The organism is Bradyrhizobium australafricanum (assembly GCF_020329495.1).
GTDB classification, from domain to species: Bacteria; Pseudomonadota; Alphaproteobacteria; order Rhizobiales; family Xanthobacteraceae; genus Bradyrhizobium; species Bradyrhizobium australafricanum.
The window spans coordinates 1-112,824 of record NZ_JAGKJL010000013.1 but is presented as its reverse complement, the minus strand read 5'-3'; the positions used below and the strand labels follow the sequence as shown (position 1 = coordinate 112,824).

Below are 112,824 nucleotides of genomic sequence, written 5' to 3'. Positions count from 1 at the left end.
GGATGGTCCGAAGGACCAGACCCGGAATCTCGAGATTCCGGGCTCGATGCTTGCGCAAGCCCCGGAATGACCGCAGGAAAGGAAAGTCCGATGCAATATCGCCAGCTCGGCCGCAGCGGCCTGAAGGTCTCGCCGATTTGCCTCGGCACCATGATGTTCGGCGGACCGACCGACGAGGCGACCTCGGCACGGATCGTGGCGAAGGCGCGCGAGGCCGGCATCAACTTCATCGACAGCGCCGACGCCTATAATGCCGGCAAGTCCGAGGAGGTCGTGGGGCGCGCGATCTCGAACAGCCGGTCGAACTGGGTGCTCGCGACAAAACTCGCCAATCCGATCGGCGACGATCCCAACCACGGCGGGCTGTCGCGTCGCTGGGTGTTCCAGGCCGCCGACGAGAGCCTGAAGCGGCTCGGCACCGACTACATCGACGTCTACTATCTACACAAGGAAGACCACGCGACGCCGCTCGACGAGACGGTGCGCGCAATGGGCGACCTGATCCGCGCCGGCAAGGTGCGCTATTTCGGCGTCTCCAACTACCGCGCCTGGCGCGTCGCCGAGATCTGCAACATCTGCGACCGGCTCGGCATCGACCGTCCGGTCGCGAGCCAGCCCTATTACAATGCGATGAACCGGATGCCAGAGGTCGAGCATTTCCCGGCCTGCGCCTATTACGGGCTCGGCATCGTGCCCTATAGCCCGCTGGCGCGCGGCGTGCTTACCGGCAAATACGCGCCCGACGCGGCACCACCCGCGGACACGCGTGCGGGGCGCAACGACAAGCGCATGATGCAGACCGAGTGGCGGCCGGAATCGCTCGAGCTCGCGCAGGAGATCAAGCGCCACGCCGAGAGCAAAGGCATCACCGCCGGGCAGTTCGCGGTGTCCTGGGTGCTGAACTCGTCGTTCGTCAGCGCTGTGATCGCGGGGCCGCGCACCGAAGCGCAATGGGATGATTACATCCGCGCGCTCGACTACCGCTTCACCGCCGAGGACGAAGCCCTGATCGACCGCCTCGTCGTCACCGGCCATCCCTCGACGCCGGGCTTCAACGACCCCGCCTATCCGATCGAGGGACGCCGCGCGCGGAGCGGATCGTCGCTGTAGTGGCAGCGTCACAGTTTTAGTTTTGCGCTCACTTCCGCCCGCCGTCATTGCGAGCGGAGCGAAGCAATCCATCGTGCCGCAAGCGGAGAAATGGATTGCGTCGTCGCTGACGCTCCTCGCAATGACGGTGTGTTGCACTCGCTCGGTACGGATAACCCGCTCGGCAACGCCGAAGTTACGTTTCGTAGCTTCCGAATTGCGCGAAGCCCGAGTCGGCTGCAGCATCAGGGCATGGAAATGCTGATGCTGGTGCTGCAATGACGGCATCCAATGTACTGGACTGGATCGTGGCCCTCCTCGTCTGCTGGGCGAGCCTGACCGCAATCTTTGAACCTTCGCGCGGCGCCTCACAGTGCGACGTATCCACCGCGACAAGCAGCGCGCCGCAGGCCTCACTGGCGACCCCGACGCAGGCGGAGTTCGAGGAGATGATCCGCGACATGAAGCTGCATGATTGAACGGAATCGGCAAACCGCGAAAAACCTTCCTCGTCGTCCCCCAAATGAAACAGGGCGGCGCCGAAGCGCCGCCCTGCCCTGATTGCCGTTTGCTCGCCGCTTACTTCACGAGGTCGAAGCGGTCGGCGTTCATCACCTTGGCCCAGGCCGCGACGAAGTCCTTCACGAACTGCTCCTTGGAGTCGGACTGGCCGTAGACCTCGGCGAACGCCCGCAGCTGCGAGTGCGAGCCGAAGATCAGGTCGACGCGGGTGCCGGTCCACTTCACCGCCTTGGTCTTGCGGTCGCGGCCCTCATAGACGCCCTCGCCGGCATCGCTCCACACCGTGCCCATGTCGAGCAGGTTGAGGAAGAAGTCGTTGGTGAGCGTCCCCGGCTTGCCGGTGAAGACGCCGTGCTTCGACTTCTTGGCATTGGCGCCGAGCACGCGCAGGCCGCCGACGAGGACCGTCAATTCCGGTCCGGTCAGCCGCAGGAGCTGTGCACGGTCGACCAGCGCTTCCTCGGGCTGCAGGAACTGATGCTTGCCGCCGATATAGTTGCGGAAGCCGTCAGCCCGCGGCTCGAGCGGAGCGAAAGACTCGACGTCGGTCTGATCCTGCGTCGCATCGGTGCGGCCCGGCGTGAAGGGGACCTTCACACTGGTGCCGCCGTCCTTGGCCGCCTTCTCGATCGCAGCCGCGCCGCCGAGCACGATCAAATCGGCCAGCGAGACCTTCTTGCCGAACTCCTTCTGGATGGCTTCGAGTTTGCTCAGCACAGACTTGAGCTGAGCCGGCTCGTTGACATCCCAGTCCTTCTGCGGCGCAAGGCGGATGCGTGCACCATTGGCACCGCCGCGCTTGTCGGAGCCGCGGAACGTCGAGGCCGAGGCCCAGGCGGTCGACACCAGTTCGGACACCGACAGGCCCGAGGCGAGGATCTTCGCCTTGAGCGCCTCGATATCCTTGTCGTCGATCACGGCGTGATCGAGCGCCGGTACCGGATCCTGCCAGATCAGCGTCTCCTTCGGCACCAGCGGGCCGAGGTAGCGCTGGATCGGACCCATGTCGCGGTGCGTGAGCTTGAACCAGGCGCGGGCGAAGGCGTCCGCGAACTGATCCGGATGCTCATAGAACCGGCGCGAGATCTTCTCATAGGCCGGATCGAAGCGCAGCGACAGGTCGGTAGTCAGCATGGTCGGGACATGCTTCTTCGACGGATCGAACGCGTCCGGAATGACGGCGTCCGCGCCCTTTGCCTTCCACTGCTTCGCACCCGCCGGGCTCTTCGTCAGCTCCCATTCGTACTTGAACAGGTTCTCGAAGAAGTGGTTGCTCCACTTGGTCGGGGTCTGGGTCCAGGTGACCTCGGGACCGCCGGTGATCGCGTCAGCGCCCACGCCGGTGCCGAACTTGCTCTTCCAGCCGAGACCCTGTTCCTCGATCGCGCCACCTTCCGGCTCCGGACCGATCAACGACGGATCGCCTGCACCGTGGGTCTTGCCGAAGGTGTGGCCGCCGGCGATCAGCGCGACGGTCTCCTCGTCGTTCATCGCCATGCGGAAGAACGTCTCGCGGATGTCCTTCGCGGCGGCGACCGGGTCCGGATTGCCGTTCGGGCCTTCCGGGTTGACGTAGATCAGGCCCATCTGCACCGCGCCGAGCGGCTCGGAGAGCTGGCGCTCGCCGCTGTAGCGCTCGTCGCCGAGCCAGGTGCCTTCCGGACCCCAGTACAGCTCTTCCGGCTCCCACACGTCGGCGCGGCCCCCCGCAAAACCGAACGTCTTGAAGCCCATCGATTCCAGCGCGACGTTGCCGGCGAGGACCATGAGATCGGCCCACGAGATCTTGCGGCCGTATTTCTGCTTGATCGGCCACAGCAGCCGGCGCGCCTTGTCGAGATTGGCGTTGTCGGGCCAGCTGTTCAGCGGGGCGAAACGCTGCTGGCCGGCGCCGGCGCCGCCGCGGCCGTCGGTGATGCGATAGGTGCCCGCCGAGTGCCAAGCCATGCGGATCATCAGGCCGCCGTAATGGCCGAAGTCGGCCGGCCACCATTCTTGCGACGTCGTCATCAGGGCCGTGAGGTCCTTGATCACGGCGTTGAGATCGAGGCTTTTGAATTCCTTGGCGTAGTCGAAGCCCTTGCCCATCGGATCGGACAGGCTGGAGTTGCGATGCAGCACCTGAACGTCGAGCGTCTCCGGCCACCAGTCACGATTCGAGTGCCCGCGAGGCCCGCCTGTGAATGGGCATTTGCCCGCGCCTTCGTCGGTTTTTGCGTCCATGTTTCTTCTCCGAGGTGATGGATTCTGGAATGCGCTGGAGCTCTTCCAAGAACGATTCTACGCAACCCAATCCATCAGAGGAAATTGACTTTAGTGATCGCGTCGATAAGATTATCTGATGATAAATGTCACACTCCGGCAACTCAGGTATTTTGATGCTCTGGCCCACCACCGCCATTTCGGGCGCGCCGCGGATGCCTGCGCGGTGTCGCAGCCGGCGCTGTCGATGCAGATCCGCGAAATGGAACAGGCGGTCGGCGGCGTGCTGATCGAACGCAATGCGCGGCAGGTGACGCTGACGACCTTCGGCGAGGACCTGCTGCGCCGCGTGCGCGACATCCTGCGTTCGGTCGACGAACTCGGCGACTTCGCGCGCGCCTCGCGCGACAAGCTTGCCGGGCGGCTGCGGGTCGGCATGATCCCGACCGTCGCGCCATATCTGCTGCCGAAGGTGATCGAGAACCTGGCGCGGCTGCATCCCGAGCTCGACATCCATGTCCGCGAGACGCTGACGCCGAAGCTGATCAAGGAGGTCGCCGAGGGCCGGCTCGACACCGCGATCGTGGCGCTGCCGGTATCGGAACCGTCGCTGACCGAGGTCGCGCTGTTCTCGGAAAACTTCCTGCTGGTGCGGCCGGGCGAGGATGCGAAGACGCCGGTGCCGAGCGCCGAGATGCTGCGCGAGATGCGGCTCTTGCTGCTCGAGGAGGGCCACTGCTTCCGTGACCAAGCGCTGTCGTTCTGCAACATGCAGTCGTCGCCGCCGCGCGAGGTGCTGGACGCGAGTTCGCTGTCGACGCTGGTGCAGATGGTCGGCGCCGGCATCGGCGTCACCCTGATCCCCGAGATGGCGGTGGCGGTGGAGACGCGCTCGGCGCCGGTCACGGTCTCGCGCTTCAAGCACCCGCAGCCCTCGCGCACCATCGGCATGGTCTGGCGCAAGACCTCTCCGCTCGCCGCGCAGCTTCAGCAGATCTCCGAGGTCGTCAGCCTCGCCGCCCGCGCCCTGCGCGCGCCGAAGCAGGACGGCGCCAAGGAGCCGGCGAAGCGCGCGGGGCGAAGGAAGGTGGCGTGATTGCCGAGACGCTGCGGCGAAGATGTAGTTCTCGTTTGACGCACACGTCTCGCCACCCCCACAACCGTCGTCCTGGCGAAAGCCAGGACCCATAACCACCGCGTTTGATTGTGAACGGGATCGTGGCTCCAGCTTCGCTCAACAACTGATGGTCGGGGTAATGGGTCCTGGCTTTCGCCAGGACGACATCGAATATGTTGCGCGGTCTGTGAATCATACGTCCGCATTCTCGCGACGAATGACGAGATGAGGCGGCGCCCCTACTTCTCCAGATACTTCTTCATCTCGGCGATCAGGCCGTCGCGCAGTTCGGGGCGCTTGAGGCCGAAGGCGATGTTGGCGCGGAGGAAGCCGGGCTTGGAGCCGCAATCGTGGCGCTCGCCCTCGAACTCGACGCCGTAGAACTTCTGCGTCTTCGCAAGCCCGATCATCGCATCGGTGAGCTGGATCTCGCCGCCGGCGCCGCGCTCCTGCGTGGCCAGGATGTTGAATATCTCCGGCTGCAGGATATAGCGGCCGGTGATCGACAGGTTGGACGGCGCGGTGCCCTGCGGCGGCTTCTCGACCATCCGGTCGACCTCGAAGATGTTGCCGGTGCGTTTGCCGACGCTGCAGATGCCGTATTGATGGGTGAGTTCGTCGGGCACCGCCTCGACCGCGATCAGGTTCGACTTGTCACCAAGCCTGCTCGCGGCATCGATCATCTGCTTGAGGCAGCCCGGCGTGTTCAGCACCAGCTCGTCCGGCAGCACCACCGCGAACGGCTCGTTGCCGATGATATCGCGCGCGCACCACACCGCGTGGCCGAGCCCGAGCGGCGCCTGCTGCCGGGTGAAGCTCATCGCGCCGGCCTCCGGCTGGTTCTGCGCCAGGATATCCTGCTCGGTCTTCTTGCCGCGCTGCGCCAGCGTGGTGTCGAGCTCGAACATGCGGTCGAAGTGATCCTCGATGACACCCTTGTTGCGGCCGGTGACGAACACGAAATGCTCGATGCCGGCTTCCCGGGCCTCGTCGACCACGTACTGGATCAGGGGCTTGTCGACGATCGTCAGCATCTCCTTCGGCATCGCCTTGGTGGCGGGCAGCACGCGGGTACCGAGACCGGCGACGGGGAATACGGCTTTGCGGATCTTCATGGGATTATCGGAAGCCTTGAAATGGGTGGGACGGCGGCACGAAATGAATCATGCCTTTGGTACCCCGTTTTGCAGCCGCCAACAAAGGCGGATGTGTGGTGCGGCTTAATTCCGCCGTTCCCGTCAGCCAATGCGGGCCGCAACAAAATCTCGCCCTTGTTAAGTTATTGGAAACCGTGCCGGGGCCTTCTGGAACAGCACGATTTTGACAGGCACACGACAAATGCGCGCGATGGGAACATCAAGGACCAAGCTTTTCGGCGCGAGCCTGATCGCGTTGGCCCTGCTGCTGCCCGGCAGCACGCAAGCCCAGTCGGCGGGCAACGGCCTGACCAACCTGATCGACAGCATCTTTTCCGGACCGAACGCGACGCCGCCGCAGGCCGCAACCGGACAGGACGGCGCGGCACCGCCGTGGAGCGGTGAAGACGGCGCCTCCGGCCATCCGCTGATGACCGCAGCAGCGATCCGCCAGGCCGCGTCGGACTTCCCGAACTGCGTCGCAGCGATGTGGCCAGATGCCGCACGGCGCAACATCACCCAAGAGAATTTCGAGCGCTTCACCGCCGGCCTGACGCCCGATCTGCGCATCATGGATCTGATGGATTCGCAGCCGGAGTTCACCAAGGCGATCTGGGATTATCTCGACATCCTGGTCAGCGACACCAGGCTCGCCAAGGGGCGCGAGATCCTTGCGAAATACAAACCGCAGTTCGACGCCACCGAGAAGGCCTATGGCGTCGACCGCTACATCATCGCGGCGATCTGGGGCATCGAGTCGAACTACTCGACCCAGATGGGCGATCGCAACGTGGTGCAGTCGACCGCGACGCTCGCCTGCATCGGCCGCCGTCAGGCCTATTTCAAGGACGAGTTCCTGTCGGCGCTGGAAATCCTCAACCGCGGCGACCTCAGGCCCGAGCAGATGCGCGGCTCCTGGGCCGGCGCCTTCGGCCCGACCCAGTTCATGCCGACCGCGTTCAAGCGCTATGCCGTCGATGGCGACGGCGACGGCCGCCGCGACGTCGTCGACAATCCGAGCGACCTGATCGCCTCGACCGCCAACAATCTGAAGAAGGACGGCTGGCAGACCGGCGCGAGCTGGGGCTACGAGGTCGTGCTGCCGCAAGGCCTCAATTACATGCTGGCCGACCGCGCCAAGGCGATGCCGCTGTCGCAATGGGAGCATCTCGGCCTCAAGCGGCCGAACGGCCAGCCGTTCCCGCGGCCGTCCGACAAGGCCTATCTGCTGGCGCCGGCCGGCGCCGAGGGGCCGGGCTTCCTGATGCTGCAGAATTTCCGGGTGATCATGAAGTACAACCCGGCCGAAGCCTATGCGCTCGCCATCGGCCATTTCGCCGACCGCCTGCGCGGCGGCCAGCCCTTCGCGCAGCCCTGGCCGCGGCAGGAGCGGGTGCTGTCGCGCGCCGAACGGCTGGAACTGCAGCAGCTGCTGGCCCAGCGCGGCTTCTACAAGGGCACGCCCGACGGCCAGTTCGGCGGCCAGACCCGCGAGGCGCTGCGCGGCTTCCAGGTGTCGATCGGGGCACCGGCCGACGGCTTTGCCACCTCCGAGGTGCTGGAGCGGCTCAGGGGGCGGTAGGGCTGAAGCCGCAGGGCTGCCGCCCGTAGCCCGGATGCAGCGCAGCGAAAGCCGGGGTTCTCGCCGTGCGGCTGGTCTGGTCCCGGATTACGCTTTGCTGCATCCGGGCTACGGCTCTTGCCCCTCCCGCAAGCGGGAGAGGGGGCACGGTTCCGTCGCCGCGACGGCTGGGCCCTCCACCCCAAAAGTAACCGTGAAATCCGATATTTGCCGCCTGCCTTGACGGCGGCCGGAGGCACCCGATTTATGGTGGAAAAGCTGCCCGCTTGCGGCCCGATTCCGCTAGTATGCTCACGTACTTCCAGATCATTTGCGACCGAACGCGATGCGAGAGCCAAAGTCCTTTTTGCGCATATTCACCGAAGCCGGTCCGCTGGTCGCGCTTACGGTGGCGCTTGCGCTGTTGATCGGCATCGCCCAGCCCGCCTCGGCGCAATTCTTCGGCTTCCCCGGCTTTGGTGGCGGACCGCCGCAACCACAGCGCCGCGCTCCGCCGCAGCACGGCGGCGGCGGCTGGTTCGGCGGCGATTTCTTCGCGCCGTTCCAGCAGCAGCAACCGCAATCATCGCAGCCGCAGCGGCCGCGCGAGGATTTCTCGCGCGCTCCGGCACCGGCCAAGCGCGAGGCGGCCGCCGAGCGCAACGTGCTCGTCATCGGCGACGCCATGGCCGACTGGCTCGGCTATGGCCTGGAAGATGCCTATTCCGACCAGCCCGACATGGGCGTGATCCGCAAGCACAAGACGGTCTCCGGCCTGATCCGCTATCAGCCCAAGGGCGATCCGGCGGATTGGGCCGCGGCCGCGAAGGGCATTCTCGCCACCGAGAACCCCGACGCTATTGTCGTGATGCTCGGCCTCAACGACCGCACCGCGATCCGCGAATCTGTCGTGGAGAAGAAGGTCGACAAGAAGGACGAGAAAAAGGACGCGCGCGGCAAGCCCGAGGCCAAGCCGGGCGACAAGCCCGATGCCGCCGCCAAAACTGATGGCAAGCCGGTCGAGGCCGAGCCGCCGGCCGACGACGCCGACAATGACTCGCAGGCCGCGCCGGAAAAGACCGCGCGCTCGCCCAACGGCCTCTATGAATTCCGCGACGACCGCTGGGTCGAGCTCTACGGCAAGAAGATCGAGGAGTTGATCAACGTGCTGAAGAGCAAGGGCGTGCCGGTGCTGTGGGTCGGCCTGCCCGCGATCCGCGGCCAGAAGGGCACGTCGGACATGTTGTTCCTCGACGCGCTCTATCGCGACGGCGCCGGCAAGGCCGGCATCACCTATGTCGACGTCTGGGACGGCTTTGTCGACGAGGCCGGCCGCTTCATGCAGAAGGGTCCGGATTTCGAAGGCCAGCCCCGCAAGCTGCGTACCGATGACGGCGTGTTCTTCACCAAGGCCGGCGCGCGCAAGCTCGCGCATTATGTCGAGCGCGAGGTGACGCGCCTGCTCGCGGTGCGCTCCGGGCCGATCGCGCTGCCCAGCGAACCGGCGACGCCGGATACCAGCGCCGAGCCCGGCAAGCCCGCGCCGCGGCCGTTGGCGGGCCCGGTGCTGCCGCTGGTCGCCTCCACCGTCGGCACCGATCAATTGCTCGGCGGACCGGGCTCGCGGCCCGCCGCCGTCGATGCGCTCGCCGCGCGCACGCTGGTGAAGGGCGAGGCGCTGGCGCCGCCCGCCGGCCGCGCCGATGATTTCGTCTGGCCGCGCCGCGAGATGGGCCGCGAGCAAGCCAAGGGCGATGTGCCGGTTGCCGCGACCACGCCGGCCGCGCCGGCGGGCGGACCGGCCAATCCGCCGCCCTCGACCACGGCGATCGCGCCCGACGGCTCGATCATCACCGCGCCCAAGCCGCCAAGGCGCGTGTTCCGTCCGGCTCAGACCCAGGCCCAGCCGCAACAGCAGCCGCAGACACAGCCCTGGCTGCGCGATCTGTTCGGGTTCGGCGCGCCGCAGCAGCGCCCGCTGGTCGCTCCGCCGCCGCGCCCGCCGCGCGGTGTCGGACAGCGGGCCGCGGTGCCGGGGAGTCCGTGGCAGTAAGGATTTCTGCCAGGCTCTTCAGACGACGAAACGGGTAGGCTCCGTCATTGCGAGCAAAGCGAAGCAATCCATCGATCCGCACGCGCGGACACATGGATTGCTTCGTCGCTTCGCTCCTCGCAATGACGACAGGTGGGTTTGCAAGTCAGGCGGAAGCCGTAACCCGCTGATGTTGCGTGCGCGGCGAGAGGGCGGGTTACGCTATCGCCAACCTGCCCTACGATTTCGTCGTGTGGCTCAACCGTAATAGCGCCAGCGCGACGGCGGCGGGCGGCGCGGCTGGCGCGTCATCAGGAGCGCGAGCGCAAAGCCGATGCCGCCGGCGATCAGCAGCGATCCCAGCGGGTTCTCCTGCACCGCATGCGCCATCGCCTTCTGTCCGCTGCGAACGGTCTCGCCGCGATGCTCATAGGCATCCTTGGCGTAGTTGACCGCGGTGTCGGCGGCGTCGCGCGCGGCGTCCTTGGCCTGGCCGTAGAGATCCTGCACCGAGCCCGCGGCTTCGCGCGCGCGGCCCGAGGCCTGGGTCTGCGCATCGCCGGTCGCGTCGCCGACAGCACCTTCGGCCTTGCCCGCGAACTCCTTCGCCGTTCCGAAAATCCGATCCTTGTCCATCGTCACGCTCCCTGATCTGTCCGGGAGCTAACCGGGAAACGGCGCGCAGGTTCCTGCGGTTACAGGATCAGCCCACCGTCGACGACGATGGTCTGGCCGACGATGTAGGAGGCGAGCGGAGAGGCCAGGAACAGCGCGGCGCCGGCCATGTCGGCGGGCGTGCCGAGACGCTTCAGCGGAATGCGCTCGAGCGCGCCTTCGAGACGCTTCGGATTGGCCGTCGTCGCCTTGGTCATCTTGGTGTCGACGAGGCCGGGCGCAATGCCGTTGACCCGGATGCCGTTCTCCGCCCAGGCCTCGCCGAGCGTGCGCGTCAGCCCGACGGCGCCGGTCTTCGAGGCGTTGTAGGCCGGATTCCCCATGGTGGAATGATAGGCCGCGGTCGAGCTCACGATGATCAGCGAGCCCTTAGCTGCGCTCAGCATCGGCTGGAATTTGGTCGCGCAGGCCATCAGGCTTATCAGGTTGACCTCGAGCACCTTGCGAAAGCCCTCCATCTCGAATTCCCCGCGGCGGTAAATCACCGCGCCCTGCGCCAGCACCAGCACGTCGAGCTGGTCGAACGACGGCTTGAAGGCCTCGATTGCCTGCGGGTTGCTGACATCGAGCTGCGCGTAGGCGAGGCCCTCGAGATGCGAGCCCTCTTCGGTGGAATAGTCGCTGGCCTGCGCACGGGTGCCGCAGATCGCGACGCGCGCGCCCTTGGCGCGGAACGCCTGCGCGATGCCGTTGCCGATGCCGCTGGAGCCGCCGACCACCAATACTTGCTTGCCGCCGAAATCGAGCTCGTTCATCGCGCGTTCCTCTCTCGTGCTGTTGTCTTGATTGAGCATGATCCTTCTCGGAAAGCCAACCGGGAAACTTGCGTTAACGCGCTGCGCGCATGCCGATATGGGATCAGTGGTTTGACGTATCTTGCGATCGGTGCCAGCGTTGCCGTCTCTCACAACGCGGAAAATCAACGGGGGGTCCGTCATGTCCGAATACAAGCAGCTCAGCCGTTCGGTGAAGGGCCTCACCGTTCTCGTCACCGGCGCCGCCAGCGGCATGGGCCGCGCCACCGCGCGGGTGTTTGCCGATGAAGGCGCCAATGTCGCGGTCACCGACCTGACTGAAGAAGGCACGCAGACGGTGGCGAAGGAGATTTCGGCAAGCGGCGGCTCGGCGAAGGCCTGGACGCTCGACGTCGGCGATCGCGACGCCATCACCAAAGTCGTCAACGACGCCGCCGCGCATTTCGGCGGGCTCGACATCATCGTCAACAATGCCGGCATCTCGGTGCGGGTGCCGATCGACGATCCCGCGTACGAGGACGCTTGGGCCAAGGGCATCGCGGTGATGCTGACGGCGCATCCGCGCATCATCCGCGGGGCACTGCCATACCTGCGCAAGTCACGCTCGCCGCGCATCGTCAACATCGCCTCCACCGAGGCGCTCGGCGCGACCGCGCTGCACAGCCCCTACTCCGCGGCCAAGGGCGGCGTCACCAGCCTGACCCGCTCGCTCGCGGTGGAGCTGGGACGCGAAGGCATCACCGTGAACTGCATTTGCCCGGGCCCGATCCGCACCGCCATCACCGACCGCATCTCCGAGGAGCACAAGACGCTCTACGCCAAGCGCCGCACCGCGCTCGCCCGTTACGGCGATCCGGAAGAGGTCGCGCACATGACGCTGAGCCTGTGCCTGCCCGCGGCGTCGTTCCTGACCGGCGCGGTGATTCCGGTCGACGGCGGGTTGATGGCGCGGAATGCCTGACCCGCGCACGGCCCGCGAGCGTTGACAGCGCGCGCGCGGCGAGTAGCCTTCTCGTCAAACGAAGCGGGACAACCGCCCGCGACAGACGGGGAGATACGCCAATGACGGTCCTGATCCGGCAGCTTCACAAGCATTTCGTCGGCGAAGTTTCCGGCGTCGATCTGCGCAAGCCGCTGACGAAGCAGGAAGCGATCGACATCGAGGCCGGCATGGACAGATACGCCGTGCTCGTGTTCCACGGCCAGGACATCTCCGACGAGCAGCAGATGGCATTCGCGCTGAATTTCGGCGAGCGCGAAGATGCGCGCGGCGGCACGGTGACAAAGAAGCAGGACTACCGCCTCGCCTCCGGGCTGAACGACGTCAGCAACCTCGGCAAGGACGGCAAGCCGCTGCCGAAGGACCATCGCACCCATCTGTTCAACCTCGGCAACTGCCTGTGGCATTCCGACAGTTCGTTCCGGCCGATCCCGGCGAAATTCTCGCTGCTGTCGGCGCGCGTGGTGAACCCGAAGGGCGGCAACACCGAATTCGCCGACATGCGCGCCGCCTATGACGCGCTCGACGACGAGACCAAGGCCGAGATCGAGGACATGATCTGCGAGCACTCGCTGATGTATTCGCGCGGCTCGCTCGGCTTCCTCGACTACACCGACGAGGAGAAGCAGATGTTCAAGCCGGTGCTGCAGCGCCTGGTGCGGACGCATCCGGTGCATGGCCGCAAGTCGCTGTATCTGTCCTCGCACGCCGGCGCCATCAGGGGCATGAGCATGCCGGAGGCGCGGCTGCTGCTGCGCGATCTGACCGAGCACGCGACGCAGCCCGAATTCGTCTATGTGCACAAATGGACGGTGCATGACCTCGTGATGTGGGACAACCGCCAGACCGTGCACCGCGTCCGCCGCTACGACCAGTCGCAGCCCCGCGACATGCGCCGCGCCACGGTCGCGGGCACCCAGCCGACGGTCGCGCAGGAAGCGGCGGAGTAGCGGTCGCGAACGCTGTCGTAGCCAAACCACCGCTGTCGTAGTCAAACCCGCAGCTGTCGTCCCGGGCAAGCGTAAGCGCGACCACCCATAACCACGGAGCGCCGTTGTTGCGCGACGCTGTGGCCCCAGCGCGGTGCCGCAACTGCATACGGTGGTTATGGGTCCCTGCTTTCGGGGGACGACACCGTGAATGTGGACAAATCGTCGACGACGTCAGCGCGGCCTACGCGTGGCCCGCGTCGTTCGACAGCATGCCGGCCTCGATGCCGATCTTGCGCAAGGCGCGCGCGTATTTCTCGTCGACGTCGGTACCGAAGATCAATTCCGGATCGGCGTCGCAATGCAGCCAGCCATTGTGCTGGATCTCGTTCTCGAGTTGGCCCGGCGCCCAGCCGGCATAGCCGAGCGCGAGGATCGCGTGCTTCGGCCCGGCGCCCTTTGCGATCGCTTTCAGGATATCGACGGTCGCGGTGAGCGAGATGCCGTCGTCGATGTTCAGCGTCGCATCCTGAATGTAGAAGTCGCTGGAATGCAGCACGAAGCCGCGGCCGGTGTCGACCGGCCCGCCCTTCATCACCTTCATCATCTCGGCATTCTCGGGCAGCTGGATCTGGTCCGACTTCTCGATGATGTCGAGCTGCACCAGCAGCCCGGGGAAATCGATGCTGCCGGCGGGACGGTTGACGATGATGCCCATCGCGCCCTCGGAGGAATGCGCACACATGTAGATCACGGAGCGTTCGAAGCGCGGGTCGTTCATGACAGGCATCGCGATCAGCATCTGGCCGTCGAGATAGCCGCCTTCGGCGGCATGGGCACCGACGGCCGGGCTTCTGCCGGCGGCGGTTTTGCGAGTCTTGCCTGTTTTGCCTTCAGGGCGCATCCGCAAAGGCCTTTCCTGCTGATTTGGCATCCTGATATCGGGTGGCGGTTCTGTCAATCAACCATCGACCGCCGTGCGGCGATGCATCACAAGCAATTCAATGGTTTGCACCGAAAGTTGCGGGTAAAGACGTCTCATGATCGTCATAGTTCCCTTGCGTGCCGCATTTGGCGTTGCCGCCCTGTTTTCCGTCGCATCTATGGCAACGGAGGTCCGCGCCGACGACGCCTCGCCGTGGCAACAGGACACGCATTCGGCGGTGCGGCTGCTCGCCGGATCGCGCAGCGGCGCAGTGCTGCTTGGCGGCATTGCGTTCCAGTTGCAGGACGGCTGGAAGACCTATTGGCGGACGCCCGGCGACTCCGGCGTGCCGCCGCGGTTCGATTTCTCCAGGTCGGATAACGTCGAGGCGGTCACCGTGATGTGGCCGGCGCCGCGGCAATTCGACGACGGCGCCGGCGGCACCTCGCTCGGCTACAAGCACCAGGTGGTGCTGCCGCTGCGCATCGTGGCGAAGAATCCCGACAAACCGCTGGTGCTGCGCGCCGACATCAACTACGCGGTGTGCGAGAAGCTGTGCGTTCCGGTGGAGGCGAAGGCCGAGCTGGCGTTCGCCAGCGTCGCCTCGACCGAGGACGCCGCGCTTTCGGAAGCGCTCAACGCGGTGCCGAAGCCCGCCAATATCGGCGACCCGATCCCGTTTTCGATCCGCGACGTCAAGCGCGACGGCAAGAACAATGTGCTGGTCGATGTCAGCGCGCCCGAGAGCCGCGACCTCAGCCTGTTCGTCGAGGGGCCGACGCCCGACTGGGCGCTGCCGGTGCCCAAGCTCGTTGCGCAGGCGCCGCCGGGCGTGAAGCGCTTCTCTTTCGAGCTCGACGGCCTGCCGCCCGGCGCCAAGGCCGACGGCGCCGCGCTGAAGCTGACGCTGGTCGGCGGCGACAAAAGCTACGAATTCAATATCAATTTGAATTGAGCCGTAGGGTCATTCCGGGGTGAAGCAGCGCATCGAACCCGGAATCTCGAGCTCCCGGGTTCAGTGCTTCGCACTGCCCCGGGACGACCCCGAAGGGGTGCGTCGCCGAACCCAATCTTAACGTTTCGTTGATAGATTGGAGGCCATTGCCGCCACGCGGCGCTTTAGGAATTTTCCGCCTTGGCTGTGATGGAGACACAATCGGCAACCTCTGCGCCATTGGGCCGGGCCGCACGCCTGCGCGGCCTCGCAGCGCGCGCGCTCGGCGGCACCAACGAGGCGTCGGTCACCAAGCGCCTCGCCGGCATGATCTTCGCCATCCGCGTCATCAGCGCCGCCATCGCCTATCTCGCGCAGATTCTGCTGGCGCGCTGGATGAGCGGCTCGGATTACGGCATCTATGTCTATGTCTGGACCTGGGTGCTGCTGCTCGGCAGCACCATGGATTTCGGCATCGCGCCCTCCGCCCAGAAGATCATTCCTGAATATCGCGCGCGCGGCGACCTCGCGGCGCTGCGCGGCTTCCTCTCCGGCGGCCGCTGGGTGGTGCTGGCGACGTCCAGCATGGTCGCGCTGCTGCTCGCCGGCGTGATCCACCTCGCCTCGCCCTGGATCGATCCCAACGCGGTGCTTCCGCTCTATATCGGCTGCCTGACGTTGCCGCCCTTCGTCGTCGCCAACACCCAGGACGGCATCTCCCGCGCGCATGACTGGATGCAGCTCGGCCTGATGCCGCAGTTCATCGTGCGGCAGGGGCTGATCATTGCGCTGACCGCCGGCGCGTTGGCGCTCGGCCTCAATCTCGGCGCCACCGCGGCGATGATCGCGAGCGCGGCCGCGGTGTACATCGCGGCGATCGGCCAGATGGTCGTGCTCAACCGCCGCCTCACTGCCCATCTCGGGGTGGGCGAGAAGACCTACGACATCAAGGGCTGGTTCGCGATCTCGCTGCCGATCATGCTGGTCGAGAGCTTCTATCTGCTGCTCGGCTACACCGACGTGCTGATGCTGCAGCAATTCCGCTCGTCCGAGGAGGTCGGCATCTATTTCGCCGTGGTGAAGACGCTGGCGCTGGTGTCGTTCGTGCACTACGCGATGGCGGCGACCACGGCGCACCGCTTCGCCGAATACAACGCGCTCGGCGACAAGGACCGGCTGTCGGCCTACGTCGCACACGCCATCAGCTGGACGTTCTGGCCCTCGCTGCTCGCGACCGTCGCCCTGCTGGCGTTTGGCAAGCCGCTGCTGTGGCTGTTCGGCCCGAAATTCGTCGACGGCTACAGCATCATGTTCGTCGCCGCGATCGGCCTCGTGGTGCGCTCGGCGATCGGGCCGGTGGAGCGGCTGTTGAACATGCTCGGCCACCAGAGCATCTGCGCGACCGCCTATGCGGTGTCGTTCCTGATGAATGTCGGGCTCTGCATCGCCCTCGTCCCCCGCTACGGCGGCATGGGCGCCGCCGCCTCGACCTCGCTGTCGCTGACCTTCGAGACGATCCTCTTGTTCTATGTGGTGCGCTCGCGCCTCGGGCTGCACGTGCTGGCGTTCGGCAAGCGGCGGCCGGCGTCATAGCATTCCGCCGAGCGCGGCATCATGCGATGGCATGACCGCCGCCGGACTGGAAAACCTGCCTGACCGCGTTCAGCCTTGCGCCTGTCAGGCGCGCCTGACGTCCGCCTGCTGCCAATCGTGGCCAGCAACCATACGGCGGAAGAACCACAGAACGGCCGGGCAAGCCAGGAGCATGGCGGCGCCGAAGTCGAGCGCCGCGCTCGCGGAGCCGACCGTGGTGGAGAGCTTTCCTCCGATCGCAGGTCCAGCCAGCATGCCGGCGTAAAAGACGGTGTAGAATATTCCCATTCCGATCGGCCGCGTCTTCTGCTCGAGCACGCGCGCAGGCAGGCTCATGATCGGACCGGCAGGCAGGCCGCAGAGGATTCCAAGAGCAATGACGACGGGAAGCACCGTGCCGCTGCGCGACAGAAGCAGTGTCAGGAGCGCGAAGGCGATGCAGCCCGTGACCAGGATGACCTCGCCGCGCTTGGTCCGATCGGCGAGGAAGCCGCCCAACGGCACCGAAAGGGCGGCGAGCCAGAGCACGATACTGATGGTTGATCCGGCTGCGGCGCCGGACCAGCCTTGCTCGACCAGCATCGATGGACCGAAACTGAAGATCATCGCAAAACCGATGTTGTAGAGACACCAGATCAGGCCGGCGGCAATCACGGCGCAGATCGTGTCGGCGGTCAGGCTGCTGCGCTCGCCTTCAACCGCGACGGCCACATCCGGCGCGCGATAACCCAGAGCGATGAGGCCGAGACCGATCAGGATCACCCCGGCGACGGCAAGATTGACGGCATGGAGCCCGAGCGTGGCTCCGATTGCCGGCAACAGCATGAGAGCGACTGCGATGCCGGCCGGCCACGAGTTGATGAAAATAGCCATCGCGGTGGCGATTTCCCGGCCGGCGAACCAGTCCGCGACCATCTTGGTCATCAGAACGTTCAGGAGGACGCCGCCGATGCCGGCAGTCAGTCGGCCCGCGATCTGCACGCTCCACGACGTTGACGTGGTCATCAGCAGTTCGCCCGCCAGCATCATCAGGAGACCGGCAAGGACCACCACCTTGTCGCCATAGCGGCGCCCGATCGCGCCGCCAGGCAGGGCAAGCAAGGCGCCCGGCGCAAAGTAGAGCCCGATCAGAACCCCGATATCGGCCAGGCTCGCGCCCAGACCCTGGCTGAGCTGTGGCGCGATGGCCGCGACGCTCTGAAACTGAAAGGCGATGGTGGCACGAGCGACGAAGAGAGCAGCAAGAATGGTCCAGCGGCTTCGCATTTGGATTTTCTCCGATGCCCAGAACTATGTCGTCGGCTTGATGTTCTGGTTCAGGCGGAAGAAATTCGTCGGATCGTACTTGTTCTTGAGCGCGACAAGACGTGCGTAATTTTCGCCATAGGCGTCGCGCACCCGGTCTTCGCCCTCGTCCCCCAGGTTGTTGGCATAGACACCGCCGGTCGAATAGGGCCTGACGGCACTCCACAGCTCGCGCGCCCAACGCATGTTCGCCTCGTCACCGGCTGGATCGTCCCAGATCGCCACGGGAAAACAGTCGAACGCCGCATCACGGTTTGCGTAAGGCGAGCTCGATACCGGAACCCGTGCAATTGCGCCGCCGACATGCTGGAGAACCAGCAAGGACGCGGTGTTGGGGGCTCTCGCATAGGCGTCGAGCAGCGCGTCGATCGCGCCGGCACCGATCTCGCGCAGGAATTGCGCCTTCCAGTAATAGCGACGTCCCCGCGGAAACAGGGCATCGCCGCCTGACTGAATCTCGAGATAGGGAACGGTTGCCAGGCGCGTCTCGACGGGCGAGCCGAACTTGACGATCGGCGAAAGGGCGCGCTCACCGTCATGATGCGAGCCGACATAACAACCGGAGATATTGAAGAACCGGTCGCCCGACGGCAGCGTCACAAGGGCCGCATCGACGTTGATCTCATCGGCAGCGTTGCGGGCGAATTCGTCGTAGAACTGCATGGCCTCGCGCGCCTGATCGTAAGGATAAAGCGTCGACGCGACGGGCAACGACGTGCCAATCGCATGCAACTGGTATTCGAACGCAGTCACGATGCCGAAATTGCCGCCGCCTCCTTTCAAACCCCAGAGCAGGTCGGGGTGTTCGGTCGCGCTGGCCCTCAAGACCTGTCCCTCGGCTGTCACCACTTCGGCGGCAATCAGGTTGTCGCAGGTCAACCCGTATTTTCGCCCGAGCTTGCCGAAGCCGCCGCCAAGCGTGAGCCCGGCGATGCCGGTGTCGCTGTTGACCCCCATGGTGGTCGCCAGGCCGTGCGCCTGCGTGGCACGATCGAATTCGCCGAGATCGAGGCCGGCTTCCGCGCGCGCGGTGCGCCGGACCGCATCGACATCGATGCGTTTCATCCGCGACAGGTCGATGACCATGCCGCCGTCACAGACCGAGAGGCCGGCGACATTGTGGCCTCCGCTGCGAACGGCCAACGGGAACGTGCGAGACCTCGCGAATGTCACCGCCTCGACCACGTCCCGGGTATCCGCGCAGTAGGCGATCATGGCCGGCCGCCTGTCGACGGCGCCGTTCCAGACCTTGCGCGCCTCGTCGTAACCGGCGCTCCCGGCGAGGACCACTTGGCCCTTGAACCGTAGCTGGAAGGTCGACCGAAGTTCGGAATGCGATTTACCCATCACCTCGTCATATGCCTGCCGCTGCTCCATGCGATTTGCTCCTCGCCAGGAATGCCCATGCCATCATCCCACGGCGCGCCAAATCGTCCTGAATCCGATCGGAAAAAGTTGCAAAATTTCGCCAAAGCGATGGCTGCAGGCGATGGCGACGCTTGCAGCCTCAAAACAAAAGCCGGCCCTGATCCAATCAGGGCCGGCTTGTTTCCTAGGCCGCCAAATCCCGCCGGAAAAATTACTCCGCGGTCCAGCCGCCGTCGATCGAGTAGTTGGAGCCGGTGATCTGCGCGGCATCGTCGCTGCACAGGAACAGCGCAAGCGCCGCGACCTGATCGGAGGTCACGAACTCCTTGGTCGGCTGCGCGGCGAGCAGCACGTCCTTGATGACCTGCTCCTTGGTCATGTTGCGCGCCTTCATGGTCTCCGGGATCTGGTGCTCGACCAGCGGGGTCCAGACATAGCCCGGGCTGATGCAGTTGCAGGTGATCTTGTGCTGCGCGAGCTCCAGCGCCACCGTCTTGGTGAGGCCGGCGATGCCGTGCTTGGCCGAGACATAGGCCGACTTGAACGGCGAAGCGACCAGCGAGTGCGCCGAGGCGGTGTTGATGATGCGGCCCCAGCCGCGCTTCTTCATGCCGGGCACCGCGGCGCGGATGCCGTAGAACGCGGACGACAGATTGATCGCGATGATCGCTTCCCACTTCTCCGGCGGGAATTCCTCGATCGGCGCAACGAACTGGATGCCGGCGTTGTTGACGAGGATATCGACCGAACCAAAAGTCTTCTCGCCGAGCGCAATCATGTCGGCGATCTCGGCCGGCTTGGTCATGTCGGCCGGCGAATGCACGGCCTTGACCTTGAAGTCGGTCTCGATGCCGGAACGCTCCTTCTCGATGTCGGCCGGAACGCCCATGCCGTTGAGAACGATATTGGCGCCGGCGCCCGCGAAGGCGCGCGCGATCGCCAATCCGATGCCGCTGGTCGAGCCGGTCACAACGGCGGTCTTGCCTGTCAACGTACCCATTGTCGGTCGCTCCTATTTGCTTGCGGGGGGTGTGGGTTCATCCCCCGTGAGGTCGTAAGTCACCATGGTCTCCCCGGACTGCGGCCGTTCTAGCCATTCTTTGTGACGCATCGACAAATGCACGTCGCGGACGCCAGCGCCCCAGTGCTCGACCATCGCAACATGGGAGAAGTCGTAGTCCTTCGAGGAGCTCTCGTAGTTCTTGCTCTTGTAGATCAGGTGAACCACCGTGACGGTGTTCTCCTTGGACGCCTTGCGCAGCAGCTCGACCGACGGATCGTTCTTCAGGTAATCGGGCAGCTTGCCGATCAGGTCGCGTACCGCCATGCGGGCGTTGTGGATCTGCCGGTTCTTGTCGGTGTTCATCCGCGTCCGGCTGGAATAGCGGATGTCCTTCTCGCGCTCGGCGGCCTCCAGCAACGTCTCCGGCAACGGCCCGCGCGCGCTGAACAGATCGACCTGGAAGATCAGCAGATCACGGTTGACCTCCTCGTCGAGCACGAAGTCGAGCGGGGTGTTGGAGGCGATGCCGCCGTCCCAATAATGCTCGCCCTCGATGACGACGGACGGAAAGCCCGGCGGCAGCGCGCCCGAGGCCATGATGTGCTCGGGGCCTATCTTCTTGCCGAGCTTCCTGAACTCGTAATTGTCGAAATAGCGGAAATTGCCCGAGGTGACGCTGACCGCGCCGACCGACAGGCGCGTCTTCAGATCGTTGATGCGGTCGAAATCAACGAGGCGCTCCAGCGTCTTCTTCAGGGGCCCGGTGTCGTAATAGCTCAGCGATTGCGAGCTGCCGGGCGGCCACAGCGGCGCCGGCGGAATCCGCGGCGTGAAGAAGCCGGGCACGCCGAAGGTCGCGATGATGGCGGCGCTGGTCTCGTTGAACAGCGAGCGGGCGCGTTCATGCTTCGAGACCGGATTCCACGGCACCGGCGCCGACACCATCTCCCAGAATTCCTTCAGCCGCGGCACGCGCTCGGCCGGCTCGTTGCCGGCGATGATCGCGGCGTTGATGGCGCCGATCGAGATGCCGGCGATCCATTCCGGCTCGAAGCCTGCGTGGCAGAGCGCCTGAAAGGCGCCAGCCTGATAGGAGCCGAGCGCGCCGCCGCCCTGAAGAACCAGCACGCGCTGCGCTTGCGCCGGCGTCGAGGCAGGCGCGGTGTCGGAAGTATCCATTCGTAACCGTTCGCTCAAAAACGACTTGAGCCGCAACCGTGGCGACAGTTCGCCGCGGCGTCAATCAGCGAGATTATGGGGTTAGATCACGCGGAATTTATCGAGATCAGGTTGCCGCCAAAATGAGCGTCCAGAACACCTTGTACTTGGTGTTGGGAGCATAGACGGCGGCGATGCCCATTTTTGTGACACCGCTCTTCAGCATATTGGCCTTGTGCGGCGGTGAATCGCGCCAGCCCGAAAAGGCTTCCGCGAGCGTGTGATAGCCGGCCGAGATGTTCTCGACCGCGACGGTGGCGGGATAGCCTCCGGCCTGCAGCCGCTTGCCGAGCGGGGCCTTTACGTCATGGTCCATCTTGTTGCGGGCGGCCATCGCCTGCGACTGCTGCTCGGCGAGCTTGGTCAGGTCCGGATCCACCACGACGGTGCCAAGGCCATTGTTCTGGCGATACTGCGAAAACATGATCGCGGCCGCCTGGCTATCCAGGACAGCGCCGGGTTGGGCCATGTTGAGATACATGGTCGGTTCTTCCGGGATTTTGGTGTCCGTGCCGCAGCCGGCAAGCAGCAGAAGCCCGAACAGGGCGACCGTCGTCCGTTTCACTGTAAGAAAACCCCCAAAGATTGGCCCGCCGTTGTTGCATACCAACCGTGGCTGAATGGTGAACAGGGGCTAACTTTTGGCTGCGAAATGCCGTCATTCCGGGGCGCGAAGCGAGCCCGGAATCTCGAGATTCCGGGCTCGGTCCTACGGACCGCCCCGGAATGACGGTGGATGTGGTCAGGAACCGTCGCCCGGATGCCTACTCCTGGGCGGCAAAGATCCGGTAGCGGCGGGGCTGCAGGGAGACGATTTCGCCGGCCTGGAGCTCGCGGTCGCGGGGGGCGTCGATCTCGATCACGGTCTTGCCCTCGCTCCCCGACAGGGCCACCTCGGCGCGCTGGATCGGACCGAACGAACGGACGTGCCGGATGGCGCCTTCCAGGGCGCCGGTTCCGGCCGGGCCGACCGCCATGTCGTGGCGGCGGACGAACAGTTTTGCCGCGCCCGACGCCGCGCCCAAAGCCGGAATGTTCAGGGGACGGCCGTCCAGCCGCACCGCATCGCCGGCGACGTCGACCGGCAGCACGATGGATTCGCCGATGAAGCCGTGCACGAAGGCGGTCGCCGGATTGTCATAGACCTCGCCGGGCGAGCCGATCTGCTCGATCTTGCCCTTGTCCATCACTACGACGCGGTTGGCGACCTCGAGCGCTTCTTCCTGGTCATGGGTGACGAAGATCGAGGTGACGTGGATCTCGTTGTGTAGCGAGCGCAGCCATTGCCTGAGCTCCTTGCGCACCTTGGCATCGAGCGCGCCGAACGGCTCGTCGAGCAAGAGGATCCGCGGCTCGATCGCGAGCGCGCGCGCCAGCGCGATGCGCTGGCGCTGGCCGCCGGACAATTGGCTGGGATAGCGGTTGGCCAGCCAATCGAGCTGCACCAGGTCGAGCAATTCCTTCACGCGGGCGCGGATCGTCGCTTCGTCCTTGCGGATCGCGCGCGGCTGCACGCGCAGGCCGAAGGCGACGTTCTCGAACACCGTCATGTGGCGGAATAGCGCATAGTGCTGGAACACGAAGCCGACCTGGCGCTCGCTGGCGCCGCGCGAGAGCGCATTCTCGCCGTCGATCGCGACCTCGCCCGAGTCAGGCCAGTCCAGGCCCGCGATGATGCGCAGCAGCGTCGTTTTGCCGGAACCGGACGGACCGAGCAGCGCCAGCAACTCCCCGTCGGCGACCTTGAGGTCGACATTGTCGAGCGCGGCAAAGCTGCCGAACGTCTTTACGATATTCTTGACTTCAATCGCCATCGGGCACCTCTGCCTCGTCGAGCCGCCGTTCGAGAACGGTTTTCGCCACCAGGGTGATCAGCGCCAGCATCGCGAGCAGCGACGCGATCGCGAACGAGGCGACGAACTGGTATTCGTTGTAAAGAATTTCGACCAGCAGCGGCATCGTGTTGGTCTCGCCGCGGATGTGGCCGGAGACGACCGACACCGCGCCGAACTCGCCCATCGCGCGCGCGTTGCAGAGCAGGACGCCGTACAGCAGGCCCCATTTGATGTTGGGCAGCGTGACGCGGAAGAAGGTCTGCAGGCCGGAGGCGCCGAGCGAGATCGCGGCTTCCTCTTCCTGGGTGCCCTGCTCCTGCATCAGTGGGATCAGCGCGCGCGCCACGAAGGGGAAGGTGACGAAGATCGTCGCCAGCGCGATGCCGGGCACTGCGAATAGGATGTGGACGTTATGCGCCTGCAGCCACGGCCCGAAATAGCCCTGTGCGCCGAACAGCAGCACGAAGACCAGGCCCGAAATCACCGGCGAGACCGAGAACGGCAGGTCGATCAGCGTGATCAGGAAGGTCTTGCCGGTGAATTCGAACTTCGAGATCGCCCAGGCCGCGATCACGCCGAACACGAGATTGAGCGTGACCGAGATCGCGGCGATCAACAGCGTCAGCTTGATGGCGGCGAGCGCCTCAGGCTCCGCCAGCGCCGCGAAATAGGCGACGACACCTTTCGAGAAGGCCGACGCAAACACCACGACCAGCGGCAGCACGACGAAGATGCTGAGGAAGGCGATCGCGAGCGCGATGATGATGAAGCGGATCGGGCCGGGCTCGGTGCGCAAATTGCGCTGCGCCGTCCCCGGCTCCGCGCGCGCGATCTCGAGCCGCGGCGCCGGCGCCGCCACGCTGACTTCGGTCGCGGGTGCGTAGGTCCGCAGTTGCGTGGTCGAGGTCACTAATCCCGTCTGCATCGACATCGCAAGACCTCAATGCACGGGGATGCGGGCTTGCGCCCAGCGCTGCAGCCGGTTGATCAGGAAGATGATCAGGAACGAGGCCACCAGCATCACGACCGCAATCGCGGTGGCATCGGCATAACGAAATTCGGACAGCCGGATTACGATCAACAGCGGCGCGATCTCGGAGACATTGGGCAGATTGCCGGCGATGAAGATCACCGAGCCGTATTCACCGATGGCGCGGGCGAAGGCCAGCGCGAAGCCGGTGAGCAGCGCCGGAATCAAGCTCGGCAGGATGACGCGAAACACCGTGTGCCAGCGATTGGCGCCCAGGCTCGCCGCCGCTTCCTCGATCTCGGGATCGAGATCGATCAGCACCGGCTGCACCGTGCGCACCACGAACGGAATGCCGATGAAGATCATCGCGATGAAGATGCCGATCGGCGTGAACGCGACCTTGATGCCGAGCTCGGCGAGCGGCGCGCCGAGCCAGCCCTTCTGCGCGAACAGCTGCGTCAGCGCGACGCCGGCGACCGCCGTCGGCAAGGCAAACGGAATATCGACGATGGCGTCGAACAGCCGCCGGCCCGGAAAACGGTAGCGCACCAGCGCCCAGACGATGACGGTGCCCATCACCAGATTGACGCAGGCGGCCGCAAACGAAAGCCCAAACGAAATCTTCAGGGCATTCAGGGTGCGGCGGCTGGTGATGATGGCCCAGAACTGGTCGAGGCTCAGTTCGAACGTCTTGAGGAACAGCGCGGCTAGCGGAATCAGGATGATAACGGAGAGCCATGTCAGGGTCAGTCCCATGGTGAGACCGAACCCCGGCAGGGTACTGCGCCGTGCAACCGCTGTGCTCACATATCCCCCTGATAATCCGATCAGTTCTTGTAGATCTGATCGAAGATGCCGCCCTCGGCGAAGTGCTCCTTCTGGGCCTTGGTCCAACCACCGAAAACGTCGTCGATGGTGAAAAGTTCAACCTTGGCGAAGGATTTTTCGTACTCCTTGGCGATCTCGGGATCGCGCGGCCGGTAGGAATTGCGCGCGGCGATCTCCTGGCCTTCCTTGGTGTACCAGTACTTCAGATAGGCCTCGGCCACGGCGCGGGTCCCCTTCTTGTCGGCGACCTTGTCGACCACGGCGACCGGCGGCTCGGCGAGGATCGACTGCGCCGGGGCCACGATCTCGAACTTGTCCGCGCCGAATTCGCGAAGCGCCAGAAAGGCTTCGTTCTCCCACGCAAGCAGCACGTCGCCGACGCCGCGCTCGACGAAGGTCACGGTCGAGCCGCGCGCGCCGGTGTCGAGCACCGGCACGTTCTGATAGAGATCGGCGACGAACTTCTTCGCCTTGTCGGTCGAGCCGAACTTCTTCTGCGCATAGCCCCAGGCGGCGAGATAATTCCAGCGCGCGCCGCCCGAGGTCTTCGGGTTCGGCGTGATGACGCTGACGCCGGGTTTAATCAAATCGTCCCAATCCTTGATGCCCTTGGGATTGCCCTTGCGCACCAGGAACACGATGGTCGAGGTGTAGGGCGAGGCGTTGAGCGGCAGCCGCTTCTGCCAGTCGGCCGCGATCAGGCCCTTGCCCGCGATCGCATCGATGTCATAGGCGAGCGCCAGCGTGACGACATCGGCCTGCAATCCGTCGATCACCGAGCGCGCCTGCGAGCCGGAGCCGCCATGCGACTGCTTGATCTCGACGCTCTTGCCGGTTTCCTTCTGATAGGCCGCGGCGAACGCCTTGTTGAAATCGACATAGAGCTCGCGGGTCGGATCGTAGGACACGTTCAACAGCGAATAGTCGGCCGCGAAGGCCGAGCTCGCCCACAACAGTCCCGCGACCAGCGGCAGGATACGACGGATCATTTCGCTCTCCATTCAACCTGAGAAATGTCAGGGAACACGCAAGACATAACTCACGGCGAAGTGGTCTTAAGTCAACGAAACCGGTTTTCTTTGTTTTCGGCGGCGCAGCGCGCTTGTGCTACGAAGTCGCGGCACTGCGAAGGCTTTGTCGCGTCGCCAAACCGCAATGAACCGTCATCGCGATTGGGCGCCCCCGCGCAAACGCTTCGCGTTTGTCGCCAGGGATCATGCTTACGACATTTTCATCGTATGGATGCCGCATTCCGTCTTGGCCCGGCCGCGCCAGCGGCCGTCGCGCGCATCCTCGCCGGCAGCGGACCGGCTGCTGCAAGGCATACACCCGACCGACTGATATCCCGATGCGACAAGTGGATGCGGCGGCAGCTTGCCGAGCGTGTAGATCGCCTCGATCTCCTCGCGCGAGACGTTGGCGAACGGATTGAATTTCAGCCTGACGCCGTCATCCTCGACAACCGGGATGTCGGCGCGGGCACCGCCCTGGAAACGCTTGCGGCCGTTGATCCAGCCGGCGAACGGTTTCAGCGCGCGCGCCAAGGGCTCGACCTTGCGGATACGGCAGCAGGCGTCGGGATCGGTGAACCACAGCTCGCGGTCCGGATCCTGGCGCGACAGCGCTTCCTCATCGGGCTTGATCGAGCGCACGTCGGTGAGGCCGAGCGTCTTGATCAGCGTGTCACGATAGGCCAGCGTCTCCTCGAACAGCCAGCCGGTATCGAGAAACACCACCGGGATCGCCGGATCGACATCCGCCATCACCTTGAGCAGCGCGGCGGACTCGGTGCCGAACGACGACACCAGCGCCACCTTCTCGCGGCCGAGCGTCTTGACCGCGGCCGCGATCACCTCGGCGGGCGAGGCCGTGCGCAGCGCGCGATCGAGCGCATCGGCCGCGGGCAATGCGGCCGGCGCCACTGCGAGCTCTGGTGCAAGCGTGCTCACTGGCCGGCGCTCTCCGAGTGACGCAGCTGCATGCGGCGGTTGAGTGCGGTGACGCGGCCGTCGCCGGTCGGCTGGTAGAACACCGAATAGCGCTTCATGGTCGCGGCAAAGGCGTCGGCGTCAGCATCCTTCTTCACCTCGAAGGCGTCGAAGCCGGCGCGCGTCATGAACACGAACTGGTCGCGCAGGATCTGCCCGGTGGCGCGCAGCTCGCCGTCATAGCCGTAACGCTCGCGCAGCAGGCGCGCCTGGCTGTAGGCGCGGCCGTCGCGGAAGGTCGGAAACACCAGCGCGACCGAGGCCAGCCGATCGAGATGCGGCACGAGATCGTCGAGGTTGCGGTTGTTCGGCCAGATCACGCCCGTCTTGCCGGGACGGCGCAGCAGCGCCTCCGGATCGGCGAGAAAGCGCTCGGCGCTCACCAGCACCGCGCCGTCGCCCGGCAGTTCGGCGCCGTCGGCGACATGCACGAACAGATCGGTCGTGATTCTTCCCTGCTTAACGAGTGGCATAGACCCGCTCCCTGATAGGCTCGACGCCCAGACGCTTCACCGTATCGACGAACAATTCCTCGGGACGGTCGCGCAGTGCGAGATAGGCTTCGACAATGTCTTCGATCACGTCGGCGACTTCCGCATAGGGAACGGCCGGGCCGATCAGCGTACCCAACTGCGCGTTCTCGTCGGCGCGGCCGCCGATCGTGATCTGGTAGAATTCCTCGCCGTTCTTCTCGACGCCGAGAATGCCGATGTGGCCGACATGGTGATGGCCGCAGGCATTGATGCAGCCGGAGATGTTGATGTGCAGCCGGCCGATCAGGTCGGCGGTGTCGTGGTTGGCGAAGCGCCGCGTCAGCTCCTGCGCGATCGGGATCGAGCGCGCATTGGCCAGCGAGCAGTAGTCCAGCCCCGGGCACGCGATGATGTCGGTGACGAGGTTGACGTTCGGCGTCGCGAGGCCGAGGCGATCGAGCGCCTTGAACAGCTGCGGCAGGTCGCGCTTGGCGACGTGCGGCAGCGCGAGGTTCTGCTCGTGGCCGACGCGGATCTCGCCGAACGAATATTTGTCCGCGAGGTCGGCGACCGCGTCCATCTGCTCGGCGGTGGCGTCGCCCGGAGGGCCACCGACCGGCTTCAGCGACAGCGTCACGATCGAATAGCCCTGCACCTTGTGCGGCGCCACCGAGTTCTTGCGCCAGCGCTCGAACAGCGGATCATGCGCGGCCTGCTTCAGCTCGTCCGGCATGTGCGGCAGCTTCTCGTAAGGCGGATAAGAGAAGCGCGAGCGGACCTCCTCGATGGCGGCATGATCGAGCGTCAGCCCGACATCGCCCATCGCCTTCCACTCCTCCTCGACTTCCTTGGCGAACTTCTCGATGCCGAGCTCGTGCACCAGGATCTTGATGCGCGCCTTGTAGATGTTGTCGCGGCGGCCGTACTGGTTGTAGACGCGCAGGATCGCCTCGACATAGCTCAGGATGTCGCGGCCGTGCACGAACGGCTTGATGGTCTTGGCGATGAACGGCGTGCGGCCGAGGCCGCCGCCGACCAGTACCTCGAAACCGGTCTCGCCGTCGGCATTCTTGTGCAGCCGCAGCCCGATGTCGTGGATCTTGATCGCGGCGCGGTCGTGCTCGGAAGCCGTGATCGCGATCTTGAACTTGCGCGGCAGGAACGAGAATTCCGGATGCAGCGTGGTGTGCTGGCGCAAGATCTCCGACCAGATGCGCGGATCCTCGATCTCGCCGGGCGCCACCCCTGCCCACTGGTCCGAGGTGACGTTGCGCATGTTGTTGCCGGAGGTCTGCATCGCGTGGATGCCGACTTCCGCAAGATCGGCGAGCGCATCGGGCAGCTCGGCGAGCTTGATCCAGTTGAACTGGATGTTCTGCCGCGTAGTGAAGTGGCCGTAGCCGCGGTCGTAGCGGCGTGCGACATGGGCGAGCCGGCGCAGCTGCTTCGACGACAGCGTACCGTAGGGGATCGCGACGCGGAACATGTAGGCGTGCAGCTGCAAATACACGCCGTTCTGCAAGCGTAGGATCTTGAATTCGTCCTCGGTGAGCTCGCCGGAAAGGCGGCGCTTCACCTGGTCGCGGAATTCCGAAACACGCTCGTTGATCAGCGTGCGGTCGAGTTCGTCATATGCATACATGATGGATGAGCCTTACGCCGGCACCTGAAGATCGATCGTGACGCCCTTGGCGCGGATATGTTCGCGAAGATTGCCCGGCTTGAGCTTGCCGCCGTCCTTGAGCTCGACCGGCGCGATGTAGGGGCCGACCGCGCCGACATCGTCGGCGGTGGCTTCGGCCAAGAGAGCGCGCGCGTCGTCGGAGGTGCTGACGACAGCGGAATCGGACAGTTCGGTGGACCAGCCTTGCTTGGCGGTTCGGTACACCACGGCACCATCCCAGGTGCGGTTGGCGGTCACCACCGAGGGGCCCGTAATCCTGATTTTCTTCTGTTCAAGCGGAGAGGTCATTCGGCAGCTTTCAGCAGTTCGGAGAACATCTGGTTGGAGAAGAGTTGGGTGACGTTGGACCGGCTCCACGGCGCGGAATGCGCGACCACGTCGCCGATGATGAGAATGGCGGGACCGCCATCGACCTGTTTGACCAGCTCGGGCAGTCGCGCCAGCGTGCCGACCGCGGCCTTGGCGTCCGGCCGCGTCACGCGCGCGAACACGCCGACCGGCGTCTCCGGCGAGCGGCCCGCGGCAAGCATGCCTTCGCGGATCGAGGGCGCCGCGGTCATGCCCATATAGACGACGACGGTCATCTTCTTGTCGGTCAGCACCGACCAGTCGACGACCTCGGCATCGCGCGCCTTGTGCGCGGTGAGGAAGGTGATGCGCAGAGCCTCGTGCCGGAAGGTCAGCGGCACTTCGAATTGCGCGGCCGCGCCCAGACCGGCGGAGACGCCCGGAATGATGGAGTATGCGACGCCGGCGTCGCGCAGCGCCTCGATTTCCTCGCCGCCGCGGCCGAAGATAAAGGGATCGCCGCCCTTCAGACGCACTGCGCGCTGGCCGGACCGCGCGGCCTCGATCATCAATGCATTGATGGCGTCCTGGCCGATGCCGGGCTTGCCGACACGGCGGCCGACCGGGATCCGCGTCGCATCGCGCCGGATGCGGTCGAGAATTTCGGACGACACCAATTCGTCATAGAACACGACGTCGGCATCCTGCAGCGCGCGCAACGCTTTCACCGTGAGCAGATCCGGATCGCCGGGACCGGCGCCGACCAGCGTCACGTGACCGATGGCTTTGCCTTCCGCGCTGGCGCCGGCGAATGCGGCGGGATCGGTGATCGCGTTCAGCGCTTGCTCGGCCTCGTCCTTGCGGCCGGCCAGCACCAGCGCGCCGATCGGGCCGTCGACAATGCGCTCCCAGAAGCGGCGACGCAGCGGAAACTCCTCGATGCGGGCGTGGATCGATTTGCGGACGCCGCCGATGAAGCCGGCGAGATCGCCGATCCGCGCCGGCAGCACCGCCTCGATCTTCTCGCGGATGCGGCGCGCGACCACCGGCGACGTGCCGCCGGTGCCGACCGCGACCACGACATCGCCGCGATCGACGATCGCCGGCATGATGAAGGTGGAGTGCACGAGGTCGTCCATCACGTTGACCGGCAGGCCGATCGCTTTGGCGCGCACCGACATCGCAACACCGATTTCGTCTGCGCCGGCACAGAGGACGGCGATGACATCGGAAAGATCGGCGGTGAGCGGATCGCCTTCGGCGCGCTCGATCCGCGCGGCGTCCTCCGCCGCAAGACCGGCAATGTCATGATCACCGTCGGTCGCGTACCAGCGCACCGCGGCGCCGGCGGCTGCGAGCAGCCGCAACTTGGCGCGCGCGAGGTCGCCCGCTCCAACGAGCAGCACCTTGCCGCTTTGCAGATCCAGAAACACCGGCAGATATCGCATCAGACACTCGCTTCCCCAACTTGGGGGTTGACTGAAATTATTTTCTATTTATCTCTCGATCAAGGCCAGCAAAGAGAAAATTATTTCTTCTCTATTGCAGCGCAACTTTAGAATTTTCAACTCCACAGGCCAAGGCCAAGAGATGCATCTTCTCGACAACGAATCCGTCGCCGCCAGGACGCGGTCCGCAGCGCTTAGCAATGCATCTTCCGTGCCGGGGATTCCCGCCAATCAGGCGCCTCCGTCGATGGATCATCTCGACGAGCTGGAGGCGCAGAGCATCTACATTCTGCGTGAAGCGTTCGCCCGGCTGAAGAAGCTCGCGTTGCTGTGGTCGCTCGGCAAGGATTCCAACGTGATGATCTGGCTGGCGCGCAAGGCGTTCTTCGGCCGCGTCCCGTTCCCGGCATTGCACGTCGACACCGGCAAGAAATTTCCGGAGATGTATGCGTTCCGCGACCGCTTCGGAAAGGAGTGGGATCTCGACCTGCGCGTCGAGCCCTGCCCGCCGATCGACAGCGTCGACCCGACCCTGCCGCCGGCCGCGCGTTCTGCCGCGCGCAAGACTGAGGGGCTGAAGCTCGCGCTCAACAAGTTCGGCTTTGACGGATTGATCGCCGGCATCCGCCGCGACGAAGAGGCGACCCGCGCCAAGGAGCGCGTGTTCTCGCCGCGCGGCCTCGAGGGCGAATGGGATGTCCGCGACCAGCCGCCGGAGTTCTGGGACCAGTTCAACGCCTCGCCGCCGCAAGGCGCGCATTTGCGCATCCATCCGATCCTGCATTGGACCGAGGCCGACATCTGGGCCTACACCAAGCGCGAAGGCATTCCGATCATCCCGCTCTATCTCGCCAAGGACGGCAAGCGCTACCGCTCGCTGGGTGATGCCGACATCACCTTCCCGGTCGCCTCCACCGCCTCCAACATCGACGAGATCCTCACCGAGCTCGACGGCACCAAGATCCCGGAGCGTGCCGGCCGCGCGCTCGACCACGAGACCGAGGATGCGTTCGAGCGGCTGCGCGTCGCCGGCTATCTCTGACCAACACTCAAAGCAACACCCGGTCTCAAGCAATACCGGTCTCAAGCAATAATTGGCTTCCAGCTTCGTGCGAGCGTTCCGATGAACATGATCCTTCCTACCGCCTCGATCTCGGCAACGCCCAACGGCACGACGCGGCCGCAGGTGCGCATCGTCATCGTCGGCCATGTCGATCACGGCAAGTCGACGCTGGTCGGGCGCCTGCTGCATGAGACCGGCAGCCTGCCCGACGGCAAGCTGGAAATGCTGAAGGCGGTGAGCGCGCGGCGCGGCATGCCGTTCGAGTGGTCGTTCCTGCTCGATGCGCTGCAGACCGAGCGCGACCAGGGCATCACCATCGACACCACCCAGATCCGCTTCCGCACCCGCTCGCGCGACGTCGTGCTGATCGACGCGCCCGGCCACGCAGAGTTCTTGCGCAACATGATCACCGGCGCCTCGCAGGCCGACGGTGCGGTGCTGATCATCGATGCGCTCGAAGGCGTGCGCGACCAGACCAGGCGGCACGGCTATCTCCTGCATCTGCTCGGCGTGAAGCAGGTCGCGGTCGTGGTCAACAAGATGGACCGCGTCGAGTTCAGCGCCGACCGCTTCAAGGAGATCAGCGACGAGATTTCCGCGCATCTGATCGGCCTCGGCGTGACCCCCACAGCCGTGATCCCGATCTCGGCGCGCGACGGCGACGGCGTCGCCGAGCGCACGGCGCGGATCGACTGGTACAAGGGACCGACCGTGGTCGAGGCGCTCGATGCGCTCGAGCCGGCACGCCCGCTGGCCGAGCTGCCGCTGCGGCTGCCCGTGCAGGCGATCTACAAGTTCGACGACCGCCGCATCGTGGCGGGCCGCATCGAATCCGGCAGCCTGAAGGCCGGCGACGAGATCGTGATTATGCCGACCGGCAAGATCGCGCAGATCAAGACCGTCGAGAGCTGGCCGGTGACGCCGGTCGGCGCCCCGCAGGGCGCCGGACGCTCGGTCGGCATCACGCTCGACCGCGAGCTGTTCCTCGAGCGCGGCGACATCATCGGACATTCCGGGCAGAGCCCGCGCGACACCCGCCGCATCCGCGCCCGGATCTTCTGGCTGCACGACAAGCCGCTGACCAAGGGCGAGCAAATCCTGATCCGGCTCGGCACCAAGGAAAGCCGCGCCACCGTGGTCGCGATCGAGAAGGCGGTCGATCCCGGCGCGCTGTCCAATGAAGAGAACACCGCGATCGCGCGCAACCATGTCGGCGAGATCGACATCTCGCTGGCGCAGCCGGTTGCAACCGATCCCTACACCGACAATCCGCGCACCGGCCGCCTCGTGATCGAGGTCAACGGCCGTATCGCGGGCGGCGGTCTCGTGCTGTCGGTCGACGCCGGCCGGCCGGCGGTGCCGGTCGACATCGTGCCGGTGGAGTCCGCGCTGCGGCCGGACGAGCGCTCGGCGCGCTACCACCACAACGGCGCGGTGATCTGGCTGACCGGCCTGCCCGGCTCGGGCAAGTCGACCTTGGCGCGGGCGCTGGAACGGCGCCTGTTCGGCAATGGCGGCTCGCCGATCCTGCTTGATGGCGACACGCTGCGTGCCGGGCTGAACGGCGATCTCGGCTTCTCGCCGCAGGACCGCGCGGAGAACATCCGCCGCCTCGCCGAAGTCGCGACCCATCTGGCGCGCAACGGCCATATCGCCATCGTCGCCGCGGTGTCGCCATCGACCGCCGACCGTGCGGCAGCTCGCCGCATCGCCGACAGCGCGTTCCGCGAGATCTATGTCGCGACGCCGGCCGAGATCTGCGAGACCCGCGATCCGAAGGGCCACTACGCCAAGGCCCGCTCCGGCGGATTGCCGTCTTTCACCGGCATCACCAATGACTACCAGCCGCCGACCGGCAATGAATTGACCATCGACACCTCGAACCGCTCGGTCAGCGATGCCACCGACGAGATCGAGCGGATGCTGGCCACGACTGGCATCCTGTTCGACGAACTGACCGACCTCGCGGCGAATATTTAGCTTCTCTTGCTGTCATCGCCGGCTTGTCCAGGCGATCCAGCATTCGAGAGACAGCAATTATCGAGCCGATAGGCCGCGGCGTACCGGATGCCCCGCTTGCAGCGGGGCAGACGGCGGTGTTGAGCCTATTCCGCCGCGCGGCTTGCGGCCCCGTGCCGTACCATCCCCGGCGATTGCCCGGTGACACGCTTGAACGCGCGGCTGAACGCCGCCTGTGACGCATAGCCAAGCCGCTGGGCGATCACATCGATCGGCTGGCGTTCATGCTTGATCCACTGTGTCGCGAGACGCATGCGCAGCTCGGCAAGATAGCGCAGCGGCGATTGCCCGGTCATGGCCTGGAAGCGCTCGGCGAACAGCGAACGCGAGCAACCCGCCTCCGCCGCCAATTCAGCAACAGTCCAGTTGCGGCCGGGCGCGCGATGCAGCGCGCCGATCGCGCGGCCGAGACGCGGATCACGCAAGGCCTCGAACCAGCCCATGGCGTTGTCGCCGCCGCACTCGACCCAGCCACGCACGATCGACGCGGCGAGCACATCGGCGAGCCGCGCCATCACGCCGACGGAGCCGGCCCGCGGCGTGCAGGTCTCCCGCTCCATGGCCTTCAGCATCGGTTCGATCTCCGGCTGGCGCGCAAGCAACGTGTCGGCCCGCATCACCTCCGGCATCAGCGCGATCAGCGGGCGCATGCCGCCAAGATCGAAATTCATGCAGGCGCTGAAGACCAGGACCGACTCGTCCTGCGGGCATCCTTCAGGGCAGGCCGATGTCACATCGACATTGCCGCACAGCGTCTCGGTCTTGAAACGCTCGACATCGCAACTCGGCTCATCCGGGGCCGAGACAAGATCATGCGCGCCGCCGCGCGGCAGGAAAATTGCGTCACCGCATCCAAGGGGAAGCAGCGTCGCATCGGCGTAGCGCAGAAGTGCCGTGCCATGTGCAACGAAGTGGAATTGCGCGCGTCCGTACGGCGTTTCGAACCGAAACCCGAAGGGCACCCGCGTCTCGACCCGACGGTAGTGAACGCCCTCAAGCCGCATGCCGAGCAGCAACTCGCTCACCAGATCGACGGCGGCGTCGGTCGTATCGACGGTGGACGATTTGGACGAACGATCAAACATTGGGGCGTTTATGGCATAGATCGTCCAAAACCTCCAGCCTATGTCTGCGGCGGTGCAACATAGATGGAAGGTTCGGCCAATGGATCAAGAAGTGGACCCCGCTCTGGCGCACGCCGATGCCGTTGCGCTGATGCCGGGCGACGCCGCGCTCAAGGTTGGTGACAAGCCGGCCTCACCGGAAAGGCCCGCCTGGGGCGCCGTCGCGGCCATGATGCTGGGCGTCACCGCACTTCTGACGGCCGAGTTCCTGCCGTCCGGCCTGTTGACGCCGATGGCGCGCGATCTCGGTGTGAGTCCGGGCCTCGCCGGTCAGGCCGTGACCGCGACCTCGCTGGCCGGGCTGGTCGGAGCATTGTTCACGCCGACACTGACGCGCAGGTTCAATCGAAAGCCGGTGCTGCTCAGCTTTTCGATTCTCCTGGTGATCTCCAATCTGCTGGTGGCGCTGGCGCCGAGCATCACGTTCCTGCTGGCCGCGCGGATCGTGCTCGGCCTTGCCATCGGCGGGTTTTGGGCGATGGCGGCAGCGACGACGATCAGGCTGGTGCCGCCGTCGCTGGTTGCCCGGGCCTTGTCGATCGTGATGAGCGGCATTCCCGCCGCGATGATCATTGCCGTTCCGCTCGGCAGCTATCTCGGCGAGGTGGCGAGCTGGCGCTCCGTGTTCCTGCTCGCGACGGCATTGGGCGCAGCGGTATTCGTCATCCAGGCACTCGCTCTGCCGCGTTTGGCCCCAAGGGGAGAAGCCGGGCTCGACACCCTGATCGACATCCTGACACGGCCGGGGATCGGCGCCGGCATCTTGGCGGCAACGTTGGTCTTCACCGGACACTTCGGCTATTTCGGCTATATCCGTCCATTCCTCGAGAGCGTGACCGGGCTGGGCGCCGCCGGAGTTGCGGCGACCTTGCTTGCCTTCGGCGTCGCGAACTACCTCGGCTCGTTCGCGAGCGGGCTGATGGCCGAGCGCAAACTCAAGCTCACGCTGATCGCGATGCCGCTGGCGATCAGCGTGATCGGTCTGTTGCTCTCGGTCTTTGGCAAGGACGTCATTCCGGCTCTGGTGCTGGTCGCACTCTGGGGCTTCGCCTTCAGCGGCGTACCGGTCGCGACCACGACATGGATCACCCGCATGGTGCCCGACGAGACCGAGAGCGGGACCGGACTGACCGTGGCCTCGATCTTCCTCGGCATCACCATGGGTGCGGCCGGCGGCGGGCTGGTGCTCGATCTGATGGGCGCAGCCGCTGTGTTCGTAGCGGGCGCAATTCCCCTGGTGCTCGCTGCATTGCTGATCGCCAGCAAGGTACGCACCGGGGCGCCCTGACGGGTCTTTCCGGGAGCGAACCCCGGCGTTTGGAAAATTCAGGGTGCCCGCGTGACGGTGCGCGTGGGGCCGGAAAGGGGGCCTTCTCAGAACCGGGACTTTAGGGCTAAAAGGGCCGTGAACGCGGCCCTTTGGCGCGTTTTTTGCTGATTTCTTCTGAAAACAGCCCCTAAACGCCCCATTTCTTTGAGAAAGCCCATCATGACTCGTGTCGATGCCCATGGATTGAAGATCGCCCCTGTCCTGTTCGATTTCATCGCCAAGGAGGCGACGCCGAAAACCGGGATCGCCCCGGATGCGTTCTGGGCCGGACTTGCCGCCATCATCCAGAAGCTCGGACCGAAGAACCGCGAGTTGCTCGCGGTCCGCGACACGCTGCAGGCCAAGATCGACGACTGGCATCGCGCCAACAAGGGCAAGGCGTTCGACATCAACGCCTACACCGCGTTCCTCAAGGACATCGACTACCTGCTGCCCGAGCCCGCGACCCACAAGGTCGAGACATCAAATGTCGATGAGGAAATCGGCAAGATCTGCGGCCCGCAGCTGGTGGTGCCGCTCACCAACGCCCGCTACGCGCTGAACGCCGCCAACGCGCGTTGGGGTTCGCTGTACGACGCGTTCTACGGCACCGACGCGATCCCGCACGATCCGAGCGAAGCTGGCCGTGGTTACAACAAGGCCCGCGGCGACAAGGTGATCGCGAAGGCGAAGGCCTTCCTCGACGCCGCCGTGCCGCTTGCGACCGGAAGCCACACCGACGTCACCTCCTACGCCGTGATCGCGGGCCAGCTCTCGGTCAAGCTGAAGAGCGGCAACTCGACCGCGCTGAAGAATGCCGCCCAGTTCGCCGGCTATCAGGGCGACGCCGCCCAGCCTTCCGCGATCCTGCTCGTCAACAACGGCATGCATGTCGAGGTCAAGATCGACCGCAACAACGTGATCGGCAAGGACGACCCGGCCGGCGTCGCCGACATGATCCTGGAATCGGCGGTCTCCACCATTCTCGACATGGAAGACTCGGTCGCTGCCGTCGACGCCGAGGACAAGGTGCTGGTCTATCGCAACACACTCGGCCTGATGAACGGCACGCTGTCGGCCGATTTCGAGAAGGGCGGCAAGACGCTGACCCGCTCGCTCAATGCCGACCGCGTCTACAAGAAGCCCGACGGCAGCGAGCTGAAGCTGCACGGCCGCAGCCTGCTGTTGATGCGCAATGTCGGCCACCACATGTTCACCGACGCCGTGCTCGACACCAAGGGCGAAGAGATTCCGGAAGGCATCCTGGATGCCGCGGTCGCCGGCCTGCTCGCGATCCACGACCTCAAGGGCAATTCCAAGGTCAAGAACAGCCGCACCGGCTCGGCCTATATCGTCAAGCCGAAGATGCACGGCCCCGACGAGGTGACGCTGACCTGCGACCTGTTCGCCGAGGTCGAGAAGATGCTCGGCCTGCCGGAGAACACGCTGAAGGTCGGCATCATGGACGAGGAGCGCCGCACCACGGTCAACCTCAAGGCCTGCATCCAGCGCGCCTCCAAGCGCATCATGTTCATCAACACCGGCTTCCTCGACCGTACCGGCGACGAGATCCACACCTCGATGGAAGCGGGTCCGATGATCCGCAAGAACGACATGAAGGCGCAGCCGTGGATCAAGGCCTATGAGGACTGGAACGTCGACAACGGCCTGATCGACGGCCTGCCCGGCCATGCCCAGATCGGCAAGGGCATGTGGGCCGCGCCCGACAAGATGGCCGACATGCTGGCGCAGAAGATCGGCCACCCGCAGGCCGGCGCCACCACCGCCTGGGTGCCGTCGCCGACCGCGGCCACGCTGCACGCACTGCACTATCACCAGGTCAACGTGATCGCCCGGCAGCAGGAGCTCGCCAAGGGCGGGCCGCGCGCAAAGCTCTCCGACATCCTCACCATCCCGGTGTCGCAGGCGAACTGGGCGCCCGACGACGTGAAGCAGGAGATCGACAACAACTGCCAGGGCATCCTCGGCTACGTCGTACGCTGGATCGACCAGGGCGTCGGCTGCTCCAAGGTGCCCGACATCCACGATGTCGGCCTGATGGAGGACCGCGCCACGCTGCGCATCTCGAGCCAGCACCTCGCGAACTGGCTGCATCAGGGCGTCATCACCAAGGACCAGGTGATGGAGTCGCTGAAGCGCATGGCCGTCGTCGTCGACAAGCAGAACGCCGGCGATTCGCTCTACAAGCCGATGGCGCCCGCGTTCGATGGCACCGCCTTCAAGGCCGCCTGCGACCTGATCTTCGAGGGCCGCACGCAGCCGAACGGCTATACCGAATACATCCTCACCGCGCGCCGCCGCGAGGCCAAGGCCGCGGGCTGATCCAATAGCCCGACGACAAGCAAAAGCCCCGGCGCGAGCCGGGGCTTTTATGTTGGCGCCGCGAGTGACGCCGGGAAGAGCCGGATGCGATAGCCTGCCGTCGCAGGGGCGCACTGCCAAATTATCGAAAACAACCCCATGCAAAGGTGCCGGCGGATACGGCGACTTGACTCGTCGGGCAAATCAGCTCTACATTTCCATTATCCCGAAATCATGCAAACGCCCTCGCCGTGTCATCACCCGCGCATGCATGCGCGGGTGACGACACCGAGAAGCTGTTTGACAAGTTGAATCACGACCACCGTCATTGTCGTCCCTGCCTAGCGCGCGATTGCGCACCAGGCAGGGACGACGATGAGGATGGTTGCGCTTCGCTCCTCGCAATGACGAACCTAGAACACCGCCAAATACTTCAGCAGCGAGACGATGCCGATGATGATGACGACGGCGCGCGCGATCTGCTTGGCGCGGCCGTCGAGCGGCAGCATGTTGATGAGATAAAGAACAAGAATAACGACAAGGAAGGTGACGAGTACGCCGACGAGCATGCGGAGCCCCCTAATGGCATCGGTGAATGTGCCGTTCGCCCTTTGCTAACGTGCAGGAGGCAGGCCGGTTCCGCGCCAGGAACAAAGCCGGCCGCCGCGGTGTAATCGACGCTACTCGCGCGCCACCACTGCCGGCCGGCCATATTTGGCGCGGATGCGATCCGGCGCCGGCGTGAAGTTGAGCTGCGCGCCGCGCCGGTCCGGACGGCTCACCGACATCAGCCCGTCCTTGCCGGCGACAATGTCGCCCTTGCGCAAGGTCGGATCGTCCTCGATTTTCACCGCGGCGAGGCCGACAGAGTCCTTGCCGTTGCAGGTGCAGCCCGAGACCAGCTCGTCGCGATAGCGGAACGCGTTCGGCAGCTCGGAATACGGCTTGCCGTCTTCCGTCGCGGCGTTGTCGATATTGCCGCCATAGACCACTTCGGTCGCGCTCGCCGGACAGAAGCTGTTGCAGCTTTCCGCCTTGCTCTGGTTGCCGGTCGCAGCAAGCGGGAAATAGCGGCCGTCGCAGGTCCGCACGCAATAGGCCTGGCCGACGTCATAGCGTGGACGACGCTCGACCCGCGGCATCATAGGCGGGCCATCGTCGAACGGCATCCGGATCATCGGCGGGCGGCCCTGCATCAAGCCGCCGAACAGTTGCGAGAAGAAATCCTGGGCTTGCGCCGCAGGCGCAAGGGACAGGCCAAGCACTGCCGCGGTCCCGAACGCCCACCGCCTGGAGTATCGCGTCACCATCACCGGCCCTCAGTACAACATCGATCGTCAGTACAACGAGGAAGCCGGCGGGATGTTCATTGCTTGACGGCCGGACGGCAGCGTCGTCACCGCAGGCCGCGGTTGTGCCGGCCGGACCGAGATCTGCGTCGTGGTCGGGCCGATCTCGCGCGCGGCGAGGTGCGGCGCGTTCTTCGGCAGCACCACGACCCTGGTGCCGACATCGACCCGGCTGAACAGGTCGGAAACGTCTTCATTGGTCAGGCGGATGCAGCCGGACGAGACGAACTTGCCGATCGTCGAGGGATCGTTGGTGCCGTGGATGCGGTATTCGCTGGAGCCGAGATACATCGCGCGCGCACCGAGCGGGTTGCCGGGGCCGCCGGCCATGAAGCGCGGCAGATAGGGCTGGCGCCTGATCATCTCGGCCGGCGGATGCCAGTCCGGCCATTCGGCCTTGCGGCTGATGGTCTGTGTGCCGGCCCAGGTGAACCCCTCACGGCCGACGCCGACGCCGTAGCGGATCGCCCGGCCGCCGCCAAGCACGTAATACAGTGCGGTGTTGCCGGTATCGATGATGATGGTGCCGGGCGCCTCGGTCGTGTTGAGCGCGACGGTGGTCCGGCGCAGCCGCTCCGGCAGCGCGCCGTCCTCGCCTGTCCCACTCGAGGGGTCGTTCATCACCTCGTCGGCGGGAAATGCGCCCGGCTGCGTCGACGCATAGCCGAGCGCGGAAGAACGGACCTGGGCGCTGGCCGACGTGGTGACGACAAGCGGCGTCGCAAGCAGGACGCTGGCGAGGGCAAGGGTGCGCGCGGCGCGCGACGCAAGCCGGCGGCTGGAAACAGACTGCTGTGTCATGTGCTGCCCCTGAACGGGATGCGCATCGTGGTGATGCGATGCCGGGCCAACGCGCATGGTCGCGAGTCGGTTCCGCCGCGAATCGTCGCGAAGCCGCGATTGTCAACCCGTCACGTCTCACGAACGCGCGACGGAACTTTCCGAGGAGCGGCCCGTTGTCATCGCGCCATTCGACGCGCGGGGCGACCACGCGACGGGTTTGTTCGTCCTCACGCGGGAGGAGTTCGGTGCGCGCCTTTCCAAGTGAAGACCTGCTTGGCAAAGCGCCCGAAGGCACGCCAGTCCCCGACAGCAAGATCGAACTGCCGCCGGTTGTCAGCCGCGCCGAGGCCGTCGCTTTCGCATTGATGGCCCTGCTGGTTATCGTCATTGTCGCGGTGCTCTATTTCGCACGCGCCTTCTTCCTCCCGATCACCATGGCCTTCATCGTCGGCACCATGCTGTCGCCGGCGGCGGGCATGCTCGAACGGTATCGGATTCCGCGCGCACTCGGCGCGGTCGTCATCGTGATCGCGGTCGGCGCCGCCGTCAGCTTCATGGTCGGGCTGATTGCCTCGCCGGTGATGGAGTGGAGCTCGCGGCTGCCCGAGCTCGGCGCGATCCTGAAGGAGAAGCTGCACGTGTTCGACCGGCCGCTCGCGCTGTGGCAGGAATTGCAGACCATGGTCGGCGGCTCCGATACGCTGGCTACGCTCCAACTGCCGAAATTCGAATGGGTGCAGCCGACGCTGGAATTCCTGTCGCCGACCTTCGCCGAATTCCTGCTGTTCATCGCGACCCTGATCCTGTTCATCGCAAGCTGGAAGGATCTGCGCCGCGCACTGGTGATGGCATTCAGCGAACGCACGGCGCGGCTGCGTACGCTGCGCATCCTCAACGAGGTCGAGACCCATCTCGGCAATTATCTCCTGATGGTGACCATGATCAATGTCGGCGTCGGCATCATCACCGGCGCGATCTGCGCGGCAACGGGCATGCCAAACCCGGCCGGGCTCGGAGCGCTCGCCGCGACGCTGAACTTCGTTCCGATCATCGGGCCGATCGCGATGTTCGTCGTGCTGGTCGCGGTCGGCATCATCGCCTCGCCGACCATCGGCGCCGGGCTGATCGCGCCGGCATGTTTTGCGGTTGTGACCTTCATGGAAGGACATTTCGTCACGCCGACGATCGTCGGCCGCAGGCTGTCGCTGAACGCGCTGGCAGTCTTCCTGGCGCTGGCGTTCTGGACCTGGCTATGGGGCCCGATGGGCGCCTTCCTGTCGTCGCCGCTCCTGATCGTGGCACTGATCGTCAAGGAGCATTTGATGCCGGTCAATTCGCCGCAGCTGCCGGAGGAGTAGCAAGGCGTTCTCGAGCGAAGCCGGCACCGTTTGAAAGCCCGGTTTCACGGCTGGAACCATGCACCGCGCGGCGCGTTTTTGTTCCAGCACACAAGTTCTCCGGGAGCTTTTCGATGTCGAGCACGGACAGCGCATTTGGGATCAAGAACATGACGGACAAAGCGACCTACGAACGCCTTGAAAAGGATGTCACCGCCGTGAAGAACGATATCGCCGCCCTCACCGAACAGATCACCGACGCGCTGAACTCGTTTGCCAACAACGCGGGCAAGCAGGCTCGCCGCCGCTACAAGGATGCGCGCGCCAGTGCGGAAGATACACTCGACGACATGTCGGAGCGCGGCAGCGCGATGATGGGCGCGGCGCAGGATGCCGCATCCTCGATCGAGGAATCGCTGGAAGATATGATCACGCAGCGGCCGCTGGCGACGGTCGGCCTTGCGCTCGGTCTCGGCTTCCTGATCGGCGTCACCTGGCGTCGCTAGGCAATCTGCGGTCTCCGGGGGATGAGCCCCATGGTGGCGATCACGCGGAAACCACCCCTCTGGATGCGATGGCGGCGCTGGCGCGCCGCCGCCGCGTTTGTCGACGCGCTCTTCAGGGCAAGGCTCAAGGCAAGATTCAGGGCAAGATTCAGGGCAGGGCTGGTCGATGCTTCAGCGGCTGATCAATGACGTCAAGGATTCCACCGGCAACGCGCTGCGGCTGACGTCGCTGGCCGCGGCCGCCGCGATCGCGCTGTTCATCACCATCGGCTTTCTGTGCGCGGCCGCCTTCGTCTACGTGCTGCAGCACTACGGGCCGGTGGAAGCGTGCCTCGCCGGCGCCGCGCTGTTCCTTGTCGTCACGCTGATCACCGCCAGCGTCTACATCGTGCGCAAGCGCGAGATGCGCCGCCGCGCCGAGAAGGCGGCAAAGGCCGCCGCGGCCAATGTGTTTGCCGATCCGGTGGTGATCGCTACCGGCCTGCAGATCGTGCGGGCCATCGGGGCGAAGCGGCTGATCCCGATCCTGGCGATCGGCGGCCTCGCGCTTGGCCTGATGGCAAGCCGCAGCGCCGCCAGCAGCGGCGAGGCGGACGAGGAGGAATAGCCTTCTCGCTTGCAACAATAGCGCGAAACCAGCACCGACAACTGTCGTTGTCGCCCGGCTTGACCGGGCGATCCAGTATTCCAGAGACAGCTGTGATTAAGCGGATGGCCGCGGCGTACCGGATCGCCCGCTTTCGCGGGCGATGACAGCGTTTGCTTGTTGCGATAGCGCTTCGCCCTTTTCAGGTCACGCAGCGGCCGGGCTGCAGCAGCTTGGCCACTTCGGTCAGCACGCTGACCACGGGCTCGCAGGCCACCTTGCGGGTGTCGCCGGGCCGTGCCCGAGCCGGCACCGCGGGGCGATGGCGCGCCTCTTCCTTGGCCACGGGGACGCGGACCAGCACCGACGTATCGGGAAGCCGCTCGACCTTCAGCGCAACGGTCCGGCTCGGCAGGCCGATGACCGGAACCGTGGCACGGTCGGTCTTGGCGGCGCGATTGACGGCGCTCTCCGGCGCCAGTGCGGTGGTGACCTGCTGGCGGCCGATGAGATCGTGGCCAGATGCCAGCTGGACGGCGCCAAGCGTCAGCCCAGCCGCCAGCGCAGCGAAAATTCCCATCTGAATCTTTGACATGGTGATGTCCCTCGCCCCATGGAAATTCGCTCGACGATCCCTTGGCGATCCCGGACACAACGCGAACGAAACCCGCGGGGTTCTCGCGTCCGGCCATCACTTAACCGTGTACGAAAATATTTTCGCTTGTGCGGAACGACTCAGGGGGTCTGCGAGTCTTTGGAAGAGCCGGTTATTCCCCCTGCCCCATTGACCGGCGACGTAGGGCGCGACCGTGGTGATGCCGGTCGCGCCCTGCTCTTTTTCTGGTGTGCCGCGAACGATGCGTCAGCCGGCCTGTCGCTCACCGGTCGCAATCGAAAAATCTGAAACCAAAGCCGGTCCTGCCACTCGCGAGAGGACCGTCCGCGTCAGGCATTGTCGTTCGATGGCATGTCCTGGGATCGAACAACCGTCACTTCACGGCATGACGGGCAACGACCGACGTGAAACTTGATTCCGGTTGTCTGGTCGTCGACGAGCATCAATTCGCTCAAGGGCTCACCGCATTTGCAGGTGACCGTTTTCTGATCGGCAAAGTACATCTGACGTCCTCCATAAGCCTGGAGATTTCTCGTCTTCGGGGCGAGCTTGTTTGCGCCGTGCTCGCCCCCTCGCTTCCGCTCCTTCTCGGTCGATCAGATCCGGGCCATCCGGATTGGTGGGTGTGACTCCAAGCGCTTATTTCGAAGCGGATTTCGTCTTCCGTGACTCCGCGGCTTCGCGCGCCTGCCGCTCGGCCTTGAGGCGCTGGAAGTTGTCGTAGAACGCCTTCTCGCTGGCGCGATGCTCCTTCATCGCCTGCGATGCGTCTTGCTGACGCTGCGCATCACGGTCCTTGCGCTGCTGGGGAGTAAGATTCATGCGACCTCCGACTAAGCTCTTGAATCAACGCTGGATTCAACGCACGAGGCCGGAAAAGGTTGCACCTTGGGAAGGAACCGGATCTATTTGCGCAGGCTCGCCCAGACACCGCCGAGGATCAAAAGACCGCCGACCAGATGGATCAGCTTCGGCGGCTCGCCGAGGATGATCCAGGACAGCAGCGCGCTCGCGATCGGTGCGACGTAGAGCACCAGCGAGCTCCGCACCGAGCCGAATCTCGCGCCGAGCCAGGCGAAGCCGGCATAGGCGATCAGGCCGGGCACGAGGCCGGCGAAGACATAGGCCTCGAACGCCCGGGTGTTGAACACCTCCGCCGGCGTAGCCCACATCTCCTGCAGCGCCGGCGGCAGCGAGCACAGCGCGCCGGCCGCCGAGAACAGGCTGACCCGCGCCAGCAGCGAGGCGCGCGGCGCGACGCGCGACTGCAGCAGCGTGTAGCCGGACCAGCCGAGCATCGCGCATACCACCAGGAGATCGCCCCAGGCCGCCGCGCTCGATTGCGTCAGCGTTTCCAGATGACCGCCCGAGACGATCAGGAGCGCGCCGCCGAGCGCCAGCGCCGTGCCGAGCCATTGCAGCGGACCGATTTGCTCGATGCCAAGCGCCGCCGAGATCAGCAGCACCATGATCGGCGACAGCGCGAAGATCAGCGCGATGTGGATCGCCGTGGTCGTGATGCCGGCGATGTAGACCGGGCCGCCGCACAGGAACATGCCGAGGAAGCCGGCGGCGAGGATCGGCCAGAGGTTCTGCGCCAGCGGGATCTTGCCGTCGCGGATCGCTGCGATCGCAAATGGCGCGAGGCCGATGGCGATGATGCTCCAGCGGAAGAAGGCGAGCGAGAACGGCGGCACCGAGCCGGCAAGCCCGCGCGCCAGAACCTGGTTGGAGGCCTGGCCGACCGCGACCAGGATGAAGCCGGTCAGCGCGACCGCGTCCTCCCAGCCTTTGGCGGGGCGGCTGACCTGCGCTTTCGGCGGCTCCGCATCCATGACACCGCCCCCTCAGCCGGCGCGCGATCGGTTCACACGTCCGCTACTGCTCGGCCGCCTCGCGCTCCATGTCGCGGCCGGCGAGATCCTCGCCCTGCATGTCGGCGTATTCGCGCGCCATCTCGCGCATCAGGAATTTGGCGGGGACGTCGTGATAGCTGCCGTGGTCGTTGACATACTGCATGTAGGCGCGCCCTTCGCCGTCGAAGGGATGCAGCAGCGCGTCGGCGTGGCCGTCGAAATCGAGCGGCTTGACGCCGAGCTTGGCGCACAGCGTGTCGTTGAAGGTCGGGGTCGCCTTGCGCCAGGCGCCATCGACGAACACTTCGGTGAAGCCGTGCCAGGTGAACAGGTCCGAGCCCATACTCTGGCGCAGCTTCTCGGTGGTGAGATGGTTGCGCACATCGGCGAAGCCGACACGCGCCGGGATGCCGTGGACCCGGCAGGCCGCGGCATAGAGCGCCGCCTTGCCGACGCAGTAGCCGTTGCTGGCGGCGAGCACGCTGGAGGCCCGGTAGCTCTCGGGCGAGCGCATGCTGACATAGGGGTTGTAGCGGATGCCGTCGCGCACCGCGGTGTAGAGCCGGCGCGCCTTGTCGCGCGCGCTGGCGTCAGACGGAACGGCGGCGCGGGCGAACGCCTCGCGGGATGGTCGCTGTCGACATATTCGCCAGGGTCGGTGTAAAGGCGGCTGATCGTATCGGGGAGATGCTCGGTCATGGCATAAGCTTAGCAAGCCATGTGCGCAGTTCAATGCAGCATGTGCAGCCCCTCCCGCAGCGCTGCCCGGCCGGAGCCCCGCTCCGATTGAATCGAAACGGGGCTCTGGATTCTAGTTTTGACGCGTTTTCTTCACGCGAACCGGTGCCAACTTCGCTCGAAAACGCTCTAGTTCTTGAAGTGTTCGTCCAACTGCGGCGGCGGGTAGCTGCGCCGCCTCGCCTTGAAATATTCACGTGCGAAATGGATGCCGATCCCGATCAGGAACGGCGGCGCAAGCGCGGCGGCGATCATCAGCGCGGTGAGCGACTTCGGCGTCAGGATGTCCAGCACCATCGACGCCAGCAGCCACAGCGTGGCAGCAATCACCGCGACGTCGATATGCTTCATTCCCCGGTCTTTCCCTTGGTTCCTGGCTGCCATCCGGGTTCCATCCTACCGGCTGGTCCCGGACGCGCCAAGGATTCCGGGCGGCGGACGGTACCTCCCGCCCTTCACTTTCATGTTTGGAACGGCGCCTGCGCCGGCCACGTTGGTACAGAAGTCCTGGATCCAGGATCAAATCCTGATCCGGATCAGCCGAGCACGGAGGCCGCGATGGGCAACTCCAGTGACATCCACAGCGGCGTCGACCATCCCGCCAGCCGGAACGGCGTCAACGATCCCGTCGGCGGCGTCGATGTGAAGCGAACTTTCGACGACAACCAGACGCCGCACGAACGTGCGCAATGGGCCGCCGATGTGCGTGCCGACGCCTCGCCTCGGCGGGGCGAACCGTTCCTGCCCGAAGCGCTGCGACGGCCGCCGACCGCACCGCTCAATCCACGCACCGGCCGCCGCGCGACTGACTAGGCTGTGAACGCCCGCACCAGCAGCAGGCCGCCGAACAGCGCGAAAATCGAGAGCGCGATGGAGGCCGCGATGTAGGTGCCGGCCGACCATAGCTCGCCGCGCTGCATCAGCACGATCGCATCGAGCGAGAAGGTCGAGAAGGTGGTGAAGCCGCCGCAAATGCCGACGGTGAGAAACACCCGCATCGCCTGGCTGGCATTCCAGCTCAGCGCGAACGCCTCCGCGAAGGCGCCGATCAGGAATGAACCCACGATGTTGATCACCAGCGTGCCCCAGGGAAATTCCGTACCGACCAGGCGCCCCGCGCCGATCGCCACCAGATAGCGCGCGACCGATCCCCGCGAACCGCCGATCGCGACCGCCGCCAACAACTGAACGTTCAATGCTCCACCTTTCCGGCTCGCCATTCGATGAAGCCCGCCACCAACCCAAGCACGAAGGTCGCCGCGACCAGCTCGCCCGGCGCGCCGACCAGCAGGGCGACGACACCGACGAGCCAGATCGACCCGACCAGCGACAATGCGATTGAGAGTGAACCAGGAAGACCCGTCATGCGCTGTCCCTTCTCATTCGCGGGACACGGCGGGTCGGCGGTGGCGCATGCTCCTACCGACGCTGTCGCGCCCGGTAGGAGTCATCAGCCTTGCGGCGGTTATCGGGGGACTCCATCCCCATCAACATGGGAATGGTAGGCGGATGGAGCGGCGGGAGCAAGCGGGCCGTTCCGCCGTTTCGCTTCTCGGCTCAGCCGGCCGTCGACAGCATCGCGTTCAATTCGACGGCTGTCCGCAGCTGCTCGATGCGCGCGACAATCTGCTCGCGCTCGGCTCCGCGCGGCAATTGCGCGAGCCGGCTTTCAAGTCGCACGCGATGTTCCTCGAGGCGCTGCTCGAATGTGTGGGGTTCAGATCGCTTCCGCTTTTGAATCGTCCTCTGCATTGTCGACCTTTGGCGGTTGAAGACCGGGACTATTGGCCCAGCGGTCCAGTTGCTCGATGACTTTTGCGTGGCTCGGGCGCCGCGGTTTCGGGGCTTCCGGCTCCTCGGACAGCTTGCGGGGAAGCTTGACGTGGTTGGCCATGGCATCTCTCCACCCACATAACGAGATGGGCAGCCGGATCGTTCCCTTATTTATTGTATAAGTTATTGATTTCGTTTGATAATTATACTCAATCAGCGTTTTTGTCTCAACCGATGGAACCTCACGCGAGTTTGGCGGTTTAGCGAATTACTCAACAAGCTAAGTCTGGGTGTTTTGCGATGAATGAGCTTCGCGCCGAACGGCTTCAGGTCATGCTGTCGCCAGAGGAGTTGGCAGCCCTCGACGATTTCCGCTTCAAGCACCGCATGCCGACCCGCGCCGCGGCGGTCCGCGAGCTGCTCAAGCTCGGTCTGGCCGGCGGTGGCACCGATGGGGCGGCAGGCGTGAAATCGAGCGATTACGGGGTGTTCAACCGGGGGCCGGATGGGCACACCCAGAGCGATGCGCCGCAAGAGGCGCAAGAGGATTGATGGCGCGTTGGCGCTGACGTCGCGGTTCAGCCTGCGGCGAACAGGTCGACAATCGCCTTCAGGCTGCACACCACGAGGGCCGACGTGAACATCGCCGTGCCGAGATCTGCGAGATAAAGCAGTTGCGCCCTCTGCTCCGCATCAAGCCGCGCGATCGCCTTGCGCATGGCCAAGCTCCCTTTTTCGGGAGAACGCGATGCACCGATGTCCGTTCCCTCGCCTGCGTCAGGCTCGCTGCAGCGCCAGCGTTACGCCGCCGAGCGTCAGTGCCATGGCGCCGATCTCGCGCAGCCCCAGTGGCTCACCGAGAATGATCGCGGCCGACACCACGCCGATGACCGGCACCAGCAGCATGCCCGTTGACGCCGGGGTCGGCGGCAGGCGGCGCAGCGTCTCGAACCAGGTGAGATAGCAGATGCCCATCGGCATCAGCGTCATGTAGGCAAAGCAGCCGAGGCCGAGCGGCGTGATCGCGGCATAGTTCGGATGCTCGAAGAGAATGCCGAGCAGGAGCATCACAAGACAGCCGATGCCGACCTGCCAGGCCACCACCGCGAGCGGCGGCATCGGCAGCGGCTTGCGATTCAGCACGTTACCGAGCGCGAACAGGATGGCGCAGGCGAGCGCCAGCGCGATACCGGTGAGCTTGTCGGCACTGAACGCAAAGCCATTGCCGCCGAGCAGGAGCGCAACGCCGGCGACGCCGAGCACGAGCGCCGCAAGATCCCGCAGCGTCGGGCGGCTGTGCAGCACCGGCCAGGCGAACAGCATCGCCCAGATCGGCATGGTGTAGGCGAGCAGCGCGCCCTCGCCGACCGTGACGAATTTCATCGCGATGGTGCCAAAGCCCATCCAGGCGAAGACATTGGTGAGGGAGGCAAACAGCAGCCGCGGGATCGCCTCGCGCGGCACGGCGAGCGACTGTCCGCGGGCCAGCGCCAGCGTGGCCAGGATCACCGCCGCGCAGGTGCCGGCAAGCCCGCGGGCGAACAGCGGCGGCCATTGCTGCAGCAACAGCTTCATCAGCGGCCAGTTCAGGGCCCAGCCGAAGGCCGTCACCACCAGACAGAGAAAGCCCACCGTTCGATCGCGCTGCGTCGTATCCATGGGCGGCGCTTAGCAGGCGAACGCCCGGGATTCCACATCGCTTCGCGTATGAGGGGGACGTAGCCTATGCAGGGACGCGCGGCACGTGCGGACACCGCTCCGTCAGGCGAAGGTGCCGATCGTGATCCGCGGCCAGCCGTCGTTTTTCCGAGCGGCGGCAAGCCTTGCCGTCCAGGCATCGATCAGGCTTGCGATGAGCAGGCGGCCGGTGCCGCGCATGTCGGGCAGTTTCATGGTCGGCGTGCCGAGCGTGAGCGCGACCACGCCGTGGGTCGCCGCCAGCAGCGCGGTCGCGAGCCGCTGCGGCAGGCCAGGCGCCGGCTCGGCGCCATGTGCCGCCAGATATTCCCGCACCGAGATCACGAACAATTCGTAGCTGCGGCGCGCGATCTCGGTCTCGCCGAAATAGACGCCGTCGGGAAAACGGCGGTCCTCGATCGTACCGGACATCGAGAACAGTGAGCGGAAGTGATCGGGATTGTCGGCCCAGTAATCGAGATAGGTTTCCATCACGCGCCGCAGCCGCAGATCGCTGTCGGCCGTCTCCGCGCGGACCCGCTCGAGGCGTTCGGCGACCGCCTCGAGATTCTGCTGCTTCACGGCGAGCAGCAGCAACAGCTTGGTCGGGTAATATTTGAGGACGGTGCCCTTTGAGTAGCCGATCACGTCGGCGATCTTCTGGATCGATACGGTCTCCAGCGTGCCGGCGGCGAACTCCTTGCGCGCGGTCTTAAGGATCAGCGCCTTCAGCGCCTCCTTGTCGGCCTCCTGGCGCGCCCTGCGCTGAAAGCGCCGTGCGCCTTTGGCTCGCTCCACGATCGACATCCCCATCTGCCTCGCGCCTCCATGCCGCGCACCCGCCCCGATGGCAACCCCGCCCTTGCACTATGCGAGTTAATTGACTATGGTCAATTAACTAATGACAAGACGGGAGGATCCGATGAGCACCCATGCGAGCCCCCTTGCGAGCCCCCTTGCCGGCGAAGTTGTCCGCAGCGATTTCGATCCGTTCAGCGCGGCGACGCGGGCCGATCCCTACGGCACCTATGCAGAGCTGCGTGCCGCGGCGCCGGTCGTCCGCCTGACCAGATATGACATCTGGGCGGTGCCGCGCTTTGCCGAGGTCAAGACGATCTTCGGAAACCATGTCAATTTCAGCAACGCCGGCGGCGCGGGACTTGCCAACCACTTCAAGGAGAAGCCGTGGCGGCCGCCAAGCATCGTGCTGGAAGCCGATCCGCCGCTGCACACGCGAACCCGCGCGGTGCTGGCGCGGATCCTCTCACCCGGCGCGATGCGGCGGCTTGCAGATGATTTCAAGTCAACGGCGACGCGGCTGATCGACGGGCTGGTCGAGCGCGGATCGTTTGACGCCATCAAGGACATCGCGGAGGTGTTTCCGGTCAGCGTGTTTCCCGACGCGCTCGGCATCGATCAGGAGGGCCGCGAGAACTTCCTGACCTATGGCGCGATGGTGTTCGCCGGCTTCGGGCCCGAAAACGATTATTTTCGCGATTTGATGCAGCAGGCGCCCCGCGTGCTGCCCTGGGTCGCGGCGCGCTGCCAGCGCGAGGCGCTGCGCCCGGGCAGCTTTGGCGCGCAGGTCTATGAGGCGGCCGACGCCGGGGAGATCAGCGCGGAGGAAGCTCCGCTGCTGGTGCGTTCGCTGCTCTCGGCCGGGCTTGACACCACGATCAGCGCGATCGGCATGGCGCTGTACACGCTTGCGCGCCATCCCGAGCAATGGTCGCTGCTTGCGGAAGATCCGTCGTTGTCGCGCGCGGCATTCGACGAGACGCTGCGCTTCGATTCACCGGCGCCGTTCGTGTTCCGCACCACGCCGCATGACACCGAGATTGCAGACGTCGGGATCGGCAAGCACGAGAAGGTGCTGCTGCTGCTCGCCTCCGCCAACCGCGACGAGACGCGCTGGGAGCATGCCGACCAATTCGACGTCAGACGGCGGCTCTCCGGACACATGGGCTTCGGCGTCGGCATCCACGGCTGCGTCGGGCAGATGGTGGCGCGGCTGGAAGCCGAGGCCGTGATCGCAGCGCTCGCCAGGCGCGTCAAACGGCTCGAGATTGCAGGCCCCACAGCCTTCCGCGACAGCTCGGGCCTGCGGGCGCTCAGCACAATGCCGGTCCGCGTGACGCCGAAGTAACGTCCTGTCGAAGGCTTGAAAAAAACCGGCGCACCTTTCGGCACGCCGGTCTGGATTTTGCTCCCTTGCGTAGATTCAGATCATGCCGATGCCGCGCGCGGCGTGCGGTTGCGCGAGTTGCGCTGGAAGAACAGCGCCTGGCTCGCCACCGCCGACACCATCGCCGGCTGGAACGGCTTGGAGATCAGGAATGCCGGCTCCGGCCGCTCGCCGGTCAGGAAGCGCTCGGGATAGGCGGTGATGAACACCACCGGCACCTCGAAGGTCCGCAGCAACTCGTTCACGGCATCGAGGCCCGACGAGCCGTCGGCGAGCTGGATATCGGCGAGGATCAGGCCGGGCTTCTTGTTCTTGGCGAGCGCCACCGCGTCGGAATGCGTGCGCGCAACGCCGATGACGTTGTGGCCGAGATTCTTCACCAGGCTCTCGAGGTCCATGGCGATGAAGGTCTCGTCCTCGATGATCAGGACGTCGGTGGCGATCTCGGCGGCCATCTCGCGGCCGGCGGCATCGGTCAGCTTGCGCGTCTCGGCGATATCGGTGCCGAGAATGTAGCCGACCTCCTCCTCCGAGAAGCCCTCAAGCGACAGCAGCAGGAAGGCCTGGCGAGGCAGCGGCGTGATGTTGGACAGCCGACGCTCCGGCGGCAGCGACAGCGTCGCCACGTCGGCATTTTCGTTGTTGTTCACCGAGACCGAATTCCAGATCTGGGTGAACAGCCGAAACAGGCCGGCGCGCGGGCCGTGGGTCTGATCCAGCAACGATCCATCCTGCAACAGGGCCTCGAGCATGGCCCCGACATAGGCGTCCCCCGACGCCTGATTTCCGGTCAGTGCGCGAGCGTAACGGCGCAACAGCGGAAGGTGTTCGGCAACGATTTGCGATCGGGACATTCCCACTCCATCCTTGTTCGTGAGGCCTGGCGGCCTGAAACCCGTTGTCTGGGGGCGGCAGAATCCAGTTCTGGGACGACCCCGGTTCCCCTGCATGGCCGACTACGCGCGAAAGCCGAAAAAGTTCCACGAAATAGTTCCAACATTCCGGAACTTTCTGCGCAACTTTGCATTAGCTCCTAACCGACGAGGCAACGCGGCCAGCCTCTTTTTTCGAGGAAACGACTTGGAAATCAGAGACTTAACTCCCGGGGAAGCGTGGATCACATCATGAAGGAAGTAAAGAAGCAGGGCGGTCTCAACGCCGAGATTCAATCGAGAATCGGCCACCAGCTTCGCGCCATGTACGATGACGTGGTGCGACAGGGCGTACCCGACCGCTTTGCGGAGCTGATCCGCAAACTCGACGGGCCGGAGGCTGCGGCGGCTGCCGTCGCCGGGGGCGATACCGACAAGAACAATGGAGGGGACTAATGCCTCTCACGAATGAACTTCGCGACGATATCCTTGCGTCGGTCCCGAGCCTGCGCGCGTTCGCGATCTCGCTGTCCGGTAATGGTGACCGCGCCGACGATCTGGTGCAGGAGACCCTGCTGCGCGCGATCGCCAACATCGACTCGTTCCAGCCCGGCTCGAACCTCCCCGCGTGGCTGTTCACCATCCTGCGCAACCTGTTTCGCTCCGACTACCGGAAGCGGCGCCGCGAGGTGGAGGATGCCGAGGGCAATTATGCCAAGACGCTGAAGAGCCAGCCTTCGCAGGCGGCGCATCTGGAGTTCGAGGAATTCCGCGCCGCGCTCGAAAAGCTGCCGCAGGACCAGCGCGAGGCGCTGATTTTGGTCGGCGCGTCCGGCTTCTCCTACGAGGATGCCGCGGCAATCTGCGGCTGCGCGGTCGGCACCATCAAGAGCCGCGTCAACCGCGCGCGATCGAAGCTCTCCGCGCTGCTTTATGTCGACAGCGCGGAGGATTTCGGCCCCGACAACACCGTGCGCGCCGTGATCGGCGGCAATGGCGGCTAAGCGCGACCACGGCGATAAATAGGAAAAGGCGGCCGCGGGCCGCCTTTTCCATGTTGGCCTGCAAGGCCCGGCGACGCTCAGCGCGCCGTCAGCTGGCCATCGCCTTGACGGACGCCGGCTTGAAGCCGTTTCTCAATTCGAGGATCTTGGCTGCGATTTCGGTCACCGGGACCGGGTGACTGAACAGGAAGCCCTGCGCCTCGTTGCAGCCTTCGGCCCGCATATGATCCAGCTGCTCGACGGTCTCGATGCCCTCCGCGATCGTGGTCATGCCGAGGCTTCTGCCGAGGCTGATGACGGCGCGGACGATCGACTTCGATCCATGCGTCGCGGTCGCATCGCGCACGAAGGATTTGTCGATCTTGAGCTTGTCGAAGGGGAAGCTGCGCAGATAGCTCAGCGAGGAATAGCCGGTACCGAAATCATCCAGCGCGATGCGCACTCCCTGCGCCTTCAGCTTGTGCAGCGTTGCAAGCGTCTCGTTGCTGTTCGCGAGGAACACGGACTCGGTGATTTCGAGCTCCAGCCGGCGCGGCGACAATTTTGACGTCGCGAGCGCGCCGACGACGACGTCGGTGAAGTCGGCATCGCGAAACTGGACCGCCGAGACGTTGACCGCGAGCTTCATCTCGCTTGGCCAGGTCGTCGCCTGTTCGCAGGCGCGATTGAGCACCCATTCTCCCAGCGGGCCGATCAGACCGATCTCTTCCGCGATCGGGATGAACTGGTCCGGCGGCACCAGCCCGCGCTTGGGGTGATGCCAGCGCAGCAGCGCCTCGAAGCCGCAGATGCGGTCGAGATGGAGATCGTAGAGCGGCTGGTAGAACAACGAGAACTCGTCCTTGACCATCGCCTCGCGAAGGTCGAGCTCGATGGCCCGACGCCGCTGCAGGCTGGCGTCCATCGCAGGCTCGAAGAAGCGCCAGGTGCCGCGGCCTTCCATCTTGGCGCGGTACAAGGCGACGTCAGCGTTCTTCAGCAGCTTCTCGCCGGTGGTGCCGTCACCCGGCGACATCGAGATGCCGACGCTGCATCCGACGACGACGCGATGCCCGTTCAGCTCGTACGGCGCACCCACGCATTCCACGATGCGGCGCGCGAGGCGTTCGGCCTCGTCTCCGCCCTGGACGCCACACTGGATGACCGCGAACTCGTCGCCGCCCAAACGCGCGACGGTGTCGACCTCACGGACGCAGGCGTTGAGCCGGTCCGCAACTGCGCACAGCAGTTCGTCGCCGACCGGATGCCCGAGCGTGTCGTTGACCTGCTTGAAATTATCGAGATCGAGGCAGAACACCGCGAAGCCGAGCCCGCGGCCGACCTGCGCAACCGCCAGCTCGATCCGCTCGGCCAACAACGTCCGGTTCGGCAGCTTGGTCAGGGCATCGTGCCGGGCCATGAACGCGATCTGCGATTCCGCCCGTTGCTGTTCGGTGACGTCCTCGCAGGTGACGAGCCAGCCGCCATCGGATGTCGGCCGTTGCGCGATCGCAATGATCCGTCCATCGCTGAGATGCTGCAGATAATTGCCGTCGTGCAGGGCCATCGAGCGCTCGCGCTCCGCCAGCAGGTCGGTGACGGTCCGCTCGCCGTGATTGCCCGCGGCGATGCTCAGGTCGAGCACCTCCTCCATGGTCATTCCGGGAACGACAAGCTCCGGCGATATATCGAAGATCTCGCAGAACCGGCGGTTGGCGACTTGCAGCCGCGCCTCGCTGTTATAGAGGCACAATCCTTGCGACATGTGCGTGAGCGCCGCGTCGAGCCGCAGATTGGTTTCATGCAGCTCGGCCTTCTGCTGCTTCAGCGCGGAGATGTCGCTGTAGACGAGGACGACGCCGCCCTCCTGCGTCTCGCTGCGGCTGACGCGCAGCCAGCGTCCATCCGCAAGCTGCGCCTCGCTCGCAAAGCCATCGATGTCACCGTCGGCAGGCGCCAGCCTGGCGGCATCGAGCGGATTCGACTGCAGAAGCTGCGGCGAGAGACGGATGAATTCACTCGCGCGCGAGTTGGCCAGTGCGACCTGGCCATCCGCGTCGAGCAGCACGACGCCCTCACGCGACGTTTCGAGCGCATCGGAAAGCCGTGCCTGTGCCGAGCGGCGTTGCGATACTTCTTGATTGACCATCCGCCGGATGTTGTCGCGCATCGTTTCCATGGCGGTCAGAAGCGTGCCAAGCTCGTCGGTCCCGCCCTTGGGGATGGTCGCGTCGAGGTCGCCGCCGGCGATGCTTCGCGCGGCCCGCGATGCGATCGCGACCGGTCCGATAATGCGGCGCGCCAGCAGCCACGAAAACAGCGCCGACAGAAACAGCGCGACGGTCAGCCCGGCCACGTTGAGCTGCAGGTCCCGCTTGATCGTCGAGAGCGCCTTTTGCCTGAACAGGAAGCCATCGCCGGCCGTATAATTGACCAGCAGCTCGACCTGCTGACTGACAATCTTGGAGTAGCGATCGACATCGCCGACCGTCGCACCCGGTGGGCGCGGATCGGCCGCCGCGCTGCCCTCCGTGGACGATCCGATCGCGCGCCGGTGCAGCGCCATCCAGGCGTCGGCGGCTTCCTGAACCTTAGCGGCGGCTTGCGCAGCGCGCGAGGATTGCGACCGATCGGCAGCAATCGCCAGGTCTTCCGAGAGCGTCTTCGCGAGCTTTTCAATCTGGCCATCGAGATTGGCGCGAATCTCCGGATCCGTGGTCAGCAGGCGTTGCGACGAGGCGACCCGCATCGCGGCGAAATCCGCACCGGCCGCGCGTGCATAGTTGATCGACATCAGGGATTCGTCGAACGTCTTGGCCACCAGATCGCCGGCATGGCGGATGCCGAGGATGGAGTACCCGCCGAGGGCGACCGCAACGGCGCTCATCGCAAGGCAAAAAATCAGAATCTGGCTGCGGATCGAACCCTTGGTCAGGGCAAGACGCGAAAGGCGGACGGTTGCGAACCGAAAGGCCGCACCGCTCTTTACCTTGAGGTTGCCAAATAGGCTGTCCATGCCCGCGTTTCGCCGTAGTGCTCGATACTCAAGCTACGCAGAAACGCGCAGCACTGCGGAAAATAACTGTCTGCTCAAAATTGCTTTAGTAGTGACTGGAACTCATGCTGAAATCGTTAAGATCAGCTGGCGATAATCACCCTTACAGGTGATCCGGGAGCCACATTTGCAGCCCGGGATAGCCGATATTTGGTGTTCGAGGTTCAGCGGGGGTCTCATGCAGTCAGGCTTGTTGCGCGCCTTGCGCCTGGGCCAGTTCGGCCGCCTGCCGTTTGCGGCGGCGATCGTCACTGGAGCGCTTATTGGAGCAGCTTTGGGCGCAGCCCCTTATGTCATTTCGCAGAAAGATCGTGAATTCAAACCCGCGCAGATCTCGATCAAGCGGGGTGAGGTTTTACGGTTCGTTAACGATGACGGCGAACTGCTGCATCACGCTTATTTGAGCACTGATACGTTCAGCTTCGACTCGGGTGACCAGCAGCCGGGCAGCAAGTTCGACGTCACCTTCTCGGTGCCCGGCGACTACACCGTGCTGTGCGGCATTCACCCGAAGATGAAGCTCGCCGTCCACGTCGCCAAATAGCCGCCCCAGGCGGCGGCGATCTACAGGACCGACGTCTTGAAGATCGCAGCGTGGCCGAAATAATAGACAAACAAGGTCACCGACAGCGCGGCACAGAGCGCGACCGGGGCGAGCCACGGCGCACGACGGTCGCGCGACAACACCTTGTTGTCGGCGACAATCGCTAGCAGGACAGCGATGATTGCCGAGTGTCCGATCGTGTCGATCTTGCCGAATTCGAAGCACGCGCTGATGAACATCCCCGTCAGCACGGTTGCGGCGCAGCGCCGGATCAGCGGCGTCCAGATCAAGGCAAAGGCAAGCGTGAATTCCACCATGCCGGCGGCGCGCATGTAGAACTCGTTGTCGAAGCCCAGCGTCATCGCGGAATGCTCGATCAGCAGCGGGAAGCTCCACTCCGGATAGGCCCATTTTTCGACCGAGGCCCACATCAACGTCACCGCGGCGGCGTAGCGCATCACGTCGATCGGCCGGACTCCGAACAAATCCTTGTTCAGCCCAACCAGTGCAAAATAGGCGGCAACACCGAGAAAGATCGGATAATCGGCGAGGTGAAAGAGACCGTAATCGCGCACACCGATCCCGAACAGGACCACCATCCCAGCCGCCGATAGCGGCAGCGTGCGTCGTGACAGCATCCCGGCAGCGATGGCAAGCTGCAGCGCGCCGACATACGGCGACGTCGTCTTCAACTCGGGCGTCAGCAGGATGCCGCCCACGGCCCAGATCGAGATGAAGAAGAACCCGCACACGGCGCGCATCATCAATTCGGTGCGCAGCCGCAGTCCCTCGGTGACGCGGTCCATGACCCGGATCGTGGCGTCACCCAGCGAGGTGGGCTCGATCAGGCAACCGGCAAACAGCCAGAAGATGGCGACACCGAGCAGCAGCTCGAAATCCAGGCAAAGGACATTCTCGAGTCCGCGGGGCTGGCCGGCGACATCGTAGGCACAAAACCATTTGACATGTGCCTCGGCACTGCGCGCGGCGACGACACAAAACAGAACCGCTGCAAGGCACGTGGCGAAAAAGGAGCGCACCGCCGAGACGGTATCTCGCGCCCATCCACTAAACATTGAACCAACCGCCCACACACTTAAGGACTTGTTTAACTTATATCAAATTTTAAGCTTTGCGCCTGCCGGGACACCCCGTGGTTGCATTGTGGTTAATCGTGGCGGGCGAGCCCCCGGCCTGTCCCTTAGTGCAGTCTTTACAGCCGGTTGCCTCAAATTTTAGCTAATTCCGGCACGGGAGCTCAATTCAACTGTCGTAGTGAAATCCGGACAAATCGGATCGGGAGGCCGGTACAGTGTTCGGAGCGTTGAGCGTCGTAAGTATCGGGGTGGGGTCGGCCCTCGCCTATGTGACAAGATCGTCCGCTGCGCGCACAGCGACCCTCGAGACCTGCGCGGGCGCATTCGTGATCGTGGGGCTCGGCCTCCTGGGCGCGGCGCTGCCGCACCTGTCCTGAAACGAACCTCGTTCTGAACCGCGTTGAGCCGAGGTCAGCGCGGCAGTTTGGGGACGCCTGCCACCGGCGGGGCCGTTGCGGTCAGGGTTTGCAGGAAGGCGATGAGGTCGTTCTTCTCGTCTGCCGTCAGGGACAGCGGCTTGATGTCGGGCGATCGGCTCGGCCGATCGATCCCACCCTTGTTGTAAAGCTCGATGACATCTTCCAGCGTTGCCACCGATCCGTCGTGCATATAGGGCGCGCGGCGCGCGACGTCGCGCAATGTCGGCGTCTTGAACGCATATTTCAGCTTCGCCGAGGTCGGAAAGAAACGGCCGCGCCCGATGTCATGGCCCTTGGCGGTGCCGATATCCTGGAAGGATCCGTCGGAAAACGACGGGCCGCTGTGGCAAGCCGAGCAACGCGCCTTGCCGTTGAAAAGCTCAAAGCCGTGCTGGGCTGATTTGCTGATGGCGGTATCGTCGCCCTTGATCCAACGGTCGAACGGAGCCTCGCCTGCAACGATGGAGCGCTCGAAGGTCGCCAACGACGCCTCGATCCTCGGCCGCGTGATCGCGCCGTCTCCGAATGCGTGGGCGAAGGCATCGACATAACCGGGGATCGCCGAAAGTCGCGCAATCAATTCCGGCTCGGTCATGTTCAGGTTCGCCGGACTGAGGATCGGCCCGAACGCAACGGATTCCAGATCCTTGAACTTGCCGTCCCATCCCAGCGGCTCGAAGAAGGCCACATCGATCAACGTCGGCGAGCGGATCGGCAGGCCCTTGGGATCCTCACCGATGGCGCGCGGAAGGCCGTCGGCCCATGAAAGGGATGGCCTGTGGCAACTCGCGCAGGAGTGCGTCTTTGACCTCGACAGCAGCGGATCGAAGAACAGCAGCTGCCCAAGCGCGGATTTCGCCTCCGAATAGGGATTGCTGCTCGGGAACGGAACGACGTCCGGCCGCCGATAGCTGGCACGGATTGTCGCAGGGTCGCCGGGCGGCGCTGCCGGAGTCAAGGCAAGCGACAGCCCTACCGGCAAAACTGCCGCGAGCAAGGTCAGGCTGACCCAAAGCCTCATCGGGGTCCTCAGACGGTATCCTGCTCGGTATATGCCCAAGCATGTTCAACGAAGTTTTAACAATCGGTTGCGGTCTATTGCTGATACCGGGCATTGGTCACGATGACACCGGCGTCTGCTCGCGCGCATGATTTCGATCAATCCGTGCGTCGATCCGATCACACAACCTGAGGCAGCCGCTGCTACTTCTTCACCGGGCGCAGCGGCGCGGAGAACTGCTCGGTGCGGTCGCGCTCGGTCATGTCGACGACGGTGTCCATCGGCGCGGTCAGTTCATAGACATAGGAGACGTCGGTGAAGTAGCGCTTCGCGGTGCCGCCGAGCGCCTCGGGCGCGACACGGTCGAGCAGGATCAGGCCGAAATCACTGTCGGCTCGCCGCGTCGCCTGGCTGGTGTTGAACTCTTCCCAGCGGAAATGAAAGACCAAGTCCGCATCCTCGCCGACGACCTCCCAATTGGCGACGATGTGCGGGTGCTTGCCGACCAGCGACAGCCCTTCGTCGGAATGCGAGGCGAGCTCGAAGAACAGCAGCGACAGCGATTGGGCGGCGCGGGCGCTGACCGTGATGTCGGGACCGTTCACCGCGATCCGGTCGGCATGCGGGATCGCGCGCGATTCGAACAGGCCCTTCAGCTTGACGCCCTGCCACTGGCTCTCGCTGAGCAGCGTGACGACGTTCGACATCGCGTGGATGCGCCCGATCAAGAGCTCGCGCGCGACATCGATATCGGCGCCGTGCCGCAGCGTGCGGGTCACGATCGACTGGATCACCGCGAGGATGTTCTTGACGCGATGGTTGAGCTCGTCGATCACGGCGGTCAACCGGCGCTCGAAGCCGATGCGGACCTCGATCTCGCGGCTGAGGCGCAAATTGTTGTAGGCGACATAGCCGAACAGGCCGCAGACGATGCCGGTCAGCGCGAGGCCGATCGCCGCGACGATGGTCGCGGTCTGCTGCGCACGCACCGTGGCGTTGCTCTTGGCGTAATAGTCGAGCGACCAGTCACGGCCGCCGAACGTCACCGTGCGCACCATCGACGGCAGCGGGCCGTCCTGGCGCACCGCGCGCGAGGTGACGATGCCCTGCTCGTTGGCGGTGAACTCGTCGTTGGAGTCGCGCGGATCCTTCAACGCCACCGCGAATAGTGAGCTATCGTCGTTGGTCAGCATCAGCGACGACAGCTCATAGGAGAAGGTGATGAAGCCGGCCGGCTCGGATGCGCCCTCCTGGAACACCGGCGCGGCGAGCACGACCCCGACCGGGCCGTTCTGCCGCAACAGCGGCACCGGGTCGGAGGCCACCGGCTTGGCGTTGGCCATCGCCCGCGCCAGCATCGGGCCCACCACCGAGTGGCGGTCGAAGGCGCGGCCCGGAATGCTCAAGGTCTCCGGATTGCGCGGCTCGACGTCCATCAGCACGTTGATCGGCTTGTCGAGCGCCTTGAGGTCGAGCGCCTGGTCGTCGAAATCCCGGATGGTCGGATTGGTGAAGCCGTTGGCCTTCAGCTCGGCCTCCGCCGCGGCGAGCTCGTCCGGCTTGAGCCGCGCGATCCAGGCGGCAACGACGAAATCGGTCTTGAAGGCGTAGATCGCCGAGCGCAGCGGCTGCAGCATGTTGGCCTTCACCATCGACGGCGCCCGGAACAGCCCGGAGGCGACCCGCGCCAGCAGCTCGCGCTCGGTCAGGCGGTCCTGCACCAGGCTGGCATGGACGTCGATCGCCCGCGCCAGCGCGATGCCGTCGATCGCGAGCTCCTGATCGTGCACCCGATAGGCGGCAAGACCGGAGAGCAGAACTCCGATCAGTGCAATCAAGGCAACGATGAAACCCAGTCGAACCACACGCTTACTCGGCAATCAGGGGGTGGCGAAAGGGGACGGAAGTCATCTGGCTTCTGCAAGGGCGGCGACAAATCAGGATGCGATGAAGGCCCGCCGCAAAGGAATATGGAATAGCGATCATCGGTCCGCAACAGGAGCCGGTCGGCAGCATTAACGACGACGCCACCCGGCGGTCTTTGGCGGCGCCAAAGGTTGCTAATCGGCAAAGTTGGAAATTGTTCCGGCGATTGCGCAGCTTTTTTGCGGCGGCCAGCGACATCCAGCCAAGTGCCTCACCGTCATCCTGAGGAGCGCGCAGCGCGTCTCGAAGGATGAACAGCCCCACCGGTGGCCGTTCATCCTTCGAGGCTCGCTCCTCAGGATGATGGGGATAAGGGTTCGCACCGCCACAATGATTAACGTCAGCCTGCCTTGACCTTGCCCTGCGACCGAAGGCCGCCCTTGGTCTCAATGAAGCTGATGATGCGATCGAGGCCGTCGCTCTTCTTCAGGTTGGTCATCACGAAGGGCCGCTCGCCGCGCATCCGCCTGGCGTCGGTGTCCATCTTCTCGAGTGACGCACCGACATGGGGTGCGAGATCGATCTTGTTGATCACCAGGAGGTCGGATCGCGTGATGCCGGGGCCGCCCTTGGAGGGGATCTTGTCGCCGGCGGCAACGTCGATGACGTAGATCGTCAGATCGGCCAATTCCGGCGAGAAGGTCGCCGCCAGATTGTCGCCGCCGGATTCGATCAGCACCAGATCGAGGTCGGGGAATTTCGCCCGCATGTCGGCGACCGCGGCGAGATTCATCGAAGCGTCCTCGCGGATCGCGGTGTGCGGACAGCCGCCGGTCTCGACACCGGCGATGCGGTCCGGCGTCAGCGAACCGGAGCGCACCAGAAACTCGGCATCCCATTTGGTGTAGATGTCGTTGGTGATCGCGGCGATGTCGTAGCGCTCGCGCATCGACTTGCAGAGCAGGTCCATCAGCGCGGTCTTGCCGGAGCCGACCGGGCCGCCGACGCCGACACGAAGTGGGCCGTGGGAAGTGGGCATATCAGGTGCTCTTTCCTTGTCGTCCCGGCCGAGTGCGCAGTTGCGCACGGCGCCGGGACCCATAACCACCGAACTCGATTGTTGCGACGCGCTGGGGCCACAGCCCTGCAAAACCACAAGCGCCTGTGGTTATGGGTCCCTGCTTTCGCCGGGACGACAGCGGAGGGTGCATCATGACCGGAACAGCCTCGTGTATTGCGTCTCGTGACGCAGGCTAGCGAGATCGGCTCGAAAGGTCGCGCTGCCGAGATCGTCGAGCGAGGCCGCATTGGCCCGCGCCGCGGTTGCTGCCACGATCTGCTCGAGATCGGCCAGCACGCGCTGACTGGCGGTCTGCCCGAGCGGGATCAGCCGGCTGCCCGCGGAAATCCAGTTGGAGAGCACGGCATGCAGGAAGGCGTGCAGCGCCGGCGCAAGCCGAATGCCGTGCGCGGCGCTGACGAGGCCGACTGCGACCGGATACACGATCGGTCCGTCGCAAGCCGCAATCATTGCGTCGAGGCCGGGCGAATTCCACGCGGCACCGGCAATCTCGATGAAGGCGCGCCCCTGCGTCGTGGTCTCGAGCTGCCGCTCGCGCGACGGCACGAAGGCCGCGGCGAGTTCGGCGATCTCCTTCAGCCCGGCAGGATTATGCTCAGACGCCGCGCGAAAACTCTGCGCGAGAAACACAGCGTCGCAAAATCCGCTGCCGTCGGAAAGCATCGCGGCGAGCCAGCCGCGCAGCGACGCGGCATCCGTGATGTCGCCGGCCTCGACCGCCCATTCGATGCCGCTGGAATAGGCGAATGCCCCCACCGGAAAGGACGGCGACAGCCACGTCATCAGCCGGTACAGCGCGGCCGCCTCGTCCTCCGCCATCCCGCCGCGCATCACGGCGGGATCAGGCTCATTTGTGGTCATGAGCATGGGAGTGATCGTGGTGATGATGAGCATGCTCGCAATGCTCATCATGATGATGGTGGTGATCATGGTCAGGCCCATGATCATGGCCATGGTGGTGACCGTGATCATGCGCATGGCTGTGGGCATGATCGTGCCCGGTGTGACCATGCGCGTGCTCGTCGGCATGCGCATGCTCGGCATAGGCGCCGCCCTCGGGATCGAACGGCGCCTCGATCTCGATGACACGGGCCCCTAACCCCTTCACCATCGCCTCGATCACGTGATCCCTGCGGATGCGCAACCCCTTGGGCATGATCTGCGTCGGCAGATGACGGTTGCCGAGATGCCAGGCGACCCGGATCAGATGATGCGGATCGCTGCCGCGGATTTCCGCCAGCGGCTCGGGAGCTGCGACCACCTCGACGAGGCGGCCGTCCTCCAGCACCAAGGCATCGCCGCCGCGCAGCGCGACGGCGTTTTCGAGATCAAGCAGGAATTCGAGCCCGCGCGTCCCTGACATCACCATCCGCCGCCGGTGCCGGTCGTCGAAATCGAGCACGACGGTATCGGCTGGCGCTTCCTTCCAGCGGTGCTGTCCCAGGAGTTTGGTGGCGCGGATCATCGATGCCTCAGAGCTTCTCGACCTTGGCGTCGCTGATGATCTCGATCACCGTCGGCCCGGTCTTCATGTTAGCGGAATATTCGCGCCATACCTTCATGTGCGGCGCCCTGGCATGGCCGTTGAGATCCTCGCGGCTCTCCCAGCGCTCGACCACCACATAGAGGTTGGGATCGTTGACGCTGACATTGCCGTCATAGGAGATGCAACCCTTCTCCTTGCGGGTCTCGACCGTGCAGGCCTTGTGCCCCTTGATGAAGTCGTCCTTGTTCTCCGGCTTCATCGGCGTGGTGGCGATGACATAGATCATGGATTATCTCCCTTCTTTTTCTCGTTAGCGGACGTCGACCTTCTCGGGCGTGATCACCTCGATCTTCGGCGGCGCGGCCATGCATTTCACCGCGACCCGACCGAACGTCTTCATGTGCTCGGCGGTGCGATGCGGTACCAGCGCCTCCGCGTTCTCCCACTGCTCGACGAACACCATCTTGCTGTGGTCGGTGACGCTCTCATGCAAATCGTAAGCGATGTTGCCGGGCTCCTTGCGGGTTTCCTTGATGCAGGCCGTCGCCGCAGCGATGAATTCGGCGCGGGTCTCGGGCTTGATGGTCAGCGTGGCAACGACGTAAATCACGGAAATTCCTCCCGGTTTTCTCTTTTGGCGCGAGTCTTGTTTTGACGCGTTTTCTTTCCGCGAACCGGAAATCCACTTCGCTCGAAAACGCTCTGGTTACCGGGAGCGGTTTTAGAACATAAAATAGCGCTGTGCCATGGGTAGGACCTCGGCCGGCGCGCAGGTCAGCAGCTCGCCGTCTGCGCGTACCTCATAGGTCTCGGGGTCGACCTCGATCTCGGGCGTCGCGTCGTTGTGGATCATGCTCTTCTTCGAGATCTTGCCGCGGGTGTTCTGCACCGCGTAGAGTTTCTTGGCTGTGCCGAGCTTGCGGGCGAGACCGCCGCTCGCCGCGGCCTTCGAGGTGAACACCACCGAGGAGGCGGTGAGCGACTTGCCGAAGGCGGCGAACATCGGCTGGTAATGCACCGGCTGCGGCGTCGGGATCGAGGCGTTGGGATCGCCCATCGGCGCCGCCACGATCGAGCCGCCCTTGATGATGCAGTCCGGCTTGACGCCGAAGAAAGCCGGCGACCACAGCACGAGGTCGGCGAGCTTGCCTTTCTCGACGGAGCCGATCAGCTTCGATACGCCGTGCGCGATCGCGGGATTGATGGTGTATTTGGCGATGTAGCGCTTGACGCGGAAATTGTCGTTGTCGTTGCCCTTGTCCTGCGGCAGCGACCCGCGTTGCTTCTTCATCTTGTCGGCGGTCTGCCAGGTGCGGATGATGACCTCACCGAGCCGGCCCATCGCCTGCGAGTCCGACGACATCATCGAGAGCGCGCCGAGATCGTGCAGGATGTCCTCGGCGGCGATGGTCTCCTTGCGGATCCGGCTCTCGGCGAAGGCGAGGTCTTCGGCGATCGACGGATCGAGGTGATGGCACACCATCAGCATGTCGAGATGCTCGTCGATGGTGTTGCGGGTGAACGGCCGGGTCGGATTGGTCGAGGACGGCAGCACGTTCTTCAGCCCGGCAATCTTGATGATATCCGGCGCATGGCCGCCGCCGGCGCCCTCGGTGTGGAAGGCATGGATGGTGCGGCCCTTGAACGCCTTCACCGTATCCTCGACGAAGCCGGATTCGTTCAGCGTGTCCGAATGCAGCATCACCTGGACGTCGTAATCGTCGGCCACCGAGAGACAGGTATCGATGGCAGACGGCGTGGTGCCCCAATCCTCGTGCAGCTTCAGCGCGCAGGCGCCGCCCTTGATCATCTCGACCAGCGCCGCCGGACGCGACGCGTTGCCCTTGCCGGAAATGCCGAGATTGACCGGGAAGGCGTCGAACGACTGGATCATCCGCCCCATGTGCCACGGGCCGGGCGTGCAGGTGGTGGCGAAGGTGCCGTGCGAGGGGCCGGTGCCGCCCCCTAACATCGAGGTGACGCCAGACATCAGCGCGTGCTCGATCTGCTGCGGGCAGATGAAATGGATGTGGCTGTCGAATCCGCCGGCGGTGAGGATCTTGCCTTCGCCGGCGATCACGTCGGTGCCGGGGCCGATGATGATGGTGACGTTGGGCTGGATGTCCGGATTGCCGGCCTTGCCGATCGCCGCGATCATGCCCTCCTTGATCGCGACGTCGGCCTTCACGATGCCCCAGTGATCGACGATCAGCGCATTGGTGATCACGGTATCCGCCGCGCCTTGCGCGTTGGTCACCTGCGACTGCCCCATGCCGTCGCGGATCACCTTGCCGCCGCCGAACTTCACCTCCTCGCCATAGGTGGTGAGATCCTTCTCGACCTCGATGATGAGGTCGGTGTCGGCAAGCCGAACCCTGTCACCGGTGGTCGGGCCGAACATGTCGGCATAGACGGAACGCTTGATCTTCACGGACATGTCAGCCCCCCAGTTTCAGTCAGCGCGGCCTTGGCACGCGCAATCGTGTCGTCGAAAATGCGGTCGAGCCGCGGATTGATGCCGCGGCAACCGGCAACGACCTTGTCGGCCCAGGCCGCATAGTCGGCGAGATCATCGCGCTCGTCCTTGCTCGGATGCGGCACGATCCGCGCGCCGATATTGCTGATCTTGTCGGCGATCTTGATCAGCTTTGCACCGGGAGATTTGTGCGGAGCATCCTCGATCTGCTTTTGCCGGCGGGCAGGCTTTGGCAGGCTCATGTCATCGGTGCACTCGACCACCAGCGAGGCAACGCGCGCGGTGAACTTCTGCGCGAGCTCCTCGCGCGTGGTCTCGGTGTCCTCGATGGCGTCGTGAAGCCAGCCTGCCGCCACCAGCTCGGCATCGGCGCCATCGGTCACCTGCGCGAGCAGATTCGCGACCTCGGCGAGATGGTTGATGTAAGGCTCACTCCCCCGCCCCTTGCGCGCCATCCCGTTATGACGGTGCGCGGCAAGCTCGGCAGCTTCGGAGACCATGCGGACAGCGGGAAGCATGGCGCTACAGCTTCCCCTTCACCTCGGCGCGAAAGCCGTAGATCACGCGCTTGCCGGCGAGTGCGACGAGCTGGACGTCGCGGGTCTGGCCGGGTTCGAAGCGGACGGCGGTGCCGGCGGCGATGTCGAGGCGCATGCCGCGGGCTTTCTTGCGGTCGAATTTCAGCGCCGGATTGGTTTCGAAGAAGTGGTAGTGCGAGCCGACCTGGATCGGACGGTCGCCGGTGTTGGCGACCGAGAGCGTCACGGTCTTGCGGCCGGCATTGAGCTCGATCTCGCCGTCCTTGATGAAGCGTTCGCCGGGGATCATTCGTCTCTCCTGTCATTCCGGGGCATGCGAAGCATGAACCCGGAATCTCGATCAACAATCTCTGGATTCCGGGTTCGGCCGCTCCGGCCGCCCCGGAATGACGCTCGTGGCTAGCGGATCGGCTCGTGCACGGTGACGAGCTTGGTGCCGTCGGGGAATGTCGCCTCGACCTGGATGTCGTGGATCATCTCCGGGATGCCATCCATCACCTGCGCGCGGGTCAGGACCTTGGCGCCGGCCTGCATCAGCTCGGCGACGGTGCGGCCGTCGCGCGCGCCCTCGACGATGAAGTCGGTGATCAACGCGACGGCTTCGGGATAGTTCAGCTTGACGCCGCGCTCGAGCCGGCGCCGCGCCACCATGGCCGCCATCGATACCAGGAGCTTGTCCTTTTCGCGGGGAGACAAATTCATGCGAGCACTCTGATCGTTCTTGAAAGGTTTAGTTGAGCCACAGCCGCGGCAGCGGGACAGTGGAGGCGCGGCCGAGCACCGTCATCATGTCGGCGCGCAGCCGGGCCGCATCTTGGGCACAGAAGCGGGCCATTGCAAAGCCATTCCAGGCGGAGATGCCGACCTCGCCGCCGAAGCTTTCCGACGCCTCGCGGATGCGCTCGACCAGGGCTTCGTCGCCCGGCACGATCAGCGCCGTGCCGATCGCGCAGCCGCCGCCCGCGATCGCGGGTCGCGCAAGCTTCTCGCCGATCTCGCCGTCGAGGCGGATGGTCTCGGCAAACACCAGCCGGCCGCCGCGTCGCATCCGCCAGCGGTCGACGAACTCGCCGTGGCGCATTGTCTCGCCCATCGCGGCGCGGCCGAACACCACGATCTCGCAGAGCAGGAGCGAGGCACCCTCGGCAAGGTCGATGTCGAAGCCGCGGTGAATGCGGGCACGGTCGAACAGGATGGTTTCCTGCGGCAGCCAGGCGAGATGCGCGCCTGCGGCAACGGTCAGCGCGATATCGAGTCGTGCCGCCGCTGCCGGTGCACGGTAGACTTTCTCAGCCGCCGCGGTGGTCAGCGTCAAACGCGCGCCCTCGCCGGCCGCGATCGCGATCTCAAAGCGGTCCCCGCCGGCAATGCCGCCGGCGGTGTTGACGAACATGGCCGAGAGACCGTCGTCCTCCGGCGATGGGAAGCGGACGCGCAGCGAGCCTGACTCATGCAGGTCGCCACGGCGGGTGGCGCCGTCTTTCAGATGCACGCCGAACCTGACCGCACCCTGGGCGCGGTTTGCCGCAAACGTTGCCGCTGCCGCGCCTGCGATCCCGGTCCGCATTCCCCCGACGCTCCCTTCGCGCGCCACAACAGGCGGCGTCACATCCTGTTCACAGCGCCATCTGGCGGCTGATCTCGGCGGGATCGAGGCTTGCGCGGTCGCAGGCATATTTCACCGCACCCCGGTCCATTACGGCAAAACTGTCGCCGAGTTCGCAGGCAAAGTCGAGATATTGTTCGACCAGCACGATCGCGATGTTGCCGAGGTTGCGCAGATAGGAGATGGCGCGGCCGATATCCTTGATGATCGAGGGCTGGATGCCCTCGGTCGGCTCGTCGAGCAGCAGGAGCTTTGGCCGCATCACCAGCGCGCGGCCGATCGCGAGCTGCTGCTGCTGGCCGCCGGAAAGGTCGCCGCCGCGGCGGCCCAGCATGGTCTCCAGCACCGGAAACAGCGAGAACACGTCGTCGGGAATGTTGCGGTCTTCACGCTTGAGCGGACCGAAGCCGGTCTTGAGGTTCTCTTCCACCGTCAGCAGCGGAAAGATCTCGCGGCCTTGCGGCACGAAGCCGATGCCGCGACGCGCCCGCTCATAGGGCTTTAGCGCGGTGATGTCCTTGCCGTCGAAATTGATCGTGCCGGAGGCGATCGGATACTGGCCGACCATGGCGCGGAGCAGCGAGGTCTTGCCGACGCCGTTGCGGCCGAGCACGCAGGTGACTTTGCCCGGCTCGGCGGTCAGCGACACGCCGCGCAGCGCCTGCGCCGCACCGTAATAGAGATTGATGTTGTCGATCTTCAGCATCGCCCTAGCGCCCCAGATACACTTCGACCACCCGCTCGTTCGACGACACCTGGTCGATCGAACCTTCGGCGAGCACCGAGCCCTCATGCAGGCAGGTCACCTTGACGCCAAGCTCGCGCACGAAGGTCATGTCGTGCTCGACCACCATGATGGTGTGGTTCCTGTTGATCTCCTTGAGGAGCTCGGCCGTGAGATGGGTCTCGACATCGGTCATGCCGGCGACCGGCTCGTCGACCAGCAGCACCTTCGGGTCCTGCGCCAGCAGCATGCCGATCTCGAGCCACTGCTTCTGGCCGTGCGACAGGCTGCCGGCGAGGCGGTTGCGCGCATCGGTCAGGCGGATGGTCTCGAGCACATTGTCGATGCGCTCGGACTCGGCCTTGCTGCCGCGCCAGAACAGCGTGCCGCGCACGGAATGATCGACATTGAGCGCGAGCAGGAGATTGTCCTGCACGGTCTGGCTCTCGAACACCGTCGGCTTCTGGAATTTGCGGCCGATGCCGAGCTCGGCGATACGGGTCTCGTCGAGGCGGGTCAGGTCGACGGTGCCGTCGAACAGCACGGTGCCCTCGTCCGGCTTGGTCTTGCCGGTGATGATGTCCATCATCGTGGTCTTGCCGGCGCCGTTCGGGCCGATGATGGCCCGCATCTCGCCGGGTTCGAGCGCCAGCGACAGATTGTTGATGGCGTGGAAGCCGTCGAACGAGACATGCACGCCGTCGAGGTAGAGTATGGCCGAAGTGGCGCGGGTGTCCATGACGTTCATCTGCCTACTCCGCCGGGTTCGGTGCGCCGATGCCGTCTTCGCGCGCGGCACTCTCGGCGTCGGGTGAGCTGCGCCGCGCCTTCAGCGGCTCCCACCAGGCGTTGAAGGTGCCGACGATGCCCTTGGGCAACAGCAGCGTGACCAGGATGAACAGCGCGCCTAGCATGAACAGCCAGTACGGCGCGAGCGGCCCCGAGGTGAAGAACGTCTTGGCGTAGTTGACGACGACGGCGCCGAGCGCCGCGCCGACCAGCGTGCCGCGGCCGCCGACCGCGACCCAGATCACCGCCTCGATCGAGTTGGCGGGTGCGAACTCACTGGGATTGATGATGCCGACCTGCGGCACGTACAGCGCACCGGCGACGCCGGCCATGCACGCCGACAGCGTGAACACGAACAGCTTGTAGGATTCGACACGATAGCCGAGGAAACGGGTCCGGCTTTCGGCGTCACGCACTGCGATCAGGACCTTGCCGAGCTTCGAGGTCACGATCACGCGGCAGATCAGGAACGCGATGATCAGCGCAAGGCAGCTCAGCAGGAACAGCGCCGCGCGGGTGCCTTCGGCCTGCACGTTGAAGCCGATGATGTCCTTGAAGTCGGTCAGCCCGTTATTGCCGCCGAAGCCGAAATCGTTGCGGAAGAACGCCAGCAGCAGCGCATAGGTCATCGCCTGCGTGATGATCGACAAATACACGCCGGTGACGCGCGAGCGGAAGGCGAGCCAGCCGAAGCAGAAGGCGAGCAGACCCGGCACCAGCAGCACCATCAGTGCCGCGAACCAGAACTTGTCGAAGCCGTACCAGTACCAGGGCAGCTTGCTCCAGTTCAGGAACACCATGAAGTCGGGCAGGATCGGGTTGCCGTAGACGCCGCGGCTGCCGATCTGGCGCATCAGGTACATCCCCATCGCGTAACCGCCGAGCGCGAAGAACGCGCCGTGGCCGAGCGAGAGGATGCCGCAATAGCCCCAGATCAGATCGATCGAGAGCGCGAGGATGGCGTAGCAGACATATTTGCCCCACAGCGCGACCAGATAGGTCGGCACCTGGAACATCGAGCCCTGCGGCAGCAGCAGGTTCGATAACGGGATCAGCACGCCGATCGCGGCGACGATCAGGACGAACGCGGTCGCGGCGCGGTCGAGCGAACGGGTGAGGATGTGCGGCGTCATGCTTCCACCGCCCGACCCTTGAGCGCGAACAGGCCGCGCGGCCGCTTCTGGATGAACAGGATGATCAGCACCAGGATCGCGATCTTCCCGAGCACCGCGCCGGCCATCGGCTCGAGGAACTTGTTGGCGATGCCGAGCGTGAAGGCGCCGACCAGCGTGCCCCAGAGATTGCCGACGCCGCCGAACACCACGACCATGAAGCTGTCGATGATGTAGCTCTGGCCGAGATTCGGGCTGACATTGTCGATCTGCGACAGCGCCACGCCGGCAATGCCGGCGATCCCCGAGCCGAGGCCGAAGGTCAGCGCGTCGACGCGCGAGGTGGCGATCCCCATCGAGGCCGCCATGCGGCGGTTCTGGGTCACCGCGCGCATCTCGAGTCCGAGAGCGGTGTAGCGCAGCATCGCCAGCAGGATGGCAAACACCGCGAGCGTGAAGCAGAGGATCCAGAGCCGGTTATAGGTGATAGTGATCTGGCCGAGCTCGAAGGCGCCGCTCATCCAGGAGGGGTTGCCGACCTCGCGGTTGGTCGGACCGAACGCGGTGCGCACCGCCTGCTGCAACACCAGGGACAGGCCCCAGGTCGCGAGCAGCGTCTCCAGCGGACGGCCGTAGAGGAAGCGGATGATGGTGCGCTCGATCACGACACCGATCAAGCCGGCGACCAGGAAGGCGAGCGGCACCGCGATCAGCAGCGAGTAGTCGAACAGCGCAGGATAGCGGCTGCGGATCACCTCCTGCACCACGAAGGTGGTGTAGGCCCCGAGCATCACCATCTCGCCATGCGCCATGTTGATGACGCCCATCACGCCGAAAGTGATGGCAAGCCCGATCGCGGCGAGCAGCAGCACCGAGCCGAGTGACAGGCCGTACCAGGCATTCTGCACCATCGACCACATCGCCAGATTGCTCTGGATCGAGGACACCGCGCTCGCGGCCGCGCTGGCGACCAGCGGCGGCTGGTCGGCGCCGAGCCCGGTGAGCAGCGCCAGCGCCTCCTGATCGCCACGCGCCTTGACCACGGCGACGGCGTCGAGCTTGTCGCTGTCGGATGCGTCCGACTTGAACAGGATGATGGCGGCGCGCGCCTCGGCGAAGGCCTGCTTGACCGACTTGACGCTCTCCTTGGCGAGCGCGCTCTCGACCGTCGGCAGCACATTCTCCTCGTGGCTCTTGAACACCGACTGCGCGGCGGCGAGGCGCTTGGCCGGATCCGGCGACAGCAGCGTCAGGCCGCCGAGCGCGGCCTCCACGGTGCGGCGCAGGCGGTTGTTGAGGCGGACGGCGGCGGCGTTGTCGGGGAGCTTGTCGTCGACGGCAGCCCCCGTGGCGGCGTCGACGATCTTGCCGTCGGTCCGCGTGATGAAGACCTTCTTGCTGTCGGGATCGGCCGAGAGCCGGCCGTCCTGCAACGCGCTGATGATGGGCGAGGCCAGCGCATTGCCCGACGCGGCGACCTCGCCGATCGCAGCCTCTGTGTCGGAGAACTCGTCATTGGCGAATTTGGCGACCGAATCCTCGAACGGACCGGCCAGCGCCGGCACAGCAAGGCAGCTCAGCAGCACGATCGAGAGAAACAGCGCACGAAAACGATCAATACAATTGGCGAACACGTCAGTACCCCGGCAGGAGTGTGAGGAGAAGGCGGCGAGCTGTGCCGCCTTCTCCAGGTTCTTGGATGGTTGTGTTGTGTCGTTGTTCAGGTCAGGAGCTCAGGAGCCCTATTGTCAGGAACCCTGGCCGCCGCACTTGTTGGTCTTGGTGTTGAAGTTGCCACACTTCTTGCCGACCCAATCGCCGATCAGGTCCTTGGAGCCCTCGAGCTCCTTCGACCAGGCGTCGCCGGCCACCAGGCCCGGGGTCTTCCAGACCACGTCGAACTGGCCGTTGCCCTTGATCTCGCCGATGAACACCGGCTTGGTGATGTGATGGTTCGGCAGCATGTGCGACACGCCGCCGGTCAGGTTCGGCGCCTCGATGCCGGGAAGCGCATCGATCACCTTGTCCGGATCGGTCGACTTCACCTTCTCGACCGCCTTCACCCACATGTTGAAGCCGATGTAGTGCGCTTCCATCGGATCGTTGGTCACGCGCTTCGGGTTCTTGGTGTAGGCCTGCCACTCCTTGATGAACTTCTCGTTCGCCGGGGTCTTGATCGACTCGAAGTAGTTCCAGGCGGCGAGATGGCCGAGCAGCGGCTTGGTGTCGATGCCGGCGAGCTCTTCCTCGCCGACCGAGAACGCGACCACCGGGATCTCGGTCGCCTTGATGCCCTGGTTGCCGAGCTCCTTGTAGAACGGAACGTTGGCGTCGCCGTTGATGGTGGAGACCACCGCGGTCTTCTTGCCGGCCGAGCCGAACTTCTTGATGTCGGCCACGATCGTCTGCCAGTCGGAGTGACCGAACGGCGTGTAGTTGATCATGATGTCGTCCTGGGCGACGCCCTTCGACTTCAGATAGGCTTCCAGGATCTTGTTGGTGGTGCGCGGATAGACGTAGTCGGTGCCGGCCAGCACCCAGCGCTTCACCTTCTCTTCCTTCATCAGATAGTCGACCGCCGGGATCGCCTGCTGGTTCGGCGCCGCGCCGGTGTAGAACACGTTGCGCTCGGACTCCTCGCCCTCATACTGTACCGGGTAGAACAGGATGTTGTTCAGCTCCTTGAACACCGGGAGCACGGATTTGCGCGACACCGAGGTCCAGCAGCCGAACACGACCGCGACCTTGTCCTTGGTGATCAGCTCGCGGGCCTTTTCGGCGAACAGCGGCCAGTTCGAAGCGGGGTCGACCACGACGGGCTCGAGCTTCTTGCCGAGCACGCCGCCCTTCTTGTTCTGCTCGTCGATCAGGAAAAGGATCGTGTCCTTCAGCGTGGTTTCGCTGATGGCCATGGTGCCCGACAGCGAGTGAAGGATGCCAACCTTGATGGTGTCGTCAGCCGCTTGCGCGGGCGCGAGGGACGAGGACGCAGCCAGACCCAAAACCAGGCCGGCCGTCGCCGCGAGCGCGCGGCGGCGGGTCATCGTCGTTATTTTGTGAGAAAGCTGAGTAAGCATGAAATGTCGTCTCCCTGACGCAGGCGTGGAACGCTGCGAACGGCCGCTTGGCCGCCTGCGGTTAAGGGAATCGCAAGAACTGTGCCACGGTGCGCAAGCCCCGTAAGCCGATGAACCGGCTGGATAATTTCATCGGTTCCGGGCAAATACGGAAGCCGCCTGCCCAATCATTGAGCCGCCAACTTGACTGCCGAAAGAGCAATCAGATTATTTTGTAGGCAAAATCGCCGTCTTGGCTAAATTTACGGCATCGATTTGTGACAGTTTGCGCGATGGTTCAGCGAACTCCAGGCACCAAGAACGGCGATCTCATCTTGAAACCGCCCAGTTCCTGGTCCATATCCTCGCCATGCCCGCGACATCGCGGTGCCTTCGCGAGCTGCGTGTTCAAGCTGCCCCAAGCGGCTTCTGGCTCGCCTTTCAGCTAACCCAGCTTGACGCCCCAGACACGCGGGTGTCCCCGAATGCCTTCCTGCGCTTCCGGCCGATATGGGCCGGGACGACGACGGCTTTTATGGAAAGAACCACCTTTTGACCTCCTTTCAGGATTTCGGCCTCGCCGATCCCATCGCCCGCGCGCTCCGAGAAGAAAATTATCTCACGCCGACCCCCATCCAGGCCCAGACCATCCCGCTAGCCCTTGCCGGTCGCGACGTCGTCGGCATCGCCCAGACCGGCACCGGCAAGACCGCCTCCTTCGCGCTGCCGATCCTGCACCGGCTGCTCGAGAACCGCGTGCGCCCGCAGCCCAAGAGCTGCCGCGTGCTGGTGCTCTCGCCGACCCGCGAACTATCCGGGCAGATTCTCGACAGTTTCAACACCTATGGCCGCCACATCCGGCTGTCCTCGACGCTCGCCATCGGCGGCGTGCCGATGGGCCGCCAGGTCCGTTCCCTGATGCAGGGCGTCGAGGTGCTGGTCGCCACCCCCGGCCGCCTGCTCGATCTCGTGCAGAGCAACGGCCTGAAGCTCAACCAGGTCGAGTTCCTGGTGCTCGATGAAGCCGACCGCATGCTCGACATGGGGTTCATCAACGACATCCGGAAAATCGTCGCCAAGCTGCCGATCCGGCGCCAGACGCTGTTCTTCTCGGCCACCATGCCCAAGGACATCGCCGAGCTCGCCGAGGCGATGCTGCGCGACCCGGCCCGCGTGGCGGTGACGCCGGTGGCCTCGACGGTGGATCGCATCGCCCAGCGCGCGATCCAGGTCGATTTCGCGGCCAAGCCGACGGTTCTCGCCCAGTTGCTGAAGCAGGAGCCGGTCAACCGCGCCCTGGTCTTCACCCGCACCAAGCACGGCGCCGACAAGGTGGTGAAAAGCCTCGCCAAGGCCGGCATCGAGGCCAATGCGATCCACGGCAACAAGTCGCAGAACCACCGCGAGCGCACGCTGGCGGCGTTCCGTTCCGGCGAGATCCGCACGCTGGTGGCGACCGATATCGCCGCCCGCGGCATCGACGTCGACGGCGTCAGCCACGTGGTGAATTTCGACCTGCCCAACATCCCGGAGACCTACGTCCACCGCATCGGCCGCACGGCGCGCGCCGGCGCCGACGGCGTCGCGATCTCGCTGATCGCCGGTGCCGAGGAGATGGGCTATCTGCGCGATATTGAGCGGCTGATCCGGATTACCGTGCCGCGGGAAGACCGCCGCACACAGGGCGGCCGCGAGGCCGCCGCGCCGGCGCAGGCCACCCACCCGCACCGGGGCGGCCGCTCCGCGCCCCGTGCACATAATGTCCGTGGGAATGAGGCCGCTCCGGGCGCAAAAGGCCCTCGCCGCCGCCGCCGTCGAGGTGGTAATAATGGCGCGCCGCAGACGAGCCGGGGCGAGTCGCCGCGTCCGTCGCAGGCCGGCAACAGCGAAGGCATTCAGGGCGTCGCCTTCTTGCATCGCGAGAGCCGGCCGAATTCGCAACCCAACCGCAACAACCGACCGAAGCACTAGCCGTCGCTCGATCTGGAGAAACATATGGCTAAGGAAGAGCTGATCCAGTTCGAAGGACTGGTGACCGAAATCCTCCCCGACGCTCGTTACCGGGTGCAACTCGATGCCGGGCACGAGATCGTCGCCTACACCGCCGGCAAGATGAAGAAAAACCGCATCAAGACGCTGGCCGGCGACCGTGTTACGATCGAAATGTCGCCCTACGATCTCGAAAAAGGGCGCCTGATCTTCCGGCACAAGGACGAACGTCCGAGCGGCGCGCCCGGCGGCCCGCCGCGGGGCGGAGCCCAGCGCGGCGGCCAGTTCCGCCGCCGATAAGCGGGGTATTGCAACCGCTGCGGGCATGACGTCCTGATGTCCTGCGCACAATTGGCCGGCGGCTGCGCCGGCCAAAAAATCGCGCACGTCAGGATTGTTTTCAGGATTGTTTTGAAGCCTTCTATCGAATAATATCCTACCCATCGATTTTCGGCCGGACGACATTAGCCAATACCGGTACAGCCGGTTCAGACGCTGACGACCCTTCCAAAAATTCGATCTCACCACCCCGCCGATCAGCGGGTCTTGAACTTGTATATCTGAGAAGGGACTACCCACGTGAGCATGGGAACCGTGAAGTGGTTTAACGCGACCAAGGGCTACGGCTTTATCCAGCCGGATGAAGGCGGGAACGACGTGTTCGTGCACATCAGTGCAGTCGAGCGCGCCGGCCTTGGCACTCTGCGTGAAGGCCAGAAGATCTCCTACGAGATCGTGGCTGACCGCCGTTCCGGCAAATCCTCGGCCGACAATCTGCGCGCCGCCGGATAAGCCGATTTCCCGGGAGCGCGAAGCTCCAGGAAATTGTCGCTAAAGCATCAAGGGCCGCACCTTCGGGTGCGGCCCTTTTTGTCTGGATTGCCAACCGGCGTCCGCGTCGTTCGAAAGCTCTAGAGCTTTTCCCGTTCCGATGGAATCGGAACGGGGCTCTAGATTCTTGTTTTGACGCGTTTTCTCCACGCGAACCGGTATCCACTTCGCTCGAAAACGCTCTAATAGGTCGAGCAGGTCGTCGGCATCGTGGCAGACGTCGGGGCGTAGAACACGCAAACCGACTGCCGCGGCCTTGTGAAGGCGACATCGGTGAGATTGATGCCGCTCTTGGCCATCACATAGCCGACCGTCGGAACGTATTTGTAGCTGACTTCGCTGAAGATCAGATAGGTGCCCGCAACCAGCAGCGCCGCCGGAACGACGCTGGTCACGACATCACCCTGGCTGCGGCTCGAGGCCGTCAATGTGGCCTGCGTGGCGCCCGTCGCCATCACCCCCGCCTTGCTCCACTGGATCCGCGCGACCTTCGAGGCATCGACGTAGATCTCCGACAAGGTGACCTTGGTCGGCGTCGGATCGTACGGCGTCATGATGCCGACGCTTGCACTGAAGAAGTTCTGCAGGTCGGCATCCACCACCTGCGTCGACTGCGAGGTCAGGTCCGAAGCGGCGCGCGCCATAAGCGTGACCTTGCGGTCGACCGCGACACCGGATGAAAACTCGACGGTGCCGAAGAACAGCACCAGCATCAGCGGCAGGACGAAAGCGAACTCGACGGCAGCAAGGCCCCGGCGGTCATTGCAGAGGGCCACGACGGAGCGCAGCAAGGCCGCTGCCTGGGTTTTCATGACGTTGCTCATGAGCATGTCGCCCCGGCGGTCCCGGATGGCTCGTTCTTGAATGTCGCGGTCGCGGTCAGCAGCCGCTTGCCATTGGCGAGGTTGGCGACATTGAAGCCAAGCTTGGTGACGAACAGCGGCCACTGATAGAACAGCCGGACCACCACGACGTCGCCGTCCTTGCCGGGACACCATTTCATGGCCGGAATGAATGCGTTGTTGGAATCGATTGGAGGCGCGATGTTGACGCTGCTGAAGCCCGTCGCAGCGGGATAGCTGCGCACGTCGACCGATATGCCGTTGGCGCAATCGAACAGCGGGTTGACCTGGCCGCAGACGAAGTCCTTGAACTGCTGCTGGGTATAGCTGGCGCCCTGCGCCTGACCGGTCATGATCATGCGCGCCGAATCCTGCGTCACCGTCTCCAGCACCTGGCTCGCAAAGAAGATCATCGCCACTTCGATGATCGCAAACAGCAGTCCGAAAAACAGCGGCGCGACCATCGCGAATTCGACCGCGGTCGCGCCACGGCGGTTTCTGCGAAAGCGATGGAGGAGGCGCGTGAAAGAATGAGCGGGTAGCGGCATCAACGACCCCGGATCAACATAGCGGCAACAACTACCCAAGACTCATTGTCGAAGTATTTCGCCGGATCGAGACAGGGCGACCCGATCCGTCAGGCCTTTCTTAACCATGTCGGATGAACCGCCTGCGGCAGGCGGCTGCCCCGGCGTGCGAAGCGCCGGCGCGGACACGCGCTAGTTCTGCGGCTTCGCGGCCGCGCCCGAGCCGGAGGCCTGGCTGTTGAGCGAGCCGGCCTGGTCCATGGTCGACTTGAAGTAGGTCTCGCCGTCGCCGAGGGTGATGCGACGCTGGCAGACCGGCATGCAGCTGTAGGTCTCGCGATCGACGCCGCGATAGACGGTGACAAGCTGGTCGGTCGGACCTTCGACCTGGATCTGGCGATCCACCAGCACCTGGCCGGTGCGGTCGAGTGCGATGAAGTTGGTCGCGCCGTAGCCCTTGCCGGTCACGACGACAACACCGCCATTCTGCAGGGTGACGTCGGCGATCAGCGGGTTGCCGACCACGATGGTGGAGATGCCGCCGGGCAGCTTGACGAGCTTGGCCTGATCGACATTGACCGCAATCCGGTCCGGATCCGGCGCTGCCGTTGCGAATGCGGGCCACAGCAGAACGGCTGCGGCCAGCGAGATGAATCCAATGCGCGCGACGGCGCCAATACGCTGGAATTGAAACGACATACCTTACCCCGGGACGTTAACAAGCCGGCAAAAGCGATACGCAGCGGACCGGCGCCCGACGCAGGCAAATCTGACGGCAATTCATTTAAGAAGAGCAAAAATCGACCGCTGAATTGCGCGGATGTCACGACTTCCGGAACGGATCGACCAACGGCCCGGTGATCCCGCGGAAAAACGCCCCCGCGGGGACCGCCGCCTAGCCGGCACCACGCACATGCACCACCACGCGATGGTCGGAGTAGAGGCGCTGCCATCCATCGATGTGATCGAGAAACTTGGAGGCGGGCGTTGCTGGATCGAGCATCACCGCATCGATTCTGTAGGTCTTGAGCAGGTCGAGGAAGCCGTTGACGTCCTTGAGCTGGAGCGCACGGTAATACGCCATCTCGAATTTCTCGCCGTAAAGCTCGGCACGGCCGTCGACGAACACCGGCACCTGGCGCCAGATCAGATAGCCGCCGAACTGCAGATCATTGAGCACGCGCTGCACGTTTTGCGCCTTCAGCGCGTCGACGGCGGCAGCGGGCGAATGGATCGTCGGCGGCGACATGTCCCGACGCGCCGCGATGAACCAGGTCGCGGCGCAGAGCACGGCGATCAGCATCACGGCCGGCGTGGCCTTCAGCCGGACCACGCTTGCGGCACGCAGGCCGAACTGGGTTGCCACCGGCGTCAGCACAGCCAGCGGCAACAGCAGGGCGAAGAGCTCGAGATTCCTGACATGGGATAGCGCCATGTGCAGCAGGCCCAGCGCCAGGGCGATCCGCGGCAGCGGCAGCTTCACCCCGCAATAGAGCGCCCCCCCGATCAGGCCGAGAATGGTCAGCTCGAATGCATCGACGTGGCTGAAACTCGCCGGCATCCACTCCGTGATGAGATGCAGCAGTTCACCGAGGCTGAGAATCTTCAGCGAGGCGAGGATCGTTCCCCAGCCATAGGGCGTCACGCAGCACGCGGCCAGCGCGCCGAGGCCGAATGCGGCCCAGCGCAGCGCCAGCGGCAATCTTTGCGCCGGCGCGGCGTTCCACAGCGCATCGAGCGCGAAGGCGCCGGCCAGCACCAGGCCAAACAGAAAGCCGCCATGCAGATTGGCCCAGAGCGCGATCAACGGCAGCAGCCAGAACGAGGGGGCCTCGCGGCGTTCGCTGGCGACCATCAGGCCGCTCGCCCAGACCATCATGATCGGCAGCGCAAGCACATGCGGACGGGCCAGCAGATGCCCGCAGGTCAACACCAGCGCCGCCAGCGCGATCAGGCTCGCATGGATTGCCGGCAGCGCACGGCCGAGGATGGCGGTGAGCAGCGCGAAGGTGGCGGCACCGCAGGCCGCGGCCAGCACCGCAGGCCCGGTCCACCCGGCAAGGTCGTAGGCCTTCGCGAACAGGACCTGCGCCAGCCACGACGACGACACCCAAGGCTCACCCGCTTTCGTGAAGGAATAGATATCGACCGACGGCAATGCGCGGTGGTCGAGGATCCACCGGCCGACGGCAATCTGCCAGTAGGTGTCGGAATCGGCGAGCAGCCTGTCGCCGACGACCAGCAGCAACGCATAGACGCCGCACGCGATCCAGAACCAGGCCGGGACTTCGGCGAACACCGAGGCCCGCGCCTGTGGGATGGTTGCGGTCTCAGCACTCATGCGCGCGCAGTCCGGTCAATGACGGAACGGATAGGCCAGCTGTCCGCCGATTTCGGCCGGCACGCCCTGCTCGGCGTCGACGCCGTAATCATCCGGAAGCTTGCCTTCGGGCATGCGGAATGTCCCGAACAGAATGTCCCAGAGCGGAAACGTGCCGGCGAAATTGGTGTCGCCACCCTCCTCGAGCGCGGTGTGATGCCAGCGATGAAACACCGGCGTGGCGATCACATATTTGAACGGGCCGAGCGTCCAGTTCAGGTTGGCGTGCACGAAGGCGGAATGGAATGTGGTGAAGGGACCGACCCACAGCATGATGTTCGGCGAGATGCCGGCCATCAACAGGATCACGTCGACCGAGATCGTGCCGATCAGCAGATTGACTGGATGGAAGCGCGCCGCCGAGATCCATTCGAGATCCTCGGAGGAATGATGAATGGCGTGGTACTTCCAGAAGCCGCCGCCGTGAAACATCCGGTGCAGCCAATACAGCATGAAGTCGGAGGCGACCAGGAAGATGATCGATTGCAGCCAGAGCGGCAGCTGCGCCAGCGGGCCGTGTCCGTTCTCGTAGAACGAGATCAGCTCGTCGGCACCGTGCACATCGAACACCGCGGCCGCGCCCACCACCAGCAGCCCGATCCGCAGCACGCGGGCGAATACCGGCACGAAGAACCAGTAGCAGATGTCCGTGACCAGCCCGCGCTTCTGCCACCACGGCTTGCCGGGATTGCAGGCCCAGAAGTGGGTCAGCACCGTGAAGAACAGCGCGAGGCCGATCGTGATCGGCACCACCCTCATCATCGTCTGGCCGAGCATCTCGATGACTTCGATCGGAAGGGTGGACATGGCAGCCTCATACTACGGAAGCCCCATGGGTATAGATGTGCGCTTAAGGAGCCGTGAATAGGCGCCGGATGTCTGGTCGCAGCAACAATCCGCAATTTTAGCGGACCGTTTAATGCCAAATTTACTGTGCGCAACATCAGCGGGTTCCCGCAGAGTTTATGCGATCAAATTAACTGCGCCGAAATCGTCCAACACTAGGGTGCCGCAATGGTCACGGTGCTGAGAACGCCGGCGAGACCAAATCTAGTTCGACCAGCCACGTGTACACAGGAGTGATTTTATGAAGAACCTCGTTTCGCGCTTCGTGAAGGACGAATCGGGCGCGACCGCCATCGAGTACGGCCTGATCGCCACCGGTATCGCCATCGCGATCATCGCTGCAGTCAACGGCGTCGGCACGAAGCTCTCGGGTACCTTCAACTCGATCTCGGGCTCGCTGAAGTAAGCCGGCTTCGACGAATTCGCAGCAAAGGTCCCGGCAATCCCGGGACCTTTGCTATTTGTCGGGGGCCGATCGGCAGCCTCTGTTGAAGGTGCCGGCAATCCTTTTCCGATTGTTCACCATTGGCCGCTAGCGTCGGGTCTCGACCGCAGCTCCAGCTTGACGGCATGAATTCATGATCCTCGACATCGCACGCTTGATGCTGTTTCCGGCCCTGATGGCCTTTGCGGCGGCGAGCGATCTTCTGACCATGACGATCCCGAACCGGATTTCGCTGGCACTGGTGGCGGGCTTCTTTGTCCTGGCGCCGCTGACCGGGATGGGCGTCCACGAGATCCTCACCCATGCCGGCGCAGGCGCGCTGGTTCTCGTGGTGGCGTTCGGCATGTTCGCGATGGGCTGGGTCGGCGGCGGAGACGCCAAGGTCGCGGCCGCCGCCAGCCTGTGGTTCGGGTTCGAGCACCTGCTGCCCTATCTGGTCTTTGCCTCGCTGTTCGGCGGTGCGCTGACCGTGCTCTTGCTGCAGCTGCGGCAATGGCCGCTGCCCTACCCGCTCGCGTCCCAGGCCTGGCTCAGCCGCCTGCACGACAAGCAGACCGGCATTCCCTACGGCATCGCACTCGCTCTCGGCGCCCTCCTGATCTATCCCGAGACGGACTGGATCAAGACGATCGATCTCGCGCACTTCGCCATGCGCTGAGAAAGCAGCGGTAACCGCCCGTTAAGGCGATTTAGATACGCCTCATTAACCATGCTTTGACGAATAGCTGGTCAACTCCCATCACGGCGGCGGCAGCGTCGCGGCGTCATGTGGAAAGTGAAGCGTAATGGATAAGGCCCGCATTCTGGTCCTGGCAATTGCAGGCTGCGCCGGCCTTGCGGCGCTTTATTTGGCGAGCGGAAGCGACGACAAGCCGGCGGCTCCTCCGCCAGTTGCGCAGCTGCCGACCGTCGACATCCTGGTCGCGCGTAGCGACATCGGCCTCGGCCAGGCAGTGAAGGCCGAAGATCTGCAGTGGCAGACCTGGCCGGCGGCGACCGCCAGCGCCAGCTTCATGCGCAAGGACAGCCACGCCGACGCCATCAAGGACGTCACCGGCTCGATCGCGCGCGCCCCGTTCATCCAGGGCGAGCCGATCCGCGAGCAGAAGCTCGTCAAGGCCGACGGAAGCGGCTTCATGGCCGCGATCCTGCCGACCGGCATGCGCGCGGTATCGACTGAAATCTCTCCCGAGACCGGTGCCGGCGGCTTCATCCTGCCGAATGACCGGGTCGACGTCCTGCTGTCGAAGCGCGACAAGAATCCCGACCGCAACGGCGCCGACATCGTCAATTCCGAGGTCATCCTGACCAATATCCGCGTCCTTGCGATCGACCAGGCGCCGAAGGAGAAGGACGGCACCAACGCACTGATCGGCAAGACGGTGACGCTGGAGCTGAAGCCTGACCAGACCGAGACGCTGGCGCGCGCGCGCCAGAGCGGCGTCCTGTCGCTGGCGCTGCGCAGCATCGCCGACAACAACGGGACCGACGTCAGGACCGAGGACAACCACCAGAGACGCGGTGAGACGATCAACGTCATCCGCTTTGGCGTTGCCAACCAGGCAACGATGCAGAAGTGACCATGAGGACACAGGTGATGAAGGGCGGGGCAACTCAACGGACGATGCGGGCCTTCATGGTCCGCGCATTGTCGTTCTCGGCCGTCGCGGCGCTCACGCTCAACCCGGCACTGACGCCGGTGGTGGCGGGCGACTACCGCGCCGCTCCCGCCGCGGCCGACGGCCAGATGAACGCCCGCTTCCTCTCACTCGGCGTCGGCAAATCGGTGGTGATCGATCTGCCGAGGGACATCAAGGACGTGCTGGTCGCCGATCCCAAGATCGCCAATGCCGTGGTCCGCTCGGCGCAACGCGCCTACATCATCGGCGCGACGGTCGGCCAGACCAACATCGTGTTCTTCGACGCCGCCGGCCAGCAGATCGCGGCCTATGACATCGCGGTCAAGCGCGACCTCAACGGCGTGCGCGCGGCCCTGCGCGCAGCGCTGCCGAATGCCGATATCCAGATCGAGGGTGTCGGCGAGGGCGTCATGCTGACCGGAAGCGCGGCGAGCCCGATCGAAGCGCAGCAGGCCGGCGAGATCGCCACGCGGCTGGTCGGCAGCGCCGACAAGGTCGTGAACTCCATCACGGTTCGCGGCCGTGACCAGGTGATGCTGAAGGTGACAGTCGCCGAAGTCTCGCGCAGCCTGATCAAGCAGCTCGGTATCGACCTCACCGCGAACCTCAACTACGGCACCACCGTGGTGAAGTTCACCAACAACAACCCGTTCACGGCGAACAACGCACCGCTGGTGCCCGGTAACGCCCTCACCACATCGTTCGGCGCCGCTCCATCGGTGTCGGCGACGCTACGCGCCATGGAAAGCGCAGGCGTGGTGCGGACGCTCGCCGAGCCGAACCTGACTGCGATCTCCGGCGAATCGGCGACCTTCATCTCGGGCGGCGAATTTCCAATTCCGACCGGCGTGACCTGTCAGACGACGACGGGAGGCGCGATCGGGAATTGCGTTCAGACCGTCAGCTTCAAGAAATTCGGCATTTCGCTCAACTTCACGCCCGTGGTGCTGACCGAGGGACGGATCAGCCTGCGCGTGATGACGGAAGTGTCGGAAGTCTCGACCGAGAACTCGCTGACCGGCGGCGCCGGCGGAACGACGATCCCCTCGATCAAGACCCGGCGCGCCGAGACCACGCTGGAAATTCCCTCGGGCGGTTCGATGGCGATGGCCGGCCTGATCCAGGACCAGACCAAGCAGGCGATCAATGGCCTTCCCGGGCTGGCGTCGCTGCCGGTGCTCGGAACGCTGTTCCGCAGCCGGGACTTCGTCAACAACCAGACCGAGATGATGGTGCTGGTGACGCCCTATGTCGTTCGCGCGGTGGCGCAGAAGGACCTGTCGCGTCCGGATGACGGCTTCGCCAACGCGTCCGATCCGCAGGCCGACCTGCTGGGCAGCATCAATCGCGTCTATGGCGTGCCCGGCCGCACCGAGCCGGCGCGGAATTACCGCGGCACCTACGGCTTCATTACGGACTGAGGCGGACGATGACACAGACCACATCCAGGACATCCGCCGGTTACCAGCGCGGCATCGCCCTCGCCGGAGCGCTCGTCAGCCTCGCGATGACGCTCGGCGCCTGCCAGCACGCCGCCGACAACAGTTTCGCGATGGTGAACGCGCCGGCCGACTATCGCCAGCGTCACCCGATCGCGGTCACCGAGGCTGATCGCTCGATCGTGGTCTTCGTCGGCCGCAGCCGCGGCGGCCTGACTGCGGAGCAGCGCGCCGAGGTGATGGGGATGGCGCAGGACTGGATGCGCGAGGGGACCGGCGCCGTCACCATCGACGTTCCCGCCGACACGCCGAACGCACGGACCGCCCAGGAATCGCTGCGCGAGATCCAGGCCACGTTCGCCGCCGCCGGCGTGCCGCCGCGCGGGATCCTGGTTCGCAAATACCGTCCCGAGGATCCGCGCCAGATGCCCGCGATCCGCGTGAACTATCCAAAGATGAAAGCGGTCGCCGGGCCGTGCGGCCTCTGGCCGGAAGATCTCGGCCCGTCGATCCACAACGGGTCCTACATCGAGAACAAGCAGTACTACAATTTCGGCTGCGCCAATCAGCGCAACCTCGCAGCCATGGTCGAAGACCCGACCGACCTCGTGCAGCCGCGCGCGGAGACCCCTGCCTATACGTCGCGTCGCAACATCGCCTTCGACAAGTATCGCAAGGGCACCACCACCGCCACGAGTTATCCCGAGTCCGACAGGGCCAAGCTAAGCGACACAGGAAAATGATCACCTACGCGCAGCAAAACTCCGAAGAGCAGACGGACGCCCCGCCGCAGGCCGTGGACGACCATATTGCTCCGGCGCCACGGGTTTCGGTCCAGGCGTTCTGCGAAACGGTCGAGACCGCTGCCGCCGTGCAGTCGGCGGGCGAGGATCGCCGGCTGGCCAAGGCTCACCTCAAGATCCAGATGGGCGGCATGGCTGCCGCCATCGAGGCCTATCGCTCGGCGCCGACGCCCAATGTCATCATCCTCGAGACCGAGGGCCGCGGCGACATCCTGGCCGGCCTCGATCAGCTCGCAACGGTGTGCGACGCCGGCACCCGCGTGGTCGTGATCGGCCGCGTCAACGACGTGACGCTGTATCGCGAGCTGGTGCGCCGCGGCGTCAGCGATTACGTGATTGCGCCGGCCCATGCGATCGACGTGGTGCGCGCGGTCTGCAACCTGTTCTCGGCGCCGGAAGCCAAGGCGGTCGGCCGCATCGTCGCCGTCGTCGGTGCCAAGGGCGGCGTCGGCGCCTCGACCATCGCCCACAATGTCGCCTGGGCGATTGCCCGCGATCTGGCGCTTGATTCCGTGGTCGCCGACCTCGACCTCGCCTTCGGCACCGCCGGCCTCAACTACAACCAGGATCCCGCGCAAGGCATCGCCGACGCCGTGTTCTCGCCGGACCGCGTCGATACCGCCTTCGTCGACCGTCTGCTGTCGAAATGCACCGACCATCTGAGCCTGCTGGCAGCGCCGGCCACGCTCGACAAGGTCTACGATTTCGGCGCCGAGGCGTTCGATGCGATCTTCGATACGCTGCGGACCACGATGCCCTGCATCGTGCTCGACGTGCCGCATCAATGGTCCGGCTGGACCAAGCGCGCGTTGATCGCGGCCGACGACATCCTGATCGTGGCGGCGCCCGACCTCGCCAATCTGCGCAATGCCAAGAACATGTTCGACCTGCTGAAGGCGTCGCGGCCCAACGACCGCGCACCGCTGTATTGCCTCAACCAGGTCGGCGTGCCGAAGCGTCCCGAGATCGCGGCCGGTGAGTTCGCCAAGGCGATCGAAAGCCAGCCGATCGCCGCCATCCCGTTCGATCCGCAGATCTTCGGTTCGGCCGCCAACAACGGCCAGATGATCGCCGAGATTTCCGCCAATCACCGCGCGGTCGAGATGTTTCTGCAGATGGCGCAGCGGCTGACAGGCCGCGGCGAGACCAAGAAGCCGAGGGGGTCCTTCCTGTCGCCCCTGCTCGAAAAGCTGCGGTCCAAATAGTGGTCCGCGTGGAGTCACGACGTCGTGTTTGGTAAGCGTAGCGGAAACGATGGGGACGTGCGGGCACCCAAGCCCGCGTTTCAGGCGCCGGAACCTGCCGGCGCGCCGGCGATGTCGCGCGAGTCCGCCACACCGGCGATCTCGTCGCCGCCGCTGGCACCCAGCAAGCCACCGCCTGCCCCCGCCGTCGAAGCCCGCCGCTCGGACAACTACTACCAGGTCAAGGCGACGATCTTCGGCGCCCTGATCGAGGCGATCGACCTTGCCCAGCTCGCCAAGCTGGACAGCGAATCGGCGCGCGAGGAAATCCGCGACATCGTCAACGAGATCATCGCGATCAAGAACATCGTGATGTCGATCGCCGAGCAGGAGGAGCTGCTCGACGACATCTGCAACGACGTGCTCGGCTACGGTCCTCTGGAGCCGCTGCTGTCGCGCGACGACATCGCCGACATCATGGTCAACGGCGCAGGCACCGTGTTCATCGAAGTCGCCGGCAAGATCCAGCGCACCGGCATCCGCTTTCGCGACAACCAGCAGCTGCTCAACATCTGCCAGCGCATCGTCAGCCAGGTCGGCCGGCGCGTCGACGAATCCTCGCCGATCTGCGACGCCCGCCTCGCCGACGGTTCGCGCGTCAACGCCATCGTGCCGCCGCTGGCGATCGACGGGCCCGCGCTCACCATCCGCAAATTCAAGAAGGACAAGCTGACGCTGGAGCAGCTCGTCAAGTTCGGCGCGATCACCCCCGAAGGGGCGACCATCCTGCAGATCATCGGCCGCGTCCGCTGCAACGTGATCATCTCCGGCGGCACCGGCTCGGGCAAGACCACGCTGCTGAACTGCCTGACCAACTATATCGAGCACGACGAACGCATCATCACCTGCGAAGACGCCGCCGAGCTTCAGCTGCAGCAGCCGCATGTGGTGCGGCTGGAAACCCGGCCGCCGAACATCGAGGGCGAGGGGCAGGTGACGATGCGCGAACTGGTCCGCAACTGCCTGCGTATGCGCCCGGAGCGCATCATCGTCGGCGAAGTCCGCGGACCCGAAGCGTTCGACCTGTTGCAGGCCATGAACACCGGTCACGACGGCTCGATGGGCACGCTGCACGCCAACAATCCGCGCGAAGCACTGTCGCGCTGCGAATCCATGATCACCATGGGCGGCTTCTCGCTTCCGTCTCGCACCATTCGCGAGATGATCTGCGCCTCGGTCGACATCATCGTGCAGGCCGCGCGCCTGCGCGACGGTTCGCGCCGCATCACGCACATCACCGAGGTGATGGGGATGGAAGGCGATACCATCATCACCCAGGATATCTTCCTCTACGACGTGGTCGGGGAAGACGCCAACGGCAAGATCATCGGCAAGCACCGCTCGACCGGCATCGGCCGGCCGCGCTTCTGGGAACGTGCGCGCTACTACAATGAAGAGAAGCGGCTTGCGGCGGCGCTGGATGCCTCCGACGCGCCGGCGCCGGTCTAGGGGAACGCAGGATGCAAATGCAAACTCTGGCTCTCGCCTTCCTCGCCGCCACGACGGTGGGCGGCATCGCCTGGGTCTTCCTGTACCCCTACCTTTCGGGGGAGAAGAAGGCCGAGTCCCGGCGCGCATCGGTGGCGCGCAGCGAACCCACGACGACACGAAATGCCGACCGCACGCAGCGCTCCCGCCGCGAGCAGGTCGAAGGATCGTTGAAGGAGCTCGAGGCGCGGCGACAGAAGGACAAGAGGGTCCCGCTCGGCGTGCGGATCTCGCAGGCTGGACTGGGGTGGTCGGAGCAGAAGTTCTGGATGATTTCCGGCGCTCTCGGCCTGTTCGGGTTTGGCGCGGCGTTCCTGGCCGGCGGCGGCATGCTCGGCGCGGCAGGCATCGGCTTTGCCATGGGTCTCGGCGCGCCGCGCTGGCTGCTTGGCTTCCTGAAGAAGCGGCGGGAAAAGGCTTTCCTGAAGGCACTGCCTGACGCCGTCGACGTCATCGTGCGCGGCATCAAGGCCGGCCTGCCACTGTTCGAATCGCTCAAGGCGGTCGTCAACGACGCGCCGGAGCCGCTGCGCAGCGAATTTCTCGCCATCATCGAAACCCAGGCGATCGGCATGCCGCTCGGCGAAGCCTGTTCCCGGCTCTACGAGCGGATGCCGCTGCCGGAGGCCAACTTCTTCGGCATCGTGATCGCGATCCAGCAGAAGTCCGGCGGCAATTTGTCGGAAGCGCTCGGCAATCTGTCGAGGGTGCTGCGCGACCGCAAGAAGATGGCCGAGAAGATCCAGGCGATGTCGATGGAGGCGAAGGCCTCCGCCGCCATCATCGGCTCACTGCCGCCGATCGTCATGATCCTCGTGTTCCTGACGACGCCGGACTACATCGCCCTGCTGTGGACGAATTCGATGGGCCAGCTCATGCTGGTCGCCTGCGCGATCTGGATGTCGATGGGCGTGCTGGTGATGAAGAAGATGATCAATTTCGATTTCTGACGGTGCAGCATGATTGATTTTCTGGTCGCCAAGCTCCACGACGTCAGGTTCATGACCATGCTGCTTGCCTTCTTCGCGGCAAGCGCGACGGTCTACACGCTGGTGATGCCGCTGCTCGCCGGCGGCGATCTCAACAAGCGCATGAAGGCGGTCGCCAGCGAGCGCGAGCGTCTGCGGCAGCGCGAGCGCGAACGTCTGTCCAAGACCGAGAAGGTGGCGCTGCGGCAGTCGCCGAAGCAGGTCGTCTCCCGGGTGGTGGACGATCTCAACCTCACCAAATGGCTGGCCCAGGAAGCGGCGCTCGAGAAGCTGGTGATGGCGGGCTATCGCGGCCACGCTCCCTACGTCACCTTCCTGTTCGCCCGCGCGGTGACGCCGATCGTGATGCTGCTCGGCGCGATCATCTATACGTTCTTCATTGCCGGCGCGAACTGGTCGCTCACGCTCAAGATCGGCATTTGCGTCGGCGCGGCCTATGCCGGCCTGCAGGCGCCGATGCTGTTCCTGAAGAACGCGATCGCCAAGCGTCAGCTCCAGATCAAGCGCGCCTTCCCGGATTCGCTCGATCTGCTGCTGATCTGCATCGAGTCGGGCATGTCGGTCGAGGTCGCGTTCCGGAAAGTGGCCAACGAGATCGCCGGGCAATCGGTCGCGCTGTCGGAGGAGTTTGCGCTGACGACCGCGGAACTGTCCTATTTGCAGGATCGCAAGACCGCCTACGAGAACCTGGCGCGCCGCACCGGCCTCGAAGGCGTGAAGTCGGTGTGCATGGCCTTGCAGCAATCCGAACGCTACGGCACGCCGCTCGGCCAGAGCTTGCGCGTGATGGCGCAGGAGAACCGCGACATGCGGATGAACGAGGCCGAGAAGAAGGCCGCAGCACTGCCGCCGAAGCTGACGGTGCCGATGATCCTGTTCTTCCTGCCCTGCCTGTTCATCGTGATCCTCGGGCCGTCCTACATCAAGATCGCCACGATGCATTGAGTTGCCTCGCCTGCGCCGGCTGCCTCTCTCTCCTTCCCCCTGAAAGGGGGAAGGCCGGGATGGGGGTCAGCCGCAGACACCGCTCCTCGTGGAGAGATGATCCCTACCCGCTTTGCTCTCACGAGCAAAGCGACCTCCCCTTTTCAAGGGGAGGTGGAGCTGCCGCGTTTGGTTTAGTCGTCCTTGGCGACGACCGGCGCCGCACGCGACGCGGTCCGCGGCCCGTCCTTGCGGTTGAGCATGTCGCGGAGATAGGCGACGTTGGCCGCCGCCTCATCCGACGGCAGGTCGGCCTTGACGATCGTTTCCGCCTCCGCGAAGCGGCCCTGCAGGCCGACGACCAGCGCAAGGTTCTGCCGGATCCGGGTGTCGGCGCGAGCGCTGGCATAGGCCTGGCGCAGCGTCTCTTCCGCCTTCGGCAAATCCTTGGTCAGCATGTAGGACAAGCCGAGATTGGACAGCACCGACGGCTCGTCCGGAGCCAGCCTGAGCGCACTGGCGTAATAGCGCCGCGCCTCCTCGTGCCGGTTCATCTTGTCGAGCGTGGTGCCCTGCACGGACAGGATCCGCCAGTCCGGATTGTCCGGGCTGTGCGCGCGGCTCAGCACGTCGAATGCAGCCTGCGAATTGCCGTTGTCGGCCAGCGCGCGGCCATAGGCGGCGAGCAGCGCCTTGTTGCCGGGGTTGGCGATCGTGGCCTGCTCGAGCACGGCGCAGGCCTGCGAGCGCTGGCCGGTCATGCGCAGGGCCTGGCCGTAGGCGACCGCGGCGGCGACATCCTTGGGATTCTTGCGATAGCGCTCGCCATAGGCCTCGACGGCGCGGCGCGGATCATCGGGCGTGGGATCGGACCGGGACGTGATCGATCCCGCCACGTCGGACATGGTCTGGCAACCGCCAAGCCCGGCGGCCAGGACCGCCAGAAAGGCTGCGGAAGCGAGATGCCGGGTCAGATTGGACTGTCGACACATGGCACTGTGACTCACGAAATCGGGCGAACGGTTCCAGCCGAGCGTGCCAGCAATAGACTGTTAACCCTAACGTCTGGTTAACTGGCGTCGCCGGCAGCCGACGCTCCGGTTCCGGCCCTGCATGTCGCGTGAACGGTTGGCGCGCTACCATCCGCGGCGAAAGGCGTGTAGTAGCCCACCAACGACGCCAGAACAGCCGAGAGCCGCATGCCATCCGTGTTCGAGACCGCGCCCACGACCGCCGCCACGCCGATCACCTTCGTCACCAAGGCGACATGGGATGCGATTCAGGGCGAGCTGCCGGCGCCGGCGCGCCAGTTCGCGGCGGCCAATGGCTTCGTGGCCAAGGCGGGAAAATTGCTCGTCCTGCCGGCGGCAGACGGCGGCATCGCGCAGGTGCTGTTCGGTCTCGAGGACGCCGACCACAAGGCGCGCGATCCGTTCCGGCCCGGCGCTCTGCCCGGCCTGCTGCCGCCGGGCGTCTACCGCTTCGCCAATGCGCCGCACGACACCAGACTTGCCGCACTCGCCTTCGCGCTCGGCTGCTATCGCTTCGGCCGCTATCGCGCCAACAAGGTCCCCGAGGTCCGCCTGGTACCGCCCGACGGCGTCGACACGGCGGAGATCACCCGGATGGCGGATGCCGCGGCGCTGGCGCGCGACCTCATCAACACGCCGTCCAACGACATGGGACCGGCCGAGCTCGCCGAGGTGGCGCGCGACCTCGCGACGCGGTTCGGTGCTGCCTTCAATTGCGTCGACGGCGACGAGCTCGCGCAGAACTTCCCGCTGATCCACGCCGTCGGCATGGCGTCGACGCGGCCGCCGCGATTGATCGAGCTGAGCTGGGGCGACCCCGCCCATCCGAAGGTGACGCTGGTCGGCAAGGGCGTCTGCTTCGACACCGGCGGGCTCGATCTCAAGCCTTCGAGCGGCATGCTCATCATGAAGAAGGACATGGGCGGCGCCGCCAACGTGCTGGCGCTGGCCCAGATGGTGATGGACGCGAAGCTCAAGCTGCGGCTGCGCGTGCTGATCCCGGCGGTCGAGAACGCGGTTGCCGGCAACGCGTTCCGCCCGCTCGACATCTTCAAGTCGCGCAAGGGCATCACCGTCGAGATCGGCAACACCGACGCCGAAGGGCGGCTGGTGCTCGCCGACGCGCTGGCGCTCGCCGACGAGGAGACGCCCGATCTTTTGGTCGACCTGGGCACGCTGACCGGCGCCGCGCGGGTGGCGCTGGGCCCGGATCTGCCGCCGTTCTACACCAATGACGAGGCGCTCGCCGGCGACGTCGCATCTTGTGCGAAGAGCGAGAATGACCCGTTGTGGCGGATGCCGCTGTGGCCGGCCTACGACGCCTGGCTCGACTCCAAGACCGCCGACATCACCAACGCACCGTCAGGCGGTTTCGCGGGCTCGATCACCTGCGCGCTGTTCCTGCAGCGCTTCGTCGAGCACGCGAGGAGCTGGCTGCACGTCGACATCTACGGCTGGACGCCGTCGGCAAAGCCCGGCCGTCCCGAAGGCGGCGAGTGCCAGGCGGCGCGCGCGATCTACAAATTCCTGAGCCAGCGCTATGCATGACCCCCGTCTGACGCCGGCCCGCGACGACCTCGCGGCGAAGTATCTGGAGGGCAAGGTCAAGGCGTTGCGCTTCGTCGAAGGCGAAGTGCTCGAGGTCGGCGAGGCCATCGCGCCGCTACGCCAGGCGCCGGCGAGCGATGCCGAACAGATGACGCAGGCGCTCCGGGGCGAGCGCGTCACGGTGTACGATCGCAACGGCGAAGGCTGGGCCTGGGGCCAGCTCGCCGATGACGGCTATGTCGGCTGGATTCCCGAGGCCGCGCTGGCCAAGCCCGGCGCCGCCCCGACGCACAAGGTCACGGCGCTGCGCACGCTGGCGTTTCCGGGCCCGTCGATCAAGCTGCCGCCGGTCGAGGCACTGGCGATGGGGACAAAGCTCGCCATCGTCCGCGAGGACGGTGCGTTCGCGGTGACCCGCGAGGGCTGGCATCTGCCACGCCAGCATCTCGCGCCGCTCGACACGATGGCAGGTGATTTCGTTGCGATCGCCGAGCAATTCGTCGGCTCACCCTATCTGTGGGGCGGCAAATCGAGCCTCGGGATCGATTGCTCTGGCCTGGTGCAGATCGCGCTGACCGCCGCCGGCACCGGCTGCCCGCGCGACAGCGACATGCAGCAGGAAGGCCTCGGCCGCGAATTGACGACCGCGGAATCCAAGCAGCTGCAGCGCGGCGACCTGATGTTCTGGAAGGGCCATGTCGCCATCGTGCGCGACGCGACAACGATCGTGCACGCCAACGCGCATCACATGGCAACGGTGGTGGAGAACACGCAGGCCGCGATCGCGAGGATCAGAGCGGCCGGCAGCGACGTGCTGGCGGTCAAGCGGCTTTAACGGGATGCCGTAGGATGGGTAGAGCGAAGCGAAACCCATCAAGCTGCTACCGCGCGGAAAAAAATGATGGGTTTCGCTGCGCTCTACCCATCCTACGAAGCTCGCTACGTCGCCACTGCACCGTCGCCGGCCGCTTCGATGCGGAATGCGGCGGCGAACAGCGCGCGGGTGTAGTCGCTCTTCGGATTCTTGAACAGTTCGGAGGCCGGTCCCTCCTCCTCCACCTTGCCCGATTTCATCACGATCAGATGGCTCGCGAGCGAGGCGACCACGCGCAGATCGTGCGAGATGAACATGTAGGTGAGGTCGCGCTTGCGCTGCAGGTCGCGCAACAGGTCAACCATCTGGGCCTGCAGCAGCATGTCGAGCGCGCTGGTCGGCTCGTCCAGCACGACGAAGTTCGGCTCCAGCACGACCGCGCGCGCGATCGAGATGCGCTGGCGCTGGCCGCCGGAGAATTCGTGCGGATAGCGGAAGCGCCAGTCGGGATCGAGCCCAACATCCTTCATTGCCTTGATCACCCGCGCCTCGCGTTCCTCGCGCGAAAGCTGCTTCTGGTGCACCTCGAGGCCCTCGGCAATGATGTCGGCCACCGACATGCGCGGGCTGAGCGACCCGAACGGGTCCTGGAACACGATCTGCATGTCGCGGCGGAACGGCCGCATCTGCTTGAAGCGCAGGCCCTGGATGTCGTTGCCGAGGAATACGATCGGACCATCGGACGAGATCAGCCGGAGCAGCGCGAGCCCGAGCGTGGTCTTGCCGGAGCCGGATTCGCCGACCACGCCGAGCGTCTCGCCCTTGCGCACCGCGAGACTGACGCCATCGACCGCCTTGATGTGGCCGACGGTCGAGCGCAGCAGCCCGCGCTTGATCGGAAACCAGACCTTGAGATTGTCCGCCGACATCACGACCTCTGCGCCCGGCTGCGGCGGCGCCGGATCGGGCTTCGGCTCGGCCGCGAGCAGCGCCTGGGTATAGGCGTGCTTCGGCGCGGTGAAGACCTGCTCGACCGGCCCCTGCTCGACGATCTTGCCGTTGTTCATCACGCAGACCGTGTCGGCGATGCGGCGGACGATGCCGAGGTCGTGGGTGATGAACAACAGGCTCATGCCGAGCCGCGCGCGGATCTCGGCCAGCAGCGCCAGGATCTGCGCCTGCACGGTGACGTCGAGCGCGGTGGTCGGCTCGTCCGCGATCAACAGATCGGGCTCGTTGGCGAGCGCCATCGCGATCATCACGCGCTGGCGCTGGCCGCCGGACAATTGGTGCGGATAGCTCTTGAGCCGGGTCTCCGGCTCGGGGATACCGACCTGGCCCAATAGCTCCAGCGTCCGCGCCCGCGCCGCCGCGCCACTGACGCCCCTGTGCAGCGACAGGATCTCGCCGATCTGGGTCTCGATGGTCTGGAGCGGATTGAGCGAGGTCATCGGCTCCTGGAAGATGATCGAGATGTCGTTGCCGCGAACCTCGCGCATCTCCCGATCGGACGCGGTCAGGAGGTCGCGGCCGCGGAAGCGGATCGCGCCTGAGGGATGCGAGGCCGTCGGATAGGGCAGCAGCTTCAGCACCGACAGCGCGCTGACGGATTTTCCCGAGCCGGATTCGCCGACCAGCGCGACGCACTCGCCGCGCTTGATCGAGAACGAGATGCCGTCGACCGCAAGCGCGCGGCCGAAGGCGACCGAGAGGTCGCGGACATCGAGCAAAGGCTGGTTGATCGCGTCCATGCCTCAGCCCTTCGAGAACGTCTTGCGTGGATCGAAGGCGTCGCGCGCGGCTTCGCCGATGAAGATCAGCAGCGACAGCATGATCGCGACCGAGAAGAAGCCGGTGAGGCCGAGCCACGGCGCCTGCACATTGGCCTTGCCCTGCGACAGCAGCTCGCCGAGCGAAGGCGAGCCGGGCGGCAGGCCGAAGCCGAGGAAATCCAGCGCCGTCAGCGTCATCACCGAGGACGAGACGATGAAGGGCAGGAAGGTCATGGTCGCGACCATCGCGTTCGGCAGAAGATGGCGGAACATGATCACGCCGTTGGAGACGCCAAGCGCACGCGCCGCCTGGATGTATTCGAAATTGCGGCCGCGCAGGAACTCGGCGCGCACCAGGCCGACCAGCGAGACCCACGAGAATAGCAGGAGGATGCCGAGCAGGATGAAGAAGCCCGGCGGCAGCACCGCCGAGATGATCAACAGCAGATAGAGCGAGGGGATGGCGGTCCAGATCTCGATCAGCCGCTGGAAGATGAGATCGGTCCGGCCGCCGAAATAGCCCTGCACGCCGCCCGCGGCGATGCCGATGATCGAGGACAGGATGGTCAGCGTCAGGCCGAACAGCACCGAGATGCGGAAGCCGTAGATCAGCCGCGCAACCACGTCGCGGCCCTGATCGTCGGTGCCGAGCCAGTTGTATTCGAGGTCGCGGCAGCCGGTCAGTCCCTTCCGCTTCACCACGTCCTTGCACTGCTCTTCGGTCAGGAGCCAGGTCGGCTTCGACGGCACCGCCGTCGGCGGGTCGAGGTTGCGGCTATCGTAGGAGTAACGGATCGGCGGCCAGATCATGCTGCCGCCCTTGGCGGCGATCTGCTTCTGCAAGTATGGATCGCGATAATCGGCCGCGGTCTCGAAGTCGCCGCCGAAGGTGGTCTCGGCATAGGTGAAGATCACCGGCCAGTAGAGACGGCCGTCATATTTGACGACCAGCGGCTTGTCGTTGGCGATGAAATTGGCGAACAGCGACGCCACGAACAGCACGAGGAAGATCCAGAACGACCAGTAGCCGCGGCGATTGGCCTTGAAGTTCTGCCAGCGGCGCCTGTTCAGCGGCGACGGCGAAAAGCCGTGGTGCGTGGCGGGCACCGCCTCGCCGAGCGGCGATTGCGTCGAGGTCTCGACCGGTTGGGGCGCGAGCATCGTCATCAGACCTCCCGCGCTTCAAAGTCGATCCGGGGATCGATCCACATATAGGCGAGATCGGAGAGCAGATTGACCACCAATCCGACCAGCGAGAAGATGAACAGCGTGCCGAACACCACCGGATAGTCGCGGTTCAACACGCTCTCAAAGCCGAGCAGGCCGAGCCCGTCGAGCGAGAAGATGGTTTCGATCAGCAGCGAACCGGAGAAGAACGCGTGGATGAAGGCGCCCGGGAAACCGGCGATCACGATCAGCATGGCGTTGCGGAAGATGTGGCCGTACAGCACCTGGTTCTCGCTGCAGCCTTTGGCGCGCGCAGTCATCACATATTGCTTGCGGATCTCGTCGAGGAACGAGTTCTTGGTCAGCAAAGTCATGGTGGCGAAAGCGCCGAGCGCCATCGACACCAGCGGCAGCGTCAGGTGCCAGAAATAGTCGATAATCTTCCAGTACCAGGGGAATTGCGACCAGCCGTCCGAGGTCAGGCCGCGCAGCGGGAAGATGTTGAGGAACGAGCCGCCGGCAAACAGCACGATCAGGAGGATCGCGAACAGGAAGCCCGGGATCGCAAAGCCGATGATGATCACCGCCGAGGTCCAGGTATCGAACCGCGAGCCGTCCTGCACCGCCTTGCGGATGCCGAGCGGGATCGAGATAAGATAGGTCAGCAGCGTCATCCAGATGCCGAGCGACATCGAGACCGGCAGCTTCTCCTTGATCAGCTGCAGCACGCTGACGCTGCGAAAATAGCTGTTGCCGAAGTCGAACCGCGCGAAATTCCAGACCATCAGCGCGAACCGCTCCGGCGCCGGCTTGTCGAAGCCGAACTGCACCTCGAGCTTCTTGATGAAATCTGGGTCGAGCCCCTGCGCGCCGCGGTATTTCGAGTTGATGGCCGCGCCTGCGCCCGCGCCCTGGCCGCGCTGGGCGCCGAAATCGCCGCCGCCTCCCGACACGCGCGACGTGCCGCCGGTGTCGGCGCCGTTGATCTGCGCGATGACACGCTCGACCGGACCGCCGGGAGCAAACTGCACGACCACGAAGGAGACGAACAGGATGCCAAGCAGCGTCGGCAGCATCAGAAAGATACGTCGGGCGATATAGGCGCTCATCGGCTACTTCGCCTGCTCGAGCTTCGCGGCCTTGGCCGCATCATACCACCAGTTCTCCGGGGCGCCGACGCCCGCATATTTCGCCGGCTTCTCCGGATGCCCGAACTGGTCCCAATAGGCGACACGGTGCTTGTTAGAATACCATTGCGGCACCCAATAGCGGCCGGCACGGAAGACGCGATCGAGCGCGCGGCAGGCAAAGGTCAAGTCCGCCCGCGTCTCGGCAGCGATAGCTTTTTCGATCAATGCGTCGATCGCCGGGTTGGCAACGCCCGCCAGATTGTAGGAGCCCTTGGTGGTCGCAGCCTGGGACGAGAAGTAAGGCCTCAGGCTGTCACCCGGCGTCGCCGACATGGATATACGCTGGGTCGTCACCTCAAAATCGAAAGCCTCAACACGCGCACGATACTGCACTGCGTCGATCTGCCTGATGTTGGCATCGATGCCAAGCGGCTTGAGATTCTTGATGAAGCTGGCGTGATGCGGCTGGAAAGTCGGCTCATCTAGCACGAACTCGATCGTAAGCGGGTCGCCGTTAGGCAATCGCCGCTTGCCATCCTTGACGACGCATCCTGCATCGTTGAGCAACTGCGTCGCCTTTCGCAGCAGTGCGCGGTCCTGTCCCGATCCATCCGACACCGGCGGCACAAAGGGCTCGCCGAACACCTCATCCGGCACTTGGCCGCGGAATGGTTCGAGCAGTTTCAATTCCTCGGGCGAAGGTAGTCCACTAGCCACCATGTCCGAATTCTGGAAAGGCGAGACGCTGCGCGCGTAAGCGTCGTACATGATGGTCTTGTTGGTCCATTCGAAATCGAAGGCATAGATTAGCGCTTCGCGAACGCGCGGGTCTTTGAACTTGTCGAGACGGGTGTTAATGAACCAACCTTGCCCTCCGGACGGTGTTTCGTCCGGCAATGTCTCGCGCTTGACCCGCCCGTCCTTGATAGCCGGGAAATCGTACCGCGTCGCCCAGACACGGGACGTGAATTCCTCGCGAAACAGATAATTTTTGCCTGTGAAGCCTTCGAACGCGACATCGCGATCACGGTAGAACTCGTAGCGCACGGTGTCGAAATTGTAACTGCCGCGATTGACCGGCAAGTCGGCTGCCCACCAATCCTTGAGGCGGTTATACTCGACGTAACGATTGACCTCGAACTTGCCGACCGTGTACGGCCCGGAGCCCAGCGGAACTTCGAGCGTGGACTCATCAAACTGCCGCTTCGCGTAATAGGCCTTCGAGAAGATCGGCAGACCCGCAACATAAAGCGGCACGTCGCGCGCGCGATTAGGCGCGAAGGTCACGATGACGGTGCCGTCGTCGGGCGCCTCGGCCTTCACGAAATCGCGCAGTTGCACCACGATCAACGGATGCCCCTTCTCCTTCAGCGTATTGAGCGAGAACGCGACATCCTGCGCAGTCAGCTTCGAGCCGTCGTGAAAGCGAGCCTCGGGCCGCATCGTGAAGCGGTAGGTGAGCTTGTCGGGAGAAATCGAGACCGATCTTGCGGCCAGGCCGTACATCGCGTCAGGCTCATCACCCGCGCGTGCCATCAACGAATCGAAGGTCATCTCCATGCCCTTCGCGCCTTCACCCTTGAGGATGAACGCGTTGAACGAACTGAACGTAAAGAAGGACTGGTTGTAGGCACGGGTCGAAGGGATCATTGAGAACGCCCCGCCCTTCGGCGCTTTCGGATTGACGTAGTCGAAGATCTTGAAATCCGCCGGATATTTCAGGTCCCCGAACACCGACATGCCGTGCATCTCGGTTCCGTTGTCGGCCACCGCCGGTGCAGCACGCAAGCCTGCAGCACTCAACGCACCGATGCCGAGACCGAGTGCGTGCCGACGGGAGAATAGCGCCATGCGCGGATCCTTGAGTTTTATGAACGCTTGAGCTTGGCCGCCTTGTCGGCGTCGTACCACCAAAGATTTGGGAATCCCGAAACAGCGTATTTCGGCAGCGGGTCGGGATGGCTGAAGCGATCCCAATAGACATAGCGCTGCTTGTCGTAATTGAAGTGTGGAACAAGATAGAAGTTCCAGAGCAAGACCCGATCCAGCGCCTTGGCGGCGGCGACCTGATCGACGCGGCTGGTGGCGAAGATGATGCGTTCGATGATGGCATCGACCGCCGGATTCTTGATGCCGGGAAGATTGTTCGAGCCGGGCCGGTCGGCCGCCTGCGAACCGAAATTGTCGCGCTGCTCGTTGCCGGGCGAGATCGATTGTCCCCAGACCTGGGTGACCATCTCGAAATCGAAATCGCGCACCCGGTTCTGATACTGCACCGTGTCGACGGCGCGCAGATTAACGGTGATGCCGAGGCGCTCCAGGCTCGGCTTGTAGAACAGTGCGATCCGCTCCATACCGGAATCGCCGCTGTTGCCGAGTATCTCGACCGTGAACGGCTGACCGGACGAATCGACCAGCTTGCGGTCGCGAATCTCGAAGCCGGCTTCCTTCAACAGCCGCGTCGCCTCGCGCAGATTGGCGCGCACGTTTTCCGGTGTGCCGCCGACCGGATCCTTATAGGGCGTCGTGAAAACTTCCGACGGCACCTTGTCGCGCACTGTCTCCAGGATCTCGAGCTCCTTGCCTTCCGGCAGACCGGTCGCCATCAGATCGGGGATGCCGTCGAAATAGCTTGAATCGCGATGATAGTCGCCGGTCGAAAGCACGCGGTTCATCTCTTCGAAATCGAACGCGTAGTTGAAGGCGCGGCGCAGTCTGGGGTCGGCGAATTTCGGGCGCCTCAGGTTGAACACCCAGCCCTGCATCCGGCCTTGATTGCGGACGGTGAAGAGCTCCTTGAGCAGCCGCTTCTCACGCACCGGCGGAACGTCGTAGGCCGACGCCCACTCCTTCGCGCTGCGCTCGCCGTACCAATCGAACTGGTCGGCCTTCAGCGCCTCGCGCGCGACGGTGTCGTCGCGGAAATATTCGTAGCGCAGCTCGTCGAAATTGTTCTGTCCGATCGCGATCGGAATATCCTTGCCCCAGTAGTCCTTGACGCGCTCGAGCACCACCGATCGTCCGGCAACGAACTCCTTGATCCGGTAGGGACCCGAGCCAAGCGGCGGCTCCAGCGTGCTCGCGGTGATGTCACGCTTCTTGCCCTGCGCGTCGGTGCCTTCCCACCAATGCTTGGGTAGGATGACGAGCTGGCCGGTGATCATCGGCAGCTCGCGGTTGCCCGGGCTGTCGAAGGTGAACTTGATGTCGCGATCGCCGACCTTCTCGGCCTTTTCGATGTGCCGGTAGTAGGCGCTGAACATCGGGCTGTTCGCCTTCCACGCCTCGAACGAGAAGATCACGTCCTCCGGCGTGACCGGCTTGCCGTCGTGCCAGCGTGAGCCGGGCCGCAGGCGGTAGATCACGTAGGAGAAATCGTCGGGGAAGGCTGCAGCCTCGGCGAGCTCGCCGTAATACGTATCGGGCTCGTCGAGCGAGGCCTCCATCAGCGAATCGTAGATGCGGGTGACGGAAGAGGCGACCGTGCCCTTCAACCCCGCAACGACCAGGTTGAAGCTGTCATAGGTGCCGGGCTGGAACAGCCGCACCACGCCGCCCTTCGGCGCGTCCGGCTTGACGTAGTCGTAGCGCTTGAAGTCGGCGGGATATTTGATTTCGCCGTAGGTCGAGAGGCCGTGCCGCCATTTCAGCCCGTTGGGGGCTTCGTCGGCGAAGGCCGGCGTGATCGCCGACAGGCCGGGGGTGAGTCCGAGCGCCGGAGCCATTGCCGCCAGTGCACTGCCTTGAAGGAGGTGTCGTCGGGTGATCGCCAAATTCGGTCTTCCTGCTTGCGGCCCCGCTTACATGGGACCCAATATAAGGCAACGGTTCGACAAATTACGTTGCTTTTTCCTCATGATATTGGCCCGGGAACAATATCGGTGCGGCGAAACGTCCCGATAACAACCCCGCGACAGCGGATTCCCCATGCGAAAACGGCCAGGCATTGCCTGGCCGTTTCATCCGCATGCTTGCGCGAAGCAAATCGTTACTTCGAGGCGGTCGGGAGCGGAGCCGGGTGCTCCGAGTTCGAATTCAGATAGGCGATGATGTCGGCGCGCTCGCTGTCCTTCGGCACGCCGGCAAAGCCCATCGCGGTGCCCGGGATGAAGCCTTTAGGGTTGGTCAGGAACTTGTTGAGGTCGTCGAACGACCATTCGCCGCCCTTGCCCTTCATCGCGGCCGAGAAATTGAAGCCACGGCCCTCGCCCTTCTTCTCGCCGACGACGCCGAACAGGTTCGGACCGACGCGGTTGGGACCGCCCTTCTCGAAGGTGTGGCAGGCCTGGCACTTCTTGGCGGCCGCGGCGCCCTTCTCGACGGACGCGGTCTGCAGCAGCTTCTCGATCGGCTCGGATGCGGCCGCAGCGGCCTCGCCGCCACCGCCATGGGACTCTTCCTTCACAGCGATCTCAAAACCCGGCTTCTCCGGCAGCTTCGGCGCGAATTTCGCGCTGGCGGCAAAGCTCATCACCAGGACGACGATGCAGGTGCCGAGAACCGCACCGAGGATTTTGTTGAGTTCGAAGGAGTCCATTTTGGGTCAGGCTCCGGGCCTTGAATGTCGACTTCAGGCCGGGAATACGGCCGCGGGGAAAGACCTGGGAATCGGCCTTATCGCACCGCCCCAAGCAGGGTTGAGATATCGGTTTGCCCGCGCTCTGGCAACCCGTATAAACGCGCCGAATTCAACCTCCTCCCCGGCAATTTCCGCAGGCCGGACGGGCCCCGACACGAATGACCGATCCCCGTACCTTGGTGCTGATTCCGGCCCGCATGGCCGCCACTCGCCTTCCGGGAAAGCCGCTCCTCGAGATCGCCGGCGTGCCGATGATCGTCCATGTGCTGCGGCGGGCCGAGGCGGCGGGCATCGGCCGGGTTGCGGTTGCGACCGACACGGCCGAGATCGCTGCGGCGGTGAAGGCTGCCGGCGGCGAGGTCGTGATGACCCGTCCCGACCATCCGTCCGGCTCGGACCGGATTTATGAAGCGATGACGACCCTCGACCCCGGCGGCCATGCCGAGATCGTGGTCAATCTGCAGGGCGATTTCCCGACCATCAGCCCCGAGACCATCCGCAGCGTGATGCCGGCGCTCGACGATCCCGCAGTCGACATCTCGACCCTGGCCTCGCGCATCCATACCGAGGAGGAGGATCAGGCCCCCAGCGTCGTCAAGGCAGTCGGCTCGCCGATCGGGCCGAACCGGTTGCGCGCGCTGTATTTCACCCGCGCCACCGCGCCTTATGGCGACGGGCCGCGCTACCATCATATCGGCCTCTACGCCTACCGCCGCGCCGCGCTGGAGCGGTTCGTGGCGCTGCCGCCCTCGCCGCTGGAGCAGCAGGAAAAGCTCGAGCAACTCCGCGCGCTGGAGGCCGGGATGCGGATCGACGTCACCATCGTCGATACCGTCCCGCGCGGCGTCGACACCCCGGCCGATCTCGAAACCGCCCGCAGAATACTTTCCAAAGCCTGACCGGCTGGTAAAAGGCCACCCATGACCAAGAAGCTGAAAATCGCGTTCCAGGGCGAGCCTGGCGCCAATTCCCATATCGCGATCGTCGAGGCCTATCCCGACGCCGAGCCGATGCCCTGCCCGACCTTCGAGGACGCGCTGGCCGCGATTTCCTCGGGCGAGGCCGATCTCGGCATGATCCCGATCGAGAATTCGGTCGCCGGCCGCGTCGCCGACATCCATCATCTGTTGCCCGCCTCGGGCCTGTTCATCGTCGGCGAATGGTTCTTGCCGATCCGCCACCAGCTGATGGCGATCAAGGGCACCAAGCTCGCCGACATCAAGAGCGTGGAGAGCCACGTCCACGCGCTCGGCCAGTGCCGCCGCGTCATCCGCAAGCTCGGCATCAAGCCGATCGTCGCCGCCGACACCGCCGGCAGCGCCCGCGACATCTCCGAGCGCGGCGACAAGAGCGTGGCGGCGATCGCCTCCCGCCTCGCCGCCGATATCTACGGCCTCGACATTCTCGCCGAGGACATCGAGGACGAGGCCCACAACACCACCCGCTTCGTGGTGCTGGCGCGCGAGGCCAAATGGGCCACGCAGGGTTCGGGGCCGCTGGTCACGACTTTCGTGTTCCGGGTGCGCAATTTGCCCGCCGCGCTGTACAAGGCGCTGGGCGGCTTTGCCACCAACGGCGTCAACATGACCAAGCTCGAAAGCTACATGGTCGACGGCAATTTCTTCGCCACGCAATTCTATGCCGATGTCGACGGTCACCCCGATGACCGCGGCCTCGCCTTCGCGATCGAGGAATTGAAATTCTTCTCGCGCGAATTCCGCATCGTCGGCGTCTATCCCGGCCATCCGTTCCGCGCGACCTTCAGCGAGACGCAGGATTGACGCAGTCATTCCGGGGCACGCGAAGCGTGAACCTCAGATGCGCAATTGCGCATCGGGGAATCTCGAGATTCCGGGTTCGATGCTGCGCATCGCCCCGGAATGACGGGGTCAAGCCGCCGCCCTCTTCGCAAGCCCGAACGCCTCGGCGAGCAGGCTGTACGACTTCTTCCGCGCGGCATGGTCGTAGACCGCTGATATCACCATCAGCTCGTCGGCCTGGGTCGCCGCGATCAGCGGCTCCAGCTTCGTCATCACGGTTGCGGGGCCGCCGACGAAGAGGCGGGCGCGGTTGCGCGCGATCGAGGCGCGCTCGGCGTCGGTGTAGGGATAGGCCTCTGCCTCCTCGACGCTAGGCAGCGGCAGATACTGGCCGCGGTCGCGACGCAGCCGGTTGAGATCCATCGACAGCGCAAGCCGCTCGGCTCCAGCGTCGGTCTCCGCCGCAACAACCGCAACCGCCAGAATCGCCTGCGGCGTCGCGCGCCAGTTCGACGGCTTGAAATGCGCGCGGTAGTTGGTCATCGCCGCAATTGCGTCGTGAGTGGCAAAATGATGCGCGAATGCAAAGCCCATCCCGACCTGGGCCGCGAGTTCGGCGGAATAGTCGCTCGAGCCGAGCAACCAGATCGGCGGCAGCGGCGAATCATCCGGCATCGCCACCACATTGTTGTAGGGATGGCCGGGCGGGAAATCGCGCGTCTCCCACAAGGTCAGCTCGTGCAGCCGCTCGAGGAAATCATCGCCTTCGCGGCGATCGAGCCGGCTGCGCAGTGCGTAGGCGGTGGCGCCGTCGGTGCCGGGCGCGCGGCCGAGGCCGAGATCGATGCGGCCGGGAAACAACGCCTCCAGCATCTTGAAGCGCTCGGCGACGACCAGCGGCGCGTGGTTGGGCAGCATCACGCCGCCGGAACCGACACGGATATGCGACGTCACCGCCGCGATCTGCCCGATCATCAGATCGGGCGCCGGGCTCGCGACGGAAGCCAGGTTGTGGTGCTCGGCGAGCCAGTAGCGGACGTAGCCAAGGCCATCGACATGGCGTGCCAGGTCGATGCTGTTGCGGAGCGCAACAGCCGGCCTGGTGCCGGTGGTGACGACCGACAGGTCGAGGACGGACAGCGGAATCATGGCCGTCAACCTAGTGTGGCGCCACGAGGCGACAAAGGCCCCGGCCACGCAGACCAGTCCCGCGGCGGAACGCCGGCGTCGGTAGCCGCTGATTTTGGGACGATATACGACGGTTCATTGACGCACCAAGCTACCCACAATCGATTTCGATCTCAAATCACTTGCAGAATCCTTATTGTATCAATATTTTCAATACATTAATGCTACCGTCGCGAAACCAACGGGTTGCCCACCGAGCGTCCACGATAGTCAATCTTTGCCGAATCTGCGCCACGAATGGGCAATTTCCCATATCCGATGGGCTGTTTGATTCGACGCGTTTGGCTTATCTTGGGGCCTTCATATCCAGGCCGGATGTCTGCCCTCCAGTTGCGGAGCCTTTGCGTATCATGACCGAGACCATTTCCTCCGTGCCGAACGCACCACGTGCGCCCAAAGCGCCGAAAATCTCCTTCGAGTTCTTCCCGCCGAAGACCGAGGAGATGGAGCGCAATCTCTGGGAGACCATCAATCGCCTGGCGCCGCTGACGCCGAACTTCGTCTCGGTCACTTACGGCGCCGGCGGCTCGACCCGCGAGCGCACCCATTCGACCATCACACGCATCCTGCGCGAGACCGATCTGCTGCCGGCCGCGCATCTGACCTGCGTCAGCGCCTCGCGCGGCGAGATCGACGACATCGTCGACCGCTATCATGAGGTCGGCGTCCGTCACATCGTCGCGCTGCGCGGCGATCCGCCCGGCGGCATCGGCACGCCCTACTTCACCCATCCGGACGGCTACCAGAGTTCGGCCGAACTCGTCGCCGGGATCAAGCGGCGCCACGCCGACATCGAGATCTCGGTGTCCGCCTATCCCGAGAAGCATCCGGAAGCGAAGGATTTCGACGCCGACATCGACACGCTGAGGGCCAAGGTCGACGCCGGCGCGACGCGCGCGATCACCCAGGTGTTCTTCGACAACGACCTGTACCACCGCTATGTCGACCGGGTGCGCGCGCGCGGCATCGAGATTCCGATCGTGCCGGGCATCATGCCGATGCACAATTTCAAGCAGGCGCGCAATTTCGTGACGCGCGCCGGCACCAGCGTGCCGGACTGGCTCGCCGAGAAATTCGAGGGCCTCGACAACGACGCCGAGACCCGCAAGCTGGTCGCCGCTACCGTCGCCGCCGGCCAGGTGCAGAAGCTGTTCAAGCACGGCGTCGACACCTTCCACTTCTACACCATGAACCGCGCGGACCTCGTGTTCGCGATCAGCCACCTGCTCGGCATCCGGCCGAACGGTGCCCAGAAAGCTGCCTGACACATGTCCGTTCCCGTTTCCCCCAAGCGTAACGCTTTGCTCGCGGCTGCGCGCGAGCGCATCCTGGTGCTCGACGGCGCCATGGGCACGATGATCCAGGGCCTGCAGTTCGACGAAGCCGCGTTCCGCGGCGCGCGCTTTGCGGACTTCCACCGCGACATCAAGGGCAACAACGATCTGCTGATCCTGACCCAGCCCGATGCGATCACGGACATCCACGCCGCATATTTGCGCGCCGGTGCCGACATCGTCGCGACCAACACCTTCTCCTCGACCTCGATCGCGCAGGCCGACTACGACATGTCGGACCTCGCCTATGAGCTGAACCTGCAGGGCGCCCGGCTGGCGCGCACCGCCGCCGAGCGGGTGAGCGCCGAGGACGGCAAGCCGCGCTTTGTCGCCGGCGCACTCGGCCCGACCAACCGCACCGCCTCGATCTCGCCCGACGTTTCCAATCCCGGCTATCGCGCGGTGACCTTCGACGATCTGCGCAAGGCCTATGGCGAACAGGCCAAGGGCCTGCTCGACGGCGGCGCCGACCTGCTGCTGGTCGAGACCATCTTCGACACGCTGAACGCCAAGGCGGCGCTGTACGCGATTTCCGAGATCATCGAGGAGCGCGGCATCGACGTGCCCGTGATGATTTCCGGCACCATCACCGACAAGTCCGGCCGCCTGCTCTCCGGCCAGTTGCCGGAGGCGTTCTGGCATTCGGTGCGGCACGCAAGGCCGATCACGATCGGCTTCAACTGCGCGCTCGGCGCCGAGGATCTGCGCGCGCATATCGCCGATATCGGCCGCGTCGCCGACACGCTGGTCTGCGCATATCCTAACGCCGGCCTGCCCAACGAATTCGGCCAGTATGACGAGACGCCGGACTACATGGCGCGGCTGATCGGCGAGTTCGCGGCCGCCGGCCTCGTCAACATCGTCGGCGGCTGCTGCGGCACCACGCCCGACCATATCGCCGCGATCGCCAAGGCCGTCGCCCCGCACAAGCCGCGCGTGGTGCCCGAGATCGCACCGCGGCTCAGGCTCTCCGGCCTCGAGCCGTTCACGCTGACCGACGCCATCCCGTTCGTGAATGTCGGCGAGCGCACCAACGTCACCGGCTCCGCACGCTTCCGCAAGCTGATCACCGCCGGCGATTACACCGCCGCGCTGCAGGTCGCGCGCGACCAGGTCGAGAACGGCGCCCAGGTCATCGACGTCAACATGGACGAGGGCCTGCTCGATTCCGAAGCGGCGATGGTGACGTTCCTCAACCTCGTCGCCGCCGAGCCCGACATCGCGCGCGTGCCCGTGATGGTCGATTCCTCGAAATTCCACGTCATCGAGGCCGGCCTGAAATGCATCCAGGGCAAGCCGATCGTGAACTCGATCTCGCTCAAGGAAGGCGAGGAGAAGTTCATTCACGAGGCGACCGTCGCCAAGCGCCACGGCGCCGCCGTGGTGGTGATGGCGTTCGATGAAACCGGCCAAGCCGACACGTTCAAGCGCAAGACCGAGATCAGCAAGCGCGCCTACGACATCCTGGTCGGCCGGCTCGACTTCCTGCCCGAGGACATCATCTTCGATCCGAATATTTTTGCGATCGCGACCGGCCTCGAGGAGCACAACAATTATGGCGTCGACTTCATCGAGGCGACGCGCTGGATCCGGGCGAACCTGCCGGGCGCCCACATCTCCGGCGGCGTCTCCAACCTGTCGTTCTCGTTCCGCGGCAACGAGCCGGTGCGCGAGGCGATGCACTCGGTGTTCCTGTATCACGCGATCCATGCCGGCATGGACATGGGCATCGTCAATGCCGGGCAGATGATCGTCTATGACGACATCGATCCCGAGCTGCGCCAGACCTGCGAAGACGTCATCCTCAACCGCGACCCCGGCGCCTCCGAGCGGCTCTTGGCGCTGGCCGAGAAATTCCGGGGCAAGGAGAAGCAGACCAAGGAGCAAGATCTCGCCTGGCGCGAATGGCCGGTCGAGAAGCGGCTGTCGCACGCGTTGGTGCACGGCATCACCGAGTTCATCGAGCAGGATACCGAGGCCGCCCGCCAGAACGCGTCCCGTCCGCTCGACGTCATCGAGGGCCCGCTGATGGCCGGCATGAACGTGGTCGGCGACCTGTTCGGCGACGGCAAGATGTTCCTGCCGCAGGTCGTGAAGTCGGCCCGCGTGATGAAACAGGCGGTCGCCTATCTGATGCCGTTCATGGAGGAGGAGAAGGCCCGCAATCTCGCCAACGGCATCACCGGTGGCCGCAACGCCGCGGGCAAGATCGTGCTCGCGACGGTGAAGGGCGACGTCCACGACATCGGCAAGAACATCGTCGGCATCGTGCTCCAGTGCAACAATTTCGAGGTCATCGACCTCGGCGTCATGGTGCCCGCCAACAAGATCATCGAGACCGCGAAGGCCGAGGGCGCCGACATCATCGGCCTGTCCGGCCTGATCACGCCCTCGCTCGACGAGATGAGCTTCCTCGCCGGCGAGCTGCAACGGCAGGGCATGAATCTGCCGCTTTTGATCGGCGGCGCCACCACGAGCCGCGTGCACACCGCCGTGAAGATCGACCCGAACTATCCGGGCGGCCCGGTCGTGCATGTCAACGATGCGAGCCGCGCGGTCGGCGTCGCTTCCTCGCTGCTGTCGGCCGAGAAGAAGCAGGCCTACGCCGCCGAGGTGCGGGCCGAATACGCAAAAATCTCGACGGCGCATTTCCGCGCCCAGGCCGACAAGAAGCGGCTGAAGCTTGGCGAGGCCCGCGCCAACAAGGTCGCGATCGACTTCGCCGCGGCGCCGCCGAAGAAGCCGGCTTTCTTCGGCCTGAAGAGCTTCGACGCCTACGATCTTGCCGAGCTCGCCGACTACATCGACTGGACGCCGTTCTTCCAGACCTGGGAGCTGACCGGCCGCTTCCCGGCGATCCTCGACGACCCCAAGGTCGGCGAGGTCGCCCGCTCGCTCTATGCCGACGCGCGCAAGATGCTGGACACCATCATCAAGGAGAAGTGGTTCACCGCCCGCGCCACCGTCGGCTTCTGGCCGGCGAACGCCGTCGGCGACGACATCGAGGTCTATGCCGACGAGACGCGGAAGCAGAAGATCGCGACCTTCCACACGCTGCGCCAGCAGCTCGAGAAGCGCGAGGGCCGCTTCAACGCCGCGCTGTCCGATTTCATCGCGCCGAAGGAAACCGGCATCGCCGACTATATCGGCGGCTTCGTCGTCACCGCGGGGATCGGCGAGGATGCGGTCGCCGACCGCTTCAAGAACGCCAATGACGACTACTCCTCGATCCTGTGCAAGGCGCTGGCCGATCGCCTGGCGGAGGCCTTCGCCGAGCGCATGCACCAGCGCGTGCGCAAGGAGTTCTGGGCCTATGCGCCCGACGAGGCGTGGTCGGCGGACGAACTGATCCTCGAGAAATATGACGGCATCCGCCCGGCGCCCGGCTATCCGGCGCAGCCCGACCACACCGAGAAGCGGACTCTGTTCGCGCTGCTCGACGCTGAGAACACCGCCGGCGTGAAGCTGACCGAGAGCTTTGCGATGTGGCCGGGCTCGTCGGTCTCGGGCCTGTACTTCTCGCATCCCGAAAGCTTCTACTTCGGCGTCGGCAAGATCGAGCGCGACCAGGTCGAGGATTACGCCGCGCGTAAGGCCATGACGGTCGCCGAGATCGAGCGCTGGCTGGCGCCGGTCTTGAACTACATCCCCGCGCAGGACGGCGCCAAGGGACCGGCGATCGCGCCCGCCGCGACGCCCGCCAACGACGCGGAGCTGGCCTCGCATCCGCAGGGCTGCACCTGCGCCGTGCATCTCGCCTGGCGCAAGAAGAAGGTGGGGGCTGGGTAGGCCTCCTCGACACGTGTCATCGCCGGGCTTGACCCGGCGATCCATCTTCAAAAACACTTCCGAAGATTGATGGATGCCCGGGTCAAGCCCGGGCATGACGTATTGGAGTGCCGTAGCCCGGATGCAGCGAAGCGTAATCCGGGATAGACTGCAACGGAACGACGGACCGGCCCCGGATTTCGCTTGCGCTTCATCCGGGCTACGGGTCTGGATAGACCTTTCTTCCCTTCTCCCCTTGTGGGAGAAGGTGTCGCGGACAAAGTCCGCGACGGATGAGGGGTCTCTATCCGCGGAGACAGACCCCTCACCCGTCCGCGATGCCTTGCATCGCGTCCACCCTCTCCCACAAGGGGAGAGGGGAAGAAATGCGGGGTGCACTCCATGCAGTTCTTCTCCTTCTGGCGCTCGCTGGCGAGCTTTCGGGTGCGGATTGCGCTCAGCCTCAAGGGCGTGGCCGCCGACGTCGTCTTCGTCGATCTCGATGCGGACGCGCATCGCACCGATGCCTATCGCAAGATCAATCCGCAGATGGCGCTGCCGGCGCTGGTGACCGACGACGGCACGGTGCTGTTCCAGTCGCTCGCGATCATCGACTGGCTCGACGAGACTTTTCCGACGCCGCCGCTGCTGCCGGCGGATGCGCTCGGCCGCGCCCGCGTGCGCGGGCTTGCGCTAATCGTCGCCTGCGAGGGCCATCCGCTGCTGACGCCGCGGGTGCGGCGCTATCTCGACCGCGAGCTCGATCTGCGCGACAGCCAGCAGAACGCGTGGCGACGACACTGGACGGTCGAGACGCTGGCGGCGCTCGAGGGCCACCTCGCCGGCCACAAGGCGACCGGCCGGTTCTGTCACGGCGATGCGCCCACCCTTGCCGACATCTGCCTGGTCGGCCATGTCACGGCGGCGATCAACCAGCAGATCAGCCTGTCGCCCTGGCCGACCGTGAAGCGCATCCACGAGACGGCCATGGCGCTGCCGGAATTCGCCAAGGCGCATCCGTCCGCGCAGCCGGATACGCCGGAAGCGATGCGGGCGAAGTAGTTTGCGGACGCGCTGCAAAGGACGGGCAGAGACGCAAACGTGTGCGCGGTTCTCTCTCGACCGTCGTCCCGGCGAAGGCCAGGACCCATACGCCGCGGCGGGTGTTGAGAACGGGACCCGTCGTTGCAGCACTGCTCAACAATGACCATCGGTGGTTATGGGTCCCTGCTTTCGTGTTTGGTCCCTGCAGATTGGTTGGATGGAATCGGTGTAGAACGAGGCGTGGCCTTTGTTAGGGAGCGCCTCGTGTCATGGAACTGAGCTTGCACGCGAACGCCACGACGACGCCGAAGACACGTGCCTACATCCAGCGCAGCCGGAAGTCGGTCGCTCAGTTGGCGGCCGAATTGGGGGTCAGCGAGACCACGATTTATCGCTGGCGCAGCCGCACGACGGTCGAAGACCGCTCGCACCGGCCGAAGAACCTCACGACCAGCCTCTCCGCGGTTGAAGAAAGG

112 protein-coding genes and 1 riboswitch are annotated in these 112,824 nt (G+C 64.9%); of the genes, 42 read left to right on the top strand and 70 right to left on the bottom strand.

Annotated features, from left to right (window positions below):
* Positions 1–90: 90 nt before the first annotated feature.
* Together J6525_RS14330 and J6525_RS14325 are read left to right on the top strand one after the other, a co-directional pair.
* Positions 91–1,110, top strand: a complete 1,020-nt coding sequence (locus J6525_RS14330) for an aldo/keto reductase (protein ID WP_225645156.1) — start codon at positions 91–93, stop codon at positions 1,108–1,110.
* A gap of 257 nt (positions 1,111–1,367) precedes the next feature.
* A complete protein-coding gene (locus tag J6525_RS14325; RefSeq protein WP_057016417.1) occupies positions 1,368–1,568 on the top strand; it encodes a hypothetical protein in 201 nt (66 codons plus the stop codon).
* Between the two features lie 100 nt (positions 1,569–1,668).
* Here J6525_RS14325 and katG read toward each other — a convergent pair whose 3' ends face one another.
* Complete coding sequence (gene katG / locus J6525_RS14320) at positions 1,669–3,834, bottom strand: catalase/peroxidase HPI (RefSeq protein WP_092087886.1); 2,166 nt, start codon at positions 3,832–3,834, stop codon at positions 1,669–1,671.
* 118 nt (positions 3,835–3,952) lie between these two features.
* Here katG and J6525_RS14315 point away from each other — a divergent pair, with 118 nt between their 5' ends.
* Positions 3,953–4,909 carry a hydrogen peroxide-inducible genes activator gene (locus J6525_RS14315; RefSeq protein ID WP_225645154.1) on the top strand — a complete coding sequence of 319 codons (957 nt, stop codon included), beginning with the start codon at positions 3,953–3,955 and terminating at the stop codon, positions 4,907–4,909.
* A 260-nt stretch (positions 4,910–5,169) separates the two neighbouring features.
* Here J6525_RS14315 and galU read toward each other — a convergent pair whose 3' ends face one another.
* Positions 5,170–6,045 (bottom strand): UTP--glucose-1-phosphate uridylyltransferase GalU, encoded by an 876-nt coding sequence (galU, locus tag J6525_RS14310; RefSeq protein ID WP_028334743.1) that lies wholly within the window; start codon positions 6,043–6,045, stop codon positions 5,170–5,172.
* A 223-nt stretch (positions 6,046–6,268) separates the two neighbouring features.
* Here galU and J6525_RS14305 point away from each other — a divergent pair, with 223 nt between their 5' ends.
* On the top strand, positions 6,269–7,648 hold the full coding sequence (locus J6525_RS14305; RefSeq protein WP_092086503.1) for a lytic murein transglycosylase: 1,380 nt from the start codon (positions 6,269–6,271) through the stop codon (positions 7,646–7,648).
* A gap of 325 nt (positions 7,649–7,973) precedes the next feature.
* Positions 7,974–9,680: an SGNH/GDSL hydrolase family protein gene (locus tag J6525_RS14300; protein ID WP_076825226.1), complete on the top strand. Its 1,707-nt coding sequence runs from the start codon at positions 7,974–7,976 to the stop codon at positions 9,678–9,680.
* Positions 9,681–9,917: 237 nt separating this feature from the next.
* Here the strand turns inward: J6525_RS14300 and J6525_RS14295 are convergent, their stop codons facing one another.
* Complete coding sequence (locus J6525_RS14295) at positions 9,918–10,295, bottom strand: CsbD family protein (RefSeq protein ID WP_050387227.1); 378 nt, start codon at positions 10,293–10,295, stop codon at positions 9,918–9,920.
* A gap of 59 nt (positions 10,296–10,354) precedes the next feature.
* Positions 10,355–11,089 carry an SDR family NAD(P)-dependent oxidoreductase gene (locus tag J6525_RS14290; protein ID WP_225645152.1) on the bottom strand — a complete coding sequence of 245 codons (735 nt, stop codon included), beginning with the start codon at positions 11,087–11,089 and terminating at the stop codon, positions 10,355–10,357.
* Between the two features lie 181 nt (positions 11,090–11,270).
* Between J6525_RS14290 and J6525_RS14285 the strand changes: the two genes are divergently transcribed.
* Both J6525_RS14285 and J6525_RS14280 read left to right on the top strand, forming a co-directional pair.
* Positions 11,271–12,050, top strand: a complete 780-nt coding sequence (locus tag J6525_RS14285) for an SDR family NAD(P)-dependent oxidoreductase (RefSeq protein ID WP_225645150.1) — start codon at positions 11,271–11,273, stop codon at positions 12,048–12,050.
* A gap of 101 nt (positions 12,051–12,151) precedes the next feature.
* Positions 12,152–13,039, top strand: a complete 888-nt coding sequence (locus J6525_RS14280; protein WP_225645149.1) for a TauD/TfdA dioxygenase family protein — start codon at positions 12,152–12,154, stop codon at positions 13,037–13,039.
* A 223-nt stretch (positions 13,040–13,262) separates the two neighbouring features.
* Here J6525_RS14280 and J6525_RS14275 read toward each other — a convergent pair whose 3' ends face one another.
* The gene (locus tag J6525_RS14275) at positions 13,263–13,922 is read right to left on the bottom strand and encodes a YqgE/AlgH family protein (RefSeq protein WP_076824945.1); all 660 of its coding nucleotides are present in this window, start codon (positions 13,920–13,922) and stop codon (positions 13,263–13,265) included.
* A 136-nt stretch (positions 13,923–14,058) separates the two neighbouring features.
* Between J6525_RS14275 and J6525_RS14270 the strand changes: the two genes are divergently transcribed.
* Together J6525_RS14270 and J6525_RS14265 are read left to right on the top strand one after the other, a co-directional pair.
* Entirely contained in the window at positions 14,059–14,898 is an 840-nt protein-coding gene (locus J6525_RS14270) for a protein-disulfide reductase DsbD domain-containing protein (RefSeq protein ID WP_092086510.1), read from the top strand.
* A 189-nt stretch (positions 14,899–15,087) separates the two neighbouring features.
* Positions 15,088–16,470 (top strand): oligosaccharide flippase family protein, encoded by a 1,383-nt coding sequence (locus tag J6525_RS14265; RefSeq protein ID WP_092086513.1) that lies wholly within the window; start codon positions 15,088–15,090, stop codon positions 16,468–16,470.
* Between the two features lie 84 nt (positions 16,471–16,554).
* Here J6525_RS14265 and J6525_RS14260 read toward each other — a convergent pair whose 3' ends face one another.
* From J6525_RS14260 to cysG, 14 genes are all read right to left on the bottom strand, one after another.
* Positions 16,555–17,736, bottom strand: coding sequence for an MFS transporter (locus J6525_RS14260; protein WP_225645144.1), 1,182 nt, complete (start codon positions 17,734–17,736; stop codon positions 16,555–16,557).
* A 24-nt stretch (positions 17,737–17,760) separates the two neighbouring features.
* Complete coding sequence (locus tag J6525_RS14255; RefSeq protein WP_225645142.1) at positions 17,761–19,152, bottom strand: FAD-binding oxidoreductase; 1,392 nt, start codon at positions 19,150–19,152, stop codon at positions 17,761–17,763.
* 202 nt (positions 19,153–19,354) lie between these two features.
* Entirely contained in the window at positions 19,355–20,143 is a 789-nt protein-coding gene (locus tag J6525_RS14250; protein WP_137476689.1) for a 3-hydroxybutyrate dehydrogenase, read from the bottom strand.
* A 12-nt stretch (positions 20,144–20,155) separates the two neighbouring features.
* Positions 20,156–21,325 (bottom strand): DUF3734 domain-containing protein, encoded by a 1,170-nt coding sequence (locus tag J6525_RS14245; protein WP_092086525.1) that lies wholly within the window; start codon positions 21,323–21,325, stop codon positions 20,156–20,158.
* A 106-nt stretch (positions 21,326–21,431) separates the two neighbouring features.
* Positions 21,432–21,929 carry a CAP domain-containing protein gene (locus tag J6525_RS14240; protein ID WP_028334729.1) on the bottom strand — a complete coding sequence of 166 codons (498 nt, stop codon included), beginning with the start codon at positions 21,927–21,929 and terminating at the stop codon, positions 21,432–21,434.
* A gap of 199 nt (positions 21,930–22,128) precedes the next feature.
* Complete coding sequence (locus J6525_RS14235) at positions 22,129–23,178, bottom strand: sulfate/molybdate ABC transporter ATP-binding protein (RefSeq protein WP_028342240.1); 1,050 nt, start codon at positions 23,176–23,178, stop codon at positions 22,129–22,131.
* The gene (gene cysW, locus J6525_RS14230; protein WP_376708510.1) at positions 23,168–24,130 is read right to left on the bottom strand and encodes a sulfate ABC transporter permease subunit CysW; all 963 of its coding nucleotides are present in this window, start codon (positions 24,128–24,130) and stop codon (positions 23,168–23,170) included. Before cysW ends, J6525_RS14235 begins: the two co-directional genes overlap by 11 nt.
* A gap of 9 nt (positions 24,131–24,139) precedes the next feature.
* Complete coding sequence (gene cysT, locus J6525_RS14225) at positions 24,140–24,946, bottom strand: sulfate ABC transporter permease subunit CysT (RefSeq protein ID WP_092086688.1); 807 nt, start codon at positions 24,944–24,946, stop codon at positions 24,140–24,142.
* Between the two features lie 50 nt (positions 24,947–24,996).
* On the bottom strand, positions 24,997–25,986 hold the full coding sequence (locus tag J6525_RS14220; RefSeq protein WP_225645140.1) for a sulfate ABC transporter substrate-binding protein: 990 nt from the start codon (positions 25,984–25,986) through the stop codon (positions 24,997–24,999).
* 231 nt (positions 25,987–26,217) lie between these two features.
* Positions 26,218–26,946 (bottom strand): phosphoadenylyl-sulfate reductase, encoded by a 729-nt coding sequence (locus J6525_RS14215; protein WP_038386135.1) that lies wholly within the window; start codon positions 26,944–26,946, stop codon positions 26,218–26,220.
* Positions 26,943–27,458, bottom strand: a complete 516-nt coding sequence (locus tag J6525_RS14210) for a DUF934 domain-containing protein (protein WP_028334723.1) — start codon at positions 27,456–27,458, stop codon at positions 26,943–26,945. Before J6525_RS14210 ends, J6525_RS14215 begins: the two co-directional genes overlap by 4 nt.
* Entirely contained in the window at positions 27,445–29,100 is a 1,656-nt protein-coding gene (locus J6525_RS14205) for a nitrite/sulfite reductase (protein WP_057016151.1), read from the bottom strand. Before J6525_RS14205 ends, J6525_RS14210 begins: the two co-directional genes overlap by 14 nt.
* A gap of 12 nt (positions 29,101–29,112) precedes the next feature.
* On the bottom strand, positions 29,113–29,430 hold the full coding sequence (locus J6525_RS14200; protein WP_028334721.1) for a DUF2849 domain-containing protein: 318 nt from the start codon (positions 29,428–29,430) through the stop codon (positions 29,113–29,115).
* Positions 29,427–30,878, bottom strand: coding sequence for a siroheme synthase CysG (cysG, locus tag J6525_RS14195; RefSeq protein WP_225645138.1), 1,452 nt, complete (start codon positions 30,876–30,878; stop codon positions 29,427–29,429). The genes J6525_RS14200 and cysG overlap by 4 nt, the downstream gene beginning before the upstream one ends.
* 247 nt (positions 30,879–31,125) lie before the next feature.
* Between cysG and cysD the strand changes: the two genes are divergently transcribed.
* The gene (cysD, locus tag J6525_RS14190; RefSeq protein WP_092086542.1) at positions 31,126–31,920 is read left to right on the top strand and encodes a sulfate adenylyltransferase subunit CysD; all 795 of its coding nucleotides are present in this window, start codon (positions 31,126–31,128) and stop codon (positions 31,918–31,920) included.
* An 81-nt stretch (positions 31,921–32,001) separates the two neighbouring features.
* Entirely contained in the window at positions 32,002–33,921 is a 1,920-nt protein-coding gene (gene cysC, locus J6525_RS14185) for an adenylyl-sulfate kinase (protein ID WP_225645136.1), read from the top strand.
* Between the two features lie 125 nt (positions 33,922–34,046).
* Here cysC and J6525_RS14180 read toward each other — a convergent pair whose 3' ends face one another.
* On the bottom strand, positions 34,047–35,045 hold the full coding sequence (locus J6525_RS14180) for an AraC family transcriptional regulator (protein WP_225645134.1): 999 nt from the start codon (positions 35,043–35,045) through the stop codon (positions 34,047–34,049).
* A gap of 79 nt (positions 35,046–35,124) precedes the next feature.
* Here J6525_RS14180 and J6525_RS14175 point away from each other — a divergent pair, with 79 nt between their 5' ends.
* A complete protein-coding gene (locus J6525_RS14175) occupies positions 35,125–36,372 on the top strand; it encodes an MFS transporter (RefSeq protein WP_200844478.1) in 1,248 nt (415 codons plus the stop codon).
* Positions 36,373–36,573: 201 nt separating this feature from the next.
* Entirely contained in the window at positions 36,574–38,736 is a 2,163-nt protein-coding gene (locus J6525_RS14170; protein WP_225645133.1) for a malate synthase G, read from the top strand.
* Positions 38,737–39,128: 392 nt separating this feature from the next.
* Here J6525_RS14170 and J6525_RS14165 read toward each other — a convergent pair whose 3' ends face one another.
* From J6525_RS14165 to J6525_RS14155, 3 genes are all read right to left on the bottom strand, one after another.
* Positions 39,129–39,284, bottom strand: a complete 156-nt coding sequence (locus J6525_RS14165) for a Thivi_2564 family membrane protein (RefSeq protein ID WP_016842974.1) — start codon at positions 39,282–39,284, stop codon at positions 39,129–39,131.
* Positions 39,285–39,395: 111 nt separating this feature from the next.
* On the bottom strand, positions 39,396–40,025 hold the full coding sequence (locus J6525_RS14160) for a DUF2865 domain-containing protein (RefSeq protein ID WP_225645131.1): 630 nt from the start codon (positions 40,023–40,025) through the stop codon (positions 39,396–39,398).
* A 27-nt stretch (positions 40,026–40,052) separates the two neighbouring features.
* Positions 40,053–40,865 (bottom strand): L,D-transpeptidase, encoded by an 813-nt coding sequence (locus J6525_RS14155; protein WP_225645129.1) that lies wholly within the window; start codon positions 40,863–40,865, stop codon positions 40,053–40,055.
* A gap of 227 nt (positions 40,866–41,092) precedes the next feature.
* Between J6525_RS14155 and J6525_RS14150 the strand changes: the two genes are divergently transcribed.
* The 3 genes from J6525_RS14150 to J6525_RS14140 all read left to right on the top strand — a co-directional run bounded on the left by J6525_RS14150 (position 41,093) and on the right by J6525_RS14140 (position 43,297).
* Complete coding sequence (locus J6525_RS14150; protein WP_225645127.1) at positions 41,093–42,205, top strand: AI-2E family transporter; 1,113 nt, start codon at positions 41,093–41,095, stop codon at positions 42,203–42,205.
* Between the two features lie 113 nt (positions 42,206–42,318).
* Positions 42,319–42,690 (top strand): ElaB/YgaM/YqjD family protein, encoded by a 372-nt coding sequence (locus J6525_RS14145; RefSeq protein WP_016842979.1) that lies wholly within the window; start codon positions 42,319–42,321, stop codon positions 42,688–42,690.
* A 166-nt stretch (positions 42,691–42,856) separates the two neighbouring features.
* Positions 42,857–43,297, top strand: a complete 441-nt coding sequence (locus tag J6525_RS14140) for a hypothetical protein (RefSeq protein ID WP_225645125.1) — start codon at positions 42,857–42,859, stop codon at positions 43,295–43,297.
* A gap of 181 nt (positions 43,298–43,478) precedes the next feature.
* Here the strand turns inward: J6525_RS14140 and J6525_RS14135 are convergent, their stop codons facing one another.
* The 6 genes from J6525_RS14135 to J6525_RS14110 all read right to left on the bottom strand — a co-directional run bounded on the left by J6525_RS14135 (position 43,479) and on the right by J6525_RS14110 (position 46,837).
* Complete coding sequence (locus J6525_RS14135) at positions 43,479–43,871, bottom strand: hypothetical protein (protein ID WP_225645122.1); 393 nt, start codon at positions 43,869–43,871, stop codon at positions 43,479–43,481.
* A gap of 350 nt (positions 43,872–44,221) precedes the next feature.
* On the bottom strand, positions 44,222–44,395 hold the full coding sequence (locus J6525_RS14130; RefSeq protein WP_168857994.1) for a hypothetical protein: 174 nt from the start codon (positions 44,393–44,395) through the stop codon (positions 44,222–44,224).
* A 136-nt stretch (positions 44,396–44,531) separates the two neighbouring features.
* Positions 44,532–44,714: a hypothetical protein gene (locus J6525_RS14125; RefSeq protein WP_225161316.1), complete on the bottom strand. Its 183-nt coding sequence runs from the start codon at positions 44,712–44,714 to the stop codon at positions 44,532–44,534.
* 83 nt (positions 44,715–44,797) lie between these two features.
* Positions 44,798–45,727: a DMT family transporter gene (locus tag J6525_RS14120; protein WP_225645119.1), complete on the bottom strand. Its 930-nt coding sequence runs from the start codon at positions 45,725–45,727 to the stop codon at positions 44,798–44,800.
* 43 nt (positions 45,728–45,770) lie between these two features.
* Positions 45,771–46,463 carry a transglutaminase-like domain-containing protein gene (locus J6525_RS14115; RefSeq protein WP_225645117.1) on the bottom strand — a complete coding sequence of 231 codons (693 nt, stop codon included), beginning with the start codon at positions 46,461–46,463 and terminating at the stop codon, positions 45,771–45,773.
* Positions 46,464–46,615: 152 nt separating this feature from the next.
* Positions 46,616–46,837 carry a hypothetical protein gene (locus J6525_RS14110; RefSeq protein ID WP_057016139.1) on the bottom strand — a complete coding sequence of 74 codons (222 nt, stop codon included), beginning with the start codon at positions 46,835–46,837 and terminating at the stop codon, positions 46,616–46,618.
* A 207-nt stretch (positions 46,838–47,044) separates the two neighbouring features.
* Here J6525_RS14110 and J6525_RS14105 point away from each other — a divergent pair, with 207 nt between their 5' ends.
* Positions 47,045–47,299, top strand: coding sequence for a hypothetical protein (locus J6525_RS14105; protein WP_050387215.1), 255 nt, complete (start codon positions 47,045–47,047; stop codon positions 47,297–47,299).
* Here J6525_RS14105 and crcB read toward each other — a convergent pair.
* From crcB to J6525_RS14090, 4 genes are all read right to left on the bottom strand, one after another.
* Complete coding sequence (crcB, locus tag J6525_RS14100; RefSeq protein ID WP_225645115.1) at positions 47,296–47,682, bottom strand: fluoride efflux transporter CrcB; 387 nt, start codon at positions 47,680–47,682, stop codon at positions 47,296–47,298. The two genes, J6525_RS14105 and crcB, sit on opposite strands and share 4 nt — an antisense overlap.
* Positions 47,679–47,852, bottom strand: a complete 174-nt coding sequence (locus tag J6525_RS14095; protein WP_157347175.1) for a hypothetical protein — start codon at positions 47,850–47,852, stop codon at positions 47,679–47,681. The genes crcB and J6525_RS14095 overlap by 4 nt, the downstream gene beginning before the upstream one ends.
* Before the next feature lie 68 nt (positions 47,853–47,920).
* A riboswitch (Fluoride riboswitch) is annotated at positions 47,921–47,981 on the bottom strand.
* Between the two features lie 62 nt (positions 47,982–48,043).
* The gene (locus J6525_RS46940) at positions 48,044–48,166 is read right to left on the bottom strand and encodes a hypothetical protein (protein WP_256521238.1); all 123 of its coding nucleotides are present in this window, start codon (positions 48,164–48,166) and stop codon (positions 48,044–48,046) included.
* A gap of 37 nt (positions 48,167–48,203) precedes the next feature.
* Positions 48,204–48,380, bottom strand: a complete 177-nt coding sequence (locus J6525_RS14090) for a hypothetical protein (protein WP_167350454.1) — start codon at positions 48,378–48,380, stop codon at positions 48,204–48,206.
* Positions 48,381–48,559: 179 nt separating this feature from the next.
* On the opposite strand from J6525_RS14090, the gene J6525_RS14085 reads away from it, so the two are divergent.
* Positions 48,560–48,811: a hypothetical protein gene (locus J6525_RS14085; RefSeq protein ID WP_092086584.1), complete on the top strand. Its 252-nt coding sequence runs from the start codon at positions 48,560–48,562 to the stop codon at positions 48,809–48,811.
* Between the two features lie 26 nt (positions 48,812–48,837).
* Here the strand turns inward: J6525_RS14085 and J6525_RS14080 are convergent, their stop codons facing one another.
* The 3 genes from J6525_RS14080 to J6525_RS14070 all read right to left on the bottom strand — a co-directional run bounded on the left by J6525_RS14080 (position 48,838) and on the right by J6525_RS14070 (position 50,743).
* The gene (locus tag J6525_RS14080; RefSeq protein ID WP_157347178.1) at positions 48,838–48,978 is read right to left on the bottom strand and encodes a hypothetical protein; all 141 of its coding nucleotides are present in this window, start codon (positions 48,976–48,978) and stop codon (positions 48,838–48,840) included.
* A 58-nt stretch (positions 48,979–49,036) separates the two neighbouring features.
* Positions 49,037–49,918, bottom strand: a complete 882-nt coding sequence (locus J6525_RS14075) for a DMT family transporter (RefSeq protein ID WP_225645113.1) — start codon at positions 49,916–49,918, stop codon at positions 49,037–49,039.
* 102 nt (positions 49,919–50,020) lie between these two features.
* Positions 50,021–50,743, bottom strand: a complete 723-nt coding sequence (locus J6525_RS14070; RefSeq protein WP_225645213.1) for a TetR/AcrR family transcriptional regulator — start codon at positions 50,741–50,743, stop codon at positions 50,021–50,023.
* 115 nt (positions 50,744–50,858) lie between these two features.
* On the opposite strand from J6525_RS14070, the gene J6525_RS14065 reads away from it, so the two are divergent.
* Entirely contained in the window at positions 50,859–52,082 is a 1,224-nt protein-coding gene (locus J6525_RS14065) for a cytochrome P450 (protein WP_225645111.1), read from the top strand.
* 80 nt (positions 52,083–52,162) lie between these two features.
* Here J6525_RS14065 and J6525_RS14060 read toward each other — a convergent pair whose 3' ends face one another.
* Positions 52,163–52,975, bottom strand: a complete 813-nt coding sequence (locus J6525_RS14060; RefSeq protein ID WP_057016134.1) for a response regulator — start codon at positions 52,973–52,975, stop codon at positions 52,163–52,165.
* 270 nt (positions 52,976–53,245) lie between these two features.
* On the opposite strand from J6525_RS14060, the gene J6525_RS14055 reads away from it, so the two are divergent.
* Together J6525_RS14055 and J6525_RS14050 are read left to right on the top strand one after the other, a co-directional pair.
* Positions 53,246–53,449, top strand: a complete 204-nt coding sequence (locus J6525_RS14055; RefSeq protein ID WP_018269610.1) for a NepR family anti-sigma factor — start codon at positions 53,246–53,248, stop codon at positions 53,447–53,449.
* Entirely contained in the window at positions 53,449–53,997 is a 549-nt protein-coding gene (locus J6525_RS14050) for a sigma-70 family RNA polymerase sigma factor (RefSeq protein ID WP_016847265.1), read from the top strand. Before J6525_RS14055 ends, J6525_RS14050 begins: the two co-directional genes overlap by 1 nt.
* An 88-nt stretch (positions 53,998–54,085) precedes the next feature.
* On the opposite strand, the gene J6525_RS14045 is transcribed toward J6525_RS14050, so the two are convergent.
* On the bottom strand, positions 54,086–56,992 hold the full coding sequence (locus J6525_RS14045; RefSeq protein WP_225645109.1) for an EAL domain-containing protein: 2,907 nt from the start codon (positions 56,990–56,992) through the stop codon (positions 54,086–54,088).
* 217 nt (positions 56,993–57,209) lie between these two features.
* Here J6525_RS14045 and J6525_RS14040 point away from each other — a divergent pair, with 217 nt between their 5' ends.
* The gene (locus J6525_RS14040) at positions 57,210–57,575 is read left to right on the top strand and encodes a methylamine utilization protein (RefSeq protein ID WP_076824951.1); all 366 of its coding nucleotides are present in this window, start codon (positions 57,210–57,212) and stop codon (positions 57,573–57,575) included.
* A gap of 20 nt (positions 57,576–57,595) precedes the next feature.
* Here the strand turns inward: J6525_RS14040 and J6525_RS14035 are convergent, their stop codons facing one another.
* From J6525_RS14035 to urtA, 19 genes are all read right to left on the bottom strand, one after another.
* Positions 57,596–58,579 (bottom strand): hypothetical protein, encoded by a 984-nt coding sequence (locus J6525_RS14035; RefSeq protein WP_092086697.1) that lies wholly within the window; start codon positions 58,577–58,579, stop codon positions 57,596–57,598.
* Positions 58,580–59,083: 504 nt separating this feature from the next.
* Complete coding sequence (locus tag J6525_RS14030) at positions 59,084–60,112, bottom strand: cytochrome-c peroxidase (protein WP_225645107.1); 1,029 nt, start codon at positions 60,110–60,112, stop codon at positions 59,084–59,086.
* Positions 60,113–60,294: 182 nt separating this feature from the next.
* The gene (locus J6525_RS14025) at positions 60,295–61,956 is read right to left on the bottom strand and encodes a CHASE domain-containing protein (protein ID WP_225161328.1); all 1,662 of its coding nucleotides are present in this window, start codon (positions 61,954–61,956) and stop codon (positions 60,295–60,297) included.
* Positions 61,957–61,960: 4 nt separating this feature from the next.
* A complete protein-coding gene (locus J6525_RS14020) occupies positions 61,961–62,281 on the bottom strand; it encodes a hypothetical protein (protein WP_225645105.1) in 321 nt (106 codons plus the stop codon).
* Positions 62,282–62,357: 76 nt separating this feature from the next.
* Entirely contained in the window at positions 62,358–62,996 is a 639-nt protein-coding gene (gene ureG, locus J6525_RS14015) for an urease accessory protein UreG (protein WP_028334695.1), read from the bottom strand.
* A 171-nt stretch (positions 62,997–63,167) separates the two neighbouring features.
* Complete coding sequence (locus J6525_RS14010) at positions 63,168–63,905, bottom strand: urease accessory protein UreF (RefSeq protein ID WP_225645212.1); 738 nt, start codon at positions 63,903–63,905, stop codon at positions 63,168–63,170.
* A complete protein-coding gene (locus J6525_RS14005; RefSeq protein WP_225645103.1) occupies positions 63,886–64,503 on the bottom strand; it encodes an urease accessory protein UreE in 618 nt (205 codons plus the stop codon). The genes J6525_RS14010 and J6525_RS14005 overlap by 20 nt, the downstream gene beginning before the upstream one ends.
* A 7-nt stretch (positions 64,504–64,510) precedes the next feature.
* Entirely contained in the window at positions 64,511–64,810 is a 300-nt protein-coding gene (locus tag J6525_RS14000; RefSeq protein ID WP_028342270.1) for a putative quinol monooxygenase, read from the bottom strand.
* A 24-nt stretch (positions 64,811–64,834) separates the two neighbouring features.
* On the bottom strand, positions 64,835–65,134 hold the full coding sequence (locus J6525_RS13995; protein ID WP_024581875.1) for a putative quinol monooxygenase: 300 nt from the start codon (positions 65,132–65,134) through the stop codon (positions 64,835–64,837).
* A 111-nt stretch (positions 65,135–65,245) separates the two neighbouring features.
* On the bottom strand, positions 65,246–66,961 hold the full coding sequence (ureC, locus tag J6525_RS13990; RefSeq protein WP_225645101.1) for an urease subunit alpha: 1,716 nt from the start codon (positions 66,959–66,961) through the stop codon (positions 65,246–65,248).
* Positions 66,952–67,518 carry an HD domain-containing protein gene (locus J6525_RS13985; RefSeq protein WP_225645099.1) on the bottom strand — a complete coding sequence of 189 codons (567 nt, stop codon included), beginning with the start codon at positions 67,516–67,518 and terminating at the stop codon, positions 66,952–66,954. The genes ureC and J6525_RS13985 overlap by 10 nt, the downstream gene beginning before the upstream one ends.
* A gap of 4 nt (positions 67,519–67,522) precedes the next feature.
* A complete protein-coding gene (locus tag J6525_RS13980) occupies positions 67,523–67,828 on the bottom strand; it encodes an urease subunit beta (protein WP_139480290.1) in 306 nt (101 codons plus the stop codon).
* 110 nt (positions 67,829–67,938) lie between these two features.
* On the bottom strand, positions 67,939–68,241 hold the full coding sequence (locus J6525_RS13975; RefSeq protein ID WP_225645098.1) for an urease subunit gamma: 303 nt from the start codon (positions 68,239–68,241) through the stop codon (positions 67,939–67,941).
* Between the two features lie 28 nt (positions 68,242–68,269).
* Positions 68,270–69,106 (bottom strand): urease accessory protein UreD, encoded by an 837-nt coding sequence (locus J6525_RS13970; RefSeq protein ID WP_225645096.1) that lies wholly within the window; start codon positions 69,104–69,106, stop codon positions 68,270–68,272.
* A gap of 49 nt (positions 69,107–69,155) precedes the next feature.
* A complete protein-coding gene (gene urtE / locus J6525_RS13965; protein WP_018269603.1) occupies positions 69,156–69,851 on the bottom strand; it encodes an urea ABC transporter ATP-binding subunit UrtE in 696 nt (231 codons plus the stop codon).
* A gap of 4 nt (positions 69,852–69,855) precedes the next feature.
* Positions 69,856–70,617 (bottom strand): urea ABC transporter ATP-binding protein UrtD, encoded by a 762-nt coding sequence (gene urtD, locus J6525_RS13960; RefSeq protein WP_225645094.1) that lies wholly within the window; start codon positions 70,615–70,617, stop codon positions 69,856–69,858.
* Positions 70,618–70,621: 4 nt separating this feature from the next.
* Positions 70,622–71,791 carry an urea ABC transporter permease subunit UrtC gene (gene urtC / locus J6525_RS13955; protein WP_225645092.1) on the bottom strand — a complete coding sequence of 390 codons (1,170 nt, stop codon included), beginning with the start codon at positions 71,789–71,791 and terminating at the stop codon, positions 70,622–70,624.
* Positions 71,788–73,389: an urea ABC transporter permease subunit UrtB gene (urtB, locus tag J6525_RS13950; protein ID WP_376708519.1), complete on the bottom strand. Its 1,602-nt coding sequence runs from the start codon at positions 73,387–73,389 to the stop codon at positions 71,788–71,790. Before urtB ends, urtC begins: the two co-directional genes overlap by 4 nt.
* Positions 73,390–73,518: 129 nt before the next feature.
* Positions 73,519–74,814, bottom strand: a complete 1,296-nt coding sequence (urtA, locus tag J6525_RS13945) for an urea ABC transporter substrate-binding protein (protein WP_376708505.1) — start codon at positions 74,812–74,814, stop codon at positions 73,519–73,521.
* Positions 74,815–75,336: 522 nt separating this feature from the next.
* On the opposite strand from urtA, the gene J6525_RS13940 reads away from it, so the two are divergent.
* The 3 genes from J6525_RS13940 to J6525_RS13930 all read left to right on the top strand — a co-directional run bounded on the left by J6525_RS13940 (position 75,337) and on the right by J6525_RS13930 (position 77,607).
* On the top strand, positions 75,337–76,797 hold the full coding sequence (locus tag J6525_RS13940; RefSeq protein WP_511151883.1) for a DEAD/DEAH box helicase: 1,461 nt from the start codon (positions 75,337–75,339) through the stop codon (positions 76,795–76,797).
* Between the two features lie 24 nt (positions 76,798–76,821).
* Positions 76,822–77,115: a translation initiation factor IF-1 gene (gene infA, locus J6525_RS13935; RefSeq protein ID WP_016842649.1), complete on the top strand. Its 294-nt coding sequence runs from the start codon at positions 76,822–76,824 to the stop codon at positions 77,113–77,115.
* Positions 77,116–77,394: 279 nt separating this feature from the next.
* Positions 77,395–77,607 carry a cold-shock protein gene (locus tag J6525_RS13930; protein WP_016842648.1) on the top strand — a complete coding sequence of 71 codons (213 nt, stop codon included), beginning with the start codon at positions 77,395–77,397 and terminating at the stop codon, positions 77,605–77,607.
* A gap of 221 nt (positions 77,608–77,828) precedes the next feature.
* Here the strand turns inward: J6525_RS13930 and J6525_RS13925 are convergent, their stop codons facing one another.
* From J6525_RS13925 to J6525_RS13905, 5 genes are all read right to left on the bottom strand, one after another.
* Complete coding sequence (locus J6525_RS13925; RefSeq protein WP_225645084.1) at positions 77,829–78,458, bottom strand: TadE/TadG family type IV pilus assembly protein; 630 nt, start codon at positions 78,456–78,458, stop codon at positions 77,829–77,831.
* An 8-nt stretch (positions 78,459–78,466) separates the two neighbouring features.
* On the bottom strand, positions 78,467–79,036 hold the full coding sequence (locus J6525_RS13920) for a TadE/TadG family type IV pilus assembly protein (RefSeq protein WP_225161336.1): 570 nt from the start codon (positions 79,034–79,036) through the stop codon (positions 78,467–78,469).
* A 171-nt stretch (positions 79,037–79,207) separates the two neighbouring features.
* Entirely contained in the window at positions 79,208–79,714 is a 507-nt protein-coding gene (locus tag J6525_RS13915; protein WP_057016118.1) for a pilus assembly protein N-terminal domain-containing protein, read from the bottom strand.
* Positions 79,715–79,910: 196 nt separating this feature from the next.
* Positions 79,911–81,356, bottom strand: coding sequence for a hypothetical protein (locus J6525_RS13910; RefSeq protein ID WP_225645082.1), 1,446 nt, complete (start codon positions 81,354–81,356; stop codon positions 79,911–79,913).
* Between the two features lie 15 nt (positions 81,357–81,371).
* Positions 81,372–82,202: a sterol desaturase family protein gene (locus J6525_RS13905; RefSeq protein WP_225645079.1), complete on the bottom strand. Its 831-nt coding sequence runs from the start codon at positions 82,200–82,202 to the stop codon at positions 81,372–81,374.
* 280 nt (positions 82,203–82,482) lie between these two features.
* Between J6525_RS13905 and J6525_RS13900 the strand changes: the two genes are divergently transcribed.
* From J6525_RS13900 to J6525_RS13860, 9 genes are all read left to right on the top strand, one after another.
* Positions 82,483–82,647, top strand: a complete 165-nt coding sequence (locus tag J6525_RS13900) for a Flp family type IVb pilin (protein ID WP_016842642.1) — start codon at positions 82,483–82,485, stop codon at positions 82,645–82,647.
* A gap of 172 nt (positions 82,648–82,819) precedes the next feature.
* Positions 82,820–83,344: an A24 family peptidase gene (locus J6525_RS13895; protein WP_028334676.1), complete on the top strand. Its 525-nt coding sequence runs from the start codon at positions 82,820–82,822 to the stop codon at positions 83,342–83,344.
* A gap of 127 nt (positions 83,345–83,471) precedes the next feature.
* Positions 83,472–84,266, top strand: a complete 795-nt coding sequence (cpaB, locus tag J6525_RS13890; RefSeq protein WP_225161339.1) for a Flp pilus assembly protein CpaB — start codon at positions 83,472–83,474, stop codon at positions 84,264–84,266.
* Positions 84,267–84,268: 2 nt separating this feature from the next.
* On the top strand, positions 84,269–85,747 hold the full coding sequence (locus J6525_RS13885; protein ID WP_141341582.1) for a type II and III secretion system protein family protein: 1,479 nt from the start codon (positions 84,269–84,271) through the stop codon (positions 85,745–85,747).
* Between the two features lie 8 nt (positions 85,748–85,755).
* Complete coding sequence (locus J6525_RS13880) at positions 85,756–86,508, top strand: CpaD family pilus assembly protein (protein WP_137476644.1); 753 nt, start codon at positions 85,756–85,758, stop codon at positions 86,506–86,508.
* Complete coding sequence (locus J6525_RS13875) at positions 86,505–87,773, top strand: CpaE/TadZ family protein (RefSeq protein WP_018269598.1); 1,269 nt, start codon at positions 86,505–86,507, stop codon at positions 87,771–87,773. The genes J6525_RS13880 and J6525_RS13875 overlap by 4 nt, the downstream gene beginning before the upstream one ends.
* Before the next feature lie 24 nt (positions 87,774–87,797).
* Positions 87,798–89,261: a TadA family conjugal transfer-associated ATPase gene (locus tag J6525_RS13870; protein ID WP_225645077.1), complete on the top strand. Its 1,464-nt coding sequence runs from the start codon at positions 87,798–87,800 to the stop codon at positions 89,259–89,261.
* 11 nt (positions 89,262–89,272) lie between these two features.
* A complete protein-coding gene (locus J6525_RS13865; protein WP_092086635.1) occupies positions 89,273–90,250 on the top strand; it encodes a type II secretion system F family protein in 978 nt (325 codons plus the stop codon).
* A 9-nt stretch (positions 90,251–90,259) separates the two neighbouring features.
* Entirely contained in the window at positions 90,260–91,234 is a 975-nt protein-coding gene (locus J6525_RS13860; protein WP_225161343.1) for a type II secretion system F family protein, read from the top strand.
* A 173-nt stretch (positions 91,235–91,407) separates the two neighbouring features.
* On the opposite strand, the gene J6525_RS13855 is transcribed toward J6525_RS13860, so the two are convergent.
* Positions 91,408–92,205 carry a tetratricopeptide repeat protein gene (locus J6525_RS13855; RefSeq protein ID WP_225645076.1) on the bottom strand — a complete coding sequence of 266 codons (798 nt, stop codon included), beginning with the start codon at positions 92,203–92,205 and terminating at the stop codon, positions 91,408–91,410.
* Between the two features lie 207 nt (positions 92,206–92,412).
* On the opposite strand from J6525_RS13855, the gene J6525_RS13850 reads away from it, so the two are divergent.
* Both J6525_RS13850 and J6525_RS13845 read left to right on the top strand, forming a co-directional pair.
* Complete coding sequence (locus J6525_RS13850; protein ID WP_225645074.1) at positions 92,413–93,792, top strand: leucyl aminopeptidase family protein; 1,380 nt, start codon at positions 92,413–92,415, stop codon at positions 93,790–93,792.
* Entirely contained in the window at positions 93,785–94,627 is an 843-nt protein-coding gene (locus J6525_RS13845; RefSeq protein ID WP_225645072.1) for a C40 family peptidase, read from the top strand. The genes J6525_RS13850 and J6525_RS13845 overlap by 8 nt, the downstream gene beginning before the upstream one ends.
* A gap of 104 nt (positions 94,628–94,731) precedes the next feature.
* On the opposite strand, the gene J6525_RS13840 is transcribed toward J6525_RS13845, so the two are convergent.
* The 6 genes from J6525_RS13840 to J6525_RS13815 form a co-directional block, all read right to left on the bottom strand.
* On the bottom strand, positions 94,732–96,357 hold the full coding sequence (locus J6525_RS13840) for an ABC transporter ATP-binding protein (RefSeq protein WP_225645070.1): 1,626 nt from the start codon (positions 96,355–96,357) through the stop codon (positions 94,732–94,734).
* 3 nt (positions 96,358–96,360) lie between these two features.
* The gene (locus J6525_RS13835; protein ID WP_225645068.1) at positions 96,361–97,545 is read right to left on the bottom strand and encodes an ABC transporter permease; all 1,185 of its coding nucleotides are present in this window, start codon (positions 97,543–97,545) and stop codon (positions 96,361–96,363) included.
* Positions 97,545–98,654: a microcin C ABC transporter permease YejB gene (locus J6525_RS13830; protein ID WP_092086652.1), complete on the bottom strand. Its 1,110-nt coding sequence runs from the start codon at positions 98,652–98,654 to the stop codon at positions 97,545–97,547. Before J6525_RS13830 ends, J6525_RS13835 begins: the two co-directional genes overlap by 1 nt.
* A 3-nt stretch (positions 98,655–98,657) precedes the next feature.
* The gene (locus tag J6525_RS13825) at positions 98,658–100,526 is read right to left on the bottom strand and encodes an extracellular solute-binding protein (protein ID WP_225645066.1); all 1,869 of its coding nucleotides are present in this window, start codon (positions 100,524–100,526) and stop codon (positions 98,658–98,660) included.
* A 17-nt stretch (positions 100,527–100,543) separates the two neighbouring features.
* A complete protein-coding gene (locus J6525_RS13820) occupies positions 100,544–102,400 on the bottom strand; it encodes an extracellular solute-binding protein (RefSeq protein ID WP_092086658.1) in 1,857 nt (618 codons plus the stop codon).
* Positions 102,401–102,663: 263 nt separating this feature from the next.
* Positions 102,664–103,212, bottom strand: a complete 549-nt coding sequence (locus J6525_RS13815) for a c-type cytochrome (RefSeq protein ID WP_028342300.1) — start codon at positions 103,210–103,212, stop codon at positions 102,664–102,666.
* Between the two features lie 200 nt (positions 103,213–103,412).
* Between J6525_RS13815 and J6525_RS13810 the strand changes: the two genes are divergently transcribed.
* Positions 103,413–104,153, top strand: coding sequence for a 3-deoxy-manno-octulosonate cytidylyltransferase (locus J6525_RS13810; RefSeq protein ID WP_225645064.1), 741 nt, complete (start codon positions 103,413–103,415; stop codon positions 104,151–104,153).
* Between the two features lie 21 nt (positions 104,154–104,174).
* Positions 104,175–105,035 (top strand): prephenate dehydratase, encoded by an 861-nt coding sequence (locus J6525_RS13805; RefSeq protein ID WP_092086664.1) that lies wholly within the window; start codon positions 104,175–104,177, stop codon positions 105,033–105,035.
* 108 nt (positions 105,036–105,143) lie between these two features.
* Here J6525_RS13805 and J6525_RS13800 read toward each other — a convergent pair whose 3' ends face one another.
* The gene (locus J6525_RS13800) at positions 105,144–106,163 is read right to left on the bottom strand and encodes an LLM class flavin-dependent oxidoreductase (RefSeq protein WP_225645062.1); all 1,020 of its coding nucleotides are present in this window, start codon (positions 106,161–106,163) and stop codon (positions 105,144–105,146) included.
* Between the two features lie 389 nt (positions 106,164–106,552).
* Here J6525_RS13800 and metF point away from each other — a divergent pair, with 389 nt between their 5' ends.
* The 4 genes from metF to J6525_RS13780 all read left to right on the top strand — a co-directional run.
* Positions 106,553–107,467, top strand: a complete 915-nt coding sequence (gene metF, locus J6525_RS13795) for a methylenetetrahydrofolate reductase [NAD(P)H] (RefSeq protein WP_225645060.1) — start codon at positions 106,553–106,555, stop codon at positions 107,465–107,467.
* Positions 107,468–107,470: 3 nt separating this feature from the next.
* Positions 107,471–111,325 (top strand): methionine synthase, encoded by a 3,855-nt coding sequence (metH, locus tag J6525_RS13790; RefSeq protein ID WP_225645059.1) that lies wholly within the window; start codon positions 107,471–107,473, stop codon positions 111,323–111,325.
* A 381-nt stretch (positions 111,326–111,706) separates the two neighbouring features.
* On the top strand, positions 111,707–112,366 hold the full coding sequence (maiA, locus tag J6525_RS13785) for a maleylacetoacetate isomerase (RefSeq protein WP_225645057.1): 660 nt from the start codon (positions 111,707–111,709) through the stop codon (positions 112,364–112,366).
* Positions 112,367–112,617: 251 nt separating this feature from the next.
* On the top strand, positions 112,618–112,824 hold a 207-nt coding region (locus J6525_RS13780), incomplete at its 3' end, for a helix-turn-helix domain-containing protein (RefSeq protein ID WP_225645055.1).

Coding starts and splice junctions, on each gene's coding strand:
- J6525_RS13885 (WP_141341582.1), top strand. CDS start 84,269: ATGAGGACACAGGTGATGAAGGGCGGGGCAACTCAACGGACGATGCGG.
- J6525_RS14235 (WP_028342240.1), bottom strand. CDS start 23,178: ATGGCGATTGAAGTCAAGAATATCGTAAAGACGTTCGGCAGCTTTGCC.
- J6525_RS14030 (WP_225645107.1), bottom strand. CDS start 60,112: ATGAGGCTTTGGGTCAGCCTGACCTTGCTCGCGGCAGTTTTGCCGGTA.
- cysG (WP_225645138.1), bottom strand. CDS start 30,878: ATGCGATATCTGCCGGTGTTTCTGGATCTGCAAAGCGGCAAGGTGCTG.
- J6525_RS14280 (WP_225645149.1), top strand. CDS start 12,152: ATGACGGTCCTGATCCGGCAGCTTCACAAGCATTTCGTCGGCGAAGTT.
- J6525_RS14060 (WP_057016134.1), bottom strand. CDS start 52,975: ATGTCCCGATCGCAAATCGTTGCCGAACACCTTCCGCTGTTGCGCCGT.
- J6525_RS13825 (WP_225645066.1), bottom strand. CDS start 100,526: ATGGCGCTATTCTCCCGTCGGCACGCACTCGGTCTCGGCATCGGTGCG.
- J6525_RS14055 (WP_018269610.1), top strand. CDS start 53,246: ATGAAGGAAGTAAAGAAGCAGGGCGGTCTCAACGCCGAGATTCAATCG.
- J6525_RS13895 (WP_028334676.1), top strand. CDS start 82,820: ATGATCCTCGACATCGCACGCTTGATGCTGTTTCCGGCCCTGATGGCC.
- J6525_RS14125 (WP_225161316.1), bottom strand. CDS start 44,714: ATGAATCTTACTCCCCAGCAGCGCAAGGACCGTGATGCGCAGCGTCAG.
- J6525_RS14105 (WP_050387215.1), top strand. CDS start 47,045: ATGGGCAACTCCAGTGACATCCACAGCGGCGTCGACCATCCCGCCAGC.
- J6525_RS14155 (WP_225645129.1), bottom strand. CDS start 40,865: ATGACACAGCAGTCTGTTTCCAGCCGCCGGCTTGCGTCGCGCGCCGCG.
- J6525_RS13915 (WP_057016118.1), bottom strand. CDS start 79,714: ATGTCGTTTCAATTCCAGCGTATTGGCGCCGTCGCGCGCATTGGATTC.
- infA (WP_016842649.1), top strand. CDS start 76,822: ATGGCTAAGGAAGAGCTGATCCAGTTCGAAGGACTGGTGACCGAAATC.
- J6525_RS14120 (WP_225645119.1), bottom strand. CDS start 45,727: ATGGATGCGGAGCCGCCGAAAGCGCAGGTCAGCCGCCCCGCCAAAGGC.
- J6525_RS14070 (WP_225645213.1), bottom strand. CDS start 50,743: ATGTCGATCGTGGAGCGAGCCAAAGGCGCACGGCGCTTTCAGCGCAGG.
- J6525_RS14290 (WP_225645152.1), bottom strand. CDS start 11,089: ATGAACGAGCTCGATTTCGGCGGCAAGCAAGTATTGGTGGTCGGCGGC.
- J6525_RS13910 (WP_225645082.1), bottom strand. CDS start 81,356: ATGAGTGCTGAGACCGCAACCATCCCACAGGCGCGGGCCTCGGTGTTC.
- J6525_RS13810 (WP_225645064.1), top strand. CDS start 103,413: ATGACCGATCCCCGTACCTTGGTGCTGATTCCGGCCCGCATGGCCGCC.
- J6525_RS13850 (WP_225645074.1), top strand. CDS start 92,413: ATGCCATCCGTGTTCGAGACCGCGCCCACGACCGCCGCCACGCCGATC.
- J6525_RS14095 (WP_157347175.1), bottom strand. CDS start 47,852: ATGACGGGTCTTCCTGGTTCACTCTCAATCGCATTGTCGCTGGTCGGG.
- katG (WP_092087886.1), bottom strand. CDS start 3,834: ATGGACGCAAAAACCGACGAAGGCGCGGGCAAATGCCCATTCACAGGC.
- cysC (WP_225645136.1), top strand. CDS start 32,002: ATGAACATGATCCTTCCTACCGCCTCGATCTCGGCAACGCCCAACGGC.
- J6525_RS14260 (WP_225645144.1), bottom strand. CDS start 17,736: ATGCGAAGCCGCTGGACCATTCTTGCTGCTCTCTTCGTCGCTCGTGCC.
- J6525_RS14300 (WP_076825226.1), top strand. CDS start 7,974: ATGCGAGAGCCAAAGTCCTTTTTGCGCATATTCACCGAAGCCGGTCCG.
- J6525_RS14325 (WP_057016417.1), top strand. CDS start 1,368: ATGACGGCATCCAATGTACTGGACTGGATCGTGGCCCTCCTCGTCTGC.
- J6525_RS13900 (WP_016842642.1), top strand. CDS start 82,483: ATGAAGAACCTCGTTTCGCGCTTCGTGAAGGACGAATCGGGCGCGACC.
- J6525_RS14205 (WP_057016151.1), bottom strand. CDS start 29,100: ATGTATGCATATGACGAACTCGACCGCACGCTGATCAACGAGCGTGTT.
- cysD (WP_092086542.1), top strand. CDS start 31,126: ATGGATCATCTCGACGAGCTGGAGGCGCAGAGCATCTACATTCTGCGT.
- J6525_RS14065 (WP_225645111.1), top strand. CDS start 50,859: ATGAGCACCCATGCGAGCCCCCTTGCGAGCCCCCTTGCCGGCGAAGTT.
- J6525_RS14270 (WP_092086510.1), top strand. CDS start 14,059: ATGATCGTCATAGTTCCCTTGCGTGCCGCATTTGGCGTTGCCGCCCTG.
- J6525_RS14085 (WP_092086584.1), top strand. CDS start 48,560: ATGAATGAGCTTCGCGCCGAACGGCTTCAGGTCATGCTGTCGCCAGAG.
- urtC (WP_225645092.1), bottom strand. CDS start 71,791: ATGACGCCGCACATCCTCACCCGTTCGCTCGACCGCGCCGCGACCGCG.
- metH (WP_225645059.1), top strand. CDS start 107,471: ATGTCCGTTCCCGTTTCCCCCAAGCGTAACGCTTTGCTCGCGGCTGCG.
- urtA (WP_376708505.1), bottom strand. CDS start 74,814: ATGACCCGCCGCCGCGCGCTCGCGGCGACGGCCGGCCTGGTTTTGGGT.
- J6525_RS13855 (WP_225645076.1), bottom strand. CDS start 92,205: ATGTGTCGACAGTCCAATCTGACCCGGCATCTCGCTTCCGCAGCCTTT.
- J6525_RS13875 (WP_018269598.1), top strand. CDS start 86,505: ATGATCACCTACGCGCAGCAAAACTCCGAAGAGCAGACGGACGCCCCG.
- J6525_RS13845 (WP_225645072.1), top strand. CDS start 93,785: ATGCATGACCCCCGTCTGACGCCGGCCCGCGACGACCTCGCGGCGAAG.
- J6525_RS14200 (WP_028334721.1), bottom strand. CDS start 29,430: ATGACCTCTCCGCTTGAACAGAAGAAAATCAGGATTACGGGCCCCTCG.
- J6525_RS14110 (WP_057016139.1), bottom strand. CDS start 46,837: ATGAAGCATATCGACGTCGCGGTGATTGCTGCCACGCTGTGGCTGCTG.
- J6525_RS14090 (WP_167350454.1), bottom strand. CDS start 48,380: ATGGCCAACCACGTCAAGCTTCCCCGCAAGCTGTCCGAGGAGCCGGAA.
- J6525_RS13975 (WP_225645098.1), bottom strand. CDS start 68,241: ATGAATTTGTCTCCCCGCGAAAAGGACAAGCTCCTGGTATCGATGGCG.
- J6525_RS14080 (WP_157347178.1), bottom strand. CDS start 48,978: ATGCGCAAGGCGATCGCGCGGCTTGATGCGGAGCAGAGGGCGCAACTG.
- J6525_RS14145 (WP_016842979.1), top strand. CDS start 42,319: ATGTCGAGCACGGACAGCGCATTTGGGATCAAGAACATGACGGACAAA.
- J6525_RS13815 (WP_028342300.1), bottom strand. CDS start 103,212: ATGGACTCCTTCGAACTCAACAAAATCCTCGGTGCGGTTCTCGGCACC.
- J6525_RS13820 (WP_092086658.1), bottom strand. CDS start 102,400: ATGGCTCCGGCGCTCGGACTCACCCCCGGCCTGTCGGCGATCACGCCG.
- J6525_RS13835 (WP_225645068.1), bottom strand. CDS start 97,545: ATGACGATGCTCGCGCCCCAACCGGTCGAGACCTCGACGCAATCGCCG.
- J6525_RS13925 (WP_225645084.1), bottom strand. CDS start 78,458: ATGAAAACCCAGGCAGCGGCCTTGCTGCGCTCCGTCGTGGCCCTCTGC.
- J6525_RS14170 (WP_225645133.1), top strand. CDS start 36,574: ATGACTCGTGTCGATGCCCATGGATTGAAGATCGCCCCTGTCCTGTTC.
- J6525_RS14140 (WP_225645125.1), top strand. CDS start 42,857: ATGCTTCAGCGGCTGATCAATGACGTCAAGGATTCCACCGGCAACGCG.
- J6525_RS14250 (WP_137476689.1), bottom strand. CDS start 20,143: ATGGGTACGTTGACAGGCAAGACCGCCGTTGTGACCGGCTCGACCAGC.
- J6525_RS14005 (WP_225645103.1), bottom strand. CDS start 64,503: ATGATCCGCGCCACCAAACTCCTGGGACAGCACCGCTGGAAGGAAGCG.
- J6525_RS14255 (WP_225645142.1), bottom strand. CDS start 19,152: ATGGAGCAGCGGCAGGCATATGACGAGGTGATGGGTAAATCGCATTCC.
- J6525_RS14010 (WP_225645212.1), bottom strand. CDS start 63,905: ATGCTCATGACCACAAATGAGCCTGATCCCGCCGTGATGCGCGGCGGG.
- J6525_RS14040 (WP_076824951.1), top strand. CDS start 57,210: ATGCAGTCAGGCTTGTTGCGCGCCTTGCGCCTGGGCCAGTTCGGCCGC.
- J6525_RS14285 (WP_225645150.1), top strand. CDS start 11,271: ATGTCCGAATACAAGCAGCTCAGCCGTTCGGTGAAGGGCCTCACCGTT.
- cpaB (WP_225161339.1), top strand. CDS start 83,472: ATGGATAAGGCCCGCATTCTGGTCCTGGCAATTGCAGGCTGCGCCGGC.
- J6525_RS13905 (WP_225645079.1), bottom strand. CDS start 82,202: ATGTCCACCCTTCCGATCGAAGTCATCGAGATGCTCGGCCAGACGATG.
- J6525_RS14220 (WP_225645140.1), bottom strand. CDS start 25,986: ATGATCCGTCGTATCCTGCCGCTGGTCGCGGGACTGTTGTGGGCGAGC.
- J6525_RS14315 (WP_225645154.1), top strand. CDS start 3,953: ATGATAAATGTCACACTCCGGCAACTCAGGTATTTTGATGCTCTGGCC.
- J6525_RS14050 (WP_016847265.1), top strand. CDS start 53,449: ATGCCTCTCACGAATGAACTTCGCGACGATATCCTTGCGTCGGTCCCG.
- J6525_RS14245 (WP_092086525.1), bottom strand. CDS start 21,325: ATGGATACTTCCGACACCGCGCCTGCCTCGACGCCGGCGCAAGCGCAG.
- J6525_RS13880 (WP_137476644.1), top strand. CDS start 85,756: ATGACACAGACCACATCCAGGACATCCGCCGGTTACCAGCGCGGCATC.
- J6525_RS14275 (WP_076824945.1), bottom strand. CDS start 13,922: ATGCGCCCTGAAGGCAAAACAGGCAAGACTCGCAAAACCGCCGCCGGC.
- J6525_RS14265 (WP_092086513.1), top strand. CDS start 15,088: ATGGAGACACAATCGGCAACCTCTGCGCCATTGGGCCGGGCCGCACGC.
- J6525_RS14000 (WP_028342270.1), bottom strand. CDS start 64,810: ATGATCTATGTCATCGCCACCACGCCGATGAAGCCGGAGAACAAGGAC.
- J6525_RS13970 (WP_225645096.1), bottom strand. CDS start 69,106: ATGCGGACCGGGATCGCAGGCGCGGCAGCGGCAACGTTTGCGGCAAAC.
- J6525_RS13860 (WP_225161343.1), top strand. CDS start 90,260: ATGATTGATTTTCTGGTCGCCAAGCTCCACGACGTCAGGTTCATGACC.
- J6525_RS14180 (WP_225645134.1), bottom strand. CDS start 35,045: ATGTTTGATCGTTCGTCCAAATCGTCCACCGTCGATACGACCGACGCC.
- J6525_RS14075 (WP_225645113.1), bottom strand. CDS start 49,918: ATGGATACGACGCAGCGCGATCGAACGGTGGGCTTTCTCTGTCTGGTG.
- J6525_RS13840 (WP_225645070.1), bottom strand. CDS start 96,357: ATGGACGCGATCAACCAGCCTTTGCTCGATGTCCGCGACCTCTCGGTC.
- J6525_RS13985 (WP_225645099.1), bottom strand. CDS start 67,518: ATGCTTCCCGCTGTCCGCATGGTCTCCGAAGCTGCCGAGCTTGCCGCG.
- urtE (WP_018269603.1), bottom strand. CDS start 69,851: ATGCTGAAGATCGACAACATCAATCTCTATTACGGTGCGGCGCAGGCG.
- J6525_RS14210 (WP_028334723.1), bottom strand. CDS start 27,458: ATGCCACTCGTTAAGCAGGGAAGAATCACGACCGATCTGTTCGTGCAT.
- J6525_RS14305 (WP_092086503.1), top strand. CDS start 6,269: ATGCGCGCGATGGGAACATCAAGGACCAAGCTTTTCGGCGCGAGCCTG.
- J6525_RS13865 (WP_092086635.1), top strand. CDS start 89,273: ATGCAAATGCAAACTCTGGCTCTCGCCTTCCTCGCCGCCACGACGGTG.
- J6525_RS13800 (WP_225645062.1), bottom strand. CDS start 106,163: ATGATTCCGCTGTCCGTCCTCGACCTGTCGGTCGTCACCACCGGCACC.
- ureG (WP_028334695.1), bottom strand. CDS start 62,996: ATGCCCACTTCCCACGGCCCACTTCGTGTCGGCGTCGGCGGCCCGGTC.
- J6525_RS14330 (WP_225645156.1), top strand. CDS start 91: ATGCAATATCGCCAGCTCGGCCGCAGCGGCCTGAAGGTCTCGCCGATT.
- J6525_RS14295 (WP_050387227.1), bottom strand. CDS start 10,295: ATGGACAAGGATCGGATTTTCGGAACGGCGAAGGAGTTCGCGGGCAAG.
- J6525_RS14175 (WP_200844478.1), top strand. CDS start 35,125: ATGGATCAAGAAGTGGACCCCGCTCTGGCGCACGCCGATGCCGTTGCG.
- J6525_RS14165 (WP_016842974.1), bottom strand. CDS start 39,284: ATGCTCGTCGGCGTACTCGTCACCTTCCTTGTCGTTATTCTTGTTCTT.
- J6525_RS14045 (WP_225645109.1), bottom strand. CDS start 56,992: ATGGACAGCCTATTTGGCAACCTCAAGGTAAAGAGCGGTGCGGCCTTT.
- ureC (WP_225645101.1), bottom strand. CDS start 66,961: ATGTCCGTGAAGATCAAGCGTTCCGTCTATGCCGACATGTTCGGCCCG.
- metF (WP_225645060.1), top strand. CDS start 106,553: ATGACCGAGACCATTTCCTCCGTGCCGAACGCACCACGTGCGCCCAAA.
- J6525_RS13940 (WP_511151883.1), top strand. CDS start 75,337: ATGGGCCGGGACGACGACGGCTTTTATGGAAAGAACCACCTTTTGACC.
- urtD (WP_225645094.1), bottom strand. CDS start 70,617: ATGAACGTCATGGACACCCGCGCCACTTCGGCCATACTCTACCTCGAC.
- J6525_RS13805 (WP_092086664.1), top strand. CDS start 104,175: ATGACCAAGAAGCTGAAAATCGCGTTCCAGGGCGAGCCTGGCGCCAAT.
- J6525_RS14130 (WP_168857994.1), bottom strand. CDS start 44,395: ATGTACTTTGCCGATCAGAAAACGGTCACCTGCAAATGCGGTGAGCCC.
- J6525_RS13980 (WP_139480290.1), bottom strand. CDS start 67,828: ATGATCCCCGGCGAACGCTTCATCAAGGACGGCGAGATCGAGCTCAAT.
- galU (WP_028334743.1), bottom strand. CDS start 6,045: ATGAAGATCCGCAAAGCCGTATTCCCCGTCGCCGGTCTCGGTACCCGC.
- cysW (WP_376708510.1), bottom strand. CDS start 24,130: ATGTCGATGCAGACGGGATTAGTGACCTCGACCACGCAACTGCGGACC.
- J6525_RS13920 (WP_225161336.1), bottom strand. CDS start 79,036: ATGCCGCTACCCGCTCATTCTTTCACGCGCCTCCTCCATCGCTTTCGC.
- J6525_RS14160 (WP_225645131.1), bottom strand. CDS start 40,025: ATGGTGACGCGATACTCCAGGCGGTGGGCGTTCGGGACCGCGGCAGTG.
- J6525_RS14135 (WP_225645122.1), bottom strand. CDS start 43,871: ATGTCAAAGATTCAGATGGGAATTTTCGCTGCGCTGGCGGCTGGGCTG.
- J6525_RS13830 (WP_092086652.1), bottom strand. CDS start 98,654: ATGAGCGCCTATATCGCCCGACGTATCTTTCTGATGCTGCCGACGCTG.
- maiA (WP_225645057.1), top strand. CDS start 111,707: ATGCAGTTCTTCTCCTTCTGGCGCTCGCTGGCGAGCTTTCGGGTGCGG.